Consider the following 112,047-nt stretch of genomic DNA (forward strand, 5'->3'; position numbering starts at 1 on the left):
GCGTACGTGCTCATCTGCACACCCCTCGTCCTTGAGTATTGTCCTTGTCAGGCCAGCGTAGGGGGCGCGGCGTGCCAGACTCAATGCACTGGGGCACGCCAATTGCGCAAGCCTAGTGTGCGCTAGCGCACACGAGGCATGGCAGACTGTGGACCATGGACCGCCAGATCGATTACCGCCATCTCGAATCCCTCATTGCCCTGCTGACCGTTGCGCGCCTGGGCCGCTACACCGCCGCCGCGAATGTTCTCGGGGTGAACCACTCGACGATTTCCCGTCGCATCGACGCACTGCAAAAAGCCATGGGCGGCCACCTGCTCACGCGCTCCCCCAACGGCTGGGAACTGACGGACCTGGGGCGCCGGGCCATGTCCAGCGCGGAAGCCATCGAGCAGGCCGTGGAAGCCATCGGCTCCCAAGAGGAGACTGGCGCATTGGCCGGCCATGTGCGCGTTGCCGCTCCCGACGCCTTCAGCGCCCACCTGGCGGCTCCGGCGCTGGCAAAGCTCCAGGCAAAGCATCCGCAACTGGTCTTCGAGATCGTTTCGGAAACCACCCGTGCACGGCAGACGCGGACCGGCATGGATTTGGAGATTGTCATTGGCGAACCCAGTGTCCGCAAGGCGGCCTCCACAAAACTCCTGGATTACGAGCTGCGGCTCTACGCCACGGCCGAGTACCTGGAAGCCCACGGCACCCCGGCACAGGTTGCCGACCTGGCCGGGCATAGCCTGAACTACTACATCGACACCGCACTGACGGTGGACAAGCTCGACGAGGCCACCGCCGCCTTGCCGCCGATGCACCGCGCGATTTCTTCCACCAGCATCGCGGTGCAATATGCGGCCACCATGAACCATGCAGGCATCGGCTTGCTCCCCACTTTCCTCTCGGAGCACTACCCGAATATGGTTCCCGTGCTCCATGACCAGTTCACCTACCAGTCCGAGTACTGGCTGGTGGGACGCGAAGAAGCCTTGCGCAGCCGCGCGGTCCAGGAGACGGTGCGCGCGCTCAACGATGCAGCCACCGCCGGCGACTGGTTCATCCCGCCATTCCCGGCGTACAACCTGTCCTCCGGCTAGGCGCCCTTCACCGTGGCCCGTCGGGTTCCCAGTCCACGATGGCCTGCCGCAGCTGCTCCACTGATCGGGCGCTATCCAGCCGGAGCACCGGACGGACTTCATTCTCCAGCCAGGCCTCATGGCGGGCGCGGCTGCGTCCGCTGAAGTCCGGGTCATCGTAGCCAGCTGCCCACGCCATGAATTGTTCCAGGGCGCCGAGTTCCAGGGATTGCCCGCTCAGCCGCTGCTTCTCGCGTTCTGCAAGACGGCGCAGGCGCACTTCGGGATCCAGCGCCAGGAAAACGAAGGCATCGCATTGCGACAGGACTTCTTCTCCCCATCCCTGCACTGATCCGGACAGTACCCAGGCCTTGCGCGGAACGAAGACCTGGTTCATGAGCATGGTTCGGGCAGCCGGCGCACGCTGCTCGCGGTATGGAGGATCGGTCGGAACCCAGAAGTAGTCATCGCTATCGGCATGCGGCACGGACCAGGCATCGGCCACGGCGCGCGCGAGGGTCGTGGTGCCACTGCCGCTGGCACCGAAGATATGCAGCCTGCACCGCTTCATCCAGAGCCCCGTCGGCAACCTTGGCTACTTTTCATCATTCTTCTTGCTGCTCCGGCGCCGCCCGTATGAAGCGCAAGCGGCAACGAAGCCAATACCGAACAGGAACGCCAACAGGTACTCGATTCCCATCTGCCCGTGCACCTCGCAATCGCATCATGCCGGGGACGGTGATGTCCACCGAACCCCGCCCTTCTTGGCTGCCAGACTCGCAGATCGGCAACGACAGCGCAAGCCAATGACCAGCCCCTGTCCGGGGAGCTGGCCTTCGGCGTCGTGCTGGATCTTGCGGCTTACTTCTGCATCTTCAGTTCATCGCGGGCGGCATTTTCGCCATTCACTGCCAGCCGGTCCGCCTCGTCGATCTCGCCGAGGTCCAGCCCCTTGGTTTCCTTCATGAAGAACACCGCCACCAGGGTGACCAGGGCGGCGAACACGATGTAGCCGGCCACCGGAACCCAGGATCCGTAGACCTTGAGCAGGAAGGTGGCGATGATCGGGGCCATGGACCCGGCCACGATCGAGGTGACCTGGTAGCCCAGCGAGACGCCCGAGTAGCGCATGCGGGTCGGGAACATCTCGGCCATGATGGCCGGCTGCCCGGCGTACATCAGCGCGTGCACACCCAAGCCCAGCACGATGGTGGCCAGGATGACCGCATCATTGGCGGTATTGAACAGCGGGAAGGCCGCCACGCCCCAGACGGCCATGAGCACCACGCCGGTGGCGTAGACCGGGCGGCGGCCGAGGGTGTCGGTGAAACGGCCGACGATCGGCACCAGGATCGCGTGGATCACGTGGGCGATGAGCATCAGGCCAAGGATCGTGGAGGTGTCCATGTCCAGCTGGGTGGCCATGTAGGTGATGGAGAAGGTCACCACCATGTAGTACATGATGTTCTCGCCGAAGCGCAGGCCCATGGCGGTGAACACCCCGCGCGGGTAGCGCTTGAAGACTTCGCCCACGCCGTAGCCGGCAGCCGCGTTCTGCTCCAGCTCAGCCTTGGCCTCCTTGAAGATCGGGGCATCGGAAACGCGGGTGCGGATGTAGTAGCCGACGACCACAATCACCACCGAGAGCCAGAAGCCGATGCGCCAGCCCCAGGCCAGGAAGGCCGCTTCGCTCAGCGTTGCCGAGAGCACCAGCAGCACCACGGTGGCCAGCAGGTTGCCCACCGGCACTGCGGCCTGCGGCCAGGAGGACCAGAAGCCGCGTTCCTTGTTCGGCGCGTGCTCGGCCACCAGCAGCACCGCGCCTCCCCATTCCCCGCCCACGGCGAAGCCCTGGGCGAAGCGCAGCACGATCAGCAGGATCGGTGCGGCATAGCCGATGGAGTCGAAGGTGGGCAGGCAGCCCATCAGGAAGGTGGTTGCGCCAACCAGCACGATCGCCACCTGCAGCAGGTGCTTGCGCCCGTACTTGTCGCCGAAGTGGCCGAAGACGATGCCGCCGATGGGGCGGGCAATGAAACCGACCGCGTAGGTCAGGAAGGCCTTGATGATGTTATCCAGATCGTTGCCGGTATCCGGGAAGAAGATCTTGTTGAAGACCAGGGTTGCCGCGGTCGCGTAGAGGAAGAATTCATACCATTCGACGACGGTGCCAGCCATGGAGGCTGCTACGACCCGGCGCAATCCCTTGCGCTCGGCCTTCGATGACGTTTCGCTTGCCACTGTGCGTTCCTTCCGCCCACGCCAGTACCCCCTTTGGAACCAGCTTCATCAGCGAGTATGGCCTAGATCACATCGCGAAAGATAGGCGAAACGAGGCATAGTGGGAGGCGGATTCTGCACATTCAGCGTGCATTTTTGCACACGCAGCGGCGGCTGCATGAAAGGTCGAGGATGATGGCTTGGGAAAACCCCGTGCACCAGGTGGCGTTGCGAGGCGTGCGCATGGATGCGCAAACCCGCTGCGCCCACTACCGCTCTTTGTTCGATGTGATCGCGCTGAAGCACGACTGCTGCGCCACCTTCTACCCCTGCCACCTATGCCATGGCGAACTGGCCGATCACGAGGCAACGCCGTGGCCGGCGGACCGGTTCGATGAACCTGCCGTGCTCTGCGGGGTCTGCAGCACGCAGCTGAGCCCGGCGAAGTACCTCGATGCCGATTCCTGCCCGAACTGCCAGGCGCTGTTCAACCCCGGCTGCAAATTGCATCTGGACTTGTACTTCGAGATGAAGCCAGCCAGCTAGTCCCAGGGCAGTTCGTTCTCTTGTGCAGGCTGCTGCGGGATCACCAGCACCGGACGATGCTGCTTGTGGGCCAGGGCCACGGCAATCGATCCGTCCATCAGCTGGGCCATCTTGCTGCGGATCCCCGGACGGCGGGTGCCAACGACGATCATCTGCGCATCGAGCTGCTCGGCTACCGCCGCCAGCACCTTGGCAGGGTCGCCGGCCACGGTGTAGCTCTCGAGCTCGACACCGGTAATCACCGAGGTGATTTCCCAGGCGAGCTCCTCGGAGACCGGGCTGGCCGAAGCCAGCAGGTCGCCCTCGGACAGCTTGTCGGCAATCAGGCGTCCGGAATCAGCGTGGATGCACACCAATCGTGCATCCAGCCCGCGTGCCAGCGCGCCGGCCGCCGCCAAGACCGCCGGGGACATGCCCGATTCCACGCCCATGACCATAGTGCTCATCAGCTCTACCCGCTTCCCTTATTGGCAGTTCCGGTCGAAGGAACTGCAGTTCACAAATCCTTGAGTGCTATGGCCGGATCGCTGAGCCGGTCAGCGTCGATCTCCCGGCCCACCAGCCCGCGCAGGGTGCCATTGACATCCCAGATGTTCACGTTCGCCGCAGCGGTGATTTCCGATCCGTCCTGCCAGAACATCAAGAACTCCCCGGATTCCATATCCCCGCGCACCACCGTCGTATCCCCGGGCGAACCATGCCCGACATATTCCATCCCGAGATCGAATTGGTCGGTGAAGAAGTAAGGCAGCCAGTCATAGGATCCTTCCTCCCCGGCCAGCGTGGCCGCGGCCAGCTTGCCTTGGCGAATCGCGTTATCCCAGTGCTCGACGCGCAGCTGCCTGTGCAATGCGGTGTTGAAGGCCTGGGCAATGTCCCCCACGGCTAGTATCCGCGCGTCGCTGCTGCGCAGCGAGGCATCCACTACGACGCCGGAGTCCACGTCCAGCCCGGCAGTCTCGGCCAGCTGCACATTCGGCTGCGCACCCATGGCCAGCAGCACCAGGTCGGCACGCGAGGAGCCCGCATCGGAAAGCACCTGCAGGTGCCCGTCGGCTTCTTCGATGCCGTGCACCCGTGCAGTGCGCACATCCACGCCATGGGACTGGTGCAGCTCCAAGAGGTGATTTCCAAGCCGTTCGCCGAACACCTTGGCCAAAGGGACCTCGGAGGGCGAGTAGACAGTCACCCGTGCCCCGCGCTGGCGGGCGGCGGCCGCCACTTCCATGCCGATCCAGCCCGAACCCACCACCGCCACCTGGGCGCCCTCGACCAGTCCTGCACGCAGGGACTTCGCATCGTCCAAGGTGCGCAGCACGTGCACTGCGGGCAGGTCGTAACCGGGTATCGGGGTTCGGCCGCCCAGGCTGGCCCGCGAACCGGTGGCCAGCACCAGCTGGTCGTAGTCCAGTGCGCTGCCATCGGCCAGCAGCACCTGCCGCTTGGCGGTTTCGATGCTGGTGGCGGCGACGCCCAGGCGCAGTGCGACATCATGGCTTGCGTACCAGGACGCGTCATGGACGGTGAAGTCCGCCGGTTCCTCCTTGCCCTGCAAGAACCCCTTGGACAGCGGCGGGCGCTCATAGGGCAGCTGCGTTTCCTCGCTGACCAAGCTCAGCGCCCCGGTGTAGCCGAGCTCGCGCAGTTCGCCGGCAACGCTCGCGGCGGCCAGGCCGCCACCAAGGACAACGATCGATTCCATGCTGCACCCCACTGCTCAACGACGATGTACTTTGATCCTCACACCCCATGGCCAGCTTGGCAACCTCTGGCCAGTTCACTGCCGGGAAAAGAAGAAACCGGCGAGCGGGCCGCTGCCTGCGGCCAGCTCGCCGGCTGTCAGGCATCCGCCTGCCCCGGCGGCTGCTACCGCTCGCCGTCCTTCTTCCGGCGCCCGCGGTCTGCGTTCTCCTCGCGGCGGCCAAAGGCCCCGCGGGTGCGCGTCACCCGGTAGTCGATGCGGTCATCGACGTAGCGGCGCAGCTCCGGCTGGTCTTCGAGCGTGGCCCACAGCTCGTCGGAGACGTGCTCGGTGACCCGCTCGAGGCGGAGCTTGGCCTCGATGATCTCCAGCGTCTTGCTCTCGTGGCGCAGCCCCTTGATGGTCGCCACCGCCATCATGATCATGATGATGCTGAAGGGCAGCGCCGTAGCCAGCGAACCGGCCTGCAGCGCCTGCAATCCGCCAGCCATCAGCAGCGCCGCGGCGAGCAAGCCCTCGAGCACCGCCCACAGCACGCGGGACCAGGTCGGCGGGTTCGGGTGCCCGCCGGAGGCCAGCATGTCCACCACCAGCGACCCGGAGTCCGAGGAGGTGATGAAGAAGATCGCCACCAGGATGATTGCCATCACCGAGAGGATCGATCCCAATGGCAGGTCCTGCAGGATCTGGAACAGCGAGCCCTCGGCGGAAACCGCCCCGTCCTGGACCATGTCCCCCGCTCCGAAGAACTGGCGGTACAGCCCCGCGCCGCCCATCACGGAGAACCAGAGGAAACCGACGATGGTCGGCACCAGCAGCACGCCCAAAACGAACTGGCGCACGGTGCGGCCGCGCGAAATGCGGGCGATGAAGATGCCCACGAACGGGGCCCATGCGATCCACCAGCCCCAGTAGAAGACCGTCCAGCTGGAGAACCAGGTCTGGGCTTCCTCGCCCTGCTGGAAGGCGCCGACGTCGAAGGTCATGTTCATCCAATTGGCCAGGTACACGCCCAGGGACTGCACGAAGTTCTGGAACAGGAACAGCGTCGGGCCCAGCAGCAGCACGCTGATCATCAGCAGCCCGGCCATGGACAGGTTGATGTTCGAGAGCCACTTGATGCCTGCGCCCAGTCCGCTGATCACACTCATGGTGGCCAGGAAAGTGATCACGACGATGAGGATGACCAGCAGCGTGTTGTCCACCGAATCCACCAGCCCGATGGATTGCAGTCCCGAGCTGATCTGCTGCACGCCCAGGCCCAGCGAGGTCGCGATGCCGAAGACCGTGCCGAAGATGGCCAGCACGTCGATCACATCGCCCAACCAGCCCTTGACCCGCTCCCCGAGCACCGGTTCCAGCGCCCATCGGATGGAGACCGGACGGCCGCGGCGGTGGATCGCATAGGCCAGGGCCAAGCCGATGACTGCGTAGATGGCCCACGGATGCAAGCCCCAGTGGATGAAGGTCTGGGCCATGGCCAGGCCAGCCAGTTCCCCTTCGGTGCCTTCCCATCCGGGCTTCGGGTCGACGGTGGCGTACATCAGCGGTTCGCCCACTCCGTAGAAGACCATGCCGATGCCCATGCCGGCGGCGAAGAGCATCGCGAACCAGCTGAACAGCCCGAACTCAGGTTTCTCCCCGTCATTGCCCAGGGTGATCCGGCCCAGCTTGGAGAAGCCGATGACGATCACCAAAGCCACGAAGCCGCCGATGATCAGCATGTAGTACCAGCCCAGGTTCGTCACGATCCAGTTCTGCATCGCGTTGAACGTGGTGCTTGCGGTATCCGGCAGCACGATGGCGAACACGGCCACCGCGAGGATCACGACCAGCGCCGGCCAGAAGACCGCCGGAGCGATCCCGCCCTTGCCCAGGCGCACGCCCTGCCGGCGCAGCTTCGCGGTGATCTGCGCGTCGGTGTCATTTTCTGCAATATGCATATGCACCGGAATCGGCGCAGTATGCGGGGATGCCTCCGGCTCCGCGTCCAGCGGCCTTGGCAGCTCGCTGTTGGACTCCGCGGAGTCCGAGTCGTCGATTTTCTGGGTCATCGTCTCCAACCTTCCTTGCATTGTTGTCCTTCTGCTTTACACCCTTGTAGCTTGTGCGCCCAGAAGCAAGCTGATCTGCGATAAAAAGCTTGCGAAGCCGGGAATGGGAGTTTGCGCAAAGTCCTCACCGCCCCTGCTTAAACGTCTGGCGCAGCGGGTAGGGTGCGAAGTAACTCGCCAAGCACGCACGGCGTGTGCCGGAAAACCAGCTAAGGAGCCAGCCATGCACACTTCCCGCCACCAAAGCACCGAAGCCGCTGAAGTCCCGGGCCGCTACGTGCTCGTCTTCGACCAGCCAGCTGCCGGCGTCCCTGGCCTGGCCCAAGTCCAACGCGACACCGAACTGCCCCAGCTGCTGGCCGAACAGGGCTACTCCACCAGCGAATACTTCCCGATGCTGGGCATCGCGGTGGTCTCCAGCGGCACCGAGCAGCTGGAGGACTTCCGCCAGCGCTGCGCCGGGCATCGGCTGCCGGCCTCGGTGGTGCCGGAACTGGTCTACCGGATCCTGCCCGATGCCGCCAAGGCCCCGGGCCAGTCCCCGTTCGCGGACACCGCGGAGTTCACCTGGGGCCTGCAGGCGGTGGGCGCATCGCTGTCCAGCTACACGGGCAGGGGAATCAACGTGGCTGTGCTGGATACCGGCTTCGACAGCGCGCACCCGGATTTCGCCGGCCGCACCGTGGATGCCAAGTCCTTTGTCGATGGCGAGGACGCCAGCGACGGCCATGGGCATGGCACCCACTGCATCGGCACCGCCTGCGGTCCGCGCGCCCCGCAGCAGGGACCGGGCTACGGGGTCGCCTCCGAGGCCAATATCTTCGCCGGAAAGGTGCTGGGCAGCAACGGATCGGGTTCCGACTCCACGATCCTGGCCGGAATCAACTGGGCTCTGGAAAACAAGTGCGAGGTCATCTCGATGTCCCTGGGGGCCGACGTGAGAACCGTGCACCCGCCCTATGTCACCGCTGGCCGGCGCGCCCTGGAGCTGGGTTCGCTGATCGTGGCCGCCGCCGGCAACAACGCGCAGCGCTCCGCCGGGAACCCGGGGTTCGTCGGCGCCCCGGCCAACAGCCCCTACATCATGGCGGTGGCCGCCTTGGATCCGCACCTGGCCGTCGCCGACTTCTCGGCGCAGGCGCTGGATGCCCAGGGCGGCGCAGTGGATATCGCCGGCCCCGGCGTGGACATCTATTCTGCCTGGCCGGGAGAAAAACGCTACAACACGATCAGCGGCACCTCCATGGCCACCCCGCATGTGGCCGGCGTGGCCGCGCTGCTGGCCGAATCCACCGGGCTGCGTGCCCAAGAGCTGTGGGACAAGCTCCTGTCCACCTCCCGCGATGCCGCGCTGCCTGCCGAGGATGCCGGTGCCGGGCTGGCCCAAGCCCCGGCCGGAGCGGAAGGACACTAGGATGTGCGGCGCCCAGGTGCACATCTACGTGGTCACCGTGGTGGCCACCGTGGCCCCCGAATCCGTCGTTGACCAGCTGCAAGCCCGCGGACTGCAGGTTAAGCAGGTGCTCGCTGCCCTGGGCCAGGTTATTGGCGAGGGCAGCGAGCAGGTGGCCGCAGCGCTGCGGGATCTCGACGCGGTCGAATCGGTTGATGCCCAGCAGCGCTACCGGGCCATCGACGAGGGCAGCTAGGGCACCGCTGGCGCGGCGAACTCTGCCATGGCATCGAGCAGCCAGCGCACGGCGTGCTCGGTGAACGAGGCGCGCGGCATGATCCGCCAGCTCTGCTCGCCGGTGCGCCACAGCAGCACCGGAATATTCGCCAGCGAGGTGCTGATCGCCTGGTTCACGCCGAAGGCGCGCGGGTGCAGGTCCGCCGGGCAGCTCTTGCGCAGCACCAGCGGCGCATCCGGGCCGGAAAGTTCCAGCACGCTGCGGTTGGCCGAGAGGTCCACCACCTGCCCCGGCTGCTCGCCCAGGGCCGCGGTCAGCGCCCCGGCCAGCTCGGCGTTCTCCGCACTGGTAGCCAGGAACTCATCCGGCGCCAGCCACAGCACCGCGATGCCCGGCGCCTCGCCGGCCACCTGGCCCACCGCAGCGGGCAAGCCCACGCCGGTGGCCGCGGCCACCGCCGCATGCGCCGGACTGCCCGGCGCGCAACGCAGCGAGATCTGGGTGGCGAAGGCGATTTCGCGCAGGCCCACGCGGCCGGCGATGCTGGCCGCTTCCATTTCCTGGGCCAGGTGCTGCGCCGGGGAACGGCGTACTTCGCTGTCAATCATGGTGTTGCTAGCCATCGCGACGGCTTCCTTCCGGGTCGTAGAGCACGGTTTCACAGACTTCGACGTCGACCAGCTGGCCGCCCACCGGGGTCTTGAGCACTTCGCCGATGCGGCTGCGCCCGTTCTTGATCAGCGCCAGGCCGAAGGTGCGTCCCAGCGCCGGCGAGTCGTAGAAGCTGGTGACCCAGCCTTCCATCGGGGTGATGCCCTCGGTGGCCATCGCGTCGGCGGCCACCAGCGCGGCGCCCTCGGGCAGCCGCAGGGACTTGTCCACCGGCAGCACCGAGACCAGGTGCTTGCGGTCCTCCCGGAGGTTGTCCGCCCGGGAGTAGGAGCGGTTGCCGATGAAGTCCTTGACCTTGGAGACCACCCATTCCATGCCGGCATCCTGCGGGGTCACCGTGCCGTCGGTGTCCTGCCCGACGATGATGAAGCCCTTCTCGGCGCGCAGCACGTGCATGGTTTCGGTGCCGTACGGGGTGATGCCGTATTCCTGGCCGGCGGCGTACACGTCTTCCCAGACGCGCAGCCCGTGCCAGGCCGGCACCGCGATCTCGAAGGCCAGCTCCCCGGAGAAGGAAATGCGCGAGATGCGCGCTTCGATCCCGGAATCCAGCACCACGTCCTTGAAGGCCATGAACTTGAAGCCCTCGTTGGACACGTCCACGGTGGAGGCGACCTTGGCGATCACCTCGCGCGACTTCGGCCCGACCACCGCGACAGTGGCCAGCTGCTCGGTGACCGAGGTGCACACGACATCCAGCTCGGGCCATTCGGTCTGCAGCCACTCCTCCAGCCAGTCCAGCACGTCTCCCGCGCCGCCGGTGGTGGTGTGCAGCAAGAAGCGGTCCTGCGCCAGGCGCAGGGCTACCCCGTCGTCGAAGATCATGCCGTCGGCCTTGCACATCACGCCGTAGCGGCCCATGCCGACCTTCAGCTTGGTGTAGCCGTTGGTGTAGATGCGGTTCAGGAACTCGGCCGCATCCGCCCCGCGGATCTCGATCTTGCCCAGCGTGCTCGCATCGAGCATGCCCACCGAAGCGCGCACCGCGGCGGACTCGCGGTAGACCGCCTGGTCCATGGTTTCCCCCGGCTGCGGGTAGTACCAGGGGCGCTTCCACTGCCCGACGTCCTCGAAGGCCGCGCCGTGGGCCAGGTGCCAGGGGTGCATCGCGGTGATGCGCGCCGCATCCAGCTGCTGCCCGCGGTTGCGCCCGGCCAGGGCCGCGAAGGCCACCGGGGTGTAGGGGGCGCGGAAGGTGGTGGTGCCGATCTGCGCCGGGTTCTCGATGCCCAGCACCGCGGCGATCACGCCGATCGCCGCCACCCCGGAGGTCTTGCCCTGGTCGTTGGCGGTGGAGATCGAGGTGTACCGCTTGATGTGCTCCACCGACTTCATGCCCGCACCGGTGGCGCGCAGCACGTCGGCCACGGACTGGTCGCGCTGCAGGTCCACGAAGTGGGCGGTGTAGTTCGCGGCGTCATCGCCCTTGGCCGATGGCACCAGCCAGACCGGACGGGTCTGGCCCAGCGCGGTTTCCAACGCCTGCGGGGTGCGGGCCACGGTGGCGAATCCTGCCGCGGTGGCAGCCGCGGCGCCGGTGGCGGCCCCGGTGGACAGGGCGCTGGCGGTATCCAGGCGCCCGGTCACCGCGCCGGCCAGGTGCTGGTTGGCCACCGCGGCGGCCGGGACGAAGGCGTGGATGGTGGTGTCCCAGTCCAGCTTGCCCTGGCGCTGGGAGTGCAGGTGCACCACCGGGTTGAAGCCGCCGGCCACGGCCAGCACATCGGCTTCGAAGCGCTGGGGGGCCCCCAGTTCGCGGTGCTCGTCGAGCGTCGCGACCACGATGGCCGACAGCTCGCCGGCGGCATCCGCCTCGGTATCCACCACCACCGAACCCGGGATCACGGTGACTCCCTCGGCCACGGCGGCCGCGGCGGCGGCCGAGATGCTGGTGCGGGCGTCGATCACGGCCACGACCGAGCCGCTGGCGGCCAGTTCGGCGACCAGCTCATAGGCCGAGTCGTTGGTGGTGGCCACCGCGATCCGCGACCCGGCGCGCACGCCGTAGCGGTTCAGATAGCTGCGCACCGCGCCGGCGAGCATGATGCCCGGGCGGTCGTTGTTCTCGAAGACGATCGGGCGTTCGTGGGCGCCGGTGGCCAGCACCACCTGCTGGGCGCGGATATGCCAGATGCGCTCGCGGGATACCCCGGGCTGCGACGGACCGTCCAGGTGCACGGTGCGGCGCTGCGCGGCGATCAGGTAGTTCGCGTCGTAGGACCCGAAGACGGTGGTGCGCTGCAGGTGGGTGGTTTCCTCTGCTTCGGCCAGTTCGCCGGTGACCTGCTCGATCCACTGGCTGCTGTCCAGGCCGTCGATCTGCTCCCCGGCGGTGTCCAGCAAGGTGCCCCCGGCCTCGGCGCGCTCGTCGAGCAGCATCACCCGGGCCCCGGAGCGCGAGGCTTCGCGGGCCGCGGCCAGGCCGGCCGGACCGGCGCCGACCACCAGCACGTCGGTGTGCACGTGCACGTGGTCGTAGTAGGCCGGGTCGGTGGCCGGGTCCAGCACGCCCAGGCCCGAAAGCAAGGTGGCGTCCAGTCCGTCGGTGACCGCAACGGTGGTGGCCGGCAGCATCGACTCGTCGATGTCCTGCTCATGCCGGGCCCCGACGGTGACCAGCGCGTTGGGTTCCTCGACCCCGGCAGCGAAGATGCCGCGCGGGCGGTCCAGGTACAGCGAGTTGCCGGCCTTGCGCAGCCCGTTGGCCAGCATCGCGCTGGCCACGGTGTCGCCGCGGAAAGCGGAGAGCTGCGCGCCGCCAATGGACAGGGCCAGTGGTTCCTCGCGGTTGATGCGGGCGCGGGTGCTCTGCGCTGCAGGCAGGCGTTGCGGCTTGCTCATCGGGTGCCTCCTTCGGCGCTGCGGATGTCGGTGGTGCTCAGTTCTGGGCGTGGTTCGCTGGCCTGGTAGATGGCCTTGAACTCGTAGGTGACGGTGTCGCGCAGGGCGTTGAACCACTTGCGGCAGCCGCCGGCGTGGACCCAGCGTTCGGCGAAGATGCCCTTCTTGTTCTGCCGGTAGAACAGGTAGCGGGACCATTCCTTGTCGCTCAAGGCGCTCGGGTCCGCCGGGTAGGCCACGTGGGCTTCTCCCCCGTACTTGAATTCGTTCTCATTGCGTGGCCCGCAGTTCGGGCAATCAATCAGCATCATGGCGGTTGCTCCTAGTGTGCGACGGCTGCGGCGCCGTGCTCGTCGATCAGGTGGCCGGTTTCGAAGCGATCCAGGCTGAACGGCTTGTTCAGCTCGTGCGGCTCGTCGTTGGCGATGGTGTGCGCCAGGGTGAATCCGGCACCCGGGGTGCCCTTGAATCCGCCGGTGCCCCAGCCGCAGTTCACGTACAGGTTCTGGATCGGGGTCTTGGAGATGATCGGCGAGGCGTCCATGGTGGTGTCCACGATGCCGCCCCAGGTGCGCAGCACATGCGCCCGGGCGAAGATCGGGAACAGCTCCACGGCCGCGGCCATCTGCTCCTGGATGACGTGGAAGGCGCCGCGCTGGCCGTAGCCGTTGTAGTTGTCGATGCCCGCGCCCATGACCAGCTCCCCCTTGTGGGCCTGGGAGACGTAGACGTGGATGTGGTTGGACATGACCACCGTCGGGTGCACCGGTTCGAACAGCTCGGAGACCAGTGCCTGCAGCGGGTGGGACTGGATCGGCAGTTCGAAGCCGGCCATTTCAGCCAGCACCGAGGAGTGCCCTGCCCCGGCCAGTGCGACCTTGCCCGCGTGGATGGTGCCGCGGGTGGTCTTCACGCCGGTGACCTTCTCGCCGTCCTTGATGAAGCCGGTGACTTCGCAGTTCTGGATGATATCCACGCCCAGCTCGTTGGCCTTGCGGGCGAAGGCCCAGGCCACGTGGTCGTGCTTGGCGATGCCGGCACGCGGCTGCCAGGTCGCGCCCATGACCGGGTAGCGGATGTCGTCGCCGATGTTGATGATCGGGCAGGCTTCCTTGACCTGGGAAGGGTCCAGCCATTCGGCATCCACGCCGTTGAGCTTGTTCGCTTCCACGCGGCGCACGGATTCGCGCACGTCGCCCAGGGTGTGGGCCAGGTTCATCACGCCGCGCTGGGAGAACAGGAAGTCGTATTCCAGGTCCTCGGGCAGCTGCTCCCACAGCTTCAGCGACTTCTCGTAGATGCCCGCCGACTCGTCCCAGAGGTAGTTGGAGCGGATGATGGTGGTGTTGCGGGCCATGTTCCCGCCGGCCAGCCAGCCCTTTTCCAGGACGGCGACGTTGGTGATGCCATGGTTCTTGGCCAGGAAGTAGGCGGTAGCCAGGCCGTGGCCGCCGCCTCCGACGATCACTGCGTCGTAGGACTTCTTCGGTTCCGGGTTGGCCCAGAGGAATTCCGGGTGCTCAGGCAGCAGATCAGCCATGGCTATTCTCCAATCTTCTTCAGGTTCGGGTACAGCGGGTGGGCCGCGGCAAGCTGCAGAACACGATCCTTCAGCTCCGGCAACACCGCCGTATTACCCTCAGCACCAGCAATCAACGCCTGCGCAATGATCTCCGCAACCTCAGCGAACGCAGCCTCCGAGAAACCACGGGTAGCCAACGCCGGGGTACCAATACGCAACCCCGAAGTCACCATCGGCGGACGAGGATCAAACGGCACCGAATTGCGGTTCACCGTGATCTCCACCTGAGCCAAAAGATCCTCACCCTGCTGCCCATCCAACTCGCTATTACGCAAGTCAACGAGCACCATGTGAACATCCGTGCCACCAGTCAAAACGCTGATGCCCTTGGCAACAACATCTTCCTGGGTCAAACGCTCAGCCAAGATCCGGGCACCAGCCAAGGTCCGCTCCTGGCGCTCCTTGAACTCCGGCGAAGCGGCAATCTTGAACGCCACCGCCTTGCCAGCAATCACATGCTCCAACGGACCACCCTGCTGGCCAGGGAACACCGCCGAGTTCAACTTCTTCGCGATCTCCGCATCATTCGAGAGAATAATGCCGCCACGAGGACCAGCAAGCGTCTTATGCGTCGTGGAAGTCACCACGTGAGCGTGCGGAACCGGCGAAGGATGCAACCCGGTTGCCACCAAGCCAGCGAAGTGCGCCATATCCACGAACAGGTACGCGCCGACCTTGTCAGCGATCTCGCGGAAGCGCTGGAAATCCACCTGGCGCGGGTACGCCGACCAGCCAGCAACAATCATCTTCGGCTGGTTCTCAATGGCAAGGCGCTCCACCTCGTCCATGTCCACTTCATAGGTTTCCTCGTCCACACCGTAAGGAACGATGTTGAACAAGCGGCCCGAGAAGTTCAGCTTCATGCCGTGGGTCAGGTGGCCACCGTGGTTCAGGTTCAGGCCCAGCACGGTATCGCCCGGGCGCACCAGCGCGTGGTACACCGACGCGTTAGCCTGCGCACCGGAGTGCGGCTGCACGTTGGCGAACTTCGCCCCGAACAAGTCCTTGAGGCGCTCGATCGCCAGCGTCTCGATGACATCAACTTCCTCGCAACCGCCATAGTAGCGGCGGCCCGGGTAGCCCTCGGCATACTTGTTGGTCAGTACCGAACCCTGCGCCTGCATGATTGCCTGCGCCGTGTGGTTCTCCGAAGCGATCATTTCCAGGCCGCGCTGCTGGCGAGCCAGCTCAGCGTCAATACGCTGCGCGACTTCCGGATCGAGATGCGCGAGGTCTGCGGTCAGGGAATCTGCCGAGAGAGTTGAAGCTTGTGCCATTGCCCATTCCTAAATGTATGAATTGCCGACAACTGATATATCAATCTGCGATTCACTGTATGATGGAAGTCACAGCCCGGTCAATGGGTAACCCGAAATTATTTCAGCGTGCAGCAATCACGCGGTATGGAGCAGAGAAAACGGAGGCAAGATGACACTCGCCACACAGCTTCCCGTGGGCGCCGAGTCCCTGGCTGAACGCGCCTACCTGGTTCTGCGAGACCGGCTCATCATGATGGACATCGCCCCCGGCGACCCGATCAACGAGGCCCACCTGGTCAACGAACTCGGCGTCGGCCGCACGCCGTTGCGCGAGGCGCTCAAGCGCCTGGAGGTCGACCACCTGGTGCAGTCCTATCCGCGCCGCGGCACCTTTGCCACCCGTGTGGACATCACGGAGCTGGCCGATATCACCGAAGTCCGCGAAGCCCTGGAACCCCTCGCCGCGGCCAAGGCGGCAGCCTTGCAAGGCGGCAGCGCGCGCAGTCGCATCGAGACAACGCTCCAAGCCGTCAGCCAGCTGTCGGGCGCGAATCTCCGGCGCACGTTGATGGAGAACGACCTGGAAGTCCACCGGCTGATCTACCAAGCGGCCGGCAACCACCATCTGGAGCAGACGCTGATCCGCCTGGATAACCTTGCCACCCGCATCTGGTGCATGGCCCTGGATCGACTGCCGAGCATCGACGAGCACATCGAAGAACACATCTCGCTGCTCCAAGCCATCCTCGACGGCGACGCGCAGCTGGCACAGGAATTGGCCCTGGAACATATCGTGCACTTCGAGGCATCGGTGCGATCCGTTCTCTAGCCGCCGCTTCACGGCTGGAGCGATGCCATGCATTGCGAAAAAATAGTTATCCCCATTTCCCAGAATCGAAGACATGTTCGAGTAAGCGAAGTATAATTAGAACATGTCCGAAGCAAAGGCGCACGGAAACAGCCTCACCCCACCAGCACCCCCCGAGGAATTCGACCTCCACGTCCAAACCGTGCAAAACGACCTCTCCGCCCTCGAAGAACACGGCAGCAAAGCCGACTGCGCCCACGGCATCGAACTGCTGGAAGCCCTCATCTCCGCAGCACGCTGCAAACAAGCCGGCCTCGCCCACCAAATCGAAAAAGAATACGTCCGCGACCACGAAGAACGCGGCATCCACCTCGATGACCAAACCCGCGGTGCAGCCGCCTGCGTCGCCCTGGCCCGCAAGCAATCACCGCACGGCATGCGCAACTACTTGGTCAATTGCCGCATCCTCTTCGAAGACACCCCGAACCTCGCCGCAGCCTGCTCCCGCGGCGAATTCACCGAAGCCCAAACCCAAGCCATCCTCACCCCGCTCCAAGACCTCAAACCCCAGCGCCGCACCGAATTCGACCAGCTCTACGCCCAGAACCCGCACATGTTCGAATCCATGGGCACCACCCAAATCAGGGAAACGGTCCGCAAATTCGCCCTGGCCTACATCTCCGACCCCGACTCCATCAAGCAGAAAACCGTCGAAGAGCAACGCAACCTCACCCTGAAAATCGACGACCAGAACGGCCGCATCATCATCCACGGCGAATACCCCCTGCTGCAGGGCATGTGCCTCAAACGCTACCTCGACGAAGAATCCAAAACCCTGCGCAAAAAAGGCGACCCGCGCACCCGCACCCAGATCCGCGCCGACCTGCTCTTCAGCTACATGATGGTCGGCGAACCCTCCAAAATGCCCATCGCCCTGCAAGTCGCAGTAGTCATGACCGACCGGGCCCTGTTCGCCGGCGAACGCGAACCAGCCTACCTGGAAGGCTACGGCTTCATCCCCGCCCAGAGCGTGCGCGAATGGATCAGCGGACACCAGATCCCCAACAGCCTGACCTTCGACCAAATGGACGCCAAACCCACCACGGAACTGATCGAACAGCTCGACGTGCGCACCGAACTCGCCCGCCTCTACACCGCACCCGGCGACCAGGACCTGATCGCCATGGACTCCAAAGCCCGGATCTTCCCGGAAAAGCTCAAGAAATTCATCGCGATCCGCGACCGGCACTGCCGCACCCCGTTCTGCGACGGCATCGTGGAGGAAATAGACCACGTCAAGCAATACGCCCGCGGAGGCAAGAGCACCGTCTTCAACGGCGATGGCCGATGCGCTAGTTGCAACAAGGCCAAGGAAGCCGCCGGCTGGTACGAATACACGACCTACGGCAACGGCCACACCATCATGATCTGTCCCGGCTCGGCGATGTCCTACAAGTCCACCGCGCCGCCAGCCACGGGATACGCGCACAAGCCGTTCCCGCAATTGAGACGCGACTCGAAATGGATACAGCAACTCAAGGAACGGCTGAAGCCCAAGGATGGCCCCGAAGACATCGCAGCCTGACTCCCAGCAAATAATATCGATCCCGTGGTTGCGGTCCGCGCCAACCCATGCGGTCGAACCTGCCTGGCGTGCAACGACTGCCCAACACGTCGAATTTGGCGCATTCGGCATCCATACCTAGGTGATCGAACCAGGCGGACTGGCTTAGCTGGGAGTTTGCCCGAGGGCCTTTTGCCACCCCTCGCCCCGGTGCTGAAGTGGTTCCATGGATTACAACATCGGCTATTTCGTTGGTTCGCTCGCCACGAACTCCATCAACCGCGTCCTGTCCAAGGCCCTGATAGCCCTGGCACCTGAAAACCTCAGTTTCACGGAGATCCCGATCAGCGATCTGCCCTTGTATAGCGCTGACTACGATGACAATTATCCCGAAGCCGGGACCGCGCTCAAGACCGCCATCGAAGCCTCGGATGGCCTGCTATTCATCAGCCCGGAGTACAACCGTTCAATTCCCGGTGCGCTGAAAAATGCCATCGACTGGGGTTCGCGGCCCTGGGGTACCAACTCCTTCGCCCGCAAGCCCACCGGCCTGCTCGGCGCTTCGGTCGGCGCCATCGGCACTGCGGTCATGCAGTCCAGCATGCGCAGCGTCCTCAGCTTCCTGGATGCCCCGCAGCTGAACTCCCCCGAGGTCTACCTGCAGTACCGTCCCGAAGACTTCGGCGAGGACGGGAGCATCAGCAACCCGGACACCGAGAAGTTCTTGGCCCACTACATGGGCGAATATGCGGCGTTCGTTGAGCGTGTGCTCGATGCGACAGCTGCGGGTCATATCGGAGACGAAGGAATGTAGCCGCCTCCAACGTCCACTAGCCGCGCGAGTACTCGGCAAGACAGACTCCGGAGGCAAAAGACTGCATGTTCTCCAGCCTCCAGCGATCCGGGGCATACCCTGTGTCCCCGAAGAGCCTGATACCCGACCCGAACATCACCGGCTGCACCTTCAGGGCTAGCCTGTCGATGTCCGGCCGGAGCCTGGCGGCCAATTGCCCTCCGCCGCACAGCCAGATGCCGTCACCCGGTTGGGATTTGAGTTCCCCGATGACCTCTCGCGGATCCGCACTGGTGAACTGCACCTCTTGGCTTCCTGGAGGTGAAGAGTGCTCGCGCGTGAAAACAATCTGTCTCAGATGCGAGTACGGGCTGGGCAGTGCTGGCAAGCCGACAGCGTAGGTATTCCATCCCATCAGCACCGTATCGAAAGGGCACCCCTCGATAGGCAGTCCAGCCGACTCTGCCAGCTGGGTCGGCGCGGTGCCGCGGTAGCGGTCCCAGATGGGCGCCGCATGGTCGCCAGCCACCGCGAATGCATCGAATTCGCCGTGAGGACCGGCAATGTACCCGTCCAAGCTCACTGCAACGAAGTAGGTTAGTTCTCTCATTGATTCTCCCTTGGCTCGAAGACGGAATCGTCTGGGAAATTGAGCCAACCCTACAGCATGGCCTGTTGGGAACTTGGGAGAATGCGAAAAAACCGGGAAACATCATTTCTGATGTTTCCCGGTTTTTTTCCATTTGGTGGAGGTAAGGGGATTCGAACCCCTGACCTTCTGCATGCCATGCAGACGCGCTACCAACTGCGCCATACCCCCAAACGAGGTGATTCCGGTGGCTTGTACAACCCCTGAACCGAGATAAAACTTTACCGGAGCACTGCCGAAAACTCCAAATCGGCTGTTCGAGACGCTGGTCACAATCCTCTATTCACACGGTGCTCCCCAAGTGGAAGAATATGGGTCGGGACCTGCCGGCCCCACCCATTCCTTCGAAAGGCGCAATCCCATGACCATCGGACTGACCCCATACCTGCGTTTCGCCGGAGACGCCAAAGAAGCTATGGAGTTCTACCACCAGGTACTCGGTGGCGAGCTTTCCATGATGACCTTCCAAGAAGGCATGAATGACAACAATCCGGCCGTTGCCGACCAGATTATGCACTCCTCGCTATTTGTTGAACGCGGCCTGCACTTCATGGCCTCGGACACCCCGCCCGAAATGGACGTCCGTGGCAATGGCGTGATCGCGCTAAGCAGCGACGGGACGGCCGGAGCCGACGCGGAGACCCTGACTAGGTGGTGGGAAGGATTGGGCGAAGGCGGCCAGATCAACATGCCATTGGAGCGGGCCCCGTGGGGCGACTCCTTTGGCGAGCTGCGCGACAAGTTCGGCGTGGTCTGGATGTTCAACATCACCGCGGTGGCCAGCTAGCCGATGCGCTAGTGGGTGCGCGCCTGCTCGCGGGCTTCCAAAGCTTCGCGGCCTACGAGCAGGCCCACCTTCTTCGCGCGGATCTGGGTGATCCACGCGATCAGCAGACCCAAGGCGGCCAGGCCAGCGCCGACCACAGATGGGGCGCGGAAGCCGTAACCGGCGGCAATCACCGCGGCACCCAGGGCGGCGCCCAGCGCGTTGGCAACATTCAGCGCCGAGTGGTTCAGCGAAGCAGCCAGCGACTGCGCATGCGGGGCCGAATCCATCAGCAGCGTCTGCAACGCAGGGATCAGCAGGGAACCCACCGCGCCCATCACGAAGACCATGATCATCGTCGGAACCACCCAACTGGTCACGGCAGCGAAAATCAGCATGGTGGCGATCATGAAAACGGAAGAAAGCTTGATCGCGCCGAAGATCGACCAGTCGGCAAGCCTGCCACCGGCCAGCGAACCAACGACCATGCCTACGCCATAGAGCGCCAAAGCCAGTGGCACCAGCTCAATGGGCAGTCCTGCTTCTTCGGTCAGCGTGGGCGAAATGTAGGAGTACACCGCGAAGAATCCGCCGAAGCCGACAATGCCGGTGAGCATCGCCAGCCACACCTGGGCACTCTTCAAGGCGGTCAGCTCGCGGCGGATGCTCGCCCCGGCATCGGTCTTGCGCCATGGGACGAACAAGCTAATCAGCACAGCGGTCAACACGCCGATCGCAGTGACGACCAGGAACATCGAACGCCAGCCGTATTCCTGGCCGAGCCGGGTCACCAACGGGACACCGGCAACGTTGGCCACCGAAAGCCCGAGCATCACCCAGGCAATGGCGCGTCCGCGCATCGTGGCCGGAACCAGGCTGCCGGCAAGCACCCCGGCCAGCCCGAAGTAGGCCCCATGCGGCAGGCCTGCAAGGAAGCGGGTCACCAGCATGGTGTTGTAGTCCGGAGCGAAGAATGAGGAGAGGTTGGCGAGCGTGAAGAAGAGAATCAGCAGCTGCACCGCACGCTTGCGCGGGATCTTGGCAGCCAGCGCAGTGAGCACCGGGGCGCCCACCACCACGCCGATTGCGTAGGCGCTGATCATCAGGCCCATCTGCGCATAGCCCACTTCCAGATCAGCGGCACCTTCCTGGAGCAAGCCCATCATGGCAAACTCAGTGACACCGATGCCGACGCCGCCCATGGCCAAGGCAATAATTGCCAGCAGTAGTTTTCCGCCAGATACATAGGCAGTCATTCAATTTCTCAATTCATGGCAGGGTCTTGGGAAGCGGCTCCCTCGGCGCTCTTATCCATCGTAGTGACTGCATCGGGCGACAGTGGCAATCCCCGAGCGGAAAATTACGAATCCCACAGTTTTTTGTGCCACTGTATTAAGTCCTATGCCTCATTCATCGCACCATCGCCTGTCGGCCTCGCGAATAATCGCGAGGTTCTTCTTTGTCATGCTCTGTCTCGCGCTGGCCGGGCTAATGGTGTTCCACCAGCAGATCCCCGATGTCCTGGGTCTCGGATTGATCGTCGATAACCTGGCCCCGTGGATGGGCCTCGGAATTCCAGTGCTCTTGCTGATGGCCTTGGTGGTGCGCGGACGCATCAGCTTCATCGGCCTGCTCGTACCGGTCGTTGTTTGGGCTGTGCTCTTCGGGCCGGCGTTCCTGCCTTCGGACCAGCGCGCACCAGAAGCTTCCCTGCTGGTTGCCACGCAAAACGTCCACGAGTCTGCGGGCGTGCAAGCCGCCCGCGAATTGGCAGCCAACGGCGCGCAGGTCATCACCCTGCAGGAAATCGGTGAAGGCCAGGAGCCGGAAATCACCGCCGAGCTCGCCCAATCCCATCCTTACAGCTACATGGTCAGCACCGTAGGCGTGTGGAGCGCCTATCCGCTGAAGAATCCAGAGCCCCTGGATCTGGGCCTGGGTTGGGACCGCGCGTTGCGGGTGGACGTGGCCAGCGAAAAAGGGGATGTCCGCCTGTACGCTGTGCATGCGGCGTCGGCCAGGCCTACCGGCCATCACGAGCGGGACATGATGCTTGCTTCCTTGGCCGGCTACCTCGCCGATGACGAATCTCCGAAGATCGTTGCCGCCGGAGACTTCAACGCCACCAGCTCCGACCGCCACTTCGCGCCGGTCGCTAACCAGCTGGAGGAAGCCCACTACAGCGACTGGGGCTTGGCCCTGACCTGGCCGCGGTCCCTGTTCCCGATGCTCGGCATCGATCATGTGATGCTGCGCGGCGTCGAATCAGCAGGCCTGGAGCGGCTGGAAATCGCCGATTCCGATCATTACGCGCTCTTTGCCACGATCGATCTGGGGAACTAGTTCGCTTCCAGCCCGGTTTGGCGCAGCGTGATGTTAATGCGTCCGCCGCCAAGGCCCAGGCCTGCAGGCGCGGTCCCGGCATGGATCTTGCTCACCCCGTGATAGGCGAAGCGTGAGGGGCCGTCGAAGACGAACAGGTCCCCCGAAGCCAGCCGGATCTCTTGCCATGGCCGGTTGCGGTTCTCGGTATTGCCCAGGCGGAATGTTGCCGAATCGCCGATGGACAGCGAAACCACCGGGGCATTGATGCGCTCTTGCGCATCCTGGTGCATGCCCATGGCGGCCTGCACGTCGTAGTAGTTCACGATAGCCGCATCGGGCTGGTAGTCCTGCGCGCGCTGCAGGTCACCCGTAGCTTCTGCGACCGCCTGCTTGCCCAAGCGGACCAGCCAGTCTTCCATGGGCGCCACTGATTGCCCGTCCAGGTCGTCAGCGGTCTTGGAGTAGCGGTTCGGGCTCCAATGCCACCCCAGGCACAAGCTCTGCACGCTCATCGGATGGCCGTTGACGGCTGTGCGGTGCGGCGGAACAGGCCCGCTGCCCCATTCGAAGAAGCGCCGGACGATCCACTGCTGCGCGGGCGCGTCCAGCCACCCCGGCAAGTGCCAGGCTCCTGGGCGCAAGGCTCCCCCGCTACGGGGCAGTGCACTGTCGTCGAACAGGGATTCCATGTTCCCAGCGTGCCCGTTGCAGGCAGAACTCGGCAAGTCTCCCGCGTATTCGCTCACTGAACTTTGCAGGATCAGCCAGGCCGGTGCCTCGCAACAATATTTACATTAGAGACTTTGTGTTTCGTCTTACCCTCGCGAACATTTCGAAAAGGTTAACCTTTACTCGAATTATTGCGCTTGAAACATTTGCGATACCTCCGGGAAAACCTGGGCGCCTAAGCTGGGTGCATCCACTAGTTCAAGGAGAATCCCATGTCACCCCTAGAAACTCGAGCAGAATCAAGGAAACCATGATTGGCATCGACCTCGAACTGCGCGGATGCACTGTGCTGATCGCTGGAAGTAAATCCGGGAGCAAAAATACTGCGCTGCGCTTCCAAGCAGAGGGCGCCACAGTGCTCACCGCCGACGGGCCCTTCCAGGCAATACAGTTGCTGGAACAAGCCGGCCTGCTGGTGATCTGCGATGCCGAACCGCTGCGCTTCGCCTCGGTGGTGCAGGCCGCGCGCATTCCCGTCATGCACCTTGGACCAGCGCCCCGGGCCGGATCCATCACCCTGCTCGGTGGCGGCCCCGGCGCATTGGACCTGCTGACCCTGCGCGGCGTGCGGGCCCTGGCCGAAGCAGAAGTCGTCTTCGCCGACAGACTCGGTCCCGCAGCGCACCTGCCGGCTCTTGCACCGCAAGCTCAAATCGTGGACGTCGGCAAGCTTCCCGGACACCACAAGCTCACCCAACGGGATATCGAAGCCCTGATGATCGAAGCGGCCCGCGGTGGCGCTGCCGTAGTCCGGCTCAAGGGCGGAGATCCCTTCGTCTTCGGCCGCGGCTTCGAAGAAATCGCGGCCGCTACCTCTGCGGGCATCCCGATCAGCGTCATCCCGGGACTGAGCTCGTGCATCACCGTGCCGGCAGCAGCCGGCATCCCGGTCACCGCCCGCGGGGTGAACACCATGTTCACCGTGGTCTCGGCCCACGATCCACTCAGCGATGCGCAGCTTGACCACCTGGCCAAGCTGGGCGGAAGCATCGTGATCCTGATGGGCATGGGCACCATCGAGCAGACCGTCGCCGGGCTGCACCGGGTCGGCATGGACCCGCACATGCCATGCGCCATCGTCGAATCCGGCACCACCGACATCCAGCGCACCAGCTGCACGCGGCTAGCCCATCTCGCCGAAACAGCCCGCGGCCATTCCAACCCTGCAGTCATTGTCATCGGTGAAGTCGCTGGGCTGCCGGCCACCCTGGTGAACGCGGCAGCGCAAGAAGAGCCGGCCGCGCTGGCAGCGCGATTGGAAGTGGCCTGATGAGCAGCCCCAAACCCTTGGCCGGCTTCCGGCTGGCCGTCACCAGCGACCGCCGTTCCGCAGAACTCATCGAGGCCTTCGAACGCCGCGGCGCCGAGGTGACCCATACTCCGCTGCTCCAGCTCGCCCCGCTGGACGACGAGCAGCAACTGATCGCCCAAACGCAAAAGCTGATTGAGGTCCGTCCGCAGGTAGCCGTCATTACCACCGCCTACGGACTGCGCCGCTGGGTTGATACCTCCGAGGCTGCCGGCATTGGCGACGAGCTGCTGGCAGCGCTCGGGCAGACGCAGCTCTACGTCCGCGGGGCCAAAGCCCATGGCGCCGTCAAGGCCCTGGGCCTGGAACCGGCCGCCGTGGCCAAGGACGGGCGCAGCGCCTCCATGCTGGAACTGCTGGAGGGCAAGCTCCAGGGCGCCACCGTGGCCTTGCAGCTTCATGCCGATTCCGACCATGGAATGCCCCAGAGCCTGCGCGAGCTGGGCGCTCGCCGGGTGCTGAAGGTGGAGCCCTACCGCTGGCAGGACACCAGCAGCGATAGCGGGATTTCGGCTTTGGTGGAGGGCCTGTGCGCCGCCCACTTCGATGCGGTGACCTTCACCAGCGCGCCAAGCGTGCATGCGCTGTTCGCCGCTGCCAAGGCGCGCAATCGCTTGCCCGCCCTGCTGCGCTCCCTGGCCGAGCGCGTCGCGGTGGCCACCGTTGGACCGGTGACTGCTGCCCCGCTGATCGAGGCGGGCATCTGCCCGCTGGTTCCCGAGCGCCATCGCATGGGGGCCATGATCGGCCAGCTCGTGGAGCATCTGGCTTCGCTGGGCACGTTGCAGGCCCAAACGGTCCACGGCCAGGTGCAGTTGCGCGGTCGCACCCTCTCGGTCCAGGACGAAAACTGCGAATTGACTCCCGGGCAGGCCGAATTGGTACGGGCGCTGATCGAGGCAGGCGGCAGCGTCCTCTCCCGCGACGAGCTGGGGGCCGCACTTCCGGAAGCCAGTTCCAAGCATGCCTTGGATATGACCCTGAGCCGGCTGCGCAAGGCGTTGCCGCAACCGGAAATCATCGCCACGGTCATCAAACGCGGGTACAGGCTGAACGTATGATCACCCCGATGGGCTTTTTCTCTCCGGGTTACGTAGGATCGATGTCATGGTTAATATTCAGGTTGCCGGTGAAGCCCTAGTCGATATCGTCGATGGCGTGGCGCATCCCGGCGGTTCCCCGATGAATGTTGCTGTTGGACTGGGCCGATTGGGCCACGAAGTCCTGCTCCAGACGGACATCGGCGATGACGAGCATGGCCGGCTGATCGCCGAACATGTGGCAGCCTCAGGCGTTCAGCTGGCAGCCGGATCGCACACCGATGCGCAGACTTCCAGCGCCACCGTCGTGCTGGACGAGTCCGGAGATGCCAACTACGAGTTCCAGCTGAACTGCAAATTGCAGAGCATGGCTTCGACCCAAGCCACCATGTTCCATTCAGGATCCGTTGCAGCGTTCCAGGGTCCGAGTGCCGCTCGAATCCATGAGGCTTTCGAGGCTTCCCCTCCGGGCCAGATCCTGAGCTTCGATCCGAACCTGCGCCCGGAGCTGGTCGAGGACCGGACAGAATCGGTCAAGCAGATCGAGAAGCTGGCCGGGCTGGCGGATATCGTCAAGCTCAGTGACGAAGACGCCCTGTGGCTCTATCCGGGATGGGACACCAATCGCATCCTTGAGCACTTCTTGGAGCGCGGGGCATCGCTAGCGATCATTACCTTCGGCGCACGCGGAGCCGAGGCCCGGACCAGGCAAAGCGAAGTCATGGTTCCCTCGATTTCGGTGCGCACCGTAGATACTGTCGGCGCCGGTGATGCGTTCATGGCCGGGCTGCTCCACGCCATCTTGGACAGCTCGCTGGCCAAGTCCCTTCGCGATGGCACGCAGCTGGACAGCGTCGAGCTGGAGAAGGTCATGCAGATCGCTTCGGTGTGCGCGGGAATCACCGTGTCGCGCGCCGGGGCAAATCCTCCAACCCTTGACGAGCTGAATCATTTCCTCGCTTCAACTAGTCGATAAGAAGTTCCGAGGGAATACCCACCTCAGGATGTTCCCTCGGAAACATCCGATGTCTATGATTGAGCTATGGCAGTCACAGACGCAGCAATTACACATATCAAGGATATGATCCTCAATGGCGCGCTCTCCCCTGGAGATCGTTTGCCACCGGAGAAAGAACTCTCCGAAAAGCTAGGTTTGTCCCGCTCCTCGCTACGTGAGGCCGTCAAAGCCCTAGAACTTATCCGCGTTCTTGATGTTCGACGTGGCGACGGTACATACGTCACGAGCTTGGAACCTGGGCTCTTGGCTGAAGCCATGGGTTTCGTAGTTGACCTACACCGAGACTCGTCCGTACTGGAACTGCTTGAAGTACGTCGAATCCTCGAACCTTCTTGCGCAGGATTGGCTGCTCAACGGCGCTTGGACGAACACCTTGAATTGCTCGACGCTTCGATAGCGAAAGTCAATGCAGGAACTGACCTTCCCTCCCTGATCGAACACGATCTGGAATTCCATGCAATCATCGCGGAAGCTGCGAAAAACTCATATCTTGCGACCCTGCTCGAAGCTCTGTCCAGCAAGACGGTTCGAGCCCGTGTGTGGCGAGGACTAACGCAAGACCACGCAGTGCAGCGAACTCTGGATGAGCATCAAGCTATAGTCAGCGCGATTCGTGATTCTGATACCGATCTGGCCAAAGCCTTGGTCACGGCGCATATTTCGGGTGTTGAAAACTGGTTGCGCCGTTCCACCACCTGATTGAGTGGAATCATTAAAAATAAAAACGTTGCTGAGCAGGTCCACATCCCCGCTCAGCAACGTTTGGCTTTCAGAACTATTTAGTTAGTTTTGTAACGTTGCAACTCGCTACTCGTATAGGTTGGCTGCAACTTCTGGATCGTCAATGTTCCCATCGTCGTACCACATAGCGCCTGTATCGATCACTTCCATTAGCTCTTCGCCCTTGATGGCTGAAGCCGCGGCTTTGACAGTCTCGTACCCTATGCCAACAGGGTTCTGAGTAACTGCCCCGTCCATCACTCCTGAACGAATGGCATCCATCTGGGCTTTGCCCGAATCAAAACCCACAATCACCAAATCATCAGCCTTGTTCAGTTCTTCTACCGCTTTGACCACACCGATTGCCGAGCCTTCGTTGGTACCGTAGATCCCAGCAAGGTCAGGGTTGCCGTTGATAATGGTCTTTGCCAAGTTCGCCGATTCCAGCTGATCGCCAGCGCCATATTGGATGGTGACAATCTCAATCTCAGGGTTGTTCGTCTCCAGATATTCCACGAAGCCATCGCGGCGGTCCTGGCCCGAAGTCGACGTCTGGTCATGGGCCACAATCGCGATCTTTCCCTTGCCCCCGATTAGCTCCGCCATGTGCTCGGCCGCTATGGCTGCTGCGGCTTTGTTATCGGTTGCAGCAGTTGCTACAGGGATATCCGATTCAACACCAGAGTCAAAGGCAATGACCGGAATATTCCGCGACTTCGCATCCTCAAGAGCGGGTGTGGCCGCTTGGGAATCGAGAGCCGCAATTCCGATGGCATCCGGGTTCTTCGACAGTGCGGTGCTGAGCATTTCGATCTGTTGTGCCACGTCGGTTTCTGTATCTGGACCTTCAAAAGAAACCTGGACGTCGAATTCTTCACCAGCTTTCTCTGCGCCTTGCTTCACCGACTGCCAGAACTGGTGCTGGAAACCTTTAGAAACCACAGCGACATAGGGCTTCGATCCATCTTCTCCAGTGCTACCACCTCCAGCACTGGCTTCAGTATCACAGGCTGTCAAGGACAAAGCCATGAGGCTGGCGACAGACAGGGCTAGGATCTTCTTGCGAAACATTGGTTCTCCATCTCAGAGGTTGCGAGCGATAAAATACTGGGTCGTGCAGTGAAGTTGAAGACTTGCTGGACCTATCTACCTTCGGACGTATCCCTTCTGCGCAGCATGTCGACGTAAACCGCCAGTAGGATGACGCCACCGATAGCCACTGACTGCCATTCCTGTGGGACGTTGATTATGCGAAGCCCACTGGTCAAGACGGACATAATCAATGCGCCGATCACCGTTCCAGCGATGGATCCTTTACCGCCCTGCAGAGATGTGCCACCAATCACCACGGCTGCGATGGCTTGCAGTTCATAGCCTGTACCCTGCCCCGGTTGGGCTGAGTTCAATCGCGAGGCGATGATGACACCAGCTAGACCTGTAAAGGAGCCTGCCAGCATATAGATCCACATTTTCCAGCGGCGCACGTCGATTCCCGATAGTGCGGTGGCCTTTTCATTGGAGCCTATCGAGTAGGTGTAGCGGCCAATGAGCGTCTTGCTCAGCACGACACCCGCAATCACAGCAGCAATGAAGAATACAAAGACCGCGTTGGGAATGATCAGTCCTGGAATTGATTTGCCCAGGGCAAGATTGCTGAATCCCGGGGTGTCATTGAAGTAAATCGGCTTCGTCCCGGAGATAACTAAAGCCAAGCCCTGGGCGACCATCATCATGGCCAAGGTGGCTATGAATGAGGGAATCCTCAAGTACGAGACAAGCACTCCATTGACCAGCCCCATCAAGGCTCCGGCCAGGATACCAGCGATGACTCCGAATGCGAGCGGCAGCCCCATATAGGTCAGAGTCACGCCGACCATCACTGATGTAAGTGACATCCCTGTACCAACCGACAGGTCAATTCCTCCCGTGATAATCACAAATGTTGCACCCAAAGCCAGCAAACCGATCACCACGGTGGAAAGCAGAATGTCAGAGAGATTGCTTGGGGTGAGGAATAGTGGGTTGAGGATGCCGAATAGAATCACTAATACAATCAGAGAAGCTAGCGCCATTAGTTGCTGCATGCTGGAGCGCAAACGGATTTTCAATGACGATTTCCGAGTGAACTCGGAAGTAGCCTTCGCAGTTGGGGATTCCACCGGACGTTCAGTGGTTGCGTTGCTCATACTGTTACTCCTCGGATGCTGCGAGTGGCGAGATCCATGATGTTTTCTTGGGTTGCTTCGTTGCGTTCTAGAACGCCAGTAATACGTCCTTCGGACATTACTGCGATCCGGTGGGACATTCTGATCACTTCCGGCAATTCGGAAGAGATCATGATGATGGCTTTTCCGTTGGCGGCGAGTTCATCGAGCAGGGCGTAGATTTCTTCTTTTGCTCCGACATCAATGCCGCGGGTCGGCTCGTCGAAGATCAGCACATCACAGTCCTTGACCAGCCATTTGGCTATGACGATTTTCTGCTGGTTACCACCGGAAAGGTTCTTGGCGGACTGATTCATTGATGGAGTCTTGATGCGGAGACGCTGAATTTGTTCACCGGCGATGTAATTGATCATTTGGTCGCGCATCATCCCGAATTTACTAAGCTGTTTAAGGCTAGAAAGGACAATGTTCTGTGCGACATCAGCTTCAAGCATCAGACCCAGATGTTTGCGGTCCTCCGATAGATAACCGATTCCGAGCTGAGCGGCTTTAGCCGGATTGCTAATCGCTACCTCTGAACCGTCTACGGCGATACTTCCGGAACTGATCGGGTCAGCACCCACGAGCGCGCGGGCCACTTCAGTGCGACCTGCACCCATGAGTCCGGCGAAGCCTAGGATCTCCCCTTTATGCAAGTCGAAGCTGATGTCACTCAGCAAGGATTTGGTGTTCAAGTCCTTGACAGAAATTTTCAGTTCGCCAAGTGCTGGAATCGGAGCCACTTCAATGGTTTGTTCCACTTGGCGCCCGACCATCTTGGAGATCACTTCCGGCATGGTTGTTTCTTCGGTAATCATGGTTTCGATGTATTCGCCGTCTCGAATCACAGTGATCCGATCTGAAATAACCTTTAGCTCATCCATGCGGTGCGAAATATAGATCGCTCCGGTTCTATCGGTGATGAACCGTCTGATAATCCCATGCAGCGTTTCCACTTCGGCGTCGTTCAACGCAGCCGTGGGCTCATCAAGGATCAACAACCGGGCTTCGAAGCTCAATGCCTTGGCAATTTCGACCATTTGCTGCTTAGCAACAGTCAGTTCCGAAACTCTTTGAGCAGGGTCCAGCTCAATTCCGATTCTTTCGAAAAGTTCACGGGCACGACGATTCAAAGCAGAGTCGTTGATAAATGGTCCTAGCATCGGCTCACGACCGATGTAGATATTCTGGGCCACACTCAGGTGCTGCATCAGGTTGAACTCCTGATGGATAATACTGATTCCCAATTGCTGGGCCATTTTGGGATCAGCGATATCAACCTCAGCGCCATCGAATCTGAAGCTACCGGAGTCAGGGGCATAAATCCCCGATAGAAGCTTCATCAGCGTCGATTTGCCGGCTCCGTTTTCGCCTACGAGGGCCAAGACTTCGCCGCAATACACGTTCAATCGCATATCGGCCAAGGCGCGTACACCTGGGAAGCTTTTGTTCACACCGTCAACTTCAAGTAACAAGTTGTTCACACCACACCACCTAACATCAGATGTTTAGATAGAAATTACCCGCGATTCGATAGAGCCGCAAGGTTTTCAGGAAAATTCATCATACGTATAATAATCTGTATTGAAAGCTGCCCTAGATTCGGTAAATACGTCGAGCAGTACCCGACCAGACCTGTTCCTGCTCATCAGCGCTAAGTTTGGATAGGCACTCACTAATGATTTGCAGGCTCGCTTGGTAACCCCCGTTAGCCATGCTCATCGGCCAATCACCGCCATACATCAGCCGCCGGGCACCGAAGACCTCTAGGGCGAAATCAACCACCGGTTCTACTGAATCGACCGTGAATCCTGGACCGCAGTCGAGACCCGAAATCTTTGCCACAACGTTTGGAAAGGCAGCGGCTTGCTCTAGATCAGAGCGCCAAAGCTCCATACTTTCTGCAGGAGCGCCCCATGGAGGCTTACCCAAATGGTCTATAACTATGCTCAGTTCAGGATGCCTGCGAGCCAGTTGCAGCACTTGTTGCAGATGGCGAGGAAAGGCATCGGGAATATCCAACGCCAATCCGGCTTCGGCCACCATTTCGAGCGATTGCTCCACCTCGGCTCGCAAGATGAACTGCGCATCTTCTTCATCGTGGATCAGATGCCGTATTCCTTTCAGGACGCCTGATTCCATGGACCCAACCAGCTGAGTAGCTGCACGCCGCGGAGCAGCAAGATCGATCCAGCCGACGACACCGCCTACCCATGAATTCCGCTTCGCCGCCCCCAAAAGATAAGACGTTTCTTCAATGGAATCCGAAGCTTGGACCAGAACAGCTTGTGCGATCTCGTGTTCATCGAGGACTTTGGATGCAGCAACCTCATCGAAGTCTTTATATAGAACTCCCAAGCTGGCATTTAGCCACGGATGCGGTACGTCTTGGTCAAGCTGCCAGATATGAAGATGCGAATCTACTATTCCTGTCACTGGCACACCTGTGCAGACAAATCGACTCGCTCAGCAAGAAGATTCCAGATGACCGGAGGAACATCTTGGCTGTATCGGCGCGCATTTTCCCTGACCTGCTGAGCACTTGAGGCTCCGAGCACAAGAGACACGATGCTTGGATGACGCTTCGCAAACTGCACAGCCAAGGTTGGCAGGTTCGTACCATAGGAGGTGGCAAGGTCCGCTAAATCCCGAGCTCGCTGGATCAGGCCTTGAGACGCTTGCTGGTAATTGTAATTCGCTTGGTCACTCACCACTGGGGAAGCTAACAAGCCTGAATTATAGACCCCGACGTTCACCACGCCTACTTCGCGTTCAACACAAAGTGGTAGTAGTTCGTGAGCAGCCGGCTGTTCAAGCAACGTATATCTTCCCGCCAACATCACCAGGTCCAAATCCGCAGCACGCACGCACTCAGTGGCAGCCTGGACGCTATTGACTCCAACTCCGATTGCTTTGACCACTCCTTCTTCGCGCAACTTAACGAGCGCGGGAAGGGCCTGTTCGATTCCTTCTTGGAGGTCATAGCAGTCAGGATCATGCAGGTAGGCGATCTCGATATGATCGGTGCCCAACCTTTCTAAGCTTGCTTCAAGGCTACGGCGAACGCCGGACTCGGACGGATCCCATTTGCGCACCGCATCGGCAGCAACCGCATATCCTTCGTTATCGAGCACCCCGTGCGGGTTATCTTGTGGAACCAGTAAGCGCCCCACCTTCGTCGAGATCACCAAGTCCTCACGTACGCCGCTTGCGCGAAGCCAGCTGCCAATACGGCGTTCTGACAAACCCAAGCCGTAATGTGGTGCGGTATCGAAGTATCTGGCGCCATGTTCGAAGGCCTCCTGAAGCACTTGCAACGACTGCTCATCAGTCCGTTCCCGATAGAGATTGCCGATGCCTGCTGTACCGAACCCTAATTTCAATCCCTTATTGGGATCTTCAAAGCCCAGCCGTCGAAGTGATTCACGCATTACTGGTCCGTCCATAGTCTGATTCGAATTCCCAGACTCGGCTCAGGCCCTGGTCTTGTCCTGAATAGCTGTCTGCGACTTCCAAATACTGATTAATTTGTTCTTGCCATCTCAAATTATGTTCGTTTTCAGCTAGCTCGATGCGCATTCGCTGATAGTCTTCGACTTCGATCAGATGGAAGAGTTCACGTCCGCTGCGCCAAATTCTCCAGTTCACAACACCTGCCTGCGCCATGGCTGCGTTTAACTCCGGGACCAATTTTGAATGGGCTCGATCATAATCAGCCTCTCGGCCCGGGACGATACGAGTGTGAATCGCGATCTGTTGCATTTCGCTTACGCTTCCACGACTTCAGGCTGCCAGATTTTCCCGGAAGAAAATTCATAGTCCACCAAGGTTTCGGGCAGAATTTCATACCCAGCTCCTGGTAGCTGAGGTGGCCAGTACATGCCTGAATGCACGTTGATGGGCTCGACGAAGTGCTCATGCAAGTGATCCACGAATTCAATGAAACGTTCTTCCCGATCACCTGAAACTGCAACAAAATCAAACATCGACAGGTGCTGGACTGCCTCGCATAGCCCAACGCCTCCCGCATGTGGGCAAACCCGCACACCGAACTTCGCGGCAAGCAACAAGATCGCGACGTTCTCGTTGACTCCAGCAACGCGCGATGCATCCAGCTGTAGCACTTGCAAACCATCAGCCTGCAAGAATTGTTTGAACAACACCCGGTTTTGGCAATGTTCGCCTGTTGCTACGGGAATTGGGGAGATGGCCTTAGCAATGGCAGCATGAGCCAACACATCATCCGGGCTGGTAGGTTCTTCGACCCAGGCGATATCAAACTCTTCAAGCTTCTTCACCCATGCCACCGCTTGGTCAACGTCCCATCGCTGGTTAGCATCAATGGCAATTTTGATGTCTGGCCCGACAACTGCTCGCGCGGTACGCATCCGACGGATATCGTCGTCCAGGTTAGCGCCTACTTTGAGCTTGATTTGCTTGAATCCTTGCTCCACGGCTTCGGCGGCCAATCTGCTCAGCTTCTCATCCGAGTATCCGAGCCATCCGGGTGTGGTGGTGTAAGCAGGGTACCCTTGGGCCAAAAGCTGTTCACGACGCTTCGCCTTTCCGTCCTCAGCACTGCGCAATATCTCCAAGGCGTTCTGCGGCGTCAGCGCGTCAGAGAGGTAACGGAAGTCAATTAGCTCCACGATCTCTTCTGGGCTCATGGAAGCTAATAGTTCCCAGAGCGGAAGGCCAGCACGCTTAGCCTTTAGATCCCACAGCGCGTTAATGACTGCTCCGATAGCCATATGCATGACACCCTTTTCCGGACCTAGCCATCGGAGTTGGGAGTCGTGCACTAGTTCGCGCCAAGTCTGACCCATATTGGCCAACATTGGCTCAACTTCGCGATCCAGAACGAAAGATGCAAGTGCCTCGATGGCGGCTGCTTGGACATCGTTGCCCCGCCCGATGGTGAATACGAATCCATGACCGGCAAAATCGTTAGGATCATCTGTGCTCAGAATCAGGTAAGCCGCAGAATAGTCCGGATCGGGGTTCATTGCATCCGACCCATCTAGATGTTTAGACGTAGGGAAACGAACGTCAATTGTCTTCATGCCAGTAATTCGACTCATTGGCCCTCCCGAGCGGTATATCCAAATTTGGAAGTCTTCGGCATCGGCAGATGCAGAATAGTTGTATCCTCGATCACAGCGTAAACATCAGATGTTTATCTTGTCAAAGTAAATTTTTAGACTAAAGTTATGGACCATATCACTCAATTGATCGGATGCTTGGAGGCATTATGAAGTTTTTACGCATAGGAGAACCAGGCGAAGAACGTCCTGTCGTGCTCAACGATTCGGGCCGTGCCTTTGATCTGTCGCCCCTCGTTGCAGACATCGATGGCGATTTTTTTGCCACCGAAACGTTCCTACGAGCCCGCCAGGCACTCGCCGATGGAACATTGCCTGACCTTGGCTGGGAGCTCACGGCGGATCAGTTGGAGACCCGCACACCGTCAGGAGAGCGTATCGGGGCTCCGATTGCCCGTCCGGGAAATATCATCTGCGTCGGCATGAACTACGCAGCGCACGCTCGTGAATCCGGTGCCGAGCCGCCGAAGACTCCAGTGGTCTTCCTCAAACCCGCGAATACCATCGCTGGTCCCTACGACAACGCACCAATACCTCCTGGCGCCAAAAAATACGATTGGGAAGTAGAACTCGGGATCGTCATCGGCAAGCATGCCAGCTACCTAAATTCTGCTGAGGAAGCTACGGCCGTCATCGCTGGCTACGTCGCGGCCAATGACCTTTCCGAACGTGAATACCAACTGCCTGGCGAAGCTGGTCAATGGACCAAGGGCAAATCCTTGCCGTACTCCACGCCGGTAGGACCGTTCCTAGTCCCAAGCAGTGAAGTTGACGGTGAAAATCTCGCATGTAGATCATGGATCAATGGCGAAATCCGCCAAGATTCCAATACAGCGGATTTCATCTTTGATATTCCCACCATGGTTCAGCACTTAAGCCAATACATGCTGCTAGAACCGGGAGATCTCATCCTCACAGGGACGCCGGAAGGTGTCGCGCTTTCCGGGAGATTCCCGTACATCACTGATGGTGATGTCGGAGAATTTGAAATCGATCAACTTGGCAGGCAACGCCAGTCTTACTACCAACTTGTAACCCAGTAAGGAAATTCGGATGACTCATAAAATCAAAGATCTGTCAGGACTACGCGCCATCGTCACAGGGGGCGCCTCGGGTATCGGTGCCGCCGTAGTTGCTGAGCTGACGGCCCGAGGTGCCGTTGTGAGTATCTTGGACCTTAACATCACATCGGTTCCCGAAGGCCAGCTTGCCTTTCAATGCAACGTCGGCGAGCGTTCTTCGGTCAATGACGCCGTCAACGCAGCCGCGCAGTCAATGGGCGGGATCGACATCGTGGTCAATAATGCAGGCGTTGGTGCACAGGGAACTGTTGAAGCCAATGACGACGACGAGTGGTCGCGAGTTCTAAATATTAATATCACCGGAATCGCCCGCGTTTCTTGCGCGGCCATGCCCCATCTGCGTCAGTCCCCTAGCGCATCCATCGTCAATACATGCTCCATCGCAGCCACAGCGGGGCTGCCAGAACGCGCCCTTTATTCAGCGTCCAAAGGCGGGGTGTACTCGTTGACCTTGGCAATGGCGGCCGACCACATTCGGGAAGGAATTCGTGTCAATGCAGTCAATCCTGGCACAGTGGACACCCCTTGGGTGGGGCGCTTGCTTGATTCAGCTGCCGATCCTCAAGCGGAGCGCCAAGCGTTAAACAGTCGTCAGCCACACGGCCGACTGGTTTCAGCACAAGAAGTCGCGACATCCGTGGCCTATTTGTGCAGCCCGCTTTCGTCGTCTACCAATGGCGTTGCGTTAGCCGTTGATGGCGGCATGCAGGCACTACGGCTTCGTCCGGTGGGTTAACGCCGGCTCAATATCTGTACAACTGTATGGTGAGGAGCCAACCCGTAAGGCTGGCTCCTCACCGCTGTCTCTAAGATCGGACGTCGCGATAGACCACTACGCGCGTAGTCCACACCAGCACTCGCAACTTATCGTTGATACGTTTTACCAGTTGGGAAGGAAACCGCTGACCAGGTTGCTAGAGTTCCTTGCAGAGCACTATGCACGATTCATTGAGGAGGCCCCATGGGCAGCAAGGTTCCAGCGGCCGATAACACCTTGCGGATCCTCAGGTTGCTGGCCAGCCGGAAGACCCCGACTCCGGCGGCAATGATCGCCACGTTGCTGGAGCTTCCTCGATCCAGTGTCTACCAGCTGCTGAACGTGATGCTGGAGCACGGATTCATCACCCACTATCCGGAGGACAAATCCTATGGTCTGGGTGTCTCCGCTTTTGAGCTTTCCAGCGCCTATACCCGCCAGGAACCGCTGGCGCGGCTGGGCGCCCCGCTGATTGCCCAGCTGGTCGACAAGGTCGGCGAAAGCGCCCACCTGGCCGTGCTGCATGGTTCCGATGTTCTCTACATTGTCGAAGAACGCGCCAAGGGCCGGCCATCCTTGGTCACCGACGTGGGTGTTCGCCTGCCTTCGCACTTGACCGCATCGGGCAGGGCAATTCTCGCCGCGCTGCCCAAATCCCAGGTGCGCGCGCTCTACCCCGGTGCCGCCAGCTTCACGGAGCGCGTGGCCGAGTCATCGATCTCCAGCTACTCGCAGTTGCGCCGCGAGCTGGACCAGAGCACGCAGCGCGGCTATGCCGTAGAGCGCGGGGATGTCACCCCGGATTTCCACTCGCTCGCGGTAGAAATCCGGGATTCCAGCGATTGGCCAGTGGCCGCCGTTGCTGTCACTTTCCTGGCCGATCGTGTCCCCGAAGAGCAGTGGGAGACTCTCCTGCTGCAGATCCGCGCCACTGCTTCGGTGATTACCTCACGGGTGCAGGGCAAACGTCCGTCCTAGCCAGGGGCTACTGGTTCGAGAATGCCGCGTCGAAGGACGCTTCGGGGCGCTTGAACAGGAGGCTGCGGATGTAGCCCACAGCTTCCTTCGCACCGTGCAAACGGTCCATTCCCGCGTCTTCCCATTCGATGGAGATGGGGCCCTTGTACCCGTGGAAGTCCAGTGCGCGGAAGGCATCTTCCCAGTTGATGTCGCCGTGGCCGGTGGAGACGAAGTCCCAGCGCCGGCGGGGATCGCCCCAAGGGAGATGGGAACCCAGGATGCCATTGCGCCCGTTGGAATGATGCATCCGGGTGTCCTTGCAATCCACGTGGTAGATGCGGTCGGCGAAGTCGGTGATGAATGCGACCGGGTCGATGCCCTGCCAGAACATATGGCTGGGATCCCAATTCAGCCCGAACGCTTCGCGGTGGCCGATTGCTTCCATGGTGCGCACGGTGGTCCAGTGATCGTAGGCGATCTCGGAGGGGTGCACCTCCAGCGCGAACTTCACCCCCTGCTCATCGAATTCGTCCATGATCGGATTCCAGCGATCCGCGAAGTCCTCGTAGCCTGCATCGATGACCTCGCCGGGAACCGGCGGGAACATGGCGACGTACTGCCAGATCTTCGAGCCGGTAAAGCCAACCACTACATCGGCACCGAGCTTGCGGGCGACGCGGGCCGAGCGCTTCATGTCCTCGGCGGCCCGCTGGCGGACACCTTCCCCATCCCCATCGCCCCAGACATAGTCGCGCAGGATGGCCTGGTGGCGGAAGTCGATGGGATCATCGCAGACAGCCTGGCCGCCCAGGTGGTTGGAGATCGCCCAGGCTTTCAGCCCGTACTTGTCCAGGATTTCCAGCCGCGACTGGAGGTAGGCCGGATCCTCGTCGGCGCGCTTGAGGTCCAAGTGGTCACCGCTGGCTGCGATTTCCAATCCGTCATAACCCCACTCGGAAGCCAGCCGGGCGACTTCTTCGAAGGGCATATCAGCCCACTGGCCGGTGAAAAGCGTCACTGGATGCGTCGCGTTCATGGTGGTTTCTCCTCTAGTCATCGGTGTCGATCCAGTCCCCGGAATCAGCCGATTCCAGAACGGCATCGGTCAAACGGCAGGCGCGGGCGCCATCGGCAAAAGTTGGAAGCCCTTCGGGTGCTTCGCCACGGATCGCCGCGTAGGTGTCGGCCACGAAAGCGGCGAAAGCATCAAGGTAGCCCATCGGGTGTCCTGCAGGGACCACCGACAAGCGTGCGGCATCGGGACTGAGGTCAGCGGCCTGGCGGGGCAGGATCGAGGACATGTCGGGTTTGCCGATCCACAGTTCTTCCGGCTTTTCCTGCTTGAATTCCAGCGCCGACCGGTCTCCGGACAGCTCGATGGTCAAGGCGTTCTTCCGGCCGGCGTTGACCTGTGACACCATCAGCGTGCCGATGGCTCCCGAAGCCATCTGCACAATCAAGGCAGCAGCATCCTCGGTATCGACGTCCACGGCCCCCCGCTGCTTATGGGCAATGGAGGTGGTCGCGTTCAGCCGAACGATCCGCTCCCCCGCAATGAATTCCAGCAGATCCACCAGATGCGAACCGATGTCCGCGAAGGCCCGCGAAGGCCCGCCTTTGTCCGGTTCTACCCGCCAGTTGCTGTCGCTGACCGTATGCATCCAGTCTTGCAGGTACTGGCCACGCACGGTCAGCAGCCGGCCAAGTTTCCCTTCCTGCACATGGGCCCGGGCCTGCCGCACCATGGGGTGGTAGCGGTAGACGAACGGCACCGAAGCCACGGCCCGGGAACGCGATGCCAGCAAGGCCAGCTCGCCGGCTTCCCGGGCGCTGGTCGCCAGCGGCTTCTCGCAAACCACGGACAGGCCAGCTGCCAGTGCGGCGGCTGCCTGCTCGGCATGCAACGCATTGGGCGAGGTGACATGCACGGCGTCGCATTGGGCGAGCAGCGCTTCCACGCTGCCGAAACCGGGCACGCCCAGGGCGGCTGACGCTTGGCGGGTGGATTGCTCGCCGTTGGATCGCACCCCGATGAGCTGGGCGCCTGCCCGGCGGATCGCATCGGCGTGGGTCCGGGCCATGAAGCCGCCGCCGATGACGCCGACCTTCAGTTCCTGCGTGGCCGGTGCAGCCTGCTGGCTGTTCAACTGGGACATGTAATTCCTTGTCTTTTCTTACTTGACCGCGCCGGAGGACAAGCCTGCGACCAGGTGCCGTTGCGCGAAGAGGAAACCGACCAGCACCGGAATCGATACCACCACCGAGGCGGCCATCATCTGGTTCCAGTACACATCGGTCTGCGAAGCGTAGGCCTGCAAGCCGATGGACAGCGTCCTGGTGTCCGAATTGGTGAGCACACTGGCGAAGAGCACTTCGCTCCAGGAGGTGATGAAGCAGTAGACCGACACCGCGATGATCCCCGGGCGTGCTACCGGCAAGACCACCTTGAGCAGTGCGCCGAGCCGGCCAAGTCCATCGACCATGGCCGCCTCTTCCAGTTCCTTGGGCATGGCGGCAAAGAAGCCGGTGAGCATCCAGATGGAGAATGGCAGGGAGAACGTCATGTAGGTGACGATCAGCCCCAGGTAGGTTCCATTCAGCTGCAGTCCGACGGCACGCTCCAGCTGGGTGAAGATCAAGAAGAGCGGCAGCAGGAACAGGATGCCGGGGAACATCTGGGTGGAGAGCACGATCAGCCGGAAGGACCGCGCCCCGCGGAAGTCGAAGCGCGAGAGCGCATAGGCGGCCAGGATCGCGATGGAAACCGACAGGACGGTGGCGCTGATGGTCACGATCAACGAGTTGGCGAAGTACTTGCCCAGCGGCACCGTGGTCCAGATATCCAGGTACGGGGCCAGCGTGATTTCCGAGGGAATCCACTCGAAGGCGCCGCGCACATCCTTGAGGGGCTTGATGGAGGTCGTGAGCACCACGTAGAGCGGCAGCACGATGACCAGGGTGATGAAGGCCAGTCCGAAAACTCGCAGGATGCGGAAGCCGCGGGTCTCAATCATCGATGCTCTTTCCCTTCGGCATGACAAGTCGGATGTAGAACGCTGAGACGATCAGCAGGGCAATCAGCAGGACGACGCTCAAGGCGCCACCCACGCCGAAGTTCCAGTTGTTGAAGGACTGCTGGTAGATCAACGGGGAAATCAGGGTTGCTTCTTCCGGGGACACCGGGCCGAAGAGCAGGTAGGGGATGTCGAATTGGTTGAACACCCACAGCCCCAGCATCAAAAGCAGCACCACGTTGGCGTGCTTGATCATTGGCAGGGTGATCCTGGTGAACTGCTTCCACAGGCTGGCTCCATCCAGGGAAGCGGCTTCATAGACTTCGTTCGGGATGGATTGCAGGGCGGCCAGCAGCATCAGGAAAGCGAAAGGCCAGAATTGCCAGACGGCGACAACCACCATGACAAAGAAGGAATTCCCGCCCAATAGCCAGAACGGCCCTTCGTCCAGGATCCCGAGGTCTTCGACCAGGAAGCGGTTGACCATGCCATCGCGCTGGTTGAACATGAACGCCCAGGCGATGGTGGTGACGTAGCTTGGCAGTGCGTAGGGCACCAGGAACAGGGTGCGGAAGAATCCGTTGCTGCGGAATTTGGATGCCAGCAAGACCGCGGCGAAGATGCCAAGGCTCCAGGCGATTGCCACTACCAGGAAGGTGAACAGGAAGGTGCGCCCGAGGGCGTCGAAGAATTGGGAACCGATCGGACCGTTGGGGTCCAGCGCGGTGGTGAAGTTCTGCAGTCCCACGAACGGGGCCTTGACCCAGTTGGCAATGGAGAACTGGGTCAGCGAGAGGAAGGCGATCCATACGCCCAGCAGCATCGGGATGATGTGGATCAGCAGTTCCAGGAATGCTGCGGGAGCTGAGAGCGCATAGGGGAAGAACCGGTCGCGCTTGATGGAACTGCGCTTGATCGCCCTTGAAGCGTCGCGGGGCTTGAGCGGTTCGCTGATTCGAGGCGGTGTCTGGGCTGGCGCCGACATTCGGTCTCCTTTCATGAAAACGAATTTGGGTGCTGCAACTGGCCGCGGGGGCGCAAGGAGGTCCGCTCCCGCGGCCAGTGCAACGTGTCGGTCCGCTAGCTAGCCGGCATCTGCTTCTGCGCGTCTTCCAAGGCCTTGCGGACATCGGCCTCGGTGATTTTTTCGCCCTGGGCAATCCTGGCGAATTGCTTGGCGATGGCCTCGCCTACGAGGGATTCCATCTGCCCTTCGGTGGGGAACAGCGGCATCGGGGCCGCGTTATTGGCCAGGATCTCCTTCTTGGCCTGCTGCTCGGGGGTGTCGAAGGCCGGGTCGTCGAAAGCTTCGGTGACCGATGGCAGCGAGGTGTACTTGGCGTTCAGCTTCTTCTGCTCATCGACGCTGAGCAGGTGGTTCACGAATTCAAGGGCGGCATCCTTGTTATCCGAGTTCTCGAAGACGCTCACGTTGATGCCGGCAACCAGCGACTGGGTGGCTTCCAGCCCGGTGGCATCGGCGTTCTTCAGCGGGATGGGTGCCATGGCGTAGTCCTTGAAGTCCGCGGCATTGAAGGACTTGCCCGGGGCCTGGTCGAAGAACATGGCGGCGTTGCCGTCCATGATTTCCCCTGGCAGCACCGAACCGTCATTGATCTCGGCGTTGGACTTGGAGACCACGCCGTCCTCGCCCATCAGCTGGATCCAGTCATTGACGCCGCTGACGACGCCATCATTGGTGAAGTCCGGCTTGCCATCCGTGGTGTACAGCTCGCCGCCGTTCTGCATGCCCAGGATGAATGCGGAGTGTGCGTTATTGGCGGTACGCTGTCCGGCCAAGGTGAAGCCGTACTGGTCGACCTTGCCGTCGTCGTCGGTATCCTTGGTCAGCTTCTTGGCGGTGGCCAAGAATTCATCCCAGGTCTTCGGAGCCTGCTTGATGCCGGCTTCCTCGAACATCTTGGTGTTGTAGTACAGGCCGTAGGCCATGGAATACAACGGCAGCGAGGTTGGGGCCTGGCCTTCGGCGCCGCCGGTGGCCAGGGCTGCCGGCACGAACTTCTCGGCTCCGCCTATGGCCTCCAGCGCCTCGCCTTCAAAGGGGACGAAGGCGCCGCTGGCCTGCAAGGTGGTGGCCCAGGTGTTGCCGATGTTCAGCACGTCCGGCCCTTCGCCGCTGGAGACGGCGGTGAGGATGCGGTTGTACAGGTCGGCCCAGGGGACGACTTCCAGCTCGACCTCGATGCCGGTTTCCTCGGTGAACCGCTCGATGGATTCGCCCAGGATCTCCTCGTCCTGGGTGACCGAGCTGCCCTGGTTCGAAGCCCAGTAGGTGATGGTCCCGCCGGCTTCTTCCGAGCCGGAGCCGGAAGCCGAGCCGGAGCAGGCGGCCAGGCCGCTGAGCGACAGCGCTGCAATGGAGGTGATCGCCGTGAAGCGCCCCAGCTTGCTCTTGAAATGTGGTGCAGACATGTTTATTCCTTTTCAGGTGCGGGTGATGCTGTCAAGGGGTGGTGCTTCAGGCAAGGATGCCGGGAGCCGAAGGATCCCAGGCCGGGTCCAGCAGCGCGATGGGCTCGACCGTCGAGGCCACGTCGATGAAGGCTCCCGATTCCATTGCTTCCGCGGCGCAGACCATGATGTCCAGGACGTGGAACGCCAGTTCGCCGGGCACGCGTTCCTTGCGGCCCTCGCGGATGGCTTGGGCCAGTTCGGCAACGCCGGTGCCGCGCCCGTAGGTGGATCCTTGGGCGGTGACAACGCTCGGCTCCTGGTCCCCGAAGTGCAGGATGGTGTCTCCGGTGAATTCGTTCGGATCCGGCAGCTGCGCGGTGCCTTCCGTTCCGGAGATCTCCACGAACCCTGCACGCTTGAGCTTGGAGTCGAAGCTGAAGATGCACTGCGCACTGGCCCCGGATTCGAAGGAGAGCAGCGCTCCGACGTGGGTTGGGACCTCGACCGGGAAGCTGGTTCCGGCCTTGGGGCCTGCACCGATGACCCGCTGCGCGCGGGCCTGCGAACCCAGGGCGGCGACCTTGGCTACCGGGCCGAAGACCCGCACCAGGGTGGTCAGGTAGTAGGGCCCGAGGTCGAAGAGCGGTCCCGCGCCGTGGGCGAAGAGGAATTCCGGGCTGTGGTGCCAGGATTCCGGGCCGGGGCCCTGGAAGATGGCCAGGCCCGAAAGCGGGGTGCCGATGGCGCCTGCTTCAATCTGCCGCAGGCCGGTCTGCAGGCCCGCACCCAGGATGGTATCCGGGGCCACGGCGACGCGGACCCCTGCCGCCTTGGCGGCTTCGACCAGCTGCCGTCCGGATTCGCGGTCCAGCGCGTAGGGCTTCTCGCCCCAGACGTGCTTGCCGGCGGCCACCGCCTGCAGGGCTACCTCGACATGAACTGCCGGGATCGTCAGGTTCACGACGATCTGGATGTCTTCGCGGGCCAGCAATTCGGCGTAGGTTCCCGAGGCTTCCACGGACCATTTGCGCGCTTGGCTTGCTGCGCGTTCGGTATCCAGGTCGGCGATGAACCGCACGGCGAGGTCCGGGAATGCGGTGAGGTTCTCCAGGTACTGGTCGCTGATGGTGCCGGCTCCGACAATGCCCACGCCCATGGGCTGATTCTGAAATTCCATAGTCCCTAGTTCTTTTCTGCTACGAGGTAGGCGCGGCTTTCGGACACGGCCTGGAAGATGTCGCCTGCGAAGTCATCGAGTTCCACCACATGCAGCATGCCGCTGGTGGCCTCGATGATCTGGTCGATCGGCATGGATCCGCTGCCCACCGGCACCTGTTCCTTGTGGTTCTTGGACTTCGGCCCGTCCTTGATGTGCAGGGCTACGACGCGGGGTGCCAGCGCTTCAAGCAGCTGCAGCACATCGGCGCCGCCCACGGCAACCCAGTAGGTGTCCACTTCCAGGACGACTTCCGGGTCCAGCAGGCTAGCCAGGTATTCCAGGGCCGTCTTGGAATTGATCTTGCTGGAGATCTCCCAGTCGTGGTTGTGGTAGCCGACCTTGATGCCGTATTCGGCACCGCGCCGGGAGGCGGCGTTGAGCTTCTGCGCGATGGCACCGATGGACTCGGCATCCTGCCACTGCTCCGCCGGGATGAACGGATCGATGACGGTGCTGATGCCGAGTTTGCCGGCCGCGGCGAAGACCTCGTCGTAGTCCGAGGAGAGCAGCGGTGCGTGCGCCGTTGGCGCGCTGAGTTCGTTCTCGGCCAGCGCCTGGGCATACTCGTCAGCGCGGGCCACGAAGTTGTAGGGCTCGACTTGCGTGTAGCCGATGCCAGCTACGCGTTCGAGCGTCGCAGCCAGGTTCTCTGCGATGTGCTCGCGCAGCGTGTACAGCTGGATTGATAGGTCGTGGGCAGGCAAAGGCGTCTCCTGAAAGAAGTGGTGGGTGCGATCCAGATGCTCATGACTTGCATCACACCTTGAGACTAGTTTTACTTTTGTCGATAGTCAATAGAAGTATGTCGACATTCTCGTAAAGTGTTTCGGCTTCGCGTCCATTGCTGTGTTTTACTGGGTTCATGGCCAATCCTTCGAGCCCCCAAAGCATGCAATTCGCCCGCGGCGCCAGTGGGGCAGGCGACGTCTTGCAACTGTTCATGGACGGTGCCGCGCATAGCCGCACGGACCTTGCCGCCCTGACCGGCATGGCTCGCTCCACCCTGCAAGAGCGCCTCGACGTGCTCATCCAACTGGGCCTGGTTGGCACCATCGCGGATGGCGCGTCCACCGGAGGCCGCCCTCCCCAGCGGCTTGCCCTGCTCCCCGATGCCCGTCTGGTGCTGGCCGTCGATCTGGGAGCCAGCCACCTGCGCGTTGCGCTGACCGATCTGGCCCCCACTCCCCTGGTGCAATCCCAGGCTCCCATTTCCTTCGCGGACGGCCCGGTGGCGATCTTGCAGACCGCGATGGATCTGGCCGATGGCTTGCTCGATTCGCTGGGCCGCACCCGTGACGATGTCATTGCCATAGGCATGGGAGTGCCAGGGCCGGTGAATTTCGAGACCGGCCGCCCCGCCAATCCGCCCATCATGCCCGGATGGGACGACTTCGACATCCCCGCTTGGTTCCAGCAGCAGCTGGACGCCTTGGTGGTCGTGGACAATGATGTCAACCTCATGGCCATTGGCGAGAAGGACCAGCTGGAGACCGGCAGCGAGGACTTCATTTTCGTCAAGCTGGCTACCGGCATCGGCTCGGGCATCATTTCCGGAGGACTGCTGCAACGCGGAGCGCAGGGCACAGCCGGCGATATCGGGCACGTGCGCATCCGCCGCGGCGATGGCATCTACTGCCATTGCGGCAATGAAGGCTGCTTGGAAGCCGTAGCTGCCGGACCCAAAATTGCCACCGCGTTGCGGGCGCAGGGCATCGAAGCGCACAGCAACACCGATGTGGTCGCCCTGGTGAACTCCGGGAACATCCAAGCGATCCATGCAGTGCGCCAAGCCGGCCGCGACGTGGGCGAGGTATTGGCTGCCAGCGTGAGCTTGCTGAACCCGTCGCTGATCGTGGTGGGCGGTCGGATCTCCGCCGCCGGAGAGCACCTGCTGGCAGGCATCCGCGAGGTGGTCTACCAGCGCGGAGCGCCGCTGTCCACCCAGCACCTGCAGATCCGCACCTCGCGCAGCTGGGAAGTTGGAGCCCTGCGCGGAGCCAGCATGATCGCCATCAGCCAGGCCCTGAGCCCGGAGGCCATCGAACGCAGCGCGCTGGCGCTGATCCCCGCCACCTAGGAGCTGGAGGCAACCGGAAATTCCTTCGATTCTGAAATACCGGACAGCTCTGCCTATTCTCCGGTACCCAAGCCATGGCCGATAGCCAATGATGGAATCAGTTAGCTACGTTACATCGTAAGGAATTGCCATGAGCCACGAACCACGTGTTGTCCGCGCCCCGCGCGGTACCGAACTGACCGCCAAGTCCTGGGCCACCGAAGCCCCATTGCGCATGCTGATGAACAACTTGGATCCGGAAGTTGCCGAACGCCCCGAGGATCTCGTGGTCTACGGCGGCACCGGCAAGGCAGCCCGCTCATGGGAGGCATTCGATGCGATCGTCCAGACGCTCAAGGACCTGGAAGAGAACGAAACGCTGCTGGTGCAGTCCGGCAAGCCGGTCGGCGTCTTCAAGACCAACAAGTGGGCACCGCGGGTGCTGATTGCCAACTCCAACCTCGTTGGCGACTGGGCCAACTGGGAGCACTTCCGCAAGCTCGAAGCCGAAGGCCTGATGATGTACGGCCAGATGACCGCCGGTTCGTGGATCTACATCGGCACCCAGGGCATCTTGCAAGGCACCTACGAAACCTTCGCCGCGATCGCCGAGAAGCGCTTCAAGGGCTCGCTGGCCGGAACCCTGACCTTGACCGGCGGCTGCGGCGGCATGGGTGGCGCCCAGCCGCTGGCCGTGACCCTCAACGGCGGTGCCGTGCTGATCGTTGACGTGGATGAAACCCGACTGCGCCGCCGTGCCTCCAAGCGCTACCTCGATGAGGTCGAGCTGGATCTGGACAAGGCGCTGGGCAAAGTCCTGGCAGCGAAGTCCGAGGGCCGCCCGCTGTCGGTGGGCTACGTCGGCAATGCCGCCGAGGTCTTCCCGGCGCTGCTCAAGCGCCACGAAGCTGGAGAATTCTCCTTCGACATCGTCACCGACCAGACCAGTGCCCACGATCCGCTCAGCTACCTGCCGGTGGAATACACCATGGACCAGTGGGACACCGAAGCCGAAGCTGATCCGGCCGGCTTCACCAAGAAAGCCCAGGCCGCCATGGCCGCGCAGGTCGAGGCGATGGTGGGATTCCAGGACGCCGGCGCGGAGGTCTTCGACTACGGCAACTCGATCCGCGACGAGGCACGCAAGGGCGGTTTCACCCGCGCCTTCGAATTCCCGGGCTTCGTCCCGGCCTACATCCGCCCGCTGTTCTGCGAAGGCCTGGGCCCATTCCGCTGGGTAGCGCTGTCCGGGGATCCCGAGGACATCAAGGTCACCGACCAGGCGCTGAAGGACCTGTTCCCGGAAAACGAGCACCTGCACCGCTGGCTGGATGCCGCACAGAAGCACGTGGAGTTCGAGGGCCTGCCGGCGCGCATCTGCTGGCTGGGCTACGGCGAGCGCCACAAGGCCGGCTTGCTGTTCAACCAGCTGGTCGCCGAAGGCAAGGTCTCTGCACCTATCGTGATCGGCCGCGACCACCTGGATTCGGGTTCGGTAGCCTCGCCGTACCGCGAGACCGAGGCCATGAAGGACGGCACCGATGCCGTGGCCGACTGGCCGCTGCTGAACGCCTTGACCGCAACCAGTTCGGGTGCCACCTGGGTTTCGATCCACCATGGCGGTGGCGTGGGCATGGGCCGTTCCATCCACGCCGGCCAGGTCTCCTTGGCTGACGGCAGCGAAATGGCCGCCGCGAAGCTGGAGGCACTGCTGACCAATGACCCGGGCATGGGCGTCATCCGCCACGTCGATGCAGGATACGAACGCGCCGCCGAAGTTGCCGCTGAGCGCGGCGTGCGCATCCCGATGGCCGCACAGGAGAAGTAGGACACGCACATAGCCTGAGGCACCACTGATTGTGGTGCCTCAGGCTATTTATTCAATTCCAGGACCACGCGGCCCGGTTTACGGCTTGCGGGTTTCCGCGCTGATAAACCAGGCTTGCTGCTCCAGATCCGCAATGTACTGGTGCAGGATATCGGCGGTGGTCGGATCCGCTTCATCCACCGGGTCATGGACCTCTCGCATGACTCCCACAGTGGTCTGCAGTGCCTTGACTACCATGTCCACGGCATTAGTGGTCAGGATTTCGGTATTCACCGGTTGTTCCAGCTTCGTGTACTTCGTGACCGTTGCTGCCAGCCCGTCCGGAGTGGCATGCAAAGCTCGCATCCGCTCGGCGATTTCATCCGAGCCGCGGCGCGCGATGTCAACAATTTCGTCGAGGTTCTGGTGCAGGTCGCGGAAGTTGGGACCAACGACGTTCCAGTGGATTTGCTTGCCCACCAGTTGCAGGTCCAGCAGCTGGATCAGCACGGTCTGCAAGGACTCGCGCAGCACTTCCGGAGCCACGAACCCGTTTTCTGCGTTTTCGCGATCAGTTTTCTTTGCTGGAGTCTTCTTCGAATTAGCCAATGCTTCTCCTTACGTTGTCATGGACGCTTGGGGCAAGACCTTTCTCGGTGTCCCAGTTTGGACACTATCGATTTACCGGGCGGAATCCGACCGGATGGACAATTCTTTCGGAGAACGTTCAGCTTTCTCTTCGCGCCTGTTGAGCAATTCCAGAAGCCGCCATGGCAGCTGCGGAAAATGCTCTTTGCCCCTCGGGTTCCCGGGAACGGCGATTCCTTTTAGCACGCAGTGGTGAATATTGGCCGAAGTCTCCGAACACCATAGGTATTGGCTTAACTGCGGGTTTCCAGCGGCTCTGAGCTTCCCCGGAATCCTTGAACCGGGCTTTTTCTACGCATAGCGTAGGGCAAGTCAGGAACCACCGACCCACGGAGGACAGCATGTCTGAGCAGGATGCAAACGAGCAGTTCGGGAACTTCGACAACAACGAATCTGAAGGCTTCGAAAGCCAGTCCAATTCAGATTTCGGATCAAATGACGATGGCGGGTTCGAAAGCCAGCAGTCAGAACAGCAGTCCTACGGCGGTGGCGAAAGCCAGCAGTCCTACGGCAATGACAGCCAGTCCGGACAGCAGTCGGAACAGCAGTCCTACGGTGGCGGCGAAAGCCAGCAGTCCTACGGCAGTGACAGCCAGTCCGGTCAGCAGTCGGAACAGCAGTCCTACGGCGGCGGCGAAAGCCAGCAGTCAGAGCAGCAGTCCTACGGTGGCGGCGAAAGCCAGCAATCCTACGGCAGTGACAGCCAGTCCGGACAGCAGTCGGAGCAGCAGTCCTACGGCGATAGCAACGAATCCGGTGAGGAATCGTTTGGCGGCGAAAGCCAGTCCGGACAGCAGTCCGATGGCCAATCGTATGGAAACGATGAAAGCCAGTTTGGTTCCGAAGAGCGGAATGAAGGATTCTAGGAACCAAATAACCCGGTAGGTTCTCCTGCCGGCTCAAATCGTGCCCCTTCTCCCCCTGGGCACTAGTAATCGCTTCACTGCTTGCACTGGGCAAGCGGTGAAGCGATTGCTTTTGTCCCCGCATGGAATCGTCAGCAAATTGCATGGTTGCGTGCTCCCGGGGCACGAGAACTCATTCGTTCCTGAGCCGTTCGCGTTGGTCATTTGTCGTCATTCAACGCAGAATGTATCTATACCGCCTGTCCAAATGGGCTGGCCGGTTCGATTGACAGGATGGTTATGTTCTCGAAAATTACCAAACGCTTCGCTGGGCCGCTGGCGGTTGGAATCCTTGCAGTCGCACTGGCAGGTTGCGTGAGCATCCAACCCTCCAGCGAAGAGACAAGCGCACCAGCAGAAGAAAGCATGGCACCGGAGAACGCCGGGCCTATCGAAGGCAGCGTCACCCCAAGCTCCAAAGCCCCGGAAGGCGCTTCTACGGGTACTCCCAATGTTCCGAAGGCACCTGCGGACAGCACCTTCCAGTCCGTCTATGATTTCCTCGATGCGCAAGCGACCGAAATCAGGTGCACGGGCGGCATGGATATCTCTGAAATGGGTCAAATGCTGAAGCTCATCGGCGATTGCCAGAACGTCACCGTCTCTGGTTCCGGAAACATGATCGTCGCTCCGCACATCAAGAATCTTGAGCTGGACGGCAGCGGTAATATCGCAGCGGTCAAGAACATCAAGCACGTAACCTTTAGCGGCATCGGCAATTCTGCCGCATCCCTTAACGAGAACGCCAAGGTCACGGACAACGGTTCGTCCAACAAATTTGGCGAGGAAGCCTTCGAAGGCATCACCTTCTGAAACCGGAACCGCTGAACGGACCTCCAATTGGCACGCCAATTGGAGGTCCGTTCTTTTCTTCCTCCAGGGCACTGTCTGGCATTTCGGACAGATGACCCGAATATCAGTGCCGTGCAAACTCGTTCTGCCGAACAATGGAGATTAGAGACCTCATTGCAGCGTAGAGAACGGATTGAAAATCATGGCTACTTCCCCGCACGTAACCCTGGACCTAGCTGGCGCCACCGCCGATGACGTGATTGCGGTAGCCCGGCACAACGCGCAGATCAGCATCGCGCCTCAGGTTCTTGAAGAACTGGCAGCAGTCCGCGCCCACATTGATGCCCTCGCCTCAGCCGACACCCCGGTCTATGGCATTTCCACCGGGTTCGGTGCCCTGGCAACGCGCCACATCGCTCCCGAGGACCGCGCTAAGCTGCAGCGTTCGCTGATCCGCTCGCATGCAGCCGGCATGGGCGACCCAGTTGAGCGCGAAGTGGTGCGCGCGCTGATGTTCCTGCGCGCCAAGACCCTGGCCTCGGGCCGCACCGGCGTGCGCCCGGTAGTGCTGGAAACCATGGTTGGACTGCTCAATGCCGGCATCACCCCGGTAGTGCGTGAGTACGGTTCGCTGGGTTGCTCAGGAGACCTTGCTCCGCTCTCCCATTGCGCACTGGTCCTGATGGGCGAAGGCGAGGCCACTGACCGCGAAGGCGTGAAGCGCCCCGTGCCGGAGCTCTTTGCTGAAGCAGGACTGGAACCTGTCGAACTGGCGGAGAAGGAAGGCCTGGCGCTGGTCAACGGCACCGACGGCATGCTCGGCCAACTGCTGATGGCACTGGCAGACCTGGAAGAGCTCGCAGACATTGCCGATGCCACCGCTGCCATGAGCGTCGAAGCCCAGCTGGGCACCGACCAGGTCTTCCGTGCTGAACTGCACGAACCGCTGCGCCCGCATCCGGGCCAGGGCCGCAGTGCTGCGAACATGTTCAGCTTCCTTTCGGGCTCCCCCATTGTCGCTTCGCACCGCGAAGGCGACGGCCGCGTGCAGGATGCCTACTCGCTGCGCTGCTCCCCGCAGGTTACCGGCGCAGTGCGCGACACCATCGCCCATGCCCGCCTGGTCGCCACCCGCGAATTGGCGGCCGCCATCGATAACCCTGTCGTGCTGCCATCGGGTGAAGTCACTTCCAACGGCAACTTCCACGGTGCTCCCGTGGCGTACGTCTTGGACTTCTTGGCCATTGCCGTAGCTGACCTGGGATCCATTGCAGAGCGCCGGACCGATCGCATGCTCGACCCGGCTCGTTCCCGCGACCTGCCAGCTTTCCTTGCCGATGACCCGGGCGTGGATTCGGGCATGATGATCGCCCAGTACACGCAGGCCGGACTGGTCGCGGAGAACAAGCGTCTGGCCGTACCGGCCAGCGTGGATTCCATCCCGTCATCAGCGATGCAGGAAGACCATGTTTCCCTGGGTTGGCACGCGGCGCGCAAATTGCGCACCTCGGTCGCCAACCTGCGCCGCATCCTGGCAATTGAAATGCTGATTGCCGGCCGAGCCCTGGATCTGCGCCAGCCATTGCAGCCTGGCCCGGCTACCGGCGCCGTATTGGAGCTGCTGCGCACCAAGGTCGCAGGCCCTGGCGAGGACCGTTTCCTCTCTGCCGAGCTGGAAGCTGCTTGCCAGTTGCTGGCCTCCGGGGAAGTGCATCGCGTGCTGGAAACCCATCTGCCAAAGTAGCCGTTCGCGGCCAACTGTGTGGGGTGCCGGACAATGCCCGGGCATCTGCGCGCAAGAGGCGTAAGCTTGGATACCGGGAAACCACTTACCTCGCGTGAAAGAATCGTCTAATGCAACGCACCATGTTCAAGTCCAAGATCCACCGGGCAACTGTCACCCAGGCAGACCTGCACTACGTAGGCTCGGTCACCGTTGACTCCGAGCTGCTCGAAGCCTCGGATATCCTGCCCGGCGAACTGGTCAGCATCGTAGACATCACCAACGGCGCCCGCCTGGAAACCTACACCATCGCCGGCGAGCCGGGCAGCGGGGTCATCGGCATCAATGGTGCGGCAGCGCATCTGGTGCACCCCGGCGACCTGGTCATCCTGATCAGCTATGCGCAGATGGACGATGCCGAGGCGCGCAGCTATGTGCCGAGCGTGGTGCATGTGGATGGCGATAACAAGATCATCCACCTCGGCGATGATCCTGCCGAAGCAGTGGCCGCCGGGGTGCAGACCCCGCCGCACGCACTGCTGAACAGCAACTAGTCCAGCTTCATAAGGCCAGCCGGCGCGCAAGGTATTGCGCGGTTCTGCTGGCCTTGTCTTGCGCCACCGCCCTTGGGGTCCCCCCGGCAACGATGCGCCCGCCGCCATCCCCGCCGGCCGGCCCCAAATCGATCACCCAGTCGCTTGCGGCAACCACATCCATCTGGTGTTCCACCACGATGACGGTGTTGTCCTGGTCGACCAGCTGCTGCAGCTGCGATACCAGCAGCTGCACGTCGGCAGGGTGCAGCCCGGTGGTGGGCTCATCGAGCAGATAGAGCGTGTGCCCGCGGCGCTGGCGCTGGAGTTCGGTGGCCAGCTTGATGCGCTGGGCTTCGCCGCCGGACATTTCGGTAGCTGGCTGGCCCAGCTGCAGATACCCCAGTCCGACTTCGCGCAGGGTCGCCAGGGCCCGTGCCGCGGAAGGGATGCCGGAGAGGAATTCTTCGGCTTGGCTGACGTCCAGTTCCAGGATCTGGGCAATGTTCTTGCCCTGGTATTCGACGTCCAGGGTCTGCTGGTTGTACCGGGTTCCGCGGCATTCGGGACATGGCCCGTAGGTCCCTGGCAAGAAGAGCAGCTCGATTTCCAGGGAGCCTTCGCCCTGGCAGTTCTCGCACCGCCCGCCGGCAACGTTGAAGGAGAAGCGTCCGGCACTGTAGCCGCGTTGCCTGGACAGCGGCAGTTCGGAAAAAGCCTTGCGGACCGCATCGAACAAGCCCGTGTAGGTAGCGACATTGGATCTGGGCGTGCGCCCGATGGGTTTCTGGTCCATGAGCACTACGCGGCTTAGCTGGTCTGCGCCGGTGACCTCGGCGATCACCGCGCGATCCGCCGCCGCCTCCGGATCCTCCGGCCCGGCAAGCACCGGGCCGCCCGCAGCCTGGGCCAGGGCACCACAGACCAGGCTGGACTTGCCCGATCCCGACACGCCGGTGACCGAACAGAAGACCCCCAGCGGGAACGCGGCATCCACGTCGTCCAGGTTGTGCAGGTTCACCCCGCGCAGCTGCACCCATCCTTGGGCTTCACGCGGCTCGCGGCGCGGCGCAGGCCCGGGATCGAGGAAGCGCCGGGTCACGGATTCCTGAATTCCGGACAGCCCGGAAACTTCTCCGCTGTAGAGCACCTGCCCGCCGTTGCTGCCCGCGCCCGGGCCGACATCGACAATCCATTGCGCACGGCTGACCACATCCATATTGTGCTCCACCACGAACACCGAGTTGCCTTCGGCCTTGAGCGCGTCGAGCACCTCGATCAGCGGCTGCACATCGGCCGGGTGCAGTCCGGCCGATGGCTCATCGAGCACGTAGATGACGCCGAACAGTCCCGCGCGCAGCTGGGTGGCGATGCGCAGGCGCTGCATTTCCCCCGGCGACAGCGTCGGGGTGGCGCGGTCCAGGCTCAGGTATCCCAGCCCGAGTTCGACCAGCACCTGGATTCGGCCCAGCAGGTCCGCGCTGATGATGCTCGCGACTTCTGCCTGGGCATCAGCCGCGAAGGGGCGCAAGAGCTCGGCCAGGGAGCTGAGCGGCTTGCCGTTGAATGCCGCGATATCCAGGCCGTCGAAGGTGATCTGGAGGGCATCGGGGCGCAATCCCGTCCCCGAGCACGCCGGGCAATCCTGCGAATGCATGAACGCCAGCGCCTTGGACCGCAGGTTCTCGCTCTTCGAGGTCGCAACCGTGTGCCGGACGTAGCGTTCGGCACTCCAGAACCGGCCCTTGTACGGTTTGGCCACGCGATCCCGTTCCGGGGTGACTTCCACGACTGGCTGGTCTTCGGTGAACAGCAGCCACTTCCGTGTTTCCGCGGGCAGCTGCTGGAACGGAACGTCGATGTCGTAGCCCAGGTGCGTGGTGATGTCCCGCAGGTTCTTGCCCTGCCAGGCGCCGGGCCAAGCCGCAATCGCGCCGTCCCTGATGCTCAGGGAGGAATCCGGGACCAGCGATTCCTCGCTGACCGAATGCACCGTTCCCGCACCGTGGCATTGCGCGCAGGCGCCGGCCGCGGTGTTGGTGGAAAAGGCATCCGAATCCAGCCTCGGTGCACCCTGGGGGTAGGTTCCTGCGCGGGAGAACAGCATGCGCACGGAGTTGGAGAGCGTAGTCAGGGTCCCCACGGTGGAACGGGAACTGGCAGCGCCACGCCGTTGCTGCAGGGCCACGGCCGGTGGCAGCCCGGAGATGAATTCCACCTTGGGCGTGTGCCCCTGGGCGATCAGGCGCCGCGCGTAGGGAGCCACCGATTCCAGGAATCGGCGCTGGGATTCAGCGAAGATGGTTCCGAAGGCCAGGGAAGATTTCCCGGAACCGGAGACCCCGGTGAAGGCGACAATGGCATCGCGCGGAATGCGCACTTCGACATTGTCCAGATTGTTCTCGTTGGCACCCCGCACATGGATGAAGCCGTCATGGTCGGCAGGTGCCCGGAAAGATGCAAAGCTCTTCATCTTTCCCACACTATGCGCCTGCACGGGGCGAACTCAATTCGCACCTCGCGCGCTCACCCTTCGGATTGGCAGGCCGCGTCGGGGCAGCCTTGCCAGGTCTTCGAGAAGTATCCGACAATATCGGTACCGTGTTCCCACGGGTAGATTCCATCGACCTTCCCGTGGATACGCATCGCCGCCTGCTCCACGGCCAGGTGGAAGAACCGGCAGACCTGCGAGTAGTGCCAGAGATCCGCAATCAGCTCGGCCAGCTGTCCATGGGCCAGCGGCCGGCCGGGTCCGAATCCGGCTTCCGCCATAGCCTGGAACACGATGTCCTCCGTGAGCTCATGGCCTTTGCCGCAATCGCACCAGGCCAGGCCCTGGCTGGGCATCGACCACACATCAATGCTGCTCCCGGCGGCGCCATCGGGTTCCATCTGCTCCTCCATCGTCGAATTCTGCTTGGCTCCCGAATGTACCGGCCGCGACCTACAGTTTGGCCCGGCGGGCCGGCAGGCCCTTGCCTGCACCGGCATTGCTTGGCATAGTCGTTTGAGCCGGCGGGGTTCAACCAGCTGGCGGATTGAGGCCGAGGAGAACAGTGATGATCAAGCGTTCCCACCCCGATACCAGCGATGGCGCACCGCACCGGCAGTGGAACGAGCTGCTGCAGGAAATGCGGGTGATGCAAACTGGTGTGCAGATCCTTGCCGCTTTCCTGGTGGTCCTGCCCTTCCAGGCGAGGTTCGAGATGCTCAGCCGAACCGACGAGGTGGTCTACATCATCTTGCTGGTGGCGGCCACTGTGCTGATTCTGCTGCTGATCACCCCCGTGGCCGTGCACCGGTATCTCTTCGGGCAGCGGCTCAAGGAGCAGACGGTCAGCTTGGGCCACGCCATCGTGAAGATCGTGGGCATCGGCGTGGGGTTGCTGGTCTCGGGCTGCGTCTGGTTTGTGCTGCAGGTGCTCTTCGGCTGGCAAATCGGGGCCTGGATCGGAGGGCCGCTGATCCTGGTGGCCTTGTTCCTGCTGGTGGCGCTGCCACGGATCCTGATCCGGGTTGGACCAGAGAACGGCTCGGGGCACTAGGCTTCGGGCCGGCTAGGCCATCTTGTCGACGCGGCGCAATATCAGCCGCATCGGGGCATGCCTGAGGACTCGCGGCAGCAGCCGCGTGGCTGCCCTGGCGACGGCGATGACGCGGGCGTTGCGCCTCGCGGCTTTCCCCGTAAGGCGATAGCCGAAGCCCTCGCGCACCGGGGCCGGCAGCTGGGCGATGGTCACGTCGCGCATCAACGGCATGCCGATCCGGACCCACCATGGGGCATTGCGTGCTTCGAAAAGTTCGCTGGCCAGCGCCCTGGTCTGGTCGGTGACTTCCAGCTTCGCTTGATTCTGCGCAAAGTACTGCTCGAAGCCGCCGAGGTCCTGCGGCCAGTAGCCGCCCGGCATCTGCAAGGCCTCACCGAGCCGCGCGTACTGCAGGTAGAGCTCTTCCTGGTCGGCCTCGTTTTCATCCAGGATCTGGCCGGCAATGACGCGGGCCGAATCATAGAGCGTGGCCGCCACCCACAACTGCAGCCTGGGATCCAGCGCAGAATACGCGGGCCTGCCCTCGTCACGCGTTGCGCGAATGGGCCGGTGCGCCGCGTCCACATGGGCGATGATCTTGCGCTGCTGTTCTGCTGTGCCATTGCTCAATGCATAGATATAGCCGAGGGTATGAATCAGCCGGCTGAGCGGATTGGCGGCGAAATCAGAGTGCTCGGCAATGGCCCGGCCAATCTGCGGGTGGGCCAGCTGAAGCAAGATGGCTCGACCCGCTCCGAGCAGCAGCCCGGCTTCCGGTGCGATGCTCGAGAAGGTCTCGCCGTTCTCTGCGGCCAGGTTCCTTTGCTTCATGACCCCCATTCTAGGCAGTCGGCTTGCCCAAGGGCATTGGCGCCGATGGCTGCAGGAAGTCGCTCAGGATTCTTGCGTCGCAGCCTTCTTCAGCAGGACAACGACGGAAGCTGCGGCCATGAACACGGTTCCCGCGATCACCGCAATGCTCTGGGGCGTCTGGCCCGGGTCGCTGGACAACGCCGGCACGGTGAGAATCAGGACGGCCGCCCCCAGCACCATGAGGGCAAAAGCTGAATAGAACATCTTCTTCATTGCATCTCTCCTCGGGTAGCGCGCTGCCGCGAAACAGCTGCGGCATCCGTTCCCTAGAATGCTACCCCGCAGTGCAGGATCGCGTTGGCGTAGGGGGTAGCTTCCCCCGTGCGCACGATGACCTTGGCCTGGGGCAGTTGGGCTTTCAGCTCTTCGTGGGAGATGAAGTCCGGGTCCAGGCCCTTGGCCAGGCACAGTTCCTGGACCGGGCCGTCCTCGGCTTCGGCCGCCAGGGTGCTGTTCTCGATCACCAGGTTCCGGGCCAGGACCTCGAGCACCTGATCGAAGCTGGGCAGCCCCTGCACCAAGGCCAGATCGATGACCAGTGGGCCTTCGGGCAGCGGCAGGCCGCAGTCCGCTATCACCACGGTGTCGGTATGCCCGCACTTGGCCAGGGCGGCCAGCAGCGGGGCGTTGAGAATTTCGGATTTCAGCACAGCGGCTTCCTTAGGTCTTGCTCGAAAAGGGGTCTCAGAGGTTCTGCAGGGAACGCGGGTAGGAAGCCTGGGCTCCGTGCGCCTGCACCGTTAGCGCGGCGAACTTGCCGGCGAATTCTGCGGCCTGCGCCAAATCGTCGCCCTTGGCCAGGCGGGCAGCCACCGCACCGGTGAATGCGTCGCCGGCACCGGTGGTGTCCACGGCCTTGACCTTCACGGCGGGCAGCGCGCGAACCTGGGCCCCGCCGTTCTCCCCTGGGAAGCGGTCGGCAACCAGGCAGCCATTGGCGCCGAGGGTGATGACCACGCTGGCGATGCCCTCGTCGACCAGCATCGCGGCCAGGCGCTCGTACTTGCCGTCGAACCGGCGAGCCGGGTGCGGGTTCAGCTGCTGGAGCACGGCTTCGGCCTCATGCTCGTTGACCACCAGCGGGTTGGCCTTGAGCAGGTACTCGCGGTCCAGTTCGATCACCGGCGCCAGGTTGAGCACGATGCGCTGTGTGGCGGCATCCATGGCGGCCTTGATGCCCGAGGCAGGAATCTCGCCCTGCAGCACCAGGATGCCCTCGATGCCCCCGGCGCCCTGCACAGCCTCGCCGGAGACGGTCGAGTTGGCCCCGGAGACCACGGCAATGGAGTTCTCTGCGCCACGGTCCACCTGGATGATGGCTACGCCGGTCGGCTCGCTGGCGCGGGCCACGCGATCGAGCTTCACGCCGGCTTCCTCGAGCTGGCCCAGCGCGATTTCGGCGTGCGAGTCGTTGCCGACGGCGCCGATGAATTCCGTGGCGGCACCGGCCAGCTGGGCGGCCAGCGCCTGGTTGGCGCCCTTGCCGCCGGGCGAGAGCTGGTAGGAATCTGCCAGCACGGTTTCGCCCGGGCCGGGAAGGCGGGCCATCAGCGCGGTGATGTCCACGTTGCTAGAGCCCACAATGGTGACCTGGATGTCCTGCTGCATGCTATGTCCTCTGGTTCTCTCCACCCGGCGGCCGATGGGCGCCGGTGCACTGCTTGTTTGCCACTAAGGGCAGATTACTCGCCTGCGTAGTCGGCGACGTTCTTCTCGTCCACCGTGTCAACGGCGACCTGCACGTTGGCTTCGACTTCTTCGCCCTTGATGGCCTTGGCCAGGATCTGCACCGACTGCTTGCCCAGCTCGGCCGGGTTCTGGGCGATGGTGGCAACCAGGGTGCCATCCTGGACTGCCTTGAAGCCGTCGTCGGTGCCGTCGAAGCCGACTACCTTCACGTCCTTGCCGGCCTTGTCGCCCAGTGCCTGGATGGCGCCCAGGGCCATTTCGTCGTTCATCGCCAGCACGCCAGCGGCATCCGGGTTGGCCTGCATCAGGTTGGTGACCACGTCCAGTGCTTCGGCTCGGTCGAAGTTGGCGGTCTGCGAGGAGACGACCTCGATGTCCTTGAACTCGGCCAGGCCCTTGTCGAAGCCTTCGCCGCGCTCGTTGGTTGCCGAGGCGCCTGGAACACCTTCCAGCACGATGATCTTGCCCTTGCCGCCCAGCGCCTCGCCCAGCGCCTTGGCAGCCTGCTCGCCGCCGGCAACGTTATCCGAAGCCACGAAGGAAGCGATCTTGGTCTCGCCCACCGCACGGTCAACCGCAACGATCGGCAGGCCGGCCTCGGCCACCGGGTTCAGGCCGGCTTCGGCGGTTTCGGTATCCACGGCGTTGATGATCAGGCCGGCCGAGCCGTTGGTTGCCGCGGTGGCCAGCTGGTTGGCCTGGGTTGCGGAGTCGTTCTGCGCGTCGACGACGGACAGGTCGATGCCCTGCGCTTCGGCCTCGGCCTGGGCGCCGTCACGCAGGTCGACGAAGAACGGGTTGTTCAGGGTGGACACTGCCAAGGTGGCTGAGCCGGCCTCTGCTTCGGTGCCGCGGTTGCAGGCGGCCAGGCCGGCCACCAGGGCCAGTCCGACGCTGACGGCTGCGGTCTTGCGGATGATGTTCTTCATGGGGTTCTCCTTTGAACTTTTCTTGAATTGCTGGGAACGGAGGGAAAATCTAGTGCTTGACGTTCTTGCGGCGCAGCACGTCGAAGCCCACGGCGATCGCAATCACGGCGCCGATGACTACCTGCTGCCAGAAGGCGGAAACCGAAAGCAGGTTCAGCCCATTGCGGATCACGGCCAGCACCAGGGCGCCGATCAGGGTGCCGGAGATGCGTCCCACGCCGCCGGAGAGCGATGCACCGCCGATGACCACGGCCGCGATGGCATCCAGTTCGTAGCCCGATGCCAGGGTCGGCTGGGCCGAGTCCAGGCGGCCGGCCAGGATCATGCCGGACAGGGCCGCGAAGACGCCGGAGATGATGAAGACGGTGACCAGCACGCGCTTGACCGGGATGCCCGACAGGCGCGCGGCTTCGGTGTTGCCGCCCACGGCGAAGGCGTTCTTGCCGATGACGGTGCGGTTGAGCACGAAGGCGGCAAGCAGGCCGGAGACGACCAGGATCAGGATCGGCACCGGGATCGGGCCCAGGTCATCGCCCAGCCAGGACACCGAGGAGCTGGTGGAGATCGGCCGGCCATCGGAGATCACCAGGGTCAGCCCGCGCACCACGGTGAGCATCGCCAGCGAGGCGATGAAGGTGGGCAGCTTGCCGTAGGCGCTCATCGCACCGGTGACCCAGCCGCACAGTGCACCGACGGCCAGGCCGATCGGGATGGACAGGCCATCGGGCAGGCCGGCGGTGGTGATGGCGTAGGAGGAACCCATGGCCGAGAGCGCCGCGACCGAGCCGACCGAGAGGTCGATGCCGGCGGCGACGATCACGAATGTCATGCCGAAGGCCATCACCGCGATGGTGGAGACCTGGATGCCGATGTTCATCAGGTTCGGTCCGGTCAGGAAGCGCGGGGTGGCGATGAACAGGGCCAGGCAAAGAATGACCAGGCCAACCAGGGCTCCGTTGTTGGCAAGGAATGCCTTGAAATCAAAGCCCTTCTTCGGGGCAGTAGCTACGCTGCTCATTACTTGGTTCCCATTTCTTCTTCGCGGTGCACATTGCTGACGGCCAGGGACATGATGGCGTCCTGGGTGGCTTGTTCGGTGGCCAGTTCCCCGGCGATGCGTCCCTGGCTCATGACCAGGACGCGGTCGGACATGCCCAGCACTTCGGGCAGTTCGCTGGAGGCCATCAACACGCAGCCTCCGGAGGCGGTGATCTCATTGATCAGTTCGTAGATTTCGACCTTCGCTCCCACGTCCACGCCGCGGGTCGGCTCATCGAGCAGCAGCACCTTGGCCCCGGCGGTGAACCAGCGGCCGAACACGGCCTTCTGCTGGTTTCCGCCCGAGAGCGAGCGGATGGGCGCATCGATGCTGCCCATGCGGATGCGCAGGCGTTCGGCGACCTGCTGCGCGCGGGCCTTCTGGCCCTTGCGGTCCACCAGTCCGTTCTTGGCGGTGGCGGCCATGGTGGCGTAGCCGATGTTCTCGGCCACCGAGGCATCCAGCACCAGGCCCTGGGTCTTGCGGTCCTCGGGAACGTGCCCGATCCCGGCACGGGTGGCTGCAGCGACGTCGAAGCTGGCCAGCTTCTTGCCGTTGACCGCCACGACGCCGCTGGCGTACTTGTCGGCTCCGGCGATGGCGCGGATCAGCTCGGTGCGCCCGGCACCCATCAGGCCGGCCAGGGCAACCACTTCGCCGGGCCGGACTTCCAGCGAGATGTCCTTGAGCATGCCCTCGCACAGGTTCTGCACGCTCAGCAGCGGCTTCTGGCCTGGCTCGGTGGCTACGCGCGGGAACTGGGCGTCGATGTCGCGGCCGACCATGAGCCGGACCAGCTCGTTCTCCTCGGTGTCCGCCGGCACGGTGGCAATGAATTTGCCATCGCGCAGCACGTTCACGAAGTCGCCGATTTCGGCAATCTCATCGAGGTGGTGGCTGATGAATACCATGCCCACGCCTTGTTGCTTCAAGGTGGCGACCACCGAGAACAGGTGCGCGATTTCGGCCTTGGTCAATGCCGCGGTGGGCTCATCGAGGATCAGCACACGGGCGTCCAGGCTCAGCGCCTTGGCGATCTCCACCAATTGCTGCTGGGCCAGGCCCAGCTGGCCCACCGGCGTATCGACATCCAGCGCCAGCCCGAGCTTGTCCATCGCTTCGCGGGCGATCTGGCGCATGGCGCGGCGGTTGATGATGCCGAATTTGCGCGGCACGCGGCCCAGGGTGATGTTCTCGGCGATGGTCATCGACGGGACCAGGTTCAGTTCCTGGTGGATGGTGGCGATGCCCAATGCCTCGGAGGCCTTGGTGTTGGGAATCTTCACGGCCTTGCCGTCCACCAGGATCCGGCCGGCGTCCGGCTCGTGCACGCCGGCGATCATCTTGATCAGCGTCGACTTGCCTGCGCCGTTCTCGCCGAGCAGCACCGAGACCTTGCCGGCATGCACCTCGACGGTGACCTCGTCGATCACCTGTACCGGGCCGAAGGACTTGCAGACCTTGTCCAGGACCAGCAGAGCGTCATTACTCATTTTCGTTCCTTCCATCCTCGCCTATGCGCCGGTGGCGGGTTGCGTTGGGGCCAGCGACTCACGCGCGGTGAATCGGCTGATGAATTCTTGGGGCTCGGGGCTCTTGCCCGCCATGACGTCCTGGAGCGCGGTGACCGCGGCGCGGCCCATGCTGGTCAGGTCGTGGCTGATCGTGGCGATCGGCGGATCGTGCATGAGCATTGCGTCCACCTCGTCGAAGGTGATCACCGAGAGCTGCTTCCCGATCCGGATGCCGGCTTCGCGCCACACGGTCAGTGCGCCGATGGCCATCGGCGCATCGGCGATGACCACCGCGGTGGGCCGCAGTTCATGGCCCAGCAGCCAGCGGGCGCCTTCGGCACCCGAGGCGGCACGGAAGTCGCCGGCGAAGTGCAGGGCAGGGTCGGTATCCATGCCGTTGGCTGCCATCGCCGAGTCGAAGGCGCTGTGGCGTTCGCGGGCGGTGGAAGCGTGGTCCGGGCCGCCCAAGAAAGCGATTTTGGCGTGGCCCAGGGCCTTCAGCCGCGCGATGGCTTCTTCCAGGGCGCCGGTGCTGGAGGCGGTGATGGATGGGATGCGAAGCTCGGGCAGGGTGCGGTCAACGAAAACCAGCGGAGTGCCCGAGGCAATGATGCGCTGCATCATCTGGCTTGGCCGGTCGGCGTCTTCGTCAAGGCCCTGGGGAACGAGAATCAATCCGTCAACGCGGCGCGAAAGCATCGCGGCGAGGAACTGGTCCTGCTGTTCGGTGTCCTCGTTGGCATTGCCGATGAAGGTCATCATTCCCGCGGCGTGGGCCTGCTGCTCGACGGCATGCGCGAGATCGGAGAAGTAGGGGTTGCGCACATCGGATATCAGCAGCGCGATGGTGTCGGTTTTGGTGGAGCGCAGGGAGCGGGCCTGGGCATTGGGCACGAAACCCAAATCCTTGGCGACAGCTTCCACTTTTTCGCGGGAAGCGGCCGAAGTGGCGGGGTGGCCGGATAGAACGCGCGAGGCAGTCGCGGAAGATACTCCGGCTGCAAGTGCCACATCCTTGATGGTGACAGCGTTCATGGCGATAAGCCCCTTTGCTTACGTGTAATCGATTCCATGGAATCGATTACACAGTTTTCCTCACAAAGAAATTTAAGTCAATACGCTGCCCCTGGGCTTCGAATAATCCTTATCCACGGACCAGAATTTTAGGGCTCGTGACTAGCCGCTTTCAGTTGTCAGCGGCCTCCGGCCCGAAATGCCCAATAATCAAAGTCACCTCGCGGCCAGCTGGCCCAATGGTCGCTAAGATGGTGCTTGTGTCGGTCAACCAGCTTTCAGATAGCGCCCAGAACTATCTCAAGATCATCTTCGGTCTCAACGAGTGGTCAAGCGATCCGGTAACCGCCAGCATCATCGCCAGCAAATCAGGCATGAAGCTCTCCACGGTTTCCGGTGCCCTGGGCAAATTGCGCCAGCAGGGCCTGCTCGACCATGCGCCCTATGGCGCCGTAACGCTGACCGAACTGGGACGCGAGTATGCGGTGACCATGGTGCGCCGCCATCGCCTGATCGAAACTTTCCTGGTGCAGATGCTGGGCTACCGCTGGGACCAGGTGCATGACGAGGCCGAGAGCCTAGAGCATGCGGTATCCGATTTCATGATCGAGCGCATCGACAGCCTGCTGGAGCACCCCACCCGCGACCCGCATGGCGACCCCATCCCGACGGCCGAAGGCCGCATTTCCATCCCGCAGGCGTTCAACCTGAGCGAAGCCAGCGATGACGCCCAGGTGGTTGTCGAACGCATCGCCGATGACGATTCGCAGCTGCTGCAGTATTTCTCCGATCACCGGATCGTTGTCGGCGCGCAACTGCGCATTACCGCTGGCGAGCAATTCTCCGAGACAGTGAATGTCCAGGTCTGCTCAACTGGCGAAACCCTGCGCTTGGGATCGCGTGCAGCCGCGGCCGCATGGGTCTCCCTTCTCCCCTGAATAGCCTTTCCAGGTCCTGGCTAACGGCAAGCGAAAAGCCTGTGGCATCGACGCGTCCCTGCACCCAGGGTGCTGATTGTCCGGCCAATAGTCTAAAGTGATGATCAACCAGGGATACTGCAATGTACAAGTTTTACATGGGGGTGCATTGCAGCATTCTTGGCGAACTCCTGCGCTCACACTCTCTTGAAAGACATCACCTTGCCAAGAAAACTCATTGCTGCGCTCTGCGCTGCAGTTTTGGTGCTCGCTGGATGCAGCGCACCGGCAGAACCTTCGGCACTTACCGGGATGGATCCCGCACCGGTTGAAGACCTGCTGGCAACAGATCGGCCATTGCTGGTTGAACGGGCTGCCACCAGCAGCAAGAAGGTCCTTCCCGGGGCGAAGCTCAAGGGCCCCAAGGCCACCGCAATGCTCAAGACCCTGCCGGTAAAGGGCAAGGCGGCCGCCACTGGGTACAACCGGAACAAGAAGTTCGGCAATGGGTGGAAGGACTTCGACAAGGACAAATGCGATGAACGCCAGGACACCTTGTCCCGGGACATGTCCAAGGTGAAATTCAAGGACCGCAAGAAGTGCACCCTAGCTTCGGGCACGTTGCATGACAGCTACACCGGCAAGAGGATCAACTGGAAGGTCAAGTCAGGCAGCGTCGACATTGACCACGTGGTTTCCCTGAAGAACGCGTGGATCTCCGGCGGCCAGAAGCTTTCCCAGGCCCAGCGCCAGGCTCTGGCTAACGACCCTCTGAATTTGATGGCCGCTGACGCCTCAGCCAATCGCCAGAAGGGCGATAAGAACACGGCTGAATGGCTCCCCAAGAACAAGTCCTTCCGGTGCCAGTACGTAGCAACCCAGATCAGCGTCAAGAAGAAGTACGCGCTGTCGGTCACCAAAGCCGAAAAGCAGGCCATGGCCAAGGTGCTCAAGAGCTGCCGCAACCAGAAGGCCGCGAAAGTCACCACGATCAAGCCTGCCGGTTCCAAGCCCAAGGCATCACCGAAGAAGGACGTGCACAAGGCTCCTTCCGTGGTCAAGGGGACCGTGCATCCGGGCGCTTACTGCAAGCAGGCAGACAAGGGAAAGCGCGGCAAGTCCAAGGCCGGCAAGCTCTACACCTGCAAGACCGATGCCAAGGGCAAACTGCGCTGGCGCGTTTAATGCCGCTTGCAGGTCCCGATCGAGCCAGCTGGTTCAGCTGCCCATCCGGGCGCAGCGCAGGGAAGCGCCCTTCCAGTTAGCAGGGTGGTCGGGTGGAGGTTCAAGCCATGCGCCGGGTCGCCCGGATCCGGATCCAGCCATGAATCGAGAGGACCGCCCGCCGCCTTGCCGGCCATGGGAAGTACGCTGATTCGCTGATGCGTGCATCCATTGCCCATCAGCTGACGCCGGCGAGCGCACGTCTCACACGCCATTTTCGTTTCAGCTGCGGGAAACTTGCCACCGCCTTCTACGCGTTCGCCGCAAGCGCCTTGCGCCGCCCCTTGCTGGCCAGCCGGGTGGCAATGAGTCCTTGCTTCGGACTGAACAGATAGGCAATTCCAAAAATCGCCGCCTGGGCCAGAACCACCATTCCGCCGGTTGATGCATCGAGGTAATAGCTCATGTAGACACCCAGGATTCCTGCACAGGCTGCGAGGATCGGTGAGATCAGGAGCATCTTCCCGAAGCGATCGGTCAACAGGTAGGCCGTGGCGCCGGGGATGATCAGCATGGCGACTACCAGGATGACGCCAACCGCCTGCAAAGCCACAACAGAGGTCATGGCCAATAGCCCCAGGAGCACCGCGCCGATGATCCGCGGGCTCATCCCCAAGGCATGTGCGTGCGTTTGGTCAAAGGCATAGAGGGTGAAGTCCTTGCGCTTGAGAATCAGGATGGCGAAGGTGATCGCGCCAAGCACCAGGACCTGCCACAGGTCATTGGCCGAGACGCCCAGCAAATTGCCGAAGATGATGTGGTTCAGATCCACATGGCTCGGCGTGACCGAGACCAGCACCAGCCCGATGGAGAAGAGCGTGGTGAAGACGATGCCAATGGCAGCATCTTCCTTGAGCTTGGTGGTGTCGCGGACTCCCCCGATCAAGGCCACCGCGAGGAATCCGAAGACCAGGGCACCCAGGGCAAAGGGAGCACCCACGATGTAGGCCAGCACGACTCCGGGCAAGACCGCATGCGAAACTGCATCGCCCATCAGCGACCAGCCAATGAGGACCAGCCAGCAGGACAGGACCGCGCACAGGACGGCGGCGATGATCGTAACCAGCAGGGCGCGCACCATGAAGGTGTAGCCCAGCGGCTCAGCTAGCAATTCGATGAGGTTCATTCCCCGCCTCGCTTCATGGGATCCAGCCCGAAGGCCAGGGCCAGGTTTTCCGCCTGCAGCACGAGATCCGGATGGCCATGCATCAGCACCTTGCGCATCAGGAGCACCGCTTCATCGGCAAGTTCCGGAAGCGCGTGCAGGTCGTGGGTGGAAATCAGCACGCTGCCGCCTTCATCAGCAACTTCGCGCAACAGCTTGGTGATCGTTGCTTCGCTGCGTTTATCCACGCCTGCGAAAGGCTCGTCCAGCAGCATGATATTGGCGCCCTGGGCAATGCATCGGGCGACGAAGGCACGCTTCTTCTGACCTCCGGAGAGCTGGCCGATTTGCCGGTTGGCAAAGCTGGCCAGCTCCACCCGTTCGAGGGCTTCATCCACGGCGGCGTGGTCCCTCTTCCTGGCTCTCCTGGTCCATCCCATTTGCCCGTAGCGCCCGGTCATCACCACTTCACGCACCGAGATCGGAAAGTTCCAATCAACGGCTTCGCTTTGCGGCACGTAGGCAAGCTGCCCGCTTTTCCGAGCTTGCAGCGGGTCGGTGCCGTTGATGCGCACGCTGCCGGTGTCGGGCTTGATCTGCCCCATGATGGTTTTGAACAGCGTGGATTTGCCCGAGCCATTCATTCCGACCAGGCCGCAGACCCGTCCGCGGCCCAACTGCAAGGAGGCATGGTCCAGAGCCAGCACGGGGCCGTAGTGGACGGTCGCGGCCGACACATCAATTGCGAGTGCATCGCTGGGCTTCGCGTTCATGGTGTTCCGCCTTTCAAGGCACGGGCGATGGTTCTGGTGTCATGCGAGATCAGGTCCAGATAGCTGGGTACCGGACCGCCAGGCTCGGAGAGCGAGTCCACATAGAGCGTTCCGCCATAGGAGGCATCGGTGGATTCGACGACTCGTTGCATGGCCGCATCGGAGACCGTGGATTCGCAGAAGACCGCAGGAACATCGTTTTCCCTGACATAGTCAATCGCCGCGGCGACCTTGCGCGGCGTAGCCTGTGATTCCGCGTTGACGGCCCAGAGATACTTTTCGGCCATTGCGGTATCCCGGGCCAGATAGCTGAAGGCCCCTTCGCAGGTCACCAGTACCCGCTGGCGTTCGGGGATCTCTGCCAGTGCCGCTTCGAGCTCGTCGTGGACCTTTTGCAGTTCGGCTTGGTAGGCCTTGGCGTTGTCCCGGTAGTCGCGCGCATTGGCCGGATCCAGCTCGGTAAATGCATCTGCCATGCGGTCCACGTAGATTTTCACGTTCAATGGGCTCATCCACGCATGCGGATTGGGCTTTCCCGCACCTTCTTCCTGGGCGATATCGATGGCCTCGATCCCCTGGCTGACGGTGGCATGCGGAGCGTCATTGCCTTCGACGAATTGCTGGAACCAGGCTTCGAGGTTCAGCCCGTTATCGAGAATCAGGTCCGCATGCGATGCCCGGCGCAGATCATCAGGGGTAGGTTCGTAGCCGTGGATCTCCGCACCCAGACGGGTAATGGATTCAACGCGCAGGTGATCGCCTGCGACATTCTGGGCGATGTCCTGCAGGACCGTGAAGGTTGTCAGCACCACCGGCCGGTGGTCTTGGCTCTCGGCGGGCACGGCACTTTGGCTACCGCCGCATCCAGCGAGCGCGATCAGGCATGCCAGGCCAGCGGCCAGCCAGCCTGCGCGTTGCCCCGCGCGTGATCGGGGCTTGAGGGTTCGCACCATTGCACACCATTCCAAATCTCGCCATGACGATTAGTTCGTCCCCCTCAATCATAATGTTTGAGGGGTCGAACATTGCAAACTCGCGTCGGCAGATTTCGGTGCGCCCTACTGCATCAGACCCGCAGCAGGGTATTGACCAGCCTGGCTGCGGTGCGGGCCGTTCTTCCGTCAATATCCAATGATGGATTCAATTCGACAACATCGACCAGCGCCAGCTTGTCACTGCGCGCCAGCATCGCGCAGACCCCGTGAATTACTTCCAGCGGCACCCCGAATCCGGCAGGGGCGCTGACCCCGGGGGCCACCGAGGCAGGAAGCACATCCAAGTCAATGGTCAGGTACAGCTTGTCTATGCTCTCCATGAAGTCGGCAACGAACGCCAGGACGGAAGGCAGCTGCCCGGCAGTGCACTGCTCGTCAAGCAGGTAGCGCACTTCCAGGGCGCGGGCCTGTTCGAAGAGGACCCGGGTATTGTTCGGTTTGCTGATTCCCACCACGGCATAGTTGAAATCTTGTCCCGCCGCCTGCAGGTCCTTGGCAATATCCAGGAAAGGGGTGCCGCTGCTCCGCCGCGGAGCACTGCGCAGATCGAAATGCGCATCCAGGTTCAAAATGCCCAGCCGGGTTCCAGGCTCTTGGCTGCAATGCCGGAAAAGGCCGTTGAACGAACCGTAAGCCGTTTCGTGGCCGCCGCCGAGCACTATTGGAAGCATCCCTTCTCCGAGCAAAGCGCTCACCGACTGCGCCAGCCGTTCCTGCCCTGATTCAAGCTCATCGCCAGATACTGCGACATCACCAGCATCAATCAGGTGCCGTGGCTCGTGGATAGCCAGGGAACCCAAGGCGGCACGCAGTGCCTGCGGTCCTTGCGCTGCCCCGGCCCGGCCCTCGTTGCGCAGCACGCCGGCATCCGAAGCGAAACCGAGCAGCGCTGCCGGTCCCCGCCCGCTGGACTGGTCGGCAGCCTTGCGGTTGATTTGCTGATGCCATCTCAGGTGCTGCTCGCCGGCACCGTCATTGCGCCCGCTCCACGTAGCCGCTGCCCGGTCAACAGCCAATTCCGGCTTAAAATTCTCCATGGTTCCAGCTGACCAGAGACACCGCGAGTACGCCATGCCCCCTGCGCATCTTCGTCTGAAACACCAGACAGCAGCAGATTAGCGGGTTCGCAGCGCACCGTAGTCCAGCGGACCTCCCGTGGCCGAATTGCCGTAGACCTCCACATGGATGTGATCCATATGCATCGTGGTGTCATTCCAATTGCCGGTGAACTGGTTTCCGTACTTTCCTGATCCGGAATACGGCGTCCAGCCTGTCGTTGGAAGCCAAATTCGGTCTTGCCAGATCAGGTAATAGATACCCAGCTGGCTGCGGTTATCCAGCAGGAACTGGGCCAGCTTCTGGCCCTGGGCAACCCGCTGCCTGTTCTTGTAGTCGCGAATCATCAGGTCCACGGCCTTCCCGGAGCTGTGCCCGGCAGAGCCGCTTCGAACGGTATGAATGGCGCTGATGGTATCGCCGGTCTTCCCCTGCAACGCAGCGATGACGCGCTGCGCATCGGGTTGCAACGTTCCCGGCTCATTTTTGGAAAGGTAGTTTTCCTTGACCCAGCCGGTGGCCTGGGGAGCGGCGACTTGCGCCCATCCTGAATCGCTGCGCAGGTAGGTGACTTTCTGCCCCGCTGGCAGCACGGCTTTGCTCTGGTGGCTGATTCCCGCGCCGGCGCGGAGGTTCACGTTGGTTGTGGTCCAGCGGTATTCGGCTTTCGGGGCCGGAGCCGGTCGCGGTGCCTGCGGTTTGCTAGTAGCAAGATAGCCATTGCTGATCCATCCGGTGCCCTGCGTTGAGGCAACTCGCGTCCAGCCATTGGCTGTTCCCAGGACGCTGACCTGTTGGCCCTTGGAGATGACCGCCAGTGATTTGTGGCCGGTGGAGTACCCGGAGCGCAGGTGCACATTAGCCGTCGTCCAGCGCTTGGCCTGCTTCAGCGGCGTGTAGGCCTTGGCCACCAGTACGCTTGATGGAACCCATCCCATCGTCTTGGAGGTCTTCACTCGCGCCCAGCCAGTCGACGTGCCGTGCAGGGTGAGCTTGGACCCCGCTGGCACAGTCCCCAGGGACTTGGCAGAGCCCGAAGCGCCGACGCGCAGGGCGGTATTAGCCAGGATCCAGCGAGCCGATGGGTTGGCGGGCTTGTAGGCGGTGCTGGACAGGCTAGCGCTAGGCACCCAGCCGGTGCCGCGCTGGGACTTGATCTGGGACCAGGAACCTCGGGTTGCGTACAAGCCGACTTTTTCACCCGGCGCAAGGCTTCCAAGAGATGGAGATGAGCTGCGATTGGACTGGCGCAGGACGCTGCTGCTGATCAGCCAACGGTTCCCGATCGTTTTCCGGGTTGCTGCCGGTTGCGACGACAACTGCTTGGCCGGCAGCCAGCCGCGTTTTCCGGCAGAAATGGCATAGGTCCACGAGCCTGACGTGCGCAGCCACTCGACTTTGGCTCCTGCTGGAACACCCGCGACGCGTGCCGCTTTGGCAGAGGCGGACTTGCGCAGCACTTGCGCGGTTTTCGCATACCGGTACACCGGCGCCGGCATTGCGGTAGACAGCTGGCTGGTGGGCACGAAACCGGTGATCTTGCCAATCCTGATCCGGCTCCAGGAACCGGTTGCGCCCAGGTGCCGGACTTCGGTTTTGCGCATGGCCCCGGTCAAGGCCGCGGATGCCGCCGATGCCTTCTTGCGCACCGGCTGGAAGGACATCAGATAGCGCACGGCTGAGGTCTTGGGCTTTGCCGGCGCCGGCGCTTTTGGCGTTGCCAGGTACTTGGCCGAGACCCAGCCGGTCTTCTTCATGTAAGTCGCTTGCACCCAGCCCGATGAACCCTTGGACGCGAGGAGTTTGGCACCTTTGGGAATGACTAGCAGCGACGCGGATCGGGCCGATGGCGACTTGCGCAAGTTCAGGTTGGTGGTGGTCTGCTTGGCAATTGCCGGAGGAGCGGCAACGAGATGCGCAAGGCCGGCTGGAGCCTGCGTCGAGGCGCTGGCACCAGATGCGGTCCCGAAGGACAGCATCAGGACCAGCAGCAGGCCCAGTACACGTTTAGAGAATTTCAATGTCAGTGCTTTCGAGCAAGGGCATATTGCCGTTTCCTGCGGCCCACGGAAGTGCACAGCGATCCGCTGTGGTGACAATTGCTGTTACCGCCAAGGAAATCATGACACACGCATGGCGGTTTCACCGCGCTTGGATTCTAAGGTTCTAGCGTGCCTCGGAAATGACGAAAGCGGTGACAGATCCGGGTTCGATTTCAGTTCGCCCGGCATCCTGGATGACAGGTCCAGCGGCCTGCCGCGACAAGCGGTCGAACTCCCTGCGCGGCAGGTGCCTGATGCCCACCGGAGCATGGGCGTGGAGCCACGCTTCGACCTCTTCCGCTGGGGATTCTGTCAGCCAGGCGAACAGCGCGTGCGCTGCCTGCGCCGCGGCCTTGCCTGTGGACATGTCCAAGGATTTGTTCAGCACGATGCTGATCTGCGCATCCAGGACTTCCTCCGCTTTTGGAAGCTGCGTGCCGGAGACCTGCAACTTGGCAATCAGCTTCGGCAAGTCCGTGGCCGGCAATGGAGGCAAGCCAACGGCTCGGGCCTTGCCCACTTCACTGACCATTTGCTCAGGGAACATCTCCAGCACCTTGGCGAACATCTTGGGATTAGCCCGGCGTACCGATTTGGCGTAGGCCTGTGAAGCCCACTGCTGCCAATCCGGGTTCTGCGGATCTTGCAGATAGGCAATCACGGCTGCTCGTGCCACCGCTGACAGTCCCTCGTCCTCGCTCGACGGATCCTCCTTGTCGATTCGCAGGATGATGGGCTGGACCAGTTCTCCGGGGTCGCGATCGCGCAGTTCAGTCATGGTCTTATTCTATGGCGAGTGGTGGCCCTGAAATACTCGGAGCGGACTAGCAGTGACCCTATTTGCGAAGCCGATTGCTCCCCGCCTGCAGCTGTGCTTCCTCGGCAGGCACAGCGCGGCATTGCGCCATGTCCCAATGCTTGGCTTACGTTGGCCGGTGGGCCCCGAGCACTGGTGCTTCGGGGAACGGCAACGGCAAGCTGACCAGCAAGCTGATTCCAATCGCCTCCGCGAACACCACCGTTTTGCCAGTGGGCCTGCAGTTCATCGAGCCCACGGTACGTACCGGAGGGCTGGGCACCGTGCTGCTCGATGAGGCTGTCAGCAAATCGTGGTGGACCCTGCTGTTCCGGGCAATGATCCAGCGGAGATCCTGACGGCGCACACTCTTGCCAACCACGAGGAGCTGGGCGCGCCTGGTCGCCGTTGTTCTAAAAATCCATTACGGATGGCCCGCAAGCCTTTGATGCTGTCTTGGCATCAATGAACTTCCAGGGTGCAGTTCGCGTCGTTGCTGATATTTGGCCAGCACCGGCTAACTAGCGGCTTGGACTCTTGCCTAGCGCCGCCGCACCTTGCGAACAATCAGCAAGATGACACTGGTAAGCATGGCCGTCGCCAAGCTGACCAGCAGCGGAGTCTGCCACGGAATTTCCAGGACACTTGCGGTGAATTGTTCCCAGAAGGAGCCGACGGTCTTCCAGCCAGTGGTCTTCGATCCAATAACCCTGGCCGTGCTTTCCACGACTGCCGGCATCATCCATTGGATAGCCAATGCGAAAACCCACATCAGCAGGTTCATGATCCTCGAGAACCCGACGAATCCCAAGATGAGGCCGAGGATCAGCGGCCCGGAATACCAAAGGTAAACGTAGTACGACTGGGCGCCCGCAACGAGCGATGCGATGATCTGCAGCCAATAGCTCACGCCCACAGTGAGCGTTGCATAGAAGAGCACCGCTATGGGCAGCCGCAATTTAGTGGCCAGGAAATACCAGGCTTGGCTGACCAGCAGCAGGCCACCAAAAACCCAGAGATGGCGAATCGAAGCTGCGGAGAGTTCCCCCTTCAAAAGCCCCGGTTCGAATGCGTGGAGTCCTTGGAACCCCAGGCCCAAGAGTCCCAGGACCATGCCCACGGCAGTCACGATGGCAAAGCCGGTGCGGCTATATCCAACGCGTCGGGCAAACCAACTGCCCCAGAGGGTGATCACGGAGAAAACCACCAGTAGCCCTTGGGCGTCGTCGCTGGCATGCGGGAGAATTGAGCGGTCTTCCTGACCGATCCATAACCACGGCAACACCACGATCGCAGTGATCAGCAATCCGGCGACCAATTGCATCCACCAGTTTTGCCAGACGCGCCTCATTGAACCCACTCTTACTCCTCGGTGTCCCTACGCGCTCATTGTTCCAGAGCCAGAGCGAAGCATCGCGAATGCCGGCAGGCGTTTCCCCCAACTCGCTCGGAGCTTATGATCCGAACGTCAGTGATTTTGGCAGAAATGCCAGATGGCCCGTGGGCATTCCACCCAACTGGAATGCCCGCGAGCCATCTGGACTATGTCTTCTACCTTGCCTCGGCGTGGGTGGCCAGGGCTCCTTGATCCCGTAAATGCAGATGGTTTACGTCATCAGGCGGTCCTCGTTGATTTCGGCGGTAGCCTGTTCAACTTCATCTACCAACAGTGAACTACACATAGATCACACTGTGCAACAGGCATGCTAACAAGTAGTCAATATGATCAATCAGGCAAGGAATACCTCGTTATTATTCGCCATTTTGCCGTGAGATCTGAATCACAAATTTTGATCAGGGAATGCGGCTGGGACTATTGACCTTGACGTTGCGTCAACCATTAGCGTGGTAGCCATGAAGGATTCAACTAGCCACGAGCCGGCAGTTCACCACTCGATTGCGCACGTCTCAAAATCCGCTGGCATCAGCAGCCGTACCTTGCGGCACTACGACCAGATCGGCTTGCTGAAACCTGACTACGTGTCCGCCAACGGATACCGGTTCTACACCGACGGGCAGCTGGTCCGGCTCCAGCAGGTTCTCCTGCTCAAGCAGCTGGGCATCAAGCTGGAGACCATCGCTGAAATCCTGGACGAGCAACGAGATGAACTGGCCGCGCTGAGCACACATAAGGAACAGCTCCATAGGCAGCGTGCGGCGCTGGACCGGCAGATCGCTGCCTTGGAACACAGCATTTCAACACTAACGACGGGAGGAAACATGGAACCGGAAAAGAGCTTTGACGGCTTCAACGAGCAGTACAAGCAAGAGGTTGCCGAACGCTGGGGCGCCGACGCGTATGAAACATCGAATCGCTGGTGGCGTTCCAAAACCAGGGACCAGCAAAACGCATTCATGGAAGAGGTGAAGATGCTCAATCAGGATTGGATCATGGCGGGCAAGAATTCCGTCCCAGCAGACAGCTTCGAGGCCCAGGAATTAGCGGCTCGACATGTGCGCTGGCTCCAGAGCGCCAAGGGCACCCCGCTGGATTCCGGCGATCCGGCACAGCACAAGGCATATATCTGCAATCTCGGCGAGATGTATGTCGCTGATCCGCGGTTTGCAAAGAACTACGGCGGATACGCGGAGCTGGTTCGCGACGCATTGCGGATCTTTGCAGAACGAGCTATCGAGCTGGACTAGGCTGTGGCTGTTCCCGATGGGCTCGGGAACAGCCAAGGTCAGCGCATTCAGCTCTGGGATTCGTTCGCGATATCGTCGCGGGCCTGCGCATAGCGTTCTTGGATATAGTTCTCCAGTGCAACGCGTTCCACGCGCCACATGCCCCGCCCGCCAATTTGGATGGCCGGCAGCTCGCCGCTTTTCACCAAAGCGCGGACCTGGGGCAGCTTCACATTCAGTTCCTCTGCCACGTCTTCCAACCGCAAAAACCTCATATCAACAGGTTACTGTGATTAGCGCCCATTTGATCTCAGCCTGGTTATTTTGTGGATAAAAGATGGCTTTTCGCCCGAGCATTCGCCCTGTTGACCCCAGTAGCCGACTTGCACGCAATAATATCGGCCAATCCGCGCAACACATTTGGGATTCACTGGTCATATTGACTAAAATCTAGGTTGGTACTTATGCACGCGCAACACAACCTGTCTCAGGAGACCACCACATGAATTCGGATACGTATCAGCTCGATGAAACCGACCGGCGTATCCTTCTGGCACTCGATGCGGATCCGCGTGTGCCGATCATGATGCTGGCGCAGCAGCTGGGCCTGGCCCGCGGCACCGTGCAGACCCGTTTGGAACGTTTGGCCCATTCAGGTGCGCTGCGCCCGAACACCGCGCGAATCCTTCCTGCGTCCATGGGCCGTGGCGTCAGCGCGTTCGTTAGCGCTGAATTGAACCAGGCCAGCTTGAATGACGCCATCGCCGCACTGCGCCAGATTCCCGAGGTTCTGGAATGCGTCGCGCCGGCGGGAGACACGGACTTGTTGATTCGCGTGGCCGCAACTGACCCGGATGACCTGTACCGGGTCAGTGAAGAGATCCGCCTCTGCCCGGGCATAACCCGCACTTCCACCTCGATGATCCTGCGCGATGTCATCCCATTCCGCACCACCGAGCTGCTCAAGAAGCTGAGCCAGGACTAGCTCCAAGCACGTTGGAGTCCAATGCGTAAACGCCGTTGCCGGCACCGCAAGGTGGCCGACAACGGCGTTTGGCATTATGGCCTGTTTGGAACTTCTTCGAGAATGGCAGCGGGCAGATACTTGGTCGAGCGGTACACCTGCATCATGGACAGCAGGCAGAGCACGGCAAGCAGGCCAATGAATAGAGCAGGATGAGCGACCGTGCGCCACAGTGCAAAGAATGTCGGGAAACTGAAACCGATGAAACAGCACATGTAGAACCGGCCGGTCAATTTGCCGACATCGGCGCCGCCGGCAAGATCCAGTACCTGGCTTAGCCCGGCAACCAGCAAAATGCCATTGGCCGAACCGGCTATGGCGAATGCGATAATTCCCAAGAATTCTGAACCGCTCAGCGACACTGCGATCATCATGAGCAGTGCAGCCAGCGAGGTAGCCAGTCCGGCCATGAGCAGCCTGATCTTGCCCAAGTCATTGAATCTCTTGACGAACGGCTGGATCAATGTGCCCATGCCCATGGTGACCGCCACTGCCAAGGTGGTGTAGAACAGGCTGGATTCACCGGCTCCGTTGCTCAGCGCCGGAACCACGGCAAACCCTGTTGCCGCCATGCCAAAGACCCATGGGGCTGCGGGCAAGACGATGCGATAGAACCGCTGGAGGTTTGCCGGAGTCGTCACGTCGGCCTCCAGGTGATGCCCTGCCCGATCAGTGACTCGGTCTTCTCGGGCGAAGAACATCAGCAGCAACCAGGAAAGCGCCGCGGCGGCATGGACGATGTATGCCAGTTCCGGGCTGCCGCTGGTCCCGACAATTGCCCCTGAAATGACCGGTCCCAGCGCGAAGCCCAAGGACGTGCACAGCGCGGCACGAGTCGCGCCGGCAGCTCCCGGGCTAAGCAGCTTCACCCAGCTGGTGATGGCAACCATGGCCAGGCCCATGCCCAAGCCGGTCAGGATGCGTCCCGCATAGAGACCGGACTCGTGAACCGATCCGAAGATGAGCCCGAGAGATCCCAGAATGGAGCAGGCCAGGGCAAGCAGCGAAAATGGCTTGCGCCCGAACTTGTCCGCCAGCGGTCCGCCGAAAGCCAACGCCGGGATCATGCCCGCCAGGTAGCTGCCCATGACCAGCATGGCCTCGAACTCACTGAGCTCGCGGAATTGCTGGTACCAATTGATCAGCGATACGTATTGGTTGGCACACCAACCAGTGAGCACAAGGCATACGCCCGGAAGCCACCACGGAGTTGCCTTTCGTGTGGTGATGCGAACAGTAATTTCTACCGCTCCAGCTCGTGGAACAGTTCACGGACGCGATCAGCAATTTCATCGCGGATCATGTTCATTCGTTCGGCACCGGTGATGCCGTCTTCACTGGGTTCGTAGGTGACCCAGCGTTCGGTCTTGATGGACGGATCGAATTGCGGATTCGCATCGGAGCCAAGGATTACCACGCGGTCAACTTGCTCGACGACGCGAGGGTCGATGGCCTTGGGCGTGCCCTGCGACATGTCCGCGCCGGCCTGCGAGAGCGATTCAACCGCTTCGTGGTTGATGCCTAAACCTGGGTTGGTTCCAGCCGAGTAGCTGGTAACTTTCCCTTCAGAAATGTAGTCCATCAATGCGGCCGCCATTTGCGATTTGCCTGCATTGCGGGAGCAGATGAAAAGTACCGAGTTAGCCATGAACCTATTGAACCATTTGCGCGCCGGTTAGGGGCCTTTGGACGAGAAGGTTGCGAAGCAGGCAAAGACCTGCCTTTGGCGAAAGCAAACAGCACTCCCGCTATAGCTAAAAGTGGCGGATTTGGCTACGGTTGGAAATACTCAGCCCAAGGCAATAGGAGAAAACGATGCTTGCTCTACATAAGAAGATGATTGTATCCGGCGTCGTCATCGTATTGGCAGGCGTTCTCATCAGCAGCATCTTGCCAGTCCTGGCGATGTGGAGCTTCGAATCCGGTTTTGGAAGCAGCCCTTTGGGCAGCGCGCCGCTGGCTTTCCTTAATTCATTGATCCAAAGCGCGCTCATCCCCTTCGGCGCCGTGCTGGCCGCCATCGGCGTGGCCAAGCACATGACCCGGACCGAGGCCGCCGACTAGCGGCAAGATAGCTCCTGCGGCGCTGCACCGAACCCGAAGGACCACCCGCGATGCGTTCGCGAGTGGTCCTTCTGGTTCATTGCCCCGGTTCTACTTCAGCAGCTTGTAGGTCTTGATGGTTTCTCCCTTGAAGAACGCCGGGTGGCGCACCCGCATCCACAGCATGATGCCAACGCCCAGCAGCAGCACGCCGACCCCGAGGATGAACACCATGCCCACTCCCCCGATATTGGAGCCCGAACCGTAGTCCGGATTCATGGATTCGATGGCGGTGGCAAAGAACATCACCAGCAGGACGACGCCACCTGCCAACGGCGCCAAGAACTTGCAGAAGAAGTTCCTGGCATTGGCGAACAGTTCGCCGCGGAAGTACCAGACGCAGGCCAAGGCGGTCAGCCCGTAGTAGAAGCAGATCATCAGGCCCAGCGCCGTGATCGTGTCCCACAATGCGTTCTCCGAGAGCAGCCTGGTGACCACGTAGAACATGGCAGCGGCAGCAGCGGAGGCGAAGGTCGCCACCGACGGGGACATGAAGCGCGCGGAGATCTTCGCGAAGCTGGAGGGCAGCGCCTTGTAGTAGCCCATGGCCAGCAAGGTGCGTGCCGGCGAAACCATGGTGGATTGCAGCGAGGCCGCGGAGGAGGACAAGATGGCCAAGGACATCAGCATCGCCAGCGGGCCCATGACCGGACCGGAAAGCACCGCGAAAATTGATTCCTGGTTCTCCGGGTTGCCTGCGCCCAGGCCCGTGGTGCCCACCCCGGCCCAGTAGATCACCCCAAGGGATACGGCCAGGTACAACGCAATGATCACCAGCACCGTCCAGGTGGCACCGCGTCCGGGGACCTTCTTCGGATCGGTGGTTTCCTCGTTCATGGTCAGGGTGACATCCCAGCCCCAGAAAACGAAGATGGACAGCGAGATGCCCGCGGCGAAGGCCGAGAAGGTATCGATGCCGGCCGGATTGAACATCTGCCAGGTGATGGGTGTCGGATCATTGGGCTGGCTGGAGGTCAGGGCCATGACCGCGAAGAGCAGCAGCACCGCCACTTGGAACCCGACCAGCACGTACTGGAAGACCTTCGTGGCGTTCATGCCCCGGTAGGAGATCCAGGCGGCCACCGCAATGAACACCAGCGTGGTGGGGATGTTGACCCACAGGTTGCCGGTCAGCTCCGCAATCCATGGCTGGCCGGTGAGCTGGGCAATCAGGATATAGAAGAAGTCCACGGCCACTGCCGCGAGGTTGGAGAGCACAATCACCGTCGCGGCGATCAGGCCCCAGCCTCCCATCCAGCCGATCATCGGGCCGAAGGCACGCGTCGCCCAGGTGAAGGAAGTGCCCGAATCGGGCATGGCGCTGTTCAGCTCGCGGTAGCCCAAGGCCACCAGCAGCATCGGCAAGAATCCGGCCAGCAGGATCGCAGGCAGGCTGGTGCCGACTTCGGCCACCGTGGCGCCGAGGCCTGCGGTGAGGGTGTAGGCCGGGGCGATGCAGGAGATGCCGATAACGACAAGCCCCAGAACGCCAACGGTGCCCTTGGACAGTCCTTTTTCGTGCAGTCCGCTCTCGGAGCGTGCAGGCGGCGATGCCTGCCTCAGGTCGTGCGACATGGTGGTTACCTTAAACAATTAGCGAGGTGTGAGTGCGTCGGCCAGAAGTACCGAGCCACCTTCCGTCAGGGGTCAGATGGGCACCGTCCGCGTGCTTCGCGACGGCAAGTGCCCGGGGAACAAGGATCGTGCAGGAATGATGCGCTGCCTTCTAGCTGGCAGCCTCGAGGGTCGGGATGACGCCCATCGGGACGTTGAGCTGGCCCAGGATCCGCTGGGCCTTGGGGCCGATGAACAATCGGCGCGGGGCGGCCAGCCGGGCCGATCCCAGCAGCGCCAGATCCCCGTCCTGCCAGGACAGCTGGGCGGCCGCTTCGTCCAGGCCGCGCCCGGAGACCACCTCGACTACCGCTTCCAGGCCCAGGGAACCGGTCAGTTCCTGCAGGTAGCTGCGGGTTTGGGCCAGATGGTCATCCAGCTCCAACCGGGGGTCGGCCAGATCCATGTGGGAGACCAGCGTGGCCACGCGCAGCGGCAGTCCGCAGGCGGCGGCGATCCGCGCCGAGAGGCCGATGACTTCCCGTGCCCCCGGGCGGTCCCCCACGAATGCGGTCAGCCTGGTGATCTTCCCGCCGGCCGCGCGCAACGTGGCCAGGGAGGCCGGCGAGGACATGAACACGGCCATCGGCGAGGAATGCAGCAGCGCATTGGCGATCGCCCCGGGGCTGAAGAATCCTGCGCGGTGGCGCTTGCGGCCGCCCAGCACGATCCCGTGGGCCCCGAATTCCTCGCCCAGGGCGATGAGCCCCTCGGCCACGGAGGGCACGGAACGGGCGACCACCGAGGTGGCAATTCCTTCCGGCACCAGGGCCAGGGCCTGCGCCGCCCAGCGGTCCACCTGGTCGGAAAGGATGGAGGAGAACCCATGGTCCCCGCCGGGGTAGACCGCGTTGAACGGGGTGGCGGCGGGCAGCACGATGGCGATCCGCAAGGACGCGTCGCGGGTACCGGCCACCAGGGCGCTGGCCAGTTCGATGGCTTCGGCACCGCGCTGGTCCGCGGTGTAACCTACGAGCAATTTCATGGCCTAGGCACTGGCCTTTTCCTTGGACGGGGTCAGCGTGGCAACGCCATCGTAGCTCTGGTCGTAGGCGGTGCCATCCAGTGCGGCGATGATGCGCGCGGCCGAGCGGCGGCCCATGCGCACCGCGCCGTCCACGTGCTGGAAGCCTTCGCCGGCCAGATCCGAGGAGGAGAAGTAGATCGGTCCGACACTCTCGTTCTGCGCCGGGCCGAAGCGGTGCAGCCCGCCCAGGTCGTAGCTGGTGGCGTAGGCGCCGCGGGTCCATTCCTCGGCGGCGAAGTCCGAGAGGTAGAAGACCTTGGGATCCAGTGCCTTCTCGCCCAGGTAGCCGGCCATGGCCTTGAGGATCACCGCGCGGCGCTGTTCCTCGTCCAGTTCCCACATGGCGTCGGCCTTCAGATCCGAAATGAAGCCGACCAGGGTGCCGGTTTCCTCCCCGGCATAGGTGTTGTCGTAGAGCTCCTGGACCAGGCTGCTCGGGCCGAAGCAGGTGCCCGACAGGCCCTCTTCGCGCCAGAACGGGGTGTCGTAGACGGCGTGGACCTTGATGACCAGGCCCATGGACTGGTGCTGGTGGGTGATCTGCTGCTTGCGCGGCAGCGCCGGGACGTAGGAAATGCGCGAGTACAGGTTCGGCGGTACCGCCAGCACGGCCTTCTTCGCCGAGACGGTCACGGTGCTCCCGTGGGCCACCACCCCGCCCTCGAACCATTCGAGCTTGAGCACGGGGTTGCCCAGGAAGACGGTCTGCTGGCCCAGCTTCTCGGCCAGCGTCTTGGATACGCCCTGCATGGTGCCCACGATGCGCCGGTCCAGGATGAAGTCCTCGTCAACCAGGTTGTCGAAGGAGCCGGCCGAAGACGCCATGAGCACCGCCTGCAGCGCGGAGAAGGTGTGCGCCGGCTTGGTCAGCATGCCCCCGGCGATGAACAGGCCCACGTTGTTGCAGGCCAGCTCGTCGGCACAGTGCTGGCGCAGGAAGTGGTGGAAGGAGATCTGGTCCAGCTCCTGGGCCTGCGGGTGCTCCCACGGCTTGTCCGGGTCCATTTCGGCGGCCAGCTGGTTCATGAGTTCTACCAGCTTGTCCATTTCGGCCACGGTGCTGGCGGCCACCGGGAAGTCCTCGCCCTCATAGGCGATCCGCTCGCCTTCCCCGGTGAGGTAGACGCTCTTGCCCGCCTTGTAGCGTTCGAAGGTCTTGATGCCAAGTTCATTGATCAGCGAGTAGAGGCCGGTCTGGTCGGGGCTGATCCACTGGCCGCCGATCTCGATGGTCGCGCCGTCCATGACGTCGGTCCAGGTGCGCCCGCCGACGCGGTCGCGGGCTTCGAGCACCGCCACGGACTTGCCGGCCTTGCTCAGCTCATAGGCTGCTGTCAGTCCCGATGGCCCTGCCCCGATGACGACGACGTCGCGTTCCAGATGTTGCATGATCGACTCCCTTGCACATTTAAATGAATAAGGTTCATTTACCTGTCATATAGCATAGGGTACGAAGATCCAGTTGTGAAGCACCCCACGTCAGGAAGAGGTCCGCATGAGTGAAACGGAAGCCAGGCGAGCCGGGCGCCCGCGCAAGGCGGTGCTGAATCGGGAGCGCATTACCGAGCACGCGCTGGAACTTGTTTCCGGGGACGGCTACGAGTCCCTGACCATGCAGCGGCTGGCAAAATCCCTGGGCGTCTCTCCATCGGCCCTCTACAACCACGTCGATTCCAAGCACGACCTCCTGCAGTGGATCCAGGAACTGGTCATGGCCGATATCGACACCTCGGTATTCGACCAAGCCGATACCAGGCAGGCTTTGCTTCAATGGGCTACGAGCTACCGGAACGTCTTCGCGCGGCACATTCCGCTGATTCCGGTCATCGCGGTCCTGCCCGTCTCCGATTCGCCGCGCACCTTGGGAATGTACGAGCGCGTTGCCGAAGCGCTGGCAGACTTCGGCATGGCAGAGAACGAGATTGTTCCGACGATTGTCGCACTGGAATCATTCATCTTCGGCTCGGCCATGGATACGGCCGCTCCGCATGACATTTTCGACACCAGCAATCACCAGGACCTCACTCCGCATTTCACCCAAGCTGTGGCGGCGCAACGCCGATCAGAGCTTGATACCAGCGATGATTCGTTCCAGCGCGGGTTATCGGCCCTCGTTGCCGGCTTGCTGGCGAACGGAAGCTGAGCATGGGCTACCCGGAACAGCGGCCGCCGAAGAAGGGGCTTAGCGCCAAGCAGTGGGCAGCTATTGCACTGGTGCTCCTCGCGGTGGTCTTCATGCTGCAGAACCTGGCCTTCGTCCGCGTTGAATTCTTCTTGATCCATTCCACGGCTCCGCTGTGGCTTGTCCTGCTCATTACCCTGGCCGCGGGGTATGCCATCGGGTGGTTCTCCAGACGGCGAGGCTAGTCGTCGAGGATTGCCCACTCCCCTACCTGCTCGTTATCCGAGTCGTAGACGTCTTCCTGGGCGCCGGCAACGATCGGATACATCGTGATGTTCGTCGACCAGTCGCGCAGAATCTTCTGCAGCTCCTCCAATGGCTTGAGCTGCATGTTCTCGGTATCGAAGTTAACTTCCAAAACAAAACGCATGGCCTGCTCCCGTCCTTCCCGTTGCCGCCATCCTATGCCCGCCGGGCAAGAAATACGAGACTTGCCGCAAGCCCGGCCTCGGAGTAAGCACCTGGTCCGGAAACAGGAAAACGGGATCCCGAGTTGCCTCGGAATCCCGTTTTCCTGGAAATGCTTGCGAGAGCTACTGGCTTGCGCCCATGTAGCTCAGCGACTGGAGAGCTTCATTGCCGCCGACCTTGTACAAAGCCAAGACCAGGCCGCCGAAGACGATGCCCATGATGGCAGAAAAGCCGAGCGAGATCTTGACCAGCGAACGGACTTCGCCGCGGCTGACCTCGGCTTCATCGTTGAGGTAGCGAGCCGCGCCCTGGGTGAAGCTGGCTGCCGGGGTCAATGCGGGAACTGGTGCGGTGAGCAGGTTCGAGGCCGTATCGGTGGCTCCACCGCGCAGATGGGCAACAGTGGTGCTGTTCTTCCGATCCTGGCGGAGCTTGACGATGTTGGCGCCGTGGCGTGCCAAGAGGATGTCTTCACCGAGTGGGATCGAGGCCATTGTTGTTGCTCCTAAAGAATTAACGCTGCTGCATTTCCAGTCATATCCATCATTTCCGACCATTTATCTATTGAGAAGTGGTTTGTTCAGAACCCCACATGCCCCTGTGATGCAATCCGCATGATTCAGGGGTTAAATCGGCTTTTCTGGTGACCGGGGACATAGTTTCCCGGAATTGTGCGAGGTTAATTACCTGCCTGCATTCCGCTGGCACCTGCCGGTTATTCCCGACGCCATTTCCCGGTTCATTGGCATTGGATAAAGACGGGGCCAGCAATCGCCAAGCACCCTTGACGCGGCTGAGCCCCAGTCCGGAAATGGACTGGGGCTCAGCATCGTCAACGCATGGGTGCAAACCCTATGCGGTCTTCAGGTCCTGCCCATCCTGCTTGCGCTGGCGCTTGGCCGCGCGGATCTGCAGTACCAGATCGTGGTTCGACAGGTCCTCCGGCGAGGCAACGCCGCGCTTCCGGGCCTTGGTAACCAGGGCCTGGCGGATTTCTGCCTGGTGGGTGCGCTTGTACCGGATCACCAGCACAGCAGTTGCGATGGCCAGAACAATCAACGTCACCAGTGCGGTGACAACAGTTGCGTCAAAATGCATTATCTTCTCGACCTCCCCATTCTTTCAGTCGCGGCTGCGGCGGGGTCCGTTGCTTCGCTGGAGAACCGATCCCCAGCTGCCAACGGGCCGCAGCCATGCTAAGAGAAGAACATCAAGTTTAGCATGTTTCTTCGACCAACGCAGGGCTGCGGGTTGTTCCTGCGAACATCGGCGAGATGGAAATCGGCCAAGAATGGTGGCTAGTACTCTCCACTGCCGTGGCCGTGTTCGAATACCAGGGAGGTTTGGGTGGTTGCCACGGCCGGATTGGCTGAGAGGTTATCGAGCACGAACTGGCGCACATCCGAAGAATTGCGCACCGCTACGTGCAGGACGAAGTCGTCGGCGCCACCCAGGAAGAACAGCTGCCGCACCCCCGGCTTGCTGCGCATGTCAGTAGCGAAGTTCGACATCAGGTGACGGGCTCCGGGACGGATTTTCACGAAGATCAGCGCTTCGAGCTCCCGGCCCAGAACCTGCGGATCCACTTCGATGGTGAAGCGCGAAATCACTCCCGAATCGCGCAAGGCATTCAACCGCGCCAGGCAGGTGGACGGTGCTATGCCCAGCTCCTCAGCCAGGGAGTTGTTGGTCCGCCGGGAGTTCTTCGTCAGCAACGCCAGCAGTTTGCGGTCTATGCCATCAAGCTGCGTCGCACGGCTCTCCCGCCCGGATTCGTTCATCGACATTCAGCCACCTGCTCCTCATTATCGCGGTTCGCTGGATTCATCATACGGCCCGGTTGGCATCCCCTTGGCGTTTTTCCGCCACCAGTTCCCGGTGCCGCACCGTTTCCGTTCCGTTCGGTGCGCGACGCTGGGGAATGCTTCGTCCAGGACCTACGGAACGCTCTTGATCTGGCGTACCAGCACGGCGCCGAGGAGGCTGATCACCACCGAGCACAGGAACAGGGTCGGGTAGCCGCCGAACCAGCTCACCGCCAGCCAGGCGATCAGCGGGGCGACCACCTGCGGCAGCGAGTTGGCAATGTTGATCATGCCCAGGTCCTTGCCGCGCGAATCGGCGTTCGGCAATACCTGGGTCAGCAGCGCAAAGTCCACCGCCAGGTAGGCGCCGAAGCCGATGCCCAGGAGCACTGCGGCGACGATGGCGGTGGCGAATGACGTTGCCGTCGCCAGCACGCCAGCCGCGGCGGCAACGATGACCGAAGAGATGATGACGTACTTCTTGCGCTTGCCGTCCTTGTCCGAGAGCTTGCCGGAGATCACCGAAGAGAAGATCACGCAGAAGGCGTAGATCGCGGTCAGCACCAGCACGCCCTGGGCCGGCTCTGGATGCTTGATGGCATCCTGCAGGAAGAACAGCAGGTAGACCAGGCACAGCTGGCAACCGAGATACAGCAAGAAGCGGGTCAGCCACGCCCATCCGAAGTCGGCATGCTTGACCGGGTTGATCCAGAAGCTGCGCACGAATTCCAGCGGCTTGACAGGCTCCAGCGCGCCCTTGGGCAGCGGAACATCCTGGCGCATCAGCACGAACGGGATGGAGCAAATGGCCACGGCGGTAGCGACGATGGCGTAGCCGAAGACCAGGTTGCTCGCAGCGACCATGCCGATCACGGCACCGATCAGCGAACCGCAGGTTTGGCCCAAGGCCACCAGCCCGCCAACCATGCCGCGCTGCTCTACCGGCACCTTGTCCGGGATGGCCGCGAAGATCGCAGCCAGCGCGGCGTTGCCGGCAGCTTGCATCAGCGCCCAGCCGATGACCAGCGTGCTCACGGTTTGCGAGGTCGACATCAGCAGCAGGGCCAGCGCAGCGCAGATAGTTCCAAAGAACACCCACGGGATGCGGCGCCCGAATTTCGATGTGCTGCGGTCGCTGAGCGCGCCGAACAGCGGGTTGGCTACCAGCGAGACGGCCGCGCCGACGCCGGTGACCAGCGAGAGAATCGCGTTCTTCTGGCTGGCATCCAGTTGTTCGGCGTGCAATCCGAGCAGTACCTGGATCGGTGCGAAGAAGCCGACATTGATGCCGATATGGACAATGACAACCGCAGCGATCCAGCCAGGGCCAACCCGTTTGGTGGGCGTCTGCAGGGCCGCGGGAACCTTCAGTGGTTCGGCTGCATTCATAAGTTTCTTACCGGCCTAACTCGCGCGGACCCGTCAGTGGGTCCTTCAATTGTTCGATGCTTGGGGTGGCTGATTTCGCAATGAGCCGTTTCGCGGCCTTGGCCATCAGGCCGCCATCGATCATCGAGGCGGACACCAATGCGCCATGGGCGTCGAGCCCGAAGACCGTCTGGATCTTGCCTCGCCGGTTCAGGCGCGTCACGGTGCTGGCGGCCTGGCTGAAGTCGCCCACGGTTTCCACGTGCATTTCGTGGCGGTCGCTCCAGAACCATGGCACCGAACGCTTCGGTGCGGTTGTGCCCATGATTGTTGCCGCCGCTTGGGCGGCATCTTCCATGGCAGCTTCCCAGTGCACCGCACGGGGCTGGTTTTCCTCCCGTGCGACGTCGCCGATCGCGAGCACCTGGGGGCAGCTGGCAGAACGCTGCTGCGCGTCGACCACGATCCCGTCGTCGACTTCCAGGCCCAGCTGCTCGGCGAGCGCAGTTTCAGGTTCGACGCCGATGGCTGCCACGATCAGCTCCGCGTCATGGCGCTGGCCATTGGCCATTGCATAGTTGGGGCCGAGCTCGGTCACCGCACCGGTCAAGGTGGCAATGCCGTGGTTGGCATGATCCGCGTGCAGCTGTTCGGCAAGTTCGTGGCCCAGCACGTGGGCCAGAGGTGCGTCGGAGCTGGAAATCAAGGTGACTTGCGCCCCGGACATCTTGGCGGTGGACGCGAACTCGGCCCCTACCAGCCCCGCTCCGATCACCAGCACCCGCTGGCCGAACATCCCCGATTCCAGGACGTCGGATATGCGGGCGGCGTCAGCTGCGCTGTGCAGGCTGAGCGCATGGTGCCCGCCGGGAACATCCAATGCCTTGGGGGTAGTGCCGGTAGCCAGCACAACCCAGTCGTCAGCGGATTGCGGCAGTTGCAGGCTTTGGACATCTTCCTGGATCAGGCCGACGCCATGGTGCTGGTACCAGGACACCGGTGCGAACGGTTCAACCTGCAGGGACTTGCTCAGTGGCGGACGATCATAGGGCAGGCCCTGGGCATCGCTGATCTTGATGGATCCGGCGTACTGCTGCTGCACCAGGTGCCGGGCCATTGCGTACCCTGCGACCCCGCCTCCGATGATGTGCACGGAAGGCATTTAGATTTCAAGCTCCAAGAAGCCGTCCACGACGTCCACCTTGTAGGTCCGGGCGTCCACGGTGGCTGGCATGCACTGCACCTTGCCGGTTTTCAGGTCGAAGGTCGAGGAGTGGATGGGGCATTCGATGCTGCAGTCTTCGAGCCAGCCGTCGGAAAGCGAAGCGACCTCGTGGGTGCATTCATCTTGCAGCGCGTAGAAGTTGCCGTCTTCGGCGTGGAAGATCGCGATGTCTTCGCTTGCGCCGCTGTCTTTGGCTTCAACCAGCAGCGATTCGCCTTCGGGGACAAGATCTACGGGACCGACTCGGAAACTCACGATGACTCCTTAATAATCACGACGTTCTCCACTAATCTTGTCACCTATTGATTGCCTGCACCTATTTGATGGCCAGTTTTCCCCGCTGCCCACGTCTTATGGCTGGGCGCGAAAGCGCGATACGAGGCCTTGCAAGGCGTGGTCCGCTGGCAGGAGGGCTAATGCACGGGCTCCATCCAGCCCATTTCCCGGCGAATCCTGGACTTGCGCGGCAGGGACCAGCAGGTGCAGCTCCCGCACGAAGCTGCTTCTGGCGAATTCGCCGGCGAGCACTCCCCCGATGGCTGCGACCGGAATCGCTCCGGCGTGCTGCTCCAGCCCCGCGCGGCGCAATGCCGTTGCCGCGGAACTGGCCAGTTCTGCACCGGCGAGCGCGCAGATCCGGGCGGCCATTTCATCGGTCGCCGCCAATTGGGCAACCGTCTGCGCAAAGGAGGCGACGATGGCCACCCTGTCCGGCATCGCTTGCAGGTCAATATATGCTTCGGAGAGATCGGGCCAGCGCTTCGCGAGTTCCCCGGTCAGGGCGGTAGCTGGCCCGCGGCCGTCAAAGCCGCGCATGGCCGCATTCATTGCCTGCTGGCCAATCCAATAGCCGCTGCCGGCATCACCCATGATGTGGCCCCATCCATCAACTCGGGCCACCGAGCGGGGGCCTACCGCCAAGGTGACGACACCGGTACCGGCTGCAACGACAGCGCCGTGGCGTTCTCCCAGCGCTCCGAGATAGCTGGTCACCGAGTCGTGGGCCAGCGCAATATGGGAAATAGCGCTGGATCCTATGAGGTCGTAGAGCTGCCGTGCATCGTGTTCGGCTTTCACCAGGCCCGTGGTGCCTACGCTCACGGTGCCGCACTCCCATCCGGCGGCAGCGGCAGCTTGGTTAATGGCGCGTGCCAGTTGGGGCAGGACTGGTTCATGGGTTTGCACACCGGGAAGCGCTAATTCTGCAGTTTCGCCATCCTGCTCGAATCTCAGCTTGATTCCGGTCTGCCCGCCGTCTACTGCCAAAAGTCCAGATGCCATTTTTCCATTCCTCTTGCACTTAGTTCTCAGGATACTTTGTGCTCCCCGCATTGGCCGCAGAGCTGGCGGGGTTCGACCTGCAATCCGCAGATGCCGCAAACCGATCACCGGCACGATCGAGCCAGCAGCTTCGCGACCCAGAACTGCGGGCACCGCGGTGTGGTTGCCTCTGGCAAAGAATGGAAGAACGCAGGAACCCGATGGCAATCCACCTCTGCGGAATTCCAGCTGATTGGCAGCACCCTTCCGATAGGCCATGCCCTGGAAAGTTCAACGGCCGTTGGAGACTCGTATCCCGGTTGCTGGTGCACTCGCGACTCGTCTCACGCAATCGGCTGGAGAGGCTTGCTGGGGCGCAGATCGCGACCGAACAGGGTTTTGAGGCATCTGGAAGCCCTGGTTCAAACCGCAGCCCTGTACAGCACGCGCCGTGACGAATTCAAGGATTGCACCACGCAGAGAGTTAAAGGAGGAGCAAAATGAACTTTCCCTCGAATGCGCAAAAGCCGTTGCAATCCCCGGGATCCAGGGATTGCAACGACCGCAAGAACGATGGTTGATTCTCGTTCAGCTATTGGGCTACCGCAGTTTCGATCTCCTTGAAGGCATTCTGCGCCGCATCGCTTACGCTCTGGCGCTCGAAGAACACTTCCATTTCATAACGGTAGAGGACATCCTGAACCGCACTGAACCCCATTGGCGGGATCGGTTCCGTGCTCTGAAGTTCGGGTTTCAAGCTCGTCACGAATTCTGCAGAAGAAGCTTCGATTGAATCCAATTTGGAGACGACTTGTTCCCGCACTTCGGTGTTCGAAGGTAGCCCGCGGTCCATCTGGTTCAGCGCGCCAGCTTCTTGCGAATTCACCATGAAGTCAACGAATCTCTTGACCTCTTCCGGGTGTTCGGTGCGAGCATACCCCGACATCATCATTGACGACTTGTGCCAAAGACCGTTGTCCTCAGCTTTGCCGGTGTGGCTTGGCAGTCGCAGCGGAACCAAGTCCGAACCAACCGCTGTGGAAAGGCCTCCCAACTGGTTGCTCCACCACATGCCGAAGGCTGCCACTCCCGTGCCTGTCATAGAACGGTCTGGGCCTGCATTCTGGTTTTCTGCCAGGACCGAGGCCTTTGGATAAGAACCGTTATCCATCAAGTCCTTGTGGTGCTGGAAGTACTCGGCCAGATCGTCAGGCGAGAATCCGAGTGATCCATCCGAGCTCGTCAGATTCTTCTTGTCTTGACGCAACCAGGTCTGCAATCCGGCCGGTTCGTTCGGGGCTTCGGCTCCATATTTGCCGTCGAGCTTCTGGCTCACCGTCTCGGTGATCGTCCGGTAGTCATCCCACGTCCAAGTCTTGTCATCTGGAACTTCCAGGCCAGCTTCGGCTAAGACTTTTGGATTGGCGGTCAGTGTGAAGGAATTGATTCCAGTGGTAATGCCGACAAGGCCGGCATCGGTCGTACCGTTCTGAACGGCAACGTCTTCGAACTTGGAAACATCTACGCCTTCGAGGTCCAGCAATGCGCCTCGGTCCGCGTATTCGCGAAGGTACTTGTCGTCCATCTGGATAATGTCCGGAGCATCGTTGGAGGCAACCTGTGTTGCGAGCTTGTCCCAGTAGCCGCTCCAGTCGGAGTACTCGCCCTGGACATCAATGTCCGGGTTGGCCGCTTCGAAAGCCTCAATAATTTCATTGGTTGCCTGGGCCCGCGAATCCGAGCCCCACCATGAGAAACGAAGCTGTGTCTTCCCGTCCTCACCGTCGGCAGCGCTGCTACCGCCACAGCCAGTGAGGGCCAGGGCGGCTACCGCCACAACTGCAACTGATTTGCTTAGCCGCAGACCGAATTTCCGTCCAGTTTTTCTCGTGCATACCTGCTGAGTCATGAAAATCTTCCTTGGGTGGGGTGGTGATGCGAGGCCATCCTGCAAGCAACACCTGGTTTTTCATTGTGGAAAGCGCTTGCCAAACAATCTAGATGTGATTGCGGTCACTGGTCAAGGGGTTTCGGGAATCAAGTCAGTTAGTTTTCGCATGGCACGATTCCCAATGAACATCGCTATTGGCCGTCAGCCAGCTGCGTGGACTCGCGCAGGACTGGCACACCGGAAACCACAATCTTCCGCAGCTCGCCGTGATTCAATGCCATCTCACCAGCCCATTTTCCGATTTCTTCCAGAGGAAGTCGAGCAGTGCTGACCGTGGGCGTAATGTCGATAAGGGTCGGGATATCATCGAATCCAACCACAGCGATATCTTCGGGAATACGCAAGCGGTTCTCGCGAATCGCCCGAATGGCGCCCAGGGCCATGACATCCGAAACGCAGAACACGCACACCCGAGGGACACCACCTGCCGACTTCTGCCGCTTGAGGTAGTCGCTCATTGCAACATAGGCCCCCTCGCGCGAGAAGGGACCGCTGATAACTTCCTCTGCGTCCAGGCCACTGCGCTTCAGCTTCTCCAGGAACCCGTTGGAACGGTCCCTCGATGTCAGCAGATTCGCTTCCCCGGCCAATACGACAAACCTGCGGTGGCCGGCACTGATCAGCTCGGCCGCCAGGTGCTCGGCAGTTGCCTCGTTGTCGATTTGTATGCCGCCCATATCGGTCATGGGCTGGCCGATAATCATGACTTGGCCACCATTTTCCTGATAATTCTCGATCAGTTTCAGCAACTGCCCGTTCTCGCCCAAACTGCGCGATCCCGACAGGATGATAGCGTCCGTCCGTTGCGACATGAAGGCCTGAACTGCTTCGATTTCCCGCTCGGGATCGTACTCCGTGCTGGCCAAAAGCAGCTGGACACCGCTATCACCAAGAGAACGCTGCACTCCCCGGGCGATGGTAGAGAAGTAGGGGTCGGCTATGTCCCTGACCACTAAGCCGATCAGCTTCGTGGTGGATCTGGCAAGCGCTTGCGCTTGGGCATTGGGGAAGTATCCGAGCTTTTCAGCCGCAGCACGCACTTTATCTGAGATTTCCACAGCCGGCTTGCGCGCTGACCCATTGAGCACTCGCGAAGCGGTCGCCAGGGAAACCCCGGCTTCATTAGCCACATCAGTTAGTCGAACAGCCATCTGAAATCCTTATCATTCTCTGCAACTTGGCACAAGCTTATCTTTCACGAACGTGATGGTTGACACTCCAATTACACCTCACTATCGTGGAAAGCGCATTCCCATTCTATTCCCTTACGCATTCCCCGTTTTGAGGAGACCCCAGTGACAGAAACAAAAGTTCTACGCATCGCCATGAACGGCATCACCGGCCGCATGGGATACCGCCAGCACTTGCTGCGTTCAATCCTTCCTATCCGAGACCAGGGAGGAATCACTCTCGGGGACGGTTCGAAGCTGACCGTTGAACCGATCCTCGTTGGACGTAACGAAGCGAAGCTGCGCGAACTTGCTCAGAAGCACCAGGTTGAGCACTACAGCACCGATCTTGACTCCCTGATTGACGACCCGAGTGTCGACATCATTTTCGACGCGTCCATGACTTCCTTGCGTTACGAAACGCTGTCGAAAGCCATCGGGGCGGGCAAGCATATCTTTACCGAGAAACCGACCGCTGAAACCCTCGAAGAGGCCGTGGATCTCGCCCGCCAGGCACAGGCCAAGGGAATTACCGCTGGCGTCGTGCACGACAAGCTCTACTTGCCGGGCCTGGTGAAGTTACGCCGCTTGGTCGACGAAGGCTTCTTCGGACGCATTCTCTCAATGCGCGGCGAGTTCGGCTACTGGGTATTCGAGGGAGACATCCAGGAAGCGCAGCGGCCTTCCTGGAACTACCGTCTTGCGGATGGCGGATCGATGACCACCGACATGTACTGCCACTGGAACTACGTCCTTGAAGGAATCATCGGCAAGGTCAAGTCGGTCACCTCGACCACGGCAACCCACATCCCTACCCGCTGGGACGAACGAGGCGAAGCCTACGACGCCACCGCAGATGATGCGGCCTACGGCATCTTCGAACTCGAAACTCCTTCCGGCGATGCAGTAATTGCGCAGATCAACTCCTCGTGGGCAGTGCGCGTCTACCGCGATGAGCTGGTGGAATTCCAGATCGACGGCACCCACGGTTCCGCCGTAGCGGGATTGAACAAGTGCGTTGCCCAGCAACGCGCCCACACTCCGAAGCCTGTTTGGAACCCCGATCTGCCAGTCACTGAGTCGTTCCGCGACCAGTGGATGGAAGTTCCCGCCAATGCCGACCTGGATAACGGCTTCAAGCTGCAGTGGGAAGATTTCTTGGCCGACGTCGCAGCCGGACGCGAGCACCAGTATGGCCTGCTTTCGGCAGCTCGCGGTGTCCAGCTGGCGGCTTTGGGATTGCAGTCAGCCGCTGAACGCCGCACCCTCGATATCCCGGAGATCACGCTATGAGCTACGCATCCTTGCCCGAATTGACACTCATTGACGAAAACGGGCAGAACTTTTCCTATCGGTTGAAAGGCCCAGGAGAATTCCAGCGGCCGTCTGCCCCGCTTTCCTCGCGCAAGGCCTATGCCGCAGCCCATGTCATCCCCCTCATGGGAGCAGACAATACGCCTGGCGCGCCGGCAAGCATCGATTGGGATGCGACGCTGGCCTACCGGCACGAGCTATGGTCCTACGGGCTGGGTGTCGCCGATGCAATGGATACGGCGCAGCGAGGCATGGGGCTGGACTACGCGGCTACCTGCGAGTTGATCAGGCGATCGGCGATCGAAGCGGCCGGGGTTCTCCAGAAGAACAGCTACCCGGCCTTAGCCGGGCTCACCGTCAGGGATATTCTCGCCTGCGGTGTCGGCACGGACCAGCTGTCGGCAGACACTGTCCAGCCGGGCCAGCTGGCTGAAGTCACCAACGCTTATTTGGAGATGCTGCGCCTTGTTGAAGATTCAGGTTCGAAGGCGATCTTGATGTGCTCCCGGGCCCTGGTCAAGGCTGCGCGCACCTCGCAGGATTATCTGGACGTGTATGCGACTTTGCTCGACGCTGCCAAGCAGCCAGTGATCCTGCATTGGCTTGGCGACATGTTCGATCCACAGTTGAGCGGCTACTGGGGAACACAGGATTTGGCAGAAGCCACCGGGGTTTTCCAGTCCATTCTGGAGCAGCATGCGTCGAAAATCGACGGCGTCAAAGTCTCTTTGCTCAATGCCGAGCATGAGAAGCAGCTTCGTGCCGCATTGCCAGCTGGAGTGCGCCTCTACACAGGCGACGATTTCAACTATCCCGAGCTGATTCACGGTGACGGGCAACTGCATTCCGATGCGTTGCTGGGAATTTTCGCCGCCATCTATCCCGCTGCGTCAACGGCCCTGCAGGCTTTCGATGCAGGCGACGCAGAACGCGGCCGGAAGATCCTGGACTCCACCAGAGAGCTGGGATTGCATATTTTCAGCGCCCCAACTTTCTACTACAAGACCGGGATTGCCTTCCTTTCGTGGCTCAATGGGCACCAAAGCGGTTTCCAGATGATCGGCGGGCTGCACGCCGGACGTTCCCTGCCGCATTTGGTGCGCACATTCGTTCTCGCTGATGGCGCTGGCCTGTTGCAAAACCCGGATCTGGCTGCTGAGCGAATGGAACAGCTCCTGGCAATTTCTGGCATCAAAACTACAACTTCGTCCCTGACAGGTGTGTCATGACATTCGAACTATCGCTTAATACCGGCACTACCCCGAATCTCAGCCTCCACGAAGCCGCCGAAGCTGCAGCGCAGGCGGGCCTGAGCCATATTGGTCCGTGGCGGCATTTGCTTGCCGAGGCCGGCGGCGCTGGACCAGCAGCCCAGATCATTGCTGGGGCAGGGCTCAAAGCCAGCACCTTGTGCCGTGGCGGCTTTCTCACTGCACCTTCTGCCGAAGCCCAAGCTGCCGCGCTGGCATCGAACCGGCAGGCCATCGAGGAAGCTGCCGTCATCGGCGCCAATGAATTGATCATGGTCGTGGGCGGCTTGCCGTCGGCCGCACATATTCTGGGCGGCACCGGGGATCCAGCAGACAAGAACATTGTCGCGGCTCGCGATCGCGTCGCGCGCGGCTTGGAAGAACTGGTTCCCATCGCCCTGGAACACGGCGTTCGGCTGGTGCTAGAACCGTTGCATCCAATGTATGCCGCCGACCGAGCGGTGCTTTCCACACTCGGACAGGCCCTGGACTTGGCCAGTCCTTATCCAACCAAGGCCGTGGGCGTTGTTGTTGACACCTTCCATGTGTTCTGGGATCCGCAGTTGCAGCAGCAGATCCAGCGGGCAGGCCTTGAGCATCGCCTGGCCAGCTACCAGATCTGTGATTTCAATCTGCCGATTGCCAGCAATGCACTGCAATCCAGAGGCATGATGGGCGACGGCCATATCGATTTCTCGGCGATTTCCCGATGGGTGTCACAGGCCGGATACCGAGGTCCAGTTGAAGTCGAGATCTTCAATGACGAGATCAACCAGCAGGATTCCGCGCTGACCTTGGCAACCATGTCCCAGCGCTACGAAACTCTCGTACTGCCCCACCTTGAGCAAGCTGCGGGCGTTCAGCCGGCCAGCGCATTAAACTGATCTGAATTCGAATATCTCTGAAGGAACACGATGAATCAGCAAGCCACCGCAGCGGGATCTGCAACGACTAGTGCCCTGGCAGCGCCAACTGCTCCTGCGGTGGTGCTGATTGGTCTGAACGGATTCGGACGCCAGCATCTGGCAAATATCCATCGACTCGCAGCCGAGGAGAAAATCACGTTCCTTGCCGGCATCGATCCGGTCGATCCCGGGAAAGAGATTCGCGGCAAGGACACGCACGTGTTCGCCGACTTTGATGCTTTCCTCAGCTCCGGATTAACCCCGGACATCATCATTATTTCAACGCCGATCAGTACGCATGCCGACCTGGCGATGAAGGCCTTGCATACAGGTGCCGATCTCTACCTCGAAAAACCGCCGACAGCGACCCTGGATCAGTATTCACGCCTGCTGCAAGCCGCGGCCGAAGCTGGCGCCCACGTGCAGGTAGGGTTCCAGGCCCTTGGCTCGACAGCCTTGAAAACCATAGATGGGTTCTTCGCCGATAACGCGAAGAACTCTCCCATCGGGGCCCTGCGTGCGGTGGGTGCCAGTGGAAATTGGCTCCGCACCACGGGCTACTATGAACGTTCGTCTTGGGCAGGACATCGGAAACTCGACGGCGTCGAGATTGCCGACGGTGTAGTGACCAATCCCCTGGCCCACGCGGTCGCCAGCGCCTTGCACATCGCCGGAGCGCGCAAAGCCCAGGATGTCGCCCATCTGGCCACCGAGCTGTATCACGCCCACAGCATCGAAGCAGACGATACCTCCGTGGTGCGCGTGCAAACGAGCACCGGAATCCCCGTCATTGCCGCGCTGACCGTTTGCGCCAGTGAACAGCAGGATCCATGGATCACCATCTATGGCACCGAGGGCACCGCAACGTTGTACTACACCCGTGATGAGCTGCTGGTTCGACCCAACCCGGACTTGGGGCTTCCAGAATCTTCTGAAGTTTTCGGACGAGTCAACCTTCTCGAGAACCTCGTCGAGGTGCGCAACGGCAGCGAAACCGAACTCTTGAGCTCTTTGGCGTCGGCCGGTGCTTTCATGCGCGTCCTCGAGCAGATACGGACCTCGGATGCTCCAACTCAGATCGCAGAAGAGCAGGTTATCCCTGCAGGGGATGGAGCAGATTTCCACCCAGTGATACCGAACATCGAACGATTCATCGACCGAGCGGTGGCGGCGCAGTCCAGTTTCTCTTCGCTCGGAGCGCCTTGGGCCTTGCCAGCGAAAACCAGTGGCTCGTTGTCGCTGATCAACCCCGCAACGGGGAAGCAGCGCACCCTTGCGGAGTTGCGGACGGGAGAAGATATTTCCCGCACCAATTCACCGCGTCCTTTCTTGGATAACCTGAAGACCTTCAACGGAGTTGTTGTCAGTGAGCAGCAACCGCTTGACCACACCTGGCATCTAGGTGTCGGGGTTGCATTGCAAGATGTGAACGGGACCAATTTCTGGGGAGGGCGCACCTACACCCGCGACGCGTCACGCTACATATGGCGCGCGGACCATGGACATATCCGCACAGTGTCCAATGCGTTCGCCCGCAATGGCAGCGCTTTGGATTCGCAGCTTGAATGGGTCAGCCACGAACAGGAAATCCTGCTCGATGAGCACCGTTCGATTGAGCTCAATGCATTTGAGGACCATGAAAGCGCCATCACCGGCTGGAGCCTGGATTTCAGTTTCAGGCTCTCGGCGCGCGAACGCCAGGTGTCGCTTGGCTCTCCGGGTACCAACGGCCGTCACAACGGCGGCTACGGAGGTTTCTTCTGGCGTCTGCCGCCAATCGCTGATCCACAGATTTTTACCCCATCGGCTTCCGGGGAATCGCAAGTCCACGGTGTGCATAGTCCGTGGCTCGCCTTCAGTGCCACGTTCTCCTCGGACGCGGTGGCTTTGGCTGATCTTGCTGAAGGCCACGGGGATGCCACCGTCATTTTCTGCAGTGAGCATGATGACCCATGGTTTGTTCGCAGTTCCGGATATCCGGGTGTCGGCAGTTCCCTGGCCTGGTCTACACCGGTTGTGCTGGACCCTCAGGAGTCGATAACCCGCCAGGTACGAGTACTCGTGGTTGATGGGAGGGTCCCGGTGCAGGCCGTGGCCCTGCTAGCCCGAAAATACGGTTCAGGTTCCAAGGAAGGCTGATTGTGCCCACCACCGCCACTCATGAATACGCAAAGAAGCATGCCCAACTGGTCGAGCTCATTAGAAGCCGCGATGGGCAGTATCTGCTTCTCTCAACCCCCGCCTCGCTTGCCTGGCTCTTGGGCGGTGCCCGCACGCACGTATCTCTTGCGGCACCACCCATTGCCCGGGTTCTGGTTCATGCCCAGGGGTGCGAGCTTGCAACGTCTGTGAGCGAAGCTGCACGGATCCAGCTAGAAGAGCTCGGCAGCGTGGAACAGGTTTCGGTGCATGTCACCGCCTGGTACCAGGATCTCGACGATGTCCGAGAATGGTTTCCAGCGGCGAGCGGACAGAAGATCCTCAGCGAGCGGGAAATCGAGTCCGCTTTGCGAGCCCTTCGCTCAGCACTCAACGAAACTGAGATTAATAGGTATCGCGCTCTTTGCCGCGACACCGCTGCACTCATGACCCAAGTGCTGTCGGCCGCCCGTAGCGATGATTCCGAGTTCGACGTGGCAGCCAAGCTGACAGCTGGAGCCGTCGCCCAAGGAGGCGAAGTGCTCGTTGCCTTGGTCAGCGGCGATTCACGTGCCACAGCCCGGCACCCCCTGCCCACCGCGGCCCCGCTCGGAGGCAAAGCCATGGCAGTGCTGTGCGTAAGACGTCATGGGCTCATTGCCAACATCACCAGGTGGGTTCGATTCGGTGCGCCGACGCCTCAGGAACTCTCTGGAGAAGACGACATCCTGGCTGTCGAGGCAGATATCCTTGCGGCAATTCGCCCTGGCGGCGTTCTCGGTGAATTACTGCCCGTCATCCAGGGATCCTACCCGGAGCATGGTTTCGATGCCGGGGAATGGTCATTGCATCATCAAGGCGGCATTGCCGGCTACAACGGACGAGATCCCCGGCTCACCCCAGGAGCAACTGATCTCTTCCAGTTGAACCAGGCTTTTGCGTTCAATCCGAGTGCAGCACGCGATGGTCTGGCGTTCAAAGTTGAGGACACCATGCTGCTGACCGAGTCCGGGGATTTTGAGGTTCTCACCTTCGATCCGCTCTGGCCCTCAAACCTGGTTAACGGTTTGCCACGGCCGGCAGTACTTCAACGCTAAGCGCACCCCTAAACAATTATTGGCTGGGAAATCCTTTAGAGGTTTCCCAGCCAATGATTTTATGTACCGATACCTTTTATACGGTGGCCTTCAATTCCGAGCGCCAGCTGCGTTTCGGTTCCCAGCCGAGGACATCTCGCGCTTTCTGGATACTGAAGGCCGGGCTATCCGTGGTGAGTCCCGCTGCAACGTCCTCGAGCTCCGGATAAATCTCGGGGATCAGCTCTGCGAGCGGACGCGTTGCCATGGCATCCTTTGCACCAACGAAGAACACCGAGCCATTCTCTACGCGGTCAAACCGTTCAAGCAGTACCAGCAGGAAATCTGCCACATCCCGCGCATCAACGTAATTGAATAGCGCGGGCGCTGACAAGCGAGGATCTTGTAGCCGCTCAGCAACAGTGTGTCCCTGCTGCGTTGGAGCGCCGGCCCATTCTTCCTCTGCGATCACATAGCAGGGCCTGAAGGAAGCGAACTTCACCGAACTTGCCGGTCCCATTTTCGCTGCGAACATGGCGGCAATCTGCTCGGCGACGAATTTTGAAAGCCCATAAGCATGCCATGGCTTGGGAACTTCGTTTTCATCAAGAGGCAGCTTCTCCGGCACCCATCCGCCCGGAGAACCGTAGCCCATTATTGATGGGCTGGAGGCCAGCACCACCCGGGTAGCACCGGACTCCACTGCCGCCGAGGTGACGTTATGGGCAATGGTCGCGTTCGTGTGCAGAAGCACCTCTTCCGGGGCCATGAAAGGAACAGCCATTGCCGCGAGGGACACCACCGCTTGCGGAGCAAGCTGCTCGAATAGCGCATGCGTAGCCTTCGCATCCATCAGATCGATGCAGTGATACTCCACGCCATCGAGAGGTTCTTCCGGAAGCTGCCTGTCAAGAGAGATCACTTCATGCCCTGCGTGGGAAAACCCCGCGAGCACGGCACGGCCTAAACGCCCTGATCCCCCGGTGATGACGACTTTTTCACCCATGGCTCCGTTTACACCTTGACCTTCGGTTGAACCGAAACGTCCACGCCCAGGCCAGCACTCCCGACGTCCACGAGCTGCCTGGTTTCCAGCGATTGATTTCCGCAAATCCCGACAGCAATGGCGCGCACACCGTCGATGAATCCGGCTTGCCGCGCATATCCATCCTCGTTGGCTCCGCGGAAGAGCTCTTCGAGCAGGAGCTTGTCGCCGCCACCATGCGATCCATTCGAGTTTTCGATCTGGATCTCCACTGCTTCTTCCCAATGCCGCTGCAAAAGCAATCTCTCGCCTTTCGACCTGGCATTGCCGCTCTGGCCGTCATTGCTATATGAAGGATCCACCGGATGCCCGCCGGCCGCGGGCAGTACTGCTGCCCGTTCGACAACGTCCAGTTCCAGGCGTCCTTCCGTCCCGTTTACCGCAACCCGGTATCCTTCCCATGGGCTGTGCGCGTTCAGGGAATATGAAAGCACCGGTCCGTTTTGATACTCAGCAGTCAGGCTCAAATTGTCTTCGATGGTGATCTCGCCATTGAAGACTCCCTGGTCTCGGCGGTACCCATCAAAGTGTTCGTTCTCTAGATAGAGCTTTTCCAGCCGCTCATCGCTGCGAAGATCCAAATCGAACGGATCCTTATCGCTTAGCCCGTGGGTACCGCGTTCGTTGGCTTGGCGGCCCCTGAACTCTGCATTGTCGGGCCCGTAGAACTTCAGCCCTCCAGTTGCAAAGACCTTCTGCGGTGAATCGTCGAGCCACCAATTGACCAGATCGAAATGATGGCTGGACTTATGGATTAGCAAGCCGCCAGAGTTTTCCTTGAGTCGATGCCATCGGCGAAAGTAGTCTGCTCCGTGAACGGTATCCAGCATCCAGTTGAAGTCCACGGAGGTGACTTGGCCGATTTTCCCATCGTCGATGGCCTTCTTCAGGGCTGTATTCCGAGGAGAATAACGGTAGTTAAACGTGACCACGATTTGATGGCCGCTTTCTTCCACCGCCCGAGCTATACGGGCGGTGCTCGGCGCATCAATTGTTAGTGGCTTCTCAACTATCACGTCGGCGCCGGCATACAGAGCGGTGCAGATCAGCTCAGCATGCGTGTAGTCCGGGCTCGTGATGATTACCCGGTCAATGCGGCGTTCTCGAATGACTTTGGCCAAGTCTTGCGGGTCAAAGGACCCGACCTTCTCGCCGAAGGTCTGTTCAACTACGTCTTGGTAGTACTCGATTCGCCCCTGGTTGGTATCTGCCAATGCGACAAGTTCAGCGACGTCGCTATGTTCACCGAAGATAGCAGTCAGGTACATTTCGCATCGGTTCCCTGTGCCGATCAGTACGTAGCTGGTGCGTGATGAGCTTCCCATGCGGTTTCTCCTACGATATATTTCTGGCGCTTGTGTCTGGTATCGGGCGATGCCACTGGCCTAGCGCTGTTGTCCTAGGCCAGTGGCATATTCCTGCTATTTGATACCAGTAGTTGCGATGCCCTTGACCAGGTATTTCTGCCCGAAGAGGAAGGCCAGGAATACAGGGACCAACGTGACGATTGACATTGCGAACAGTGCTCCCCAGTTGGATTCTCCGGTGGAGTCTATGAAAGCGTTGAGCGCAACTTGCACGGTGTAGTTACTCGGGTTGGTGAGGTAGATCAGTGAGGTAAAGAAGTCGCTCCAGGTCCAGATGAACGTGAAGATTGCCGTAGTTGCCAAGGCTGGAACCATAAGCGGCAGGATGATCTGCAGGAAGATCCGTGGATGGCCGGCGCCATCGATTCGGGCTGCTTCATCCATATCCTTAGGGATTCCTCGGATGAATTGGATCATCAGGAAGATGAAGAACCCGTCCGTGGCAAGCAGTTTCGGAACGATGATTGGCCAGAAGGTATTGACCCAGCCGATCTGAGAAAACATGATGTACTGCGGAACGATAATCACGTGGATCGGCAGCATGATGGTCATCAGCATCAGCGCGAACATGATCTTCTTGAACTTGAAGTCAAGTCTGGCAAATGCGTATGCCGCCATGGAGCAGGACACCAAGTTGCCAAGGATGCATCCCAAAACCAAAATCGCAGAGTTCATCAAGTACTTGCTGAAAGGTTCAGACAGCGCGTTCCAACCGCTGGGGTAGTTATTCCAGTCCACCTGGGAGATAACCAAACCGGCCTCACGGAAGATCAGGTCGTTCGGGCGGAAGGAGCTGGCTACCATCCACAGCAATGGATAGATCATGATTCCGGCACCCAGGATCAGTAGCGCGTGCTTGAGCAATGAGCGCATTGAAACCTTGAACTTCGGGCTCTCACCCTTAACAGTCTTGCCTCGTTCATCAGTACCGCCAACCGGCGGCTTTTTTCCGAGAAGTTCTTCCTCATCAAGCACGAGTTCTTGCGGTGACCCACCGCGTACTTGCGAATCAGGAAGTGAAGTTTGATTAGTCATCGTAAAACACCCAATACTTAGAAACGAAGAAGTTCACAGCGGTAAATGCACCAACTATGAGCACCAGGAGCCATGCCATGGCTGAGGCATAACCCATATCGAACTGTTTGAATCCTTGCTGGTACAGGTAGAGCGTGAAGAACATAGTGGAATCGGCAGGACCGCCCGATCCATTGGACACGATGAAAGCTTGAGTGAAGTTCTGGAACGCCCCAATGATCTGCAGGACCAGGTTGAAGAAAATAATGGGGCTAATCATCGGCAACGTGATGCTCAGGAACTGTCGCCATTTGCTCGCCCCATCAATGGAGGCTGCTTCGTAATACATCATGGGAACTTGACGCAGACCTGCAAGGAAGATCACCATCGGTGAGCCGAAGGTCCACACATTGAGCAGGATCAGGCTTCCAAGGGAAGTATTGGGATCGGAGATCCATCCAATGCCTTGGATACCGACCATTTCCAAGAGCTGATTCACCAGGCCGGTGGTACCGAAAATCTGCTTCCACAGCACTGCGATTGCAACTGAGGAACCCAGCATCGAAGGCAGGTAGAAAACTGAGCGGTAAAAGGACAGCCCGCGCATTCCCCGGTCAAGCAAGATTGCTACGGCGAGGGCCACTGCCAGCTGCAACGGAACGCCGATCAAAACGTAGGTGAACGTGACCCGCAATGAATTATGCAGCCGCTGGTCGTCGAGCATCCGTTCAATGTTCTCAAACCCTGAAAAGGACGGAGCCTGCAAAAGGTTGTAGTCCGTGAACGCAAGATACAGCGACATGGCCATGGGCCCCAGGGTGATAAGGAATAGCCCGATCGTCCACGGAATGAGGAAGATATGCGCTGCCTTGTTGTCCTTGGGAGGGACTTTGCGGCCATTGGTCTTGCTGAGGTTCTGCAGTTCGGCAATGGCGCTCATTGACCACTACCTCCTTTCGACGAAACGCGAAGGCAGCCCTTACGAATCGGGACCGACATGAGTGACTCCTTGCTAGAAGCGCTTGGTGAAGACGATTCGAAATCGACTTCAGGAATGCGCTTTCCAATCTCCATTCCTCAACGCTAAACTAAACACCAACGTGAGGTCAACCACACTGGCGAGATAGGTTTGAGGAATCCCCTCGGAGCCACCGCTGGACGCCATCGCACGCTGCGAACAGTCGCTGGATGCGTCCATATGAGAATAGGAGATCAGTAGAATGTCGCAGGCCAAAGGCGGTTTAAGTGACGCTATCGTGTCAATAGAGCTCTATTGGATATCACTGCCATTTGATGCCGCGCGGCGAAGCCAGGAAGATTCCAATGCGGAATCAATCGATGCTTTCAATGCATCATCACGCACGTTGACCCAGATGGAATCATTAATGGTGAAGGTGCACACCGCGGATGGGTTCACCGGCTGGGGCGAAGCTTTCGGCCACAAATCCAATCCCGCGACATGGGCTGCCCTTGAACAGATCGTGGCCCCCTTTTTCTTGGGGCGTTCATCGGCCCTCGACGGAAGCATTGCCTCGGCCGAATATGCATTCCACGCCTTCGGGCGCACCGGACCCATACACTTTGCACTGTCCGCAGTAGACATCGCTCTTTGGGATATAGCGGCACGTCGTGCAGGACAGACGCTGCGGGAATTCATCAATATCGATGCCCGCCATGAAATCAATGCCTACGCGTCTTTGGTCCACTACGCCGAGGATCCGCAGGAGGTTGCTTTTCATCTTTCCAGGGCTTTGGAGCACGGATTCAAGGCGTTCAAAATCCATGAGTCCTCGATTCCAGCCATCACGGCCGCACGGCAGGCCGTGGGCTCCCACCCGCTGATGGTCGATGTCAATTGCAAGTGGCATCACCCAGCCGAAGCCGGGTCATCGATTGCTGCCATGGCGGACCTGGAGCTGCTGTGGATCGAAGAACCGATCTTCCCGCCAGATGATTCGCAATCACTAGCCGCCCTCAATGCTCGTTTCGGCAACGTCTCCGGTGGAGAAAACCATTCAGGGGTCCAGGGGCTGACCTCGGATATGGAGCTCGGCGCCCTGCAGTTTGCCCAGCCTAGCGTCGGAAAGATTGGCGGACTCAGCGCCATGCTCAAAATTCGCGAGGCGGGTCAGCGGCTTAATGTCCATGTAGTGCCACACTGCTTCTACTACGGTCCGGCCCTTCTGGCCACCGCGCAGCTGATCGCCGCAGACCAGGAAGTCCAGCTTGCCAACGGGTCGCTCCGTCCGGAATTGGAAATCCCCTTCCTCGGTTGGGAAACCCAGCTCCACCCTTGGCATGCGCCGCATCAAGGGAAGCTCACTGACGAGGGTACGATCCGCCTGCCAACGGAAGCCGGGCTCGGTTTCACCCCGGATCCAGTCGTTCTTGAAAACCATGCTCTCAAGCATCTGGTCTTGACCACTGCGCCTTGCGAAGGGTAGGTGATCCGGCCAGGCAATAGGCGTTTCGGGAAATGCGGACAGTCCATGACTGCCTGGAGCGCCCCGTCCAGACGGGAACCTTCCGCGGCTTCAAGCATCCGAGCAGCAGCTCACGGCGCATTCGGCCAGAGAGCGGACAGGGGCAGCAGGCCCCGAGGGAAACACTCGAAAAATCACTTGTGTAATAAGTTCCTTACTTATAGGATAAGTAATTAAATGAGCTAACCCCCACAGCGTTCCCCACAGGAGATTTCCGCCATGACCTATACCCCCGATGCCATCCGCCACGTCAAGCTTTCAACAGCCCGGTTGCCGCTGGCCACACCGATCTCAGATGCGAAAGTTTTCACCGGCCGCCAGAAGCCAATGACCGAAGTGGTCTTCCTCTTCGCGGAGATCACCACGGAACAGGGCCATGAGGGTTTCGGGTTCTCCTACTCCAAGCGGGCTGGCGGTCCTGCACAGTACGCCCATGCCAAGGAAGTCGCACAAGCGATGATTGGCGAAGATCCAAGTGACATCGCCAAGTTGTACACCAAGCTCCTCTGGGCCGGCGCTTCGGTGGGCCGCTCTGGTGTGGCGACCCAGGCGCTGGCCGCACTTGATATCGCGCTCTACGATATGAAGGCCAAGCGCGCCGGGCTTCCGCTAGCCAAGTTCCTCGGCTCCCACCGCGATTCGGTGCGCACTTACAATACTTCCGGCGGCTTCTTGAACGCCAGCATCGAGGAGGTCAAGGATCGGGCTACCCAGTCCATCGAGGAAGGGATCGGCGGCATCAAGATCAAGGTCGGCCTGCCGGACAGCGCCGAAGACCTGCGCCGGGTTGCCGCAGTGCGCGAGCATATTGGCCCGGATTTCCCGCTCATGGTCGACGCCAACCAGCAATGGGACCGCGCTACCGCATTGCGCATGGGGCGCAGGCTCGAGGAGTTCAACCTCGTCTGGATCGAAGAACCGCTGGATGCCTACGATGCTGAAGGCCATGCGGCCCTGACCGCTGCCCTGGATACGCCAATAGCCACAGGAGAGATGCTTGCTTCGGTATCCGAGCACGAACGCTTGATTGCCGCACGCGCCTGCGACATCATCCAGCCTGACGCTCCCCGGGTTGGTGGCATCACCCAGTTCCAGAGACTGGCAACTTTCGCTGACCAGGCTGGGCTGGATCTGGCACCGCACTTCGCAATGGAAATCCACTTGCATCTGGCAGCAGCTTACCCACGCGAGCCTTGGGTGGAGCACTTCGACTGGCTCGACCCGCTGTTCAATGAGCACTTGGAAACCAAGGACGGCCGGATGATCGTTCCGAACAGGCCAGGGCTCGGCTTCACCCTGAGCGACCAGGCCCGCGCGTGGACCACCGAAACCGCGCAATTCGGCACCGCCTGAGTCCCCATGACTGGACCTTCGCGCCGGAACCGCCTGCCAGGCGGTTCCGGCGCTTATCCTTTAAGCATGCACAACGCCAAACCCAATCTGGCATCGGCCTTGGTCGGGCACCTGCGCGCGCAGATCAGCGGCGGGGCCATCCCTCCGGGACAGAAGCTGCCCAGCGAGAACGAGCTGATCGCCGAGCACGGGGTATCGCGCACCGTGGTCCGCGAGGCCATCACCCGGCTGCAGGCCGAAGGGCTGGTCTACACGCGGCGCGGCGCGGGCAGCTTCGCTTTGACTCCTCCACCGCCCGCCGAGCCTGCCGCCCAGGCACTGGTTCCGCGGACCGTCGAGGAACGCCGCCAGTTGATCGAGTACCGGGTGGGTTTCGAGACCGAGGCCGCCGCCGTCGCGGCCCGCTCCCGCACCGCGCAGGATTTGTCCGCAATGGACCAGGCCCTGCGGGGCTTCGAGGCCGCAGCGGGCAATGCGGCGGTGAGCATGAGCTGCGATTTCGAGTTCCACCTGGCCGTGGCCAGGGCTACCGGCAATCCCTACTTCGGCCAGGCTGTGGAGAATTTCGGTCCCTCCATGATCGCGATGCCGCGCGGCCGGCTGGATTCGGCCGACACGATCACCGCCGACCGGCTGGGTTCGGTGGCCGCAGAGCACCGCACCGTGCGTGATGCCATTGCCTCCGGCGACCCGCACATGGCGGCCGCGGCCATGCGCATGCATTTGGGCAACTCCATGCTGCGGCTGCAATCCGAAGCGGGGCTCGGCCCCGCGCATTAGGGCCGGGACGCGGAAAAGACCTCCGGCTGGCCGTGGCAGCTGCCATCAGCTCCATGTCGCCGAGAGGTCTTTCCTTCAAAGTTCCGTACCGGGCCTAGGTGATCACCAGGTCCAGTGCGAAGACCCCGAGCAACCCGAGTACCGCCAACGTCGTGGTGTAGGTGGTGCGCACCGCGAGCGCCTGCCCGACATTGAGGTTGAAATACTCCTTGAACATCCAGAAGCCCGGGTCGTTCACGTGGCTGAAGGCGATCGAGCCGCAGGCGGTGGCCAGCACCATCAGCTCAGGCGACGCTCCGGTGGCCGCGACCAGCGGTGCAGCGATGCCGGCGGCGGTCGATACCGCCACCGTAGCTGATCCCAGCGCGATGCGCAGGATCACCGCAATGATCCAGGCGAGGAACAGCGGGCTGAGATTCCACCCCGCAGTGGTGTCCGCAATGTAGTCGGCAATGCCGGCGGAAACCAGCACCTGCTTGAAGGCGCCGCCGGCGCCGATGACCAGCAGGATCATGGCCATGGCCCGTGCGGCCTCGCTCATCGACTTGGCGACCTGCGCCATGGAACGGTTGTTCAGCGGGCCGAAGGCGGCAATCGCCACCAGCAGGGCGATCAGCAACGCAATTTCCGCAGAGCCCAGCAGCGCGAGCACATCGTCGGCCTCTTTGCTCAGCGTCACGGTCATGCGCAGGATTTCCGAACCGGCAATCAGCACGATGGGCAGCAGCGCCACCAGGAAGGACAAGGCGCCCGAGGGCAGCTCGTCGTCGGCGAAGTCCTTTTCCGCGAGCAGCCCCGAGGGCATCTGCGGGTTCATCTGCCGCACGAAGGACAGCCGCGGCCAGGCCATCGCAATGGCCACACCGGCCGGAATGGCAATGAGCAGGCCGTAGGCCAGCGTCAATCCGACCGATGCGTTGTACAGCCCGGCCACTGCGGTCGGACCCGGGTGCGGGGGCAGGAAGGAATGCATGGTGGACAGCGAGATGGACATGGGCAGGCCCACCCACAGCAGGTTGACCTTGGTGGCGCGCACCAGGGTGAAGGCGACCGGCACCAGGATCACGAACGCGACCTCGTAGAACATGGTCACGCCGATCAGCATCGCGGAAATGATCATGGCCCACTGCACGCCACGCTCGCCGAAGACCGAGAGGATCTTGCGGGCAATGCGCTGCGCCGCCCCGGCGTCGCCCATGACGCGGCCAATCATGGCGCCTAGGCCGATGACGACGGCGGTGCTTCCCAGCTGCCCGCCCAGGCCCTCGGTGATGATCTCCGGGATGTCAGCGACGCCCGCGGGCTCGCCGTCCACGCTCAGCGATCCGGTGGCGACGGCCCAGAAGGCCACGAGGGTGGCGACGAGGATCAGGGCGATGAATCCGTTGAGCTTGAACCTCATCATGAGGATCAGCAGCACGACTACCGCCAGCGCTACGACAAGCAGGGGCATAAAGGGGCTCCGATCTGGGGAATACTTTGGAAAGGGTGGAATCTCGGCATCGCGGGTGGCGGCGGGGGCCCGGGTTTACGTGAGCTGCCGCATATCGCCATGTGCCTGTAGTCACGTTAGTAAGCCGGGATCACTCCCGTCCAAGACTCGATCCGCATGTTTTGATACCCAGCCGGCATCGCGTTGCGTGCCCAGGTGGCGGCCATCCCCGCGATCCCGCGACATTCCGGCACTCCGCGCCCGGTAGCGCATTCGGCACGGCGTTTCGGCACTCCCCGGGAACCGTGCATTGAGTGACGAGCCTCACAGTAGTTGAAGCGCTGCAACCATTGAGGAGCCACCGGACCGTGGACGCGCAAAGGCCGCGGAAGGCTTCCGTTGAAGCCTTCCGCGGCCCTTGGCAGCGGTGCGGTAGCGGGTCAGCCGGCCTTGACGGCCAGCACCGGGTGCTGCGCCTGCAGCAGGATTCGCTGGGCGTGCGAGCCCATGATGAACTTGCCCACCTGGCTGCGCTGGCGCAGCCCGATGACGATCAAGGACACCTCGTGCTTCTCGGCCAGCCCGAGGAACTCCTCGGTCAGGTCATCACGGTAGCTGGACTCCACGATGCGAGCCTCGATTCCCGCCGCGGCGGCAGCTAGCAGCACGCGTTCCAGGTCCTCGGGCGAAGCGGTGTGCTTGTCCACCAGCGACCCCTCGCGCGAGGAGTTCACGATCAGCAACGGTTCGGCGCGCAGCTTCGCCTCGACGATGGCCGCGTCGACGGCGGCCTGCCCTACTGGGGTGGGGACGTATCCCACGATGATGCTCATGCGTTTTCCTTTTCCTTTACGGCCTGCACGGCCACCAAGCGGTTCTTGCGCTGATCGATGGCGGACTTGATCATCGGCCACACGGCCACGAACACGAACACCACCAGCAGCGTTGCGGAGATGGGTCGGGACAGGAAGCCCGAGGGGTCGCCTTCCAGCACCAGCAGGGATCGGCGCAGGTTGGATTCCAGCAGGCTGCCCAGCACGAACGCCAGCACCAGCGGGCCGGGCTCGAAACCGAATTTCTTCATCAGGTAGCCCACGGCGCCGAACATGACCACCAGCATCACGTCGAACATGGAGTTGCGGATGGTGTACGCGCCCAGCAGGGTGATCAACGCCGTGATCGGCGCCAGGATCGCGGCGCGGATGCGCAGGATCCGCACGAACACCCCGATCAGCGGGATCGACATGATCAGCAGCAGGATGTTGCCGATATACATCGAGTTCACCACGCCCCAGAACAATTCCGGGTCATTGGAGATCAGTTGCGGACCGGGGGTAACCCCCTGGATCAGCAGCGCCCCGAAGATGATCGCCATTGTCGCATTCGCAGGAATGCCCAGAGTCAGCAATGGGATGAACGAGCTGGTCGCCGCCGCATTGTTCGCGGTTTCCGGTCCGGCGACACCCTCGATCGCCCCCTTGCCGAAGCGCGTAGGGTCCTTGGCGGTCTTCTTCTCCAGCGCGTAGGAGGCCAGCGAGGAGATCGTCGCGCCGCCGCCGGGCAAGATGCCCAGGAAGAAGCCGAGCACCGACCCGCGGCCGATCGCCCCGGAGGCCTGCTTCAGGTCCTGGCGCCGCGGCCACACGTTGGCCACCTTCAGCGGGGCGGACACGGCCCGGTGCCGCTCCTCCAGGTTGTAGAGGATCTCGCCCACGCCGAACAGGCCCATGGCGATCGGCACGAAATCGATCCCGTCGGCCAGCGACAGGTTGCCGAAGGTGAAGCGCTCGGCCCCGGTGAAGCCGTCGCGACCCACCGTGGCCAGGAACAGGCCCAACGCCGCGGCGATGATCGCCTTGATCTTGGATCCGCCGGAGATGGTGGCCACCAGCAAGATGCCCAGCAGTGCCAGCGCCGTGTACTCCGGCGGGCCGAAGTCCAGCGCGAAACTGGCCACCAGCGGAGCCAGGAAGGTCAGGCCCACAATGGCGATCGTGCCGCCAATAAACGAGCCGATGGCGGCAATGCCCAGTGCGGTGCCGGCCCGGCCCTGCTTGGCCATGACATAGCCGTCGAAGACCGTCACCACGGAGCTGGCCTCGCCGGGAAGGCGCAGCAGCACCGAGGTGATCGTGCCGCCGTACTGGGCACCGTAGAAGATGCCGGCCAGCATGATGATGGCGGTCACCGGCTCGACACCGTAGGTCAACGGCAGCAGGATCGCGATCGTGGCCGCCGGGCCCAGGCCCGGCAGCACGCCGATCAGCATGCCGATGACAACGCCGAGCAGGCAATACAAGAGGTTTGTGGGGTCCAGGACGGTGCCGAAGCCGTCCAGGACTGGTCCGAAGAAGTCCATGGGAGTCAACCTTTAATTGCGACTTAGAACAGTCGGGGAATCGTGGTGCCGAGCGCGGCGATGAAGATGGCGTAGAAGGCCACGACCACCAGCACCGAATACAAGGCGGCAGAGCGCCAGCGCTCACCGCCCAGCCAGCGCATCCACACGAAGCACAGCAGCAGCGCGGGAATCTCGAAGCCGATCAGCGGCATGAGCACCACCATCAGGATCAGGGTGGCGAAACCAATGACGGTGTACCAGCTCATGGCACTGAACTTCTCCCCGTCCTTCCCGCCGCGCCTGCCCACGATGAGCTGCACCACGGCCATGACCGAGGCAATCAGCGTGACGATGAAGGGCCACATCCCGGCGCTGGGCGCCGCGGGGGTGCCCAGTCCCAGGCCAACGGACAGCGCCATGCCGGCGCAGCCCAGCCCGAGCACCACCAGGCTGGAGGCAAGGTTCGCCACCGGCCCGGCCGGTTCCGGGGCCTCGGCTTCCCACTGGGCGGCGAGTTCCTCCGGGGTCAGCGCCTCGGGCGACGAATCGTCCTCGGGCTGCACCGGGCCGGATTCCGCGCGGGGCGCGGCGGTCACCGGCGGGCGTTCAACGTGTTTGGCTTGCATGATGTTTGTCCTGTGCTTGAAGTGTTCCGGATCAGCTGGCTGCCGGGAGGCTACTTGCCGGCCAGCGAGATGTCGTACTCATCGGTCAGTTCCTTGTACTTCGCGGCCAGCTCGTTCCATTCGGCGGTGACCTCCTCGCCGGAAATCTCGTTCGGGGTCAGCATGTTCTTCTCGTTGAACGAGGTGTAGGTGTCCGTGGCTACCGCGTCCTTGATGGAGGCCACCAGCTTCTGCTTGGCGTCATCGCTCAGGCCCTTCGGGGCTGCGATGGCGCGGTACTGGGAGACCGGGACTTCATAGCCTGCCTCGATGGCGGTGGGCACATCGGGAAGGAACTCGTTGCGCTCGGAGGAGAAGACCACGATCGGGGTGACGGTGCCGGCGTCGATCTGCGGCTTGGCTTCGCCCAGCTGCACTGTGGAGACCTGTACCTGGTCGCCCATGACGGCGGTCAGCGCCGGGGAACCCGAGTCGAATGGTACTGTGGTGCCTTCGATGCCCGCCTGGGCCAGGATCAGTTCCTGGGCCAGCTGCGAGCCGGTGCCCACGCCGGTAGTGCCGAAGGACAGCTTCTTGCCGCTGTTCTTGATGTCATCGAAGTTCTCCATCCCCGACTTGGTGCTGGCTACCATGACGTAGTCATCCTGGCTCAGTCCCATGAGGACATCGAGGTCATCGAGCGAAACCGCCTCGTCCGCGGATACCGCCAGCGGGGTAATGGTGATCAACGAGGCGTTGAGCAGCACGAGGTTCTGCCCGTCCGGGGCCATGGCCGCCACTTCTTCGGTGGCCAGCGCGCCGTTGGCGCCCGGCTTGTTCACCACGGGCAGGGCCACGCCCAGGGAATCCGCCATGCCGTCCGCCGCGGCGCGCGCGATCAGGTCGGTGGAGCCGCCAGGCGCCTGGCCGACGGTCAGGGTGATGGGGCCGCTGGGGAATTCGGCGGAGGCCGAGCCCCCGCCGACGTTGCCGCCGCAGGCGGAAAGCGCTAGTACCGCGCCAGTGGCCGAGAGGGCGAGCAGCGAGCGGCGAGTCAAGCGATTTTTCATGGGAAGTTCTCCTGTGGTGTCGAGTGTGGGACCCCGGCCGAGGCCTCGAGTGAGACAGCTCACCTTGCTGGTCTTGGAGTCAAGCGTAGAAACTTGAAGTGATGCAT

Annotated in this window: 110 protein-coding genes and 1 tRNA gene (1 of these 111 cut by a window edge); 39 read left to right on the forward strand and 72 right to left on the reverse strand. The window is 61.5% G+C overall.

Annotation, left to right across the window (positions count from 1 at the left end):
* Positions 1-14, reverse strand: the start of a protein-coding gene (gene mmsB, locus AAZQ98_RS00240) for a 3-hydroxyisobutyrate dehydrogenase (RefSeq protein ID WP_434689024.1). It extends 931 nt beyond the left edge of the window; only the first 14 of its 945 coding nucleotides appear in the window; the start codon lies at positions 12-14; the stop codon falls past the left edge of the window.
* 141 nt (positions 15-155) lie between these two features.
* Here mmsB and AAZQ98_RS00245 point away from each other — a divergent pair, with 141 nt between their 5' ends.
* On the forward strand, positions 156-1,085 hold the full coding sequence (locus AAZQ98_RS00245; RefSeq protein ID WP_434689025.1) for a LysR family transcriptional regulator: 930 nt from the start codon (positions 156-158) through the stop codon (positions 1,083-1,085).
* 7 nt (positions 1,086-1,092) lie between these two features.
* Here AAZQ98_RS00245 and AAZQ98_RS00250 read toward each other — a convergent pair whose 3' ends face one another.
* Both AAZQ98_RS00250 and AAZQ98_RS00255 read right to left on the reverse strand, forming a co-directional pair.
* The gene (locus AAZQ98_RS00250; RefSeq protein WP_434689026.1) at positions 1,093-1,635 is read right to left on the reverse strand and encodes a hypothetical protein; all 543 of its coding nucleotides are present in this window, start codon (positions 1,633-1,635) and stop codon (positions 1,093-1,095) included.
* 290 nt (positions 1,636-1,925) lie between these two features.
* Positions 1,926-3,305, reverse strand: a complete 1,380-nt coding sequence (locus tag AAZQ98_RS00255; protein WP_133834904.1) for an MFS transporter — start codon at positions 3,303-3,305, stop codon at positions 1,926-1,928.
* A 174-nt stretch (positions 3,306-3,479) separates the two neighbouring features.
* On the opposite strand from AAZQ98_RS00255, the gene AAZQ98_RS00260 reads away from it, so the two are divergent.
* On the forward strand, positions 3,480-3,830 hold the full coding sequence (locus AAZQ98_RS00260) for a CHY zinc finger protein (RefSeq protein WP_434689028.1): 351 nt from the start codon (positions 3,480-3,482) through the stop codon (positions 3,828-3,830).
* Here the strand turns inward: AAZQ98_RS00260 and AAZQ98_RS00265 are convergent.
* From AAZQ98_RS00265 to AAZQ98_RS00275, 3 genes are all read right to left on the reverse strand, one after another.
* The gene (locus AAZQ98_RS00265; RefSeq protein WP_133834905.1) at positions 3,827-4,276 is read right to left on the reverse strand and encodes a universal stress protein; all 450 of its coding nucleotides are present in this window, start codon (positions 4,274-4,276) and stop codon (positions 3,827-3,829) included. The two genes, AAZQ98_RS00260 and AAZQ98_RS00265, sit on opposite strands and share 4 nt — an antisense overlap.
* A gap of 50 nt (positions 4,277-4,326) precedes the next feature.
* Positions 4,327-5,532, reverse strand: a complete 1,206-nt coding sequence (locus AAZQ98_RS00270) for an NAD(P)/FAD-dependent oxidoreductase (RefSeq protein WP_434689030.1) — start codon at positions 5,530-5,532, stop codon at positions 4,327-4,329.
* A gap of 164 nt (positions 5,533-5,696) precedes the next feature.
* Positions 5,697-7,586, reverse strand: a complete 1,890-nt coding sequence (locus AAZQ98_RS00275; RefSeq protein ID WP_434689032.1) for a BCCT family transporter — start codon at positions 7,584-7,586, stop codon at positions 5,697-5,699.
* 223 nt (positions 7,587-7,809) lie between these two features.
* Here AAZQ98_RS00275 and AAZQ98_RS00280 point away from each other — a divergent pair, with 223 nt between their 5' ends.
* Both AAZQ98_RS00280 and AAZQ98_RS00285 read left to right on the forward strand, forming a co-directional pair.
* The gene (locus AAZQ98_RS00280) at positions 7,810-9,000 is read left to right on the forward strand and encodes a S8 family serine peptidase (protein WP_434689034.1); all 1,191 of its coding nucleotides are present in this window, start codon (positions 7,810-7,812) and stop codon (positions 8,998-9,000) included.
* A gap of 1 nt (position 9,001) precedes the next feature.
* Positions 9,002-9,235, forward strand: coding sequence for a hypothetical protein (locus AAZQ98_RS00285; protein WP_434689036.1), 234 nt, complete (start codon positions 9,002-9,004; stop codon positions 9,233-9,235).
* On the opposite strand, the gene AAZQ98_RS00290 is transcribed toward AAZQ98_RS00285, so the two are convergent.
* Genes AAZQ98_RS00290 through glyA form a run of 5 tightly spaced genes read right to left on the reverse strand, consistent with a single transcriptional unit; the run spans position 9,232 to position 15,589 of the window.
* Positions 9,232-9,840 (reverse strand): sarcosine oxidase subunit gamma, encoded by a 609-nt coding sequence (locus AAZQ98_RS00290; protein ID WP_434689038.1) that lies wholly within the window; start codon positions 9,838-9,840, stop codon positions 9,232-9,234. The genes AAZQ98_RS00285 and AAZQ98_RS00290 overlap by 4 nt on opposite strands.
* Positions 9,833-12,730 carry a sarcosine oxidase subunit alpha family protein gene (locus AAZQ98_RS00295; protein WP_434689039.1) on the reverse strand — a complete coding sequence of 966 codons (2,898 nt, stop codon included), beginning with the start codon at positions 12,728-12,730 and terminating at the stop codon, positions 9,833-9,835. Before AAZQ98_RS00295 ends, AAZQ98_RS00290 begins: the two co-directional genes overlap by 8 nt.
* Complete coding sequence (locus tag AAZQ98_RS00300; RefSeq protein ID WP_133834912.1) at positions 12,727-13,041, reverse strand: sarcosine oxidase subunit delta; 315 nt, start codon at positions 13,039-13,041, stop codon at positions 12,727-12,729. The genes AAZQ98_RS00295 and AAZQ98_RS00300 overlap by 4 nt, the downstream gene beginning before the upstream one ends.
* Positions 13,042-13,052: 11 nt before the next feature.
* Positions 13,053-14,270 carry a sarcosine oxidase subunit beta family protein gene (locus AAZQ98_RS00305; RefSeq protein WP_359192659.1) on the reverse strand — a complete coding sequence of 406 codons (1,218 nt, stop codon included), beginning with the start codon at positions 14,268-14,270 and terminating at the stop codon, positions 13,053-13,055.
* A gap of 2 nt (positions 14,271-14,272) precedes the next feature.
* Positions 14,273-15,589, reverse strand: a complete 1,317-nt coding sequence (gene glyA / locus AAZQ98_RS00310; protein ID WP_434689040.1) for a serine hydroxymethyltransferase — start codon at positions 15,587-15,589, stop codon at positions 14,273-14,275.
* 151 nt (positions 15,590-15,740) lie between these two features.
* Here glyA and AAZQ98_RS00315 point away from each other — a divergent pair, with 151 nt between their 5' ends.
* The 3 genes from AAZQ98_RS00315 (at position 15,741) to AAZQ98_RS00325 (ending at position 18,757) form a co-directional block, all read left to right on the forward strand.
* Entirely contained in the window at positions 15,741-16,400 is a 660-nt protein-coding gene (locus AAZQ98_RS00315) for a GntR family transcriptional regulator (protein ID WP_434689042.1), read from the forward strand.
* Between the two features lie 103 nt (positions 16,401-16,503).
* Positions 16,504-17,964, forward strand: coding sequence for a DUF222 domain-containing protein (locus AAZQ98_RS00320; RefSeq protein ID WP_434689044.1), 1,461 nt, complete (start codon positions 16,504-16,506; stop codon positions 17,962-17,964).
* Positions 17,965-18,169: 205 nt separating this feature from the next.
* Entirely contained in the window at positions 18,170-18,757 is a 588-nt protein-coding gene (locus AAZQ98_RS00325; protein ID WP_105656361.1) for an NADPH-dependent FMN reductase, read from the forward strand.
* A 16-nt stretch (positions 18,758-18,773) separates the two neighbouring features.
* Here AAZQ98_RS00325 and AAZQ98_RS00330 read toward each other — a convergent pair whose 3' ends face one another.
* Together AAZQ98_RS00330 and AAZQ98_RS00335 are read right to left on the reverse strand one after the other, a co-directional pair.
* Entirely contained in the window at positions 18,774-19,346 is a 573-nt protein-coding gene (locus AAZQ98_RS00330; RefSeq protein WP_332731478.1) for a dihydrofolate reductase family protein, read from the reverse strand.
* A gap of 134 nt (positions 19,347-19,480) precedes the next feature.
* A tRNA-Ala gene (locus tag AAZQ98_RS00335) sits at positions 19,481-19,556 on the reverse strand.
* A 190-nt stretch (positions 19,557-19,746) separates the two neighbouring features.
* Here AAZQ98_RS00335 and AAZQ98_RS00340 point away from each other — a divergent pair.
* On the forward strand, positions 19,747-20,172 hold the full coding sequence (locus tag AAZQ98_RS00340; RefSeq protein WP_133833990.1) for a VOC family protein: 426 nt from the start codon (positions 19,747-19,749) through the stop codon (positions 20,170-20,172).
* Between the two features lie 8 nt (positions 20,173-20,180).
* Here the strand turns inward: AAZQ98_RS00340 and AAZQ98_RS00345 are convergent, their stop codons facing one another.
* Positions 20,181-21,407: an MFS transporter gene (locus AAZQ98_RS00345; protein WP_332594618.1), complete on the reverse strand. Its 1,227-nt coding sequence runs from the start codon at positions 21,405-21,407 to the stop codon at positions 20,181-20,183.
* 208 nt (positions 21,408-21,615) lie between these two features.
* Between AAZQ98_RS00345 and AAZQ98_RS00350 the strand changes: the two genes are divergently transcribed.
* Positions 21,616-22,494, forward strand: a complete 879-nt coding sequence (locus AAZQ98_RS00350) for an endonuclease/exonuclease/phosphatase family protein (RefSeq protein ID WP_434689047.1) — start codon at positions 21,616-21,618, stop codon at positions 22,492-22,494.
* On the opposite strand, the gene AAZQ98_RS00355 is transcribed toward AAZQ98_RS00350, so the two are convergent.
* A complete protein-coding gene (locus AAZQ98_RS00355; RefSeq protein WP_434689049.1) occupies positions 22,491-23,165 on the reverse strand; it encodes an alpha-ketoglutarate-dependent dioxygenase AlkB family protein in 675 nt (224 codons plus the stop codon). The two genes, AAZQ98_RS00350 and AAZQ98_RS00355, sit on opposite strands and share 4 nt — an antisense overlap.
* 290 nt (positions 23,166-23,455) lie before the next feature.
* Between AAZQ98_RS00355 and cobA the strand changes: the two genes are divergently transcribed.
* From cobA to AAZQ98_RS00375, 4 genes are all read left to right on the forward strand, one after another.
* Positions 23,456-24,475 (forward strand): uroporphyrinogen-III C-methyltransferase, encoded by a 1,020-nt coding sequence (cobA, locus tag AAZQ98_RS00360; RefSeq protein ID WP_434689051.1) that lies wholly within the window; start codon positions 23,456-23,458, stop codon positions 24,473-24,475.
* Positions 24,475-25,575 (forward strand): uroporphyrinogen-III synthase, encoded by a 1,101-nt coding sequence (locus AAZQ98_RS00365; protein ID WP_434689052.1) that lies wholly within the window; start codon positions 24,475-24,477, stop codon positions 25,573-25,575. The genes cobA and AAZQ98_RS00365 overlap by 1 nt, the downstream gene beginning before the upstream one ends.
* Before the next feature lie 46 nt (positions 25,576-25,621).
* Positions 25,622-26,530 (forward strand): carbohydrate kinase family protein, encoded by a 909-nt coding sequence (locus AAZQ98_RS00370; RefSeq protein ID WP_434689054.1) that lies wholly within the window; start codon positions 25,622-25,624, stop codon positions 26,528-26,530.
* Between the two features lie 66 nt (positions 26,531-26,596).
* Entirely contained in the window at positions 26,597-27,271 is a 675-nt protein-coding gene (locus AAZQ98_RS00375; protein WP_434689056.1) for a FadR/GntR family transcriptional regulator, read from the forward strand.
* A 108-nt stretch (positions 27,272-27,379) separates the two neighbouring features.
* On the opposite strand, the gene AAZQ98_RS00380 is transcribed toward AAZQ98_RS00375, so the two are convergent.
* The 7 genes from AAZQ98_RS00380 to AAZQ98_RS00410 all read right to left on the reverse strand — a co-directional run bounded on the left by AAZQ98_RS00380 (position 27,380) and on the right by AAZQ98_RS00410 (position 34,577).
* The gene (locus tag AAZQ98_RS00380; RefSeq protein WP_434689057.1) at positions 27,380-28,363 is read right to left on the reverse strand and encodes an ABC transporter substrate-binding protein; all 984 of its coding nucleotides are present in this window, start codon (positions 28,361-28,363) and stop codon (positions 27,380-27,382) included.
* 71 nt (positions 28,364-28,434) lie between these two features.
* On the reverse strand, positions 28,435-29,478 hold the full coding sequence (locus AAZQ98_RS00385) for an ABC transporter permease (RefSeq protein WP_434689058.1): 1,044 nt from the start codon (positions 29,476-29,478) through the stop codon (positions 28,435-28,437).
* A complete protein-coding gene (locus AAZQ98_RS00390; protein WP_434689059.1) occupies positions 29,475-30,980 on the reverse strand; it encodes a sugar ABC transporter ATP-binding protein in 1,506 nt (501 codons plus the stop codon). Before AAZQ98_RS00390 ends, AAZQ98_RS00385 begins: the two co-directional genes overlap by 4 nt.
* A 112-nt stretch (positions 30,981-31,092) precedes the next feature.
* A complete protein-coding gene (locus AAZQ98_RS00395; protein ID WP_434689060.1) occupies positions 31,093-31,932 on the reverse strand; it encodes an amidohydrolase family protein in 840 nt (279 codons plus the stop codon).
* Positions 31,929-32,927 carry an aldo/keto reductase gene (locus tag AAZQ98_RS00400; protein ID WP_434689061.1) on the reverse strand — a complete coding sequence of 333 codons (999 nt, stop codon included), beginning with the start codon at positions 32,925-32,927 and terminating at the stop codon, positions 31,929-31,931. Before AAZQ98_RS00400 ends, AAZQ98_RS00395 begins: the two co-directional genes overlap by 4 nt.
* Positions 32,920-33,258, reverse strand: a complete 339-nt coding sequence (locus tag AAZQ98_RS00405) for an L-rhamnose mutarotase (RefSeq protein WP_434689063.1) — start codon at positions 33,256-33,258, stop codon at positions 32,920-32,922. The genes AAZQ98_RS00400 and AAZQ98_RS00405 overlap by 8 nt, the downstream gene beginning before the upstream one ends.
* 5 nt (positions 33,259-33,263) lie before the next feature.
* The gene (locus AAZQ98_RS00410; RefSeq protein WP_434689065.1) at positions 33,264-34,577 is read right to left on the reverse strand and encodes an L-fuconate dehydratase; all 1,314 of its coding nucleotides are present in this window, start codon (positions 34,575-34,577) and stop codon (positions 33,264-33,266) included.
* A 170-nt stretch (positions 34,578-34,747) separates the two neighbouring features.
* Between AAZQ98_RS00410 and AAZQ98_RS00415 the strand changes: the two genes are divergently transcribed.
* The 3 genes from AAZQ98_RS00415 to AAZQ98_RS00425 all read left to right on the forward strand — a co-directional run bounded on the left by AAZQ98_RS00415 (position 34,748) and on the right by AAZQ98_RS00425 (position 37,415).
* On the forward strand, positions 34,748-35,641 hold the full coding sequence (locus tag AAZQ98_RS00415; RefSeq protein WP_434689067.1) for a fumarylacetoacetate hydrolase family protein: 894 nt from the start codon (positions 34,748-34,750) through the stop codon (positions 35,639-35,641).
* A 10-nt stretch (positions 35,642-35,651) separates the two neighbouring features.
* Positions 35,652-36,416 carry an SDR family NAD(P)-dependent oxidoreductase gene (locus tag AAZQ98_RS00420; RefSeq protein WP_434689069.1) on the forward strand — a complete coding sequence of 255 codons (765 nt, stop codon included), beginning with the start codon at positions 35,652-35,654 and terminating at the stop codon, positions 36,414-36,416.
* 225 nt (positions 36,417-36,641) lie between these two features.
* Positions 36,642-37,415, forward strand: coding sequence for an IclR family transcriptional regulator (locus AAZQ98_RS00425; RefSeq protein WP_105661938.1), 774 nt, complete (start codon positions 36,642-36,644; stop codon positions 37,413-37,415).
* 7 nt (positions 37,416-37,422) lie between these two features.
* Here the strand turns inward: AAZQ98_RS00425 and AAZQ98_RS00430 are convergent, their stop codons facing one another.
* From AAZQ98_RS00430 to AAZQ98_RS00460, 7 genes are all read right to left on the reverse strand, one after another.
* The gene (locus AAZQ98_RS00430; protein ID WP_434689070.1) at positions 37,423-38,433 is read right to left on the reverse strand and encodes a sugar phosphate isomerase/epimerase family protein; all 1,011 of its coding nucleotides are present in this window, start codon (positions 38,431-38,433) and stop codon (positions 37,423-37,425) included.
* Between the two features lie 13 nt (positions 38,434-38,446).
* Positions 38,447-39,553 carry a Gfo/Idh/MocA family protein gene (locus AAZQ98_RS00435; RefSeq protein ID WP_434689072.1) on the reverse strand — a complete coding sequence of 369 codons (1,107 nt, stop codon included), beginning with the start codon at positions 39,551-39,553 and terminating at the stop codon, positions 38,447-38,449.
* An 18-nt stretch (positions 39,554-39,571) separates the two neighbouring features.
* Entirely contained in the window at positions 39,572-40,411 is an 840-nt protein-coding gene (locus AAZQ98_RS00440) for a carbohydrate ABC transporter permease (RefSeq protein WP_434689074.1), read from the reverse strand.
* Positions 40,404-41,396: a carbohydrate ABC transporter permease gene (locus tag AAZQ98_RS00445; RefSeq protein WP_434689076.1), complete on the reverse strand. Its 993-nt coding sequence runs from the start codon at positions 41,394-41,396 to the stop codon at positions 40,404-40,406. The genes AAZQ98_RS00440 and AAZQ98_RS00445 overlap by 8 nt, the downstream gene beginning before the upstream one ends.
* 95 nt (positions 41,397-41,491) lie before the next feature.
* Positions 41,492-42,844, reverse strand: a complete 1,353-nt coding sequence (locus AAZQ98_RS00450; RefSeq protein WP_434689078.1) for an ABC transporter substrate-binding protein — start codon at positions 42,842-42,844, stop codon at positions 41,492-41,494.
* A gap of 46 nt (positions 42,845-42,890) precedes the next feature.
* Positions 42,891-44,003, reverse strand: coding sequence for a Gfo/Idh/MocA family protein (locus AAZQ98_RS00455; RefSeq protein ID WP_402735137.1), 1,113 nt, complete (start codon positions 44,001-44,003; stop codon positions 42,891-42,893).
* 5 nt (positions 44,004-44,008) lie between these two features.
* Entirely contained in the window at positions 44,009-44,749 is a 741-nt protein-coding gene (locus AAZQ98_RS00460; RefSeq protein WP_434689081.1) for a sugar phosphate isomerase/epimerase family protein, read from the reverse strand.
* Positions 44,750-44,907: 158 nt separating this feature from the next.
* Here AAZQ98_RS00460 and AAZQ98_RS00465 point away from each other — a divergent pair, with 158 nt between their 5' ends.
* Together AAZQ98_RS00465 and hutU are read left to right on the forward strand one after the other, a co-directional pair.
* On the forward strand, positions 44,908-46,122 hold the full coding sequence (locus tag AAZQ98_RS00465; RefSeq protein WP_434689083.1) for an ROK family transcriptional regulator: 1,215 nt from the start codon (positions 44,908-44,910) through the stop codon (positions 46,120-46,122).
* A gap of 130 nt (positions 46,123-46,252) precedes the next feature.
* On the forward strand, positions 46,253-47,929 hold the full coding sequence (gene hutU, locus AAZQ98_RS00470; RefSeq protein ID WP_434689085.1) for a urocanate hydratase: 1,677 nt from the start codon (positions 46,253-46,255) through the stop codon (positions 47,927-47,929).
* Positions 47,930-48,007: 78 nt separating this feature from the next.
* Here the strand turns inward: hutU and AAZQ98_RS00475 are convergent, their stop codons facing one another.
* A complete protein-coding gene (locus AAZQ98_RS00475) occupies positions 48,008-48,517 on the reverse strand; it encodes a Dps family protein (RefSeq protein WP_133834001.1) in 510 nt (169 codons plus the stop codon).
* Positions 48,518-48,897: 380 nt separating this feature from the next.
* Between AAZQ98_RS00475 and AAZQ98_RS00480 the strand changes: the two genes are divergently transcribed.
* The 4 genes from AAZQ98_RS00480 (at position 48,898) to panD (ending at position 52,530) form a co-directional block, all read left to right on the forward strand.
* A complete protein-coding gene (locus tag AAZQ98_RS00480; protein ID WP_434689087.1) occupies positions 48,898-49,422 on the forward strand; it encodes a hypothetical protein in 525 nt (174 codons plus the stop codon).
* A 204-nt stretch (positions 49,423-49,626) separates the two neighbouring features.
* Positions 49,627-50,274: a hypothetical protein gene (locus AAZQ98_RS00485; protein ID WP_434689089.1), complete on the forward strand. Its 648-nt coding sequence runs from the start codon at positions 49,627-49,629 to the stop codon at positions 50,272-50,274.
* Positions 50,275-50,455: 181 nt separating this feature from the next.
* Complete coding sequence (hutH, locus tag AAZQ98_RS00490) at positions 50,456-51,997, forward strand: histidine ammonia-lyase (protein WP_332728127.1); 1,542 nt, start codon at positions 50,456-50,458, stop codon at positions 51,995-51,997.
* Between the two features lie 110 nt (positions 51,998-52,107).
* Entirely contained in the window at positions 52,108-52,530 is a 423-nt protein-coding gene (panD, locus tag AAZQ98_RS00495; protein WP_434689092.1) for an aspartate 1-decarboxylase, read from the forward strand.
* Positions 52,531-52,537: 7 nt separating this feature from the next.
* On the opposite strand, the gene AAZQ98_RS00500 is transcribed toward panD, so the two are convergent.
* Together AAZQ98_RS00500 and AAZQ98_RS00505 are read right to left on the reverse strand one after the other, a co-directional pair.
* The gene (locus AAZQ98_RS00500) at positions 52,538-54,982 is read right to left on the reverse strand and encodes an ABC transporter (RefSeq protein WP_434689093.1); all 2,445 of its coding nucleotides are present in this window, start codon (positions 54,980-54,982) and stop codon (positions 52,538-52,540) included.
* Positions 54,983-55,035: 53 nt separating this feature from the next.
* On the reverse strand, positions 55,036-55,413 hold the full coding sequence (locus tag AAZQ98_RS00505) for a hypothetical protein (protein WP_434689094.1): 378 nt from the start codon (positions 55,411-55,413) through the stop codon (positions 55,036-55,038).
* Between the two features lie 155 nt (positions 55,414-55,568).
* On the opposite strand from AAZQ98_RS00505, the gene AAZQ98_RS00510 reads away from it, so the two are divergent.
* Complete coding sequence (locus AAZQ98_RS00510; RefSeq protein ID WP_105656337.1) at positions 55,569-56,054, forward strand: DUF6328 family protein; 486 nt, start codon at positions 55,569-55,571, stop codon at positions 56,052-56,054.
* Between the two features lie 12 nt (positions 56,055-56,066).
* Here AAZQ98_RS00510 and AAZQ98_RS00515 read toward each other — a convergent pair whose 3' ends face one another.
* The 8 genes from AAZQ98_RS00515 to AAZQ98_RS00550 all read right to left on the reverse strand — a co-directional run bounded on the left by AAZQ98_RS00515 (position 56,067) and on the right by AAZQ98_RS00550 (position 63,115).
* Entirely contained in the window at positions 56,067-56,867 is an 801-nt protein-coding gene (locus AAZQ98_RS00515) for an oxygenase MpaB family protein (RefSeq protein ID WP_434689095.1), read from the reverse strand.
* 63 nt (positions 56,868-56,930) lie between these two features.
* The gene (locus AAZQ98_RS00520) at positions 56,931-57,122 is read right to left on the reverse strand and encodes a hypothetical protein (RefSeq protein ID WP_434689096.1); all 192 of its coding nucleotides are present in this window, start codon (positions 57,120-57,122) and stop codon (positions 56,931-56,933) included.
* 53 nt (positions 57,123-57,175) lie between these two features.
* Positions 57,176-57,559, reverse strand: a complete 384-nt coding sequence (rbsD, locus tag AAZQ98_RS00525) for a D-ribose pyranase (RefSeq protein WP_434689097.1) — start codon at positions 57,557-57,559, stop codon at positions 57,176-57,178.
* A 34-nt stretch (positions 57,560-57,593) separates the two neighbouring features.
* Positions 57,594-58,517: a ribokinase gene (locus AAZQ98_RS00530; protein ID WP_434689098.1), complete on the reverse strand. Its 924-nt coding sequence runs from the start codon at positions 58,515-58,517 to the stop codon at positions 57,594-57,596.
* 74 nt (positions 58,518-58,591) lie between these two features.
* A complete protein-coding gene (locus AAZQ98_RS00535) occupies positions 58,592-59,527 on the reverse strand; it encodes a substrate-binding domain-containing protein (RefSeq protein WP_434689099.1) in 936 nt (311 codons plus the stop codon).
* A gap of 49 nt (positions 59,528-59,576) precedes the next feature.
* Entirely contained in the window at positions 59,577-60,545 is a 969-nt protein-coding gene (locus AAZQ98_RS00540) for an ABC transporter permease (protein ID WP_359185508.1), read from the reverse strand.
* Positions 60,545-62,059 carry a sugar ABC transporter ATP-binding protein gene (locus AAZQ98_RS00545; protein ID WP_105656330.1) on the reverse strand — a complete coding sequence of 505 codons (1,515 nt, stop codon included), beginning with the start codon at positions 62,057-62,059 and terminating at the stop codon, positions 60,545-60,547. Before AAZQ98_RS00545 ends, AAZQ98_RS00540 begins: the two co-directional genes overlap by 1 nt.
* 21 nt (positions 62,060-62,080) lie before the next feature.
* The gene (locus AAZQ98_RS00550) at positions 62,081-63,115 is read right to left on the reverse strand and encodes a LacI family DNA-binding transcriptional regulator (protein WP_434689100.1); all 1,035 of its coding nucleotides are present in this window, start codon (positions 63,113-63,115) and stop codon (positions 62,081-62,083) included.
* Positions 63,116-63,354: 239 nt separating this feature from the next.
* On the opposite strand from AAZQ98_RS00550, the gene AAZQ98_RS00555 reads away from it, so the two are divergent.
* Both AAZQ98_RS00555 and AAZQ98_RS00560 read left to right on the forward strand, forming a co-directional pair.
* Positions 63,355-64,032: a metal-dependent transcriptional regulator gene (locus AAZQ98_RS00555; RefSeq protein WP_105662148.1), complete on the forward strand. Its 678-nt coding sequence runs from the start codon at positions 63,355-63,357 to the stop codon at positions 64,030-64,032.
* 291 nt (positions 64,033-64,323) lie between these two features.
* A complete protein-coding gene (locus AAZQ98_RS00560) occupies positions 64,324-65,196 on the forward strand; it encodes an HNH endonuclease family protein (RefSeq protein WP_434689101.1) in 873 nt (290 codons plus the stop codon).
* 289 nt (positions 65,197-65,485) lie between these two features.
* Here the strand turns inward: AAZQ98_RS00560 and AAZQ98_RS00565 are convergent, their stop codons facing one another.
* The 6 genes from AAZQ98_RS00565 to AAZQ98_RS00590 all read right to left on the reverse strand — a co-directional run bounded on the left by AAZQ98_RS00565 (position 65,486) and on the right by AAZQ98_RS00590 (position 71,984).
* Positions 65,486-66,361 carry a metal ABC transporter permease gene (locus AAZQ98_RS00565; protein WP_434689103.1) on the reverse strand — a complete coding sequence of 292 codons (876 nt, stop codon included), beginning with the start codon at positions 66,359-66,361 and terminating at the stop codon, positions 65,486-65,488.
* Positions 66,358-67,113: a metal ABC transporter ATP-binding protein gene (locus AAZQ98_RS00570; protein ID WP_105656326.1), complete on the reverse strand. Its 756-nt coding sequence runs from the start codon at positions 67,111-67,113 to the stop codon at positions 66,358-66,360. The genes AAZQ98_RS00565 and AAZQ98_RS00570 overlap by 4 nt, the downstream gene beginning before the upstream one ends.
* Positions 67,110-68,066 carry a metal ABC transporter substrate-binding protein gene (locus AAZQ98_RS00575; RefSeq protein WP_434689106.1) on the reverse strand — a complete coding sequence of 319 codons (957 nt, stop codon included), beginning with the start codon at positions 68,064-68,066 and terminating at the stop codon, positions 67,110-67,112. Before AAZQ98_RS00575 ends, AAZQ98_RS00570 begins: the two co-directional genes overlap by 4 nt.
* 113 nt (positions 68,067-68,179) lie before the next feature.
* Positions 68,180-69,145, reverse strand: a complete 966-nt coding sequence (hutG, locus tag AAZQ98_RS00580; protein ID WP_434689108.1) for a formimidoylglutamase — start codon at positions 69,143-69,145, stop codon at positions 68,180-68,182.
* Positions 69,146-69,223: 78 nt separating this feature from the next.
* Complete coding sequence (locus AAZQ98_RS00585) at positions 69,224-71,185, reverse strand: SH3 domain-containing protein (RefSeq protein ID WP_434689110.1); 1,962 nt, start codon at positions 71,183-71,185, stop codon at positions 69,224-69,226.
* A 145-nt stretch (positions 71,186-71,330) separates the two neighbouring features.
* On the reverse strand, positions 71,331-71,984 hold the full coding sequence (locus AAZQ98_RS00590) for a peptidyl-tRNA hydrolase (protein WP_434689112.1): 654 nt from the start codon (positions 71,982-71,984) through the stop codon (positions 71,331-71,333).
* Positions 71,985-72,112: 128 nt separating this feature from the next.
* Between AAZQ98_RS00590 and AAZQ98_RS00595 the strand changes: the two genes are divergently transcribed.
* Complete coding sequence (locus AAZQ98_RS00595; RefSeq protein ID WP_434689114.1) at positions 72,113-72,361, forward strand: hypothetical protein; 249 nt, start codon at positions 72,113-72,115, stop codon at positions 72,359-72,361.
* Between the two features lie 182 nt (positions 72,362-72,543).
* On the opposite strand, the gene AAZQ98_RS00600 is transcribed toward AAZQ98_RS00595, so the two are convergent.
* The gene (locus AAZQ98_RS00600) at positions 72,544-73,362 is read right to left on the reverse strand and encodes a hypothetical protein (RefSeq protein ID WP_434689116.1); all 819 of its coding nucleotides are present in this window, start codon (positions 73,360-73,362) and stop codon (positions 72,544-72,546) included.
* Positions 73,363-73,856: 494 nt separating this feature from the next.
* Here AAZQ98_RS00600 and AAZQ98_RS00605 point away from each other — a divergent pair, with 494 nt between their 5' ends.
* Positions 73,857-74,648, forward strand: a complete 792-nt coding sequence (locus AAZQ98_RS00605) for a MerR family transcriptional regulator (protein WP_434689118.1) — start codon at positions 73,857-73,859, stop codon at positions 74,646-74,648.
* Positions 74,649-74,695: 47 nt separating this feature from the next.
* Here the strand turns inward: AAZQ98_RS00605 and AAZQ98_RS00610 are convergent, their stop codons facing one another.
* The gene (locus AAZQ98_RS00610) at positions 74,696-74,902 is read right to left on the reverse strand and encodes a helix-turn-helix domain-containing protein (RefSeq protein ID WP_105656318.1); all 207 of its coding nucleotides are present in this window, start codon (positions 74,900-74,902) and stop codon (positions 74,696-74,698) included.
* 227 nt (positions 74,903-75,129) lie between these two features.
* Here AAZQ98_RS00610 and AAZQ98_RS00615 point away from each other — a divergent pair, with 227 nt between their 5' ends.
* The gene (locus AAZQ98_RS00615; RefSeq protein WP_431493757.1) at positions 75,130-75,612 is read left to right on the forward strand and encodes an Lrp/AsnC family transcriptional regulator; all 483 of its coding nucleotides are present in this window, start codon (positions 75,130-75,132) and stop codon (positions 75,610-75,612) included.
* 74 nt (positions 75,613-75,686) lie between these two features.
* Here AAZQ98_RS00615 and AAZQ98_RS00620 read toward each other — a convergent pair whose 3' ends face one another.
* Together AAZQ98_RS00620 and AAZQ98_RS00625 are read right to left on the reverse strand one after the other, a co-directional pair.
* The gene (locus AAZQ98_RS00620) at positions 75,687-76,832 is read right to left on the reverse strand and encodes an MFS transporter (protein ID WP_434689121.1); all 1,146 of its coding nucleotides are present in this window, start codon (positions 76,830-76,832) and stop codon (positions 75,687-75,689) included.
* A gap of 62 nt (positions 76,833-76,894) precedes the next feature.
* Positions 76,895-77,299, reverse strand: coding sequence for a low molecular weight phosphatase family protein (locus AAZQ98_RS00625; RefSeq protein WP_434689123.1), 405 nt, complete (start codon positions 77,297-77,299; stop codon positions 76,895-76,897).
* 167 nt (positions 77,300-77,466) lie between these two features.
* On the opposite strand from AAZQ98_RS00625, the gene AAZQ98_RS00630 reads away from it, so the two are divergent.
* The gene (locus tag AAZQ98_RS00630) at positions 77,467-77,715 is read left to right on the forward strand and encodes a hypothetical protein (protein ID WP_434689125.1); all 249 of its coding nucleotides are present in this window, start codon (positions 77,467-77,469) and stop codon (positions 77,713-77,715) included.
* A 90-nt stretch (positions 77,716-77,805) separates the two neighbouring features.
* Here AAZQ98_RS00630 and AAZQ98_RS00635 read toward each other — a convergent pair whose 3' ends face one another.
* The 3 genes from AAZQ98_RS00635 to AAZQ98_RS00645 form a co-directional block, all read right to left on the reverse strand.
* Positions 77,806-79,329: an APC family permease gene (locus AAZQ98_RS00635; protein WP_332594611.1), complete on the reverse strand. Its 1,524-nt coding sequence runs from the start codon at positions 79,327-79,329 to the stop codon at positions 77,806-77,808.
* Positions 79,330-79,480: 151 nt separating this feature from the next.
* The gene (locus AAZQ98_RS00640) at positions 79,481-80,353 is read right to left on the reverse strand and encodes a universal stress protein (protein WP_434689127.1); all 873 of its coding nucleotides are present in this window, start codon (positions 80,351-80,353) and stop codon (positions 79,481-79,483) included.
* Between the two features lie 3 nt (positions 80,354-80,356).
* The gene (locus tag AAZQ98_RS00645; RefSeq protein WP_434689129.1) at positions 80,357-81,784 is read right to left on the reverse strand and encodes a flavin monoamine oxidase family protein; all 1,428 of its coding nucleotides are present in this window, start codon (positions 81,782-81,784) and stop codon (positions 80,357-80,359) included.
* Between the two features lie 106 nt (positions 81,785-81,890).
* Between AAZQ98_RS00645 and AAZQ98_RS00650 the strand changes: the two genes are divergently transcribed.
* Both AAZQ98_RS00650 and AAZQ98_RS00655 read left to right on the forward strand, forming a co-directional pair.
* Positions 81,891-82,538, forward strand: a complete 648-nt coding sequence (locus AAZQ98_RS00650; RefSeq protein WP_434689130.1) for a TetR/AcrR family transcriptional regulator — start codon at positions 81,891-81,893, stop codon at positions 82,536-82,538.
* 2 nt (positions 82,539-82,540) lie between these two features.
* Positions 82,541-82,762: a LapA family protein gene (locus AAZQ98_RS00655; RefSeq protein WP_434689132.1), complete on the forward strand. Its 222-nt coding sequence runs from the start codon at positions 82,541-82,543 to the stop codon at positions 82,760-82,762.
* Here AAZQ98_RS00655 and AAZQ98_RS00660 read toward each other — a convergent pair.
* From AAZQ98_RS00660 to AAZQ98_RS00705, 10 genes are all read right to left on the reverse strand, one after another.
* On the reverse strand, positions 82,759-82,947 hold the full coding sequence (locus tag AAZQ98_RS00660; RefSeq protein ID WP_038993331.1) for a hypothetical protein: 189 nt from the start codon (positions 82,945-82,947) through the stop codon (positions 82,759-82,761). The genes AAZQ98_RS00655 and AAZQ98_RS00660 overlap by 4 nt on opposite strands.
* 163 nt (positions 82,948-83,110) lie before the next feature.
* Positions 83,111-83,482: a hypothetical protein gene (locus tag AAZQ98_RS00665; RefSeq protein ID WP_434689134.1), complete on the reverse strand. Its 372-nt coding sequence runs from the start codon at positions 83,480-83,482 to the stop codon at positions 83,111-83,113.
* A gap of 358 nt (positions 83,483-83,840) precedes the next feature.
* Positions 83,841-84,086, reverse strand: a complete 246-nt coding sequence (locus AAZQ98_RS00670) for a hypothetical protein (RefSeq protein WP_434689136.1) — start codon at positions 84,084-84,086, stop codon at positions 83,841-83,843.
* Between the two features lie 200 nt (positions 84,087-84,286).
* Entirely contained in the window at positions 84,287-84,775 is a 489-nt protein-coding gene (locus AAZQ98_RS00675) for an Lrp/AsnC family transcriptional regulator (protein WP_105661972.1), read from the reverse strand.
* Between the two features lie 150 nt (positions 84,776-84,925).
* Positions 84,926-86,182: an MFS transporter gene (locus AAZQ98_RS00680; RefSeq protein ID WP_332487544.1), complete on the reverse strand. Its 1,257-nt coding sequence runs from the start codon at positions 86,180-86,182 to the stop codon at positions 84,926-84,928.
* Between the two features lie 7 nt (positions 86,183-86,189).
* Positions 86,190-87,323, reverse strand: a complete 1,134-nt coding sequence (locus tag AAZQ98_RS00685) for an NAD(P)/FAD-dependent oxidoreductase (RefSeq protein WP_434689138.1) — start codon at positions 87,321-87,323, stop codon at positions 86,190-86,192.
* Positions 87,324-87,641, reverse strand: coding sequence for a bifunctional 3-phenylpropionate/cinnamic acid dioxygenase ferredoxin subunit (locus AAZQ98_RS00690; protein ID WP_105656303.1), 318 nt, complete (start codon positions 87,639-87,641; stop codon positions 87,324-87,326).
* A 96-nt stretch (positions 87,642-87,737) separates the two neighbouring features.
* Positions 87,738-88,667, reverse strand: a complete 930-nt coding sequence (locus AAZQ98_RS00695; RefSeq protein ID WP_434689140.1) for an N-acetylglucosamine kinase — start codon at positions 88,665-88,667, stop codon at positions 87,738-87,740.
* Positions 88,668-89,238: 571 nt separating this feature from the next.
* Positions 89,239-90,555, reverse strand: a complete 1,317-nt coding sequence (locus tag AAZQ98_RS00700; RefSeq protein ID WP_434689142.1) for an ABC transporter substrate-binding protein — start codon at positions 90,553-90,555, stop codon at positions 89,239-89,241.
* 173 nt (positions 90,556-90,728) lie between these two features.
* On the reverse strand, positions 90,729-91,748 hold the full coding sequence (locus AAZQ98_RS00705) for a LacI family DNA-binding transcriptional regulator (RefSeq protein ID WP_434689144.1): 1,020 nt from the start codon (positions 91,746-91,748) through the stop codon (positions 90,729-90,731).
* 174 nt (positions 91,749-91,922) lie between these two features.
* Here AAZQ98_RS00705 and AAZQ98_RS00710 point away from each other — a divergent pair, with 174 nt between their 5' ends.
* The 5 genes from AAZQ98_RS00710 to AAZQ98_RS00730 are packed head-to-tail and all read left to right on the forward strand — an operon-like array spanning position 91,923 to position 98,471.
* Complete coding sequence (locus tag AAZQ98_RS00710; protein ID WP_434690086.1) at positions 91,923-93,059, forward strand: Gfo/Idh/MocA family protein; 1,137 nt, start codon at positions 91,923-91,925, stop codon at positions 93,057-93,059.
* A gap of 11 nt (positions 93,060-93,070) precedes the next feature.
* Positions 93,071-94,309, forward strand: coding sequence for a dihydrodipicolinate synthase family protein (locus AAZQ98_RS00715; protein WP_400289622.1), 1,239 nt, complete (start codon positions 93,071-93,073; stop codon positions 94,307-94,309).
* A complete protein-coding gene (locus AAZQ98_RS00720; protein ID WP_105661980.1) occupies positions 94,306-95,214 on the forward strand; it encodes a sugar phosphate isomerase/epimerase family protein in 909 nt (302 codons plus the stop codon). Before AAZQ98_RS00715 ends, AAZQ98_RS00720 begins: the two co-directional genes overlap by 4 nt.
* A 30-nt stretch (positions 95,215-95,244) precedes the next feature.
* Complete coding sequence (locus AAZQ98_RS00725) at positions 95,245-97,374, forward strand: DUF6807 family protein (protein ID WP_434689146.1); 2,130 nt, start codon at positions 95,245-95,247, stop codon at positions 97,372-97,374.
* Positions 97,375-97,376: 2 nt separating this feature from the next.
* On the forward strand, positions 97,377-98,471 hold the full coding sequence (locus AAZQ98_RS00730) for a M24 family metallopeptidase (RefSeq protein WP_434689148.1): 1,095 nt from the start codon (positions 97,377-97,379) through the stop codon (positions 98,469-98,471).
* A 76-nt stretch (positions 98,472-98,547) separates the two neighbouring features.
* Here the strand turns inward: AAZQ98_RS00730 and AAZQ98_RS00735 are convergent, their stop codons facing one another.
* From AAZQ98_RS00735 to AAZQ98_RS00750, 4 genes are all read right to left on the reverse strand, one after another.
* Positions 98,548-99,456, reverse strand: a complete 909-nt coding sequence (locus AAZQ98_RS00735) for an NAD-dependent epimerase/dehydratase family protein (RefSeq protein ID WP_434689150.1) — start codon at positions 99,454-99,456, stop codon at positions 98,548-98,550.
* A gap of 8 nt (positions 99,457-99,464) precedes the next feature.
* Positions 99,465-100,820, reverse strand: a complete 1,356-nt coding sequence (locus AAZQ98_RS00740) for a Gfo/Idh/MocA family protein (RefSeq protein WP_434689151.1) — start codon at positions 100,818-100,820, stop codon at positions 99,465-99,467.
* Between the two features lie 96 nt (positions 100,821-100,916).
* The gene (locus tag AAZQ98_RS00745; RefSeq protein ID WP_434689153.1) at positions 100,917-101,897 is read right to left on the reverse strand and encodes a carbohydrate ABC transporter permease; all 981 of its coding nucleotides are present in this window, start codon (positions 101,895-101,897) and stop codon (positions 100,917-100,919) included.
* Positions 101,890-102,816 carry a carbohydrate ABC transporter permease gene (locus tag AAZQ98_RS00750; protein ID WP_434689155.1) on the reverse strand — a complete coding sequence of 309 codons (927 nt, stop codon included), beginning with the start codon at positions 102,814-102,816 and terminating at the stop codon, positions 101,890-101,892. The genes AAZQ98_RS00745 and AAZQ98_RS00750 overlap by 8 nt, the downstream gene beginning before the upstream one ends.
* Before the next feature lie 280 nt (positions 102,817-103,096).
* On the opposite strand from AAZQ98_RS00750, the gene AAZQ98_RS00755 reads away from it, so the two are divergent.
* The 3 genes from AAZQ98_RS00755 (at position 103,097) to AAZQ98_RS00765 (ending at position 106,492) form a co-directional block, all read left to right on the forward strand.
* Positions 103,097-104,320 carry a mandelate racemase/muconate lactonizing enzyme family protein gene (locus AAZQ98_RS00755; protein ID WP_434689157.1) on the forward strand — a complete coding sequence of 408 codons (1,224 nt, stop codon included), beginning with the start codon at positions 103,097-103,099 and terminating at the stop codon, positions 104,318-104,320.
* A 258-nt stretch (positions 104,321-104,578) separates the two neighbouring features.
* Entirely contained in the window at positions 104,579-105,712 is a 1,134-nt protein-coding gene (locus AAZQ98_RS00760) for an L-talarate/galactarate dehydratase (RefSeq protein ID WP_105656289.1), read from the forward strand.
* 66 nt (positions 105,713-105,778) lie between these two features.
* Positions 105,779-106,492 (forward strand): FadR/GntR family transcriptional regulator, encoded by a 714-nt coding sequence (locus tag AAZQ98_RS00765; protein WP_434689159.1) that lies wholly within the window; start codon positions 105,779-105,781, stop codon positions 106,490-106,492.
* Between the two features lie 94 nt (positions 106,493-106,586).
* Here AAZQ98_RS00765 and AAZQ98_RS00770 read toward each other — a convergent pair whose 3' ends face one another.
* The 5 genes from AAZQ98_RS00770 to AAZQ98_RS00790 all read right to left on the reverse strand — a co-directional run bounded on the left by AAZQ98_RS00770 (position 106,587) and on the right by AAZQ98_RS00790 (position 111,940).
* Positions 106,587-107,945: a gluconate:H+ symporter gene (locus tag AAZQ98_RS00770; protein WP_332730670.1), complete on the reverse strand. Its 1,359-nt coding sequence runs from the start codon at positions 107,943-107,945 to the stop codon at positions 106,587-106,589.
* A gap of 419 nt (positions 107,946-108,364) precedes the next feature.
* The gene (locus AAZQ98_RS00775) at positions 108,365-108,757 is read right to left on the reverse strand and encodes a universal stress protein (protein ID WP_434689161.1); all 393 of its coding nucleotides are present in this window, start codon (positions 108,755-108,757) and stop codon (positions 108,365-108,367) included.
* Positions 108,754-110,283 (reverse strand): tripartite tricarboxylate transporter permease, encoded by a 1,530-nt coding sequence (locus AAZQ98_RS00780; RefSeq protein ID WP_105656285.1) that lies wholly within the window; start codon positions 110,281-110,283, stop codon positions 108,754-108,756. Before AAZQ98_RS00780 ends, AAZQ98_RS00775 begins: the two co-directional genes overlap by 4 nt.
* Positions 110,284-110,306: 23 nt before the next feature.
* Positions 110,307-110,891, reverse strand: coding sequence for a tripartite tricarboxylate transporter TctB family protein (locus AAZQ98_RS00785; protein WP_434689163.1), 585 nt, complete (start codon positions 110,889-110,891; stop codon positions 110,307-110,309).
* 50 nt (positions 110,892-110,941) lie between these two features.
* Entirely contained in the window at positions 110,942-111,940 is a 999-nt protein-coding gene (locus tag AAZQ98_RS00790) for a Bug family tripartite tricarboxylate transporter substrate binding protein (RefSeq protein WP_105661987.1), read from the reverse strand.
* Positions 111,941-112,047: the final 107 nt, after the last annotated feature.

This window comes from Glutamicibacter sp. Je.9.36, from assembly GCF_051129975.1.
Lineage (GTDB): Bacteria > Actinomycetota > Actinomycetes > Actinomycetales > Micrococcaceae > Glutamicibacter.

Coding starts and splice junctions, on each gene's coding strand:
- AAZQ98_RS00550 (WP_434689100.1), bottom strand. CDS start 63,115: ATGAACGCTGTCACCATCAAGGATGTGGCACTTGCAGCCGGAGTATCT.
- AAZQ98_RS00595 (WP_434689114.1), top strand. CDS start 72,113: ATGTCCCAATGCTTGGCTTACGTTGGCCGGTGGGCCCCGAGCACTGGT.
- AAZQ98_RS00785 (WP_434689163.1), bottom strand. CDS start 110,891: ATGCAAGCCAAACACGTTGAACGCCCGCCGGTGACCGCCGCGCCCCGC.
- AAZQ98_RS00375 (WP_434689056.1), top strand. CDS start 26,597: ATGGCAGTCACAGACGCAGCAATTACACATATCAAGGATATGATCCTC.
- AAZQ98_RS00370 (WP_434689054.1), top strand. CDS start 25,622: ATGGTTAATATTCAGGTTGCCGGTGAAGCCCTAGTCGATATCGTCGAT.
- AAZQ98_RS00265 (WP_133834905.1), bottom strand. CDS start 4,276: ATGAGCACTATGGTCATGGGCGTGGAATCGGGCATGTCCCCGGCGGTC.
- AAZQ98_RS00695 (WP_434689140.1), bottom strand. CDS start 88,667: ATGGCATCTGGACTTTTGGCAGTAGACGGCGGGCAGACCGGAATCAAG.
- AAZQ98_RS00455 (WP_402735137.1), bottom strand. CDS start 44,003: ATGGAATTTCAGAATCAGCCCATGGGCGTGGGCATTGTCGGAGCCGGC.
- AAZQ98_RS00355 (WP_434689049.1), bottom strand. CDS start 23,165: ATGGAATCCCTGTTCGACGACAGTGCACTGCCCCGTAGCGGGGGAGCC.
- AAZQ98_RS00610 (WP_105656318.1), bottom strand. CDS start 74,902: ATGAGGTTTTTGCGGTTGGAAGACGTGGCAGAGGAACTGAATGTGAAG.
- AAZQ98_RS00325 (WP_105656361.1), top strand. CDS start 18,170: ATGGATTACAACATCGGCTATTTCGTTGGTTCGCTCGCCACGAACTCC.
- AAZQ98_RS00655 (WP_434689132.1), top strand. CDS start 82,541: ATGGGCTACCCGGAACAGCGGCCGCCGAAGAAGGGGCTTAGCGCCAAG.
- AAZQ98_RS00680 (WP_332487544.1), bottom strand. CDS start 86,182: ATGAATGCAGCCGAACCACTGAAGGTTCCCGCGGCCCTGCAGACGCCC.
- AAZQ98_RS00410 (WP_434689065.1), bottom strand. CDS start 34,577: ATGAGTCGAATTACTGGCATGAAGACAATTGACGTTCGTTTCCCTACG.
- AAZQ98_RS00775 (WP_434689161.1), bottom strand. CDS start 108,757: ATGAGCATCATCGTGGGATACGTCCCCACCCCAGTAGGGCAGGCCGCC.
- AAZQ98_RS00330 (WP_332731478.1), bottom strand. CDS start 19,346: ATGAGAGAACTAACCTACTTCGTTGCAGTGAGCTTGGACGGGTACATT.
- AAZQ98_RS00400 (WP_434689061.1), bottom strand. CDS start 32,927: ATGCGTGAATCACTTCGACGGCTGGGCTTTGAAGATCCCAATAAGGGA.
- AAZQ98_RS00530 (WP_434689098.1), bottom strand. CDS start 58,517: ATGCAGCAGGACATCCAGGTCACCATTGTGGGCTCTAGCAACGTGGAC.
- AAZQ98_RS00725 (WP_434689146.1), top strand. CDS start 95,245: ATGAATCAGCAAGCCACCGCAGCGGGATCTGCAACGACTAGTGCCCTG.
- AAZQ98_RS00670 (WP_434689136.1), bottom strand. CDS start 84,086: ATGCATTTTGACGCAACTGTTGTCACCGCACTGGTGACGTTGATTGTT.
- AAZQ98_RS00350 (WP_434689047.1), top strand. CDS start 21,616: ATGCTCTGTCTCGCGCTGGCCGGGCTAATGGTGTTCCACCAGCAGATC.
- AAZQ98_RS00630 (WP_434689125.1), top strand. CDS start 77,467: ATGCTTGCTCTACATAAGAAGATGATTGTATCCGGCGTCGTCATCGTA.
- AAZQ98_RS00565 (WP_434689103.1), bottom strand. CDS start 66,361: ATGAACCTCATCGAATTGCTAGCTGAGCCGCTGGGCTACACCTTCATG.
- AAZQ98_RS00780 (WP_105656285.1), bottom strand. CDS start 110,283: ATGGACTTCTTCGGACCAGTCCTGGACGGCTTCGGCACCGTCCTGGAC.
- AAZQ98_RS00340 (WP_133833990.1), top strand. CDS start 19,747: ATGACCATCGGACTGACCCCATACCTGCGTTTCGCCGGAGACGCCAAA.
- AAZQ98_RS00640 (WP_434689127.1), bottom strand. CDS start 80,353: ATGAAATTGCTCGTAGGTTACACCGCGGACCAGCGCGGTGCCGAAGCC.
- AAZQ98_RS00515 (WP_434689095.1), bottom strand. CDS start 56,867: ATGAAGCAAAGGAACCTGGCCGCAGAGAACGGCGAGACCTTCTCGAGC.
- AAZQ98_RS00500 (WP_434689093.1), bottom strand. CDS start 54,982: ATGAAGAGCTTTGCATCTTTCCGGGCACCTGCCGACCATGACGGCTTC.
- hutG (WP_434689108.1), bottom strand. CDS start 69,145: ATGGAGAATTTTAAGCCGGAATTGGCTGTTGACCGGGCAGCGGCTACG.
- hutU (WP_434689085.1), top strand. CDS start 46,253: ATGAGCCACGAACCACGTGTTGTCCGCGCCCCGCGCGGTACCGAACTG.
- AAZQ98_RS00660 (WP_038993331.1), bottom strand. CDS start 82,947: ATGCGTTTTGTTTTGGAAGTTAACTTCGATACCGAGAACATGCAGCTC.
- AAZQ98_RS00590 (WP_434689112.1), bottom strand. CDS start 71,984: ATGACTGAACTGCGCGATCGCGACCCCGGAGAACTGGTCCAGCCCATC.
- AAZQ98_RS00790 (WP_105661987.1), bottom strand. CDS start 111,940: ATGAAAAATCGCTTGACTCGCCGCTCGCTGCTCGCCCTCTCGGCCACT.
- AAZQ98_RS00420 (WP_434689069.1), top strand. CDS start 35,652: ATGACTCATAAAATCAAAGATCTGTCAGGACTACGCGCCATCGTCACA.
- cobA (WP_434689051.1), top strand. CDS start 23,456: ATGATTGGCATCGACCTCGAACTGCGCGGATGCACTGTGCTGATCGCT.
- AAZQ98_RS00720 (WP_105661980.1), top strand. CDS start 94,306: ATGACATTCGAACTATCGCTTAATACCGGCACTACCCCGAATCTCAGC.
- AAZQ98_RS00445 (WP_434689076.1), bottom strand. CDS start 41,396: ATGTCGGCGCCAGCCCAGACACCGCCTCGAATCAGCGAACCGCTCAAG.
- AAZQ98_RS00295 (WP_434689039.1), bottom strand. CDS start 12,730: ATGAGCAAGCCGCAACGCCTGCCTGCAGCGCAGAGCACCCGCGCCCGC.
- AAZQ98_RS00315 (WP_434689042.1), top strand. CDS start 15,741: ATGACACTCGCCACACAGCTTCCCGTGGGCGCCGAGTCCCTGGCTGAA.
- AAZQ98_RS00755 (WP_434689157.1), top strand. CDS start 103,097: ATGTCGCAGGCCAAAGGCGGTTTAAGTGACGCTATCGTGTCAATAGAG.
- AAZQ98_RS00345 (WP_332594618.1), bottom strand. CDS start 21,407: ATGACTGCCTATGTATCTGGCGGAAAACTACTGCTGGCAATTATTGCC.
- AAZQ98_RS00740 (WP_434689151.1), bottom strand. CDS start 100,820: ATGGGAAGCTCATCACGCACCAGCTACGTACTGATCGGCACAGGGAAC.
- AAZQ98_RS00735 (WP_434689150.1), bottom strand. CDS start 99,456: ATGGGTGAAAAAGTCGTCATCACCGGGGGATCAGGGCGTTTAGGCCGT.
- AAZQ98_RS00575 (WP_434689106.1), bottom strand. CDS start 68,066: ATGGTGCGAACCCTCAAGCCCCGATCACGCGCGGGGCAACGCGCAGGC.
- AAZQ98_RS00250 (WP_434689026.1), bottom strand. CDS start 1,635: ATGAAGCGGTGCAGGCTGCATATCTTCGGTGCCAGCGGCAGTGGCACC.
- AAZQ98_RS00405 (WP_434689063.1), bottom strand. CDS start 33,258: ATGCAACAGATCGCGATTCACACTCGTATCGTCCCGGGCCGAGAGGCT.
- AAZQ98_RS00545 (WP_105656330.1), bottom strand. CDS start 62,059: ATGAGTAATGACGCTCTGCTGGTCCTGGACAAGGTCTGCAAGTCCTTC.
- AAZQ98_RS00450 (WP_434689078.1), bottom strand. CDS start 42,844: ATGTCTGCACCACATTTCAAGAGCAAGCTGGGGCGCTTCACGGCGATC.
- hutH (WP_332728127.1), top strand. CDS start 50,456: ATGGCTACTTCCCCGCACGTAACCCTGGACCTAGCTGGCGCCACCGCC.
- AAZQ98_RS00560 (WP_434689101.1), top strand. CDS start 64,324: ATGGATCCCGCACCGGTTGAAGACCTGCTGGCAACAGATCGGCCATTG.
- AAZQ98_RS00290 (WP_434689038.1), bottom strand. CDS start 9,840: ATGGCTAGCAACACCATGATTGACAGCGAAGTACGCCGTTCCCCGGCG.
- AAZQ98_RS00645 (WP_434689129.1), bottom strand. CDS start 81,784: ATGCAACATCTGGAACGCGACGTCGTCGTCATCGGGGCAGGGCCATCG.
- AAZQ98_RS00275 (WP_434689032.1), bottom strand. CDS start 7,586: ATGACCCAGAAAATCGACGACTCGGACTCCGCGGAGTCCAACAGCGAG.
- AAZQ98_RS00770 (WP_332730670.1), bottom strand. CDS start 107,945: ATGCCCCTGCTTGTCGTAGCGCTGGCGGTAGTCGTGCTGCTGATCCTC.
- AAZQ98_RS00280 (WP_434689034.1), top strand. CDS start 7,810: ATGCACACTTCCCGCCACCAAAGCACCGAAGCCGCTGAAGTCCCGGGC.
- AAZQ98_RS00510 (WP_105656337.1), top strand. CDS start 55,569: ATGATCAAGCGTTCCCACCCCGATACCAGCGATGGCGCACCGCACCGG.
- AAZQ98_RS00760 (WP_105656289.1), top strand. CDS start 104,579: ATGACCTATACCCCCGATGCCATCCGCCACGTCAAGCTTTCAACAGCC.
- AAZQ98_RS00605 (WP_434689118.1), top strand. CDS start 73,857: ATGAAGGATTCAACTAGCCACGAGCCGGCAGTTCACCACTCGATTGCG.
- AAZQ98_RS00465 (WP_434689083.1), top strand. CDS start 44,908: ATGGCCAATCCTTCGAGCCCCCAAAGCATGCAATTCGCCCGCGGCGCC.
- AAZQ98_RS00685 (WP_434689138.1), bottom strand. CDS start 87,323: ATGCCTTCCGTGCACATCATCGGAGGCGGGGTCGCAGGGTACGCAATG.
- AAZQ98_RS00305 (WP_359192659.1), bottom strand. CDS start 14,270: ATGGCTGATCTGCTGCCTGAGCACCCGGAATTCCTCTGGGCCAACCCG.
- AAZQ98_RS00365 (WP_434689052.1), top strand. CDS start 24,475: ATGAGCAGCCCCAAACCCTTGGCCGGCTTCCGGCTGGCCGTCACCAGC.
- AAZQ98_RS00480 (WP_434689087.1), top strand. CDS start 48,898: ATGTCTGAGCAGGATGCAAACGAGCAGTTCGGGAACTTCGACAACAAC.
- AAZQ98_RS00285 (WP_434689036.1), top strand. CDS start 9,002: ATGTGCGGCGCCCAGGTGCACATCTACGTGGTCACCGTGGTGGCCACC.
- AAZQ98_RS00675 (WP_105661972.1), bottom strand. CDS start 84,775: ATGTCGATGAACGAATCCGGGCGGGAGAGCCGTGCGACGCAGCTTGAT.
- AAZQ98_RS00245 (WP_434689025.1), top strand. CDS start 156: ATGGACCGCCAGATCGATTACCGCCATCTCGAATCCCTCATTGCCCTG.
- AAZQ98_RS00435 (WP_434689072.1), bottom strand. CDS start 39,553: ATGTCCCAGTTGAACAGCCAGCAGGCTGCACCGGCCACGCAGGAACTG.
- AAZQ98_RS00700 (WP_434689142.1), bottom strand. CDS start 90,555: ATGACTCAGCAGGTATGCACGAGAAAAACTGGACGGAAATTCGGTCTG.
- AAZQ98_RS00535 (WP_434689099.1), bottom strand. CDS start 59,527: ATGAAGAACATCATCCGCAAGACCGCAGCCGTCAGCGTCGGACTGGCC.
- AAZQ98_RS00745 (WP_434689153.1), bottom strand. CDS start 101,897: ATGACTAATCAAACTTCACTTCCTGATTCGCAAGTACGCGGTGGGTCA.
- AAZQ98_RS00430 (WP_434689070.1), bottom strand. CDS start 38,433: ATGAACGCGACGCATCCAGTGACGCTTTTCACCGGCCAGTGGGCTGAT.
- AAZQ98_RS00415 (WP_434689067.1), top strand. CDS start 34,748: ATGAAGTTTTTACGCATAGGAGAACCAGGCGAAGAACGTCCTGTCGTG.
- AAZQ98_RS00440 (WP_434689074.1), bottom strand. CDS start 40,411: ATGATTGAGACCCGCGGCTTCCGCATCCTGCGAGTTTTCGGACTGGCC.
- AAZQ98_RS00625 (WP_434689123.1), bottom strand. CDS start 77,299: ATGGCTAACTCGGTACTTTTCATCTGCTCCCGCAATGCAGGCAAATCG.
- AAZQ98_RS00505 (WP_434689094.1), bottom strand. CDS start 55,413: ATGGAGGAGCAGATGGAACCCGATGGCGCCGCCGGGAGCAGCATTGAT.
- AAZQ98_RS00705 (WP_434689144.1), bottom strand. CDS start 91,748: ATGGCTGTTCGACTAACTGATGTGGCTAATGAAGCCGGGGTTTCCCTG.
- AAZQ98_RS00520 (WP_434689096.1), bottom strand. CDS start 57,122: ATGAAGAAGATGTTCTATTCAGCTTTTGCCCTCATGGTGCTGGGGGCG.
- AAZQ98_RS00765 (WP_434689159.1), top strand. CDS start 105,779: ATGCACAACGCCAAACCCAATCTGGCATCGGCCTTGGTCGGGCACCTG.
- AAZQ98_RS00300 (WP_133834912.1), bottom strand. CDS start 13,041: ATGATGCTGATTGATTGCCCGAACTGCGGGCCACGCAATGAGAACGAA.
- AAZQ98_RS00270 (WP_434689030.1), bottom strand. CDS start 5,532: ATGGAATCGATCGTTGTCCTTGGTGGCGGCCTGGCCGCCGCGAGCGTT.
- AAZQ98_RS00540 (WP_359185508.1), bottom strand. CDS start 60,545: ATGAGCAGCGTAGCTACTGCCCCGAAGAAGGGCTTTGATTTCAAGGCA.
- AAZQ98_RS00380 (WP_434689057.1), bottom strand. CDS start 28,363: ATGTTTCGCAAGAAGATCCTAGCCCTGTCTGTCGCCAGCCTCATGGCT.
- AAZQ98_RS00615 (WP_431493757.1), top strand. CDS start 75,130: ATGAATTCGGATACGTATCAGCTCGATGAAACCGACCGGCGTATCCTT.
- AAZQ98_RS00650 (WP_434689130.1), top strand. CDS start 81,891: ATGAGTGAAACGGAAGCCAGGCGAGCCGGGCGCCCGCGCAAGGCGGTG.
- AAZQ98_RS00425 (WP_105661938.1), top strand. CDS start 36,642: ATGGGCAGCAAGGTTCCAGCGGCCGATAACACCTTGCGGATCCTCAGG.
- AAZQ98_RS00710 (WP_434690086.1), top strand. CDS start 91,923: ATGAACGGCATCACCGGCCGCATGGGATACCGCCAGCACTTGCTGCGT.
- panD (WP_434689092.1), top strand. CDS start 52,108: ATGCAACGCACCATGTTCAAGTCCAAGATCCACCGGGCAACTGTCACC.
- glyA (WP_434689040.1), bottom strand. CDS start 15,589: ATGGCACAAGCTTCAACTCTCTCGGCAGATTCCCTGACCGCAGACCTC.
- AAZQ98_RS00635 (WP_332594611.1), bottom strand. CDS start 79,329: ATGTCGCACGACCTGAGGCAGGCATCGCCGCCTGCACGCTCCGAGAGC.
- AAZQ98_RS00260 (WP_434689028.1), top strand. CDS start 3,480: ATGGCTTGGGAAAACCCCGTGCACCAGGTGGCGTTGCGAGGCGTGCGC.
- AAZQ98_RS00385 (WP_434689058.1), bottom strand. CDS start 29,478: ATGAGCAACGCAACCACTGAACGTCCGGTGGAATCCCCAACTGCGAAG.
- AAZQ98_RS00570 (WP_105656326.1), bottom strand. CDS start 67,113: ATGAACGCGAAGCCCAGCGATGCACTCGCAATTGATGTGTCGGCCGCG.
- AAZQ98_RS00750 (WP_434689155.1), bottom strand. CDS start 102,816: ATGAGCGCCATTGCCGAACTGCAGAACCTCAGCAAGACCAATGGCCGC.
- AAZQ98_RS00320 (WP_434689044.1), top strand. CDS start 16,504: ATGTCCGAAGCAAAGGCGCACGGAAACAGCCTCACCCCACCAGCACCC.
- AAZQ98_RS00665 (WP_434689134.1), bottom strand. CDS start 83,482: ATGGCCTCGATCCCACTCGGTGAAGACATCCTCTTGGCACGCCACGGC.